This is a genomic window from Paenibacillus massiliensis 2301065 = DSM 16942 (assembly GCF_000377505.1).
Taxonomy (GTDB): Bacteria; Bacillota; Bacilli; order Paenibacillales; family Paenibacillaceae; genus Paenibacillus; species Paenibacillus massiliensis.
Map to the genome: position 1 here is coordinate 57672 of NZ_KB898194.1, position 115343 is coordinate 173014.

Annotated in this window: 99 protein-coding genes, 2 tRNA genes and 1 other annotated feature (1 of these 102 only partly in view); of the genes, 76 read left to right on the top strand and 25 right to left on the bottom strand. The window is 48.3% G+C overall.

Going from position 1 to position 115343, the window contains the following annotated elements:
* The first annotated feature begins 99 nt into the window (after positions 1-99).
* The 4 genes from D328_RS0119695 (at position 100) to D328_RS0119710 (ending at position 4481) form a co-directional block, all read left to right on the top strand.
* Entirely contained in the window at positions 100-591 is a 492-nt protein-coding gene (locus D328_RS0119695; protein ID WP_018886757.1) for a hypothetical protein, read from the top strand.
* A gap of 198 nt (positions 592-789) precedes the next feature.
* The gene (gene typA, locus D328_RS0119700; RefSeq protein ID WP_018886758.1) at positions 790-2631 is read left to right on the top strand and encodes a translational GTPase TypA; all 1842 of its coding nucleotides are present in this window, start codon (positions 790-792) and stop codon (positions 2629-2631) included.
* Between the two features lie 234 nt (positions 2632-2865).
* Positions 2866-3945: an LCP family protein gene (locus tag D328_RS0119705; RefSeq protein WP_018886759.1), complete on the top strand. Its 1080-nt coding sequence runs from the start codon at positions 2866-2868 to the stop codon at positions 3943-3945.
* Positions 3946-4028: 83 nt separating this feature from the next.
* Positions 4029-4481, top strand: a complete 453-nt coding sequence (locus tag D328_RS0119710; protein WP_018886760.1) for a pyridoxamine 5'-phosphate oxidase family protein — start codon at positions 4029-4031, stop codon at positions 4479-4481.
* 7 nt (positions 4482-4488) lie between these two features.
* On the opposite strand, the gene D328_RS0119715 is transcribed toward D328_RS0119710, so the two are convergent.
* Complete coding sequence (locus D328_RS0119715) at positions 4489-5070, bottom strand: YhcN/YlaJ family sporulation lipoprotein (protein ID WP_018886761.1); 582 nt, start codon at positions 5068-5070, stop codon at positions 4489-4491.
* Positions 5071-5259: 189 nt separating this feature from the next.
* On the opposite strand from D328_RS0119715, the gene D328_RS0119720 reads away from it, so the two are divergent.
* Positions 5260-6591, top strand: coding sequence for a PhoH family protein (locus tag D328_RS0119720; protein WP_025677079.1), 1332 nt, complete (start codon positions 5260-5262; stop codon positions 6589-6591).
* Between the two features lie 126 nt (positions 6592-6717).
* Here the strand turns inward: D328_RS0119720 and D328_RS0119725 are convergent, their stop codons facing one another.
* Entirely contained in the window at positions 6718-7803 is a 1086-nt protein-coding gene (locus D328_RS0119725; protein WP_018886763.1) for a hypothetical protein, read from the bottom strand.
* Positions 7804-8110: 307 nt separating this feature from the next.
* Here D328_RS0119725 and D328_RS0119730 point away from each other — a divergent pair, with 307 nt between their 5' ends.
* The 30 genes from D328_RS0119730 to D328_RS31090 all read left to right on the top strand — a co-directional run bounded on the left by D328_RS0119730 (position 8111) and on the right by D328_RS31090 (position 43961).
* Complete coding sequence (locus D328_RS0119730; RefSeq protein WP_018886764.1) at positions 8111-8758, top strand: RsfA family transcriptional regulator; 648 nt, start codon at positions 8111-8113, stop codon at positions 8756-8758.
* 336 nt (positions 8759-9094) lie between these two features.
* Positions 9095-10096, top strand: coding sequence for a ketopantoate reductase family protein (locus tag D328_RS0119735; RefSeq protein ID WP_018886765.1), 1002 nt, complete (start codon positions 9095-9097; stop codon positions 10094-10096).
* 5 nt (positions 10097-10101) lie between these two features.
* Positions 10102-10488 carry a DUF3397 domain-containing protein gene (locus tag D328_RS0119740; RefSeq protein WP_018886766.1) on the top strand — a complete coding sequence of 129 codons (387 nt, stop codon included), beginning with the start codon at positions 10102-10104 and terminating at the stop codon, positions 10486-10488.
* A 151-nt stretch (positions 10489-10639) separates the two neighbouring features.
* On the top strand, positions 10640-12325 hold the full coding sequence (locus tag D328_RS0119745; protein WP_018886767.1) for a peptide ABC transporter substrate-binding protein: 1686 nt from the start codon (positions 10640-10642) through the stop codon (positions 12323-12325).
* A gap of 198 nt (positions 12326-12523) precedes the next feature.
* Positions 12524-13456: an ABC transporter permease gene (locus D328_RS0119750; RefSeq protein WP_018886768.1), complete on the top strand. Its 933-nt coding sequence runs from the start codon at positions 12524-12526 to the stop codon at positions 13454-13456.
* A 3-nt stretch (positions 13457-13459) separates the two neighbouring features.
* The gene (locus tag D328_RS0119755; protein ID WP_018886769.1) at positions 13460-14410 is read left to right on the top strand and encodes an ABC transporter permease; all 951 of its coding nucleotides are present in this window, start codon (positions 13460-13462) and stop codon (positions 14408-14410) included.
* 296 nt (positions 14411-14706) lie between these two features.
* The gene (locus D328_RS0119760) at positions 14707-15651 is read left to right on the top strand and encodes an ATP-binding cassette domain-containing protein (protein WP_033413321.1); all 945 of its coding nucleotides are present in this window, start codon (positions 14707-14709) and stop codon (positions 15649-15651) included.
* A 188-nt stretch (positions 15652-15839) separates the two neighbouring features.
* Complete coding sequence (gene bshC / locus D328_RS0119765; RefSeq protein WP_018886771.1) at positions 15840-17471, top strand: bacillithiol biosynthesis cysteine-adding enzyme BshC; 1632 nt, start codon at positions 15840-15842, stop codon at positions 17469-17471.
* 52 nt (positions 17472-17523) lie between these two features.
* Positions 17524-18789, top strand: coding sequence for an adenosylhomocysteinase (locus D328_RS0119770; RefSeq protein ID WP_018886772.1), 1266 nt, complete (start codon positions 17524-17526; stop codon positions 18787-18789).
* A gap of 204 nt (positions 18790-18993) precedes the next feature.
* The gene (gene mraZ, locus D328_RS0119775) at positions 18994-19431 is read left to right on the top strand and encodes a division/cell wall cluster transcriptional repressor MraZ (RefSeq protein ID WP_018886773.1); all 438 of its coding nucleotides are present in this window, start codon (positions 18994-18996) and stop codon (positions 19429-19431) included.
* A gap of 18 nt (positions 19432-19449) precedes the next feature.
* Positions 19450-20400 (top strand): 16S rRNA (cytosine(1402)-N(4))-methyltransferase RsmH, encoded by a 951-nt coding sequence (gene rsmH, locus D328_RS0119780; RefSeq protein WP_018886774.1) that lies wholly within the window; start codon positions 19450-19452, stop codon positions 20398-20400.
* A 37-nt stretch (positions 20401-20437) separates the two neighbouring features.
* Positions 20438-20845, top strand: coding sequence for a hypothetical protein (locus D328_RS0119785; RefSeq protein ID WP_018886775.1), 408 nt, complete (start codon positions 20438-20440; stop codon positions 20843-20845).
* Between the two features lie 24 nt (positions 20846-20869).
* Positions 20870-23167, top strand: a complete 2298-nt coding sequence (locus tag D328_RS0119790) for a penicillin-binding transpeptidase domain-containing protein (RefSeq protein WP_018886776.1) — start codon at positions 20870-20872, stop codon at positions 23165-23167.
* A 119-nt stretch (positions 23168-23286) separates the two neighbouring features.
* Positions 23287-25254 (top strand): stage V sporulation protein D, encoded by a 1968-nt coding sequence (locus D328_RS0119795; RefSeq protein WP_018886777.1) that lies wholly within the window; start codon positions 23287-23289, stop codon positions 25252-25254.
* 2 nt (positions 25255-25256) lie between these two features.
* Positions 25257-26744 carry a UDP-N-acetylmuramoyl-L-alanyl-D-glutamate--2,6-diaminopimelate ligase gene (locus D328_RS0119800; protein WP_018886778.1) on the top strand — a complete coding sequence of 496 codons (1488 nt, stop codon included), beginning with the start codon at positions 25257-25259 and terminating at the stop codon, positions 26742-26744.
* Positions 26744-28144: a UDP-N-acetylmuramoyl-tripeptide--D-alanyl-D-alanine ligase gene (locus D328_RS0119805; RefSeq protein ID WP_026281280.1), complete on the top strand. Its 1401-nt coding sequence runs from the start codon at positions 26744-26746 to the stop codon at positions 28142-28144. Before D328_RS0119800 ends, D328_RS0119805 begins: the two co-directional genes overlap by 1 nt.
* A gap of 21 nt (positions 28145-28165) precedes the next feature.
* Positions 28166-29134, top strand: coding sequence for a phospho-N-acetylmuramoyl-pentapeptide-transferase (mraY, locus tag D328_RS0119810; protein ID WP_018886780.1), 969 nt, complete (start codon positions 28166-28168; stop codon positions 29132-29134).
* Positions 29135-29137: 3 nt separating this feature from the next.
* Complete coding sequence (murD, locus tag D328_RS0119815) at positions 29138-30559, top strand: UDP-N-acetylmuramoyl-L-alanine--D-glutamate ligase (RefSeq protein WP_018886781.1); 1422 nt, start codon at positions 29138-29140, stop codon at positions 30557-30559.
* Between the two features lie 50 nt (positions 30560-30609).
* Positions 30610-31707, top strand: a complete 1098-nt coding sequence (spoVE, locus tag D328_RS0119820) for a stage V sporulation protein E (protein ID WP_025680828.1) — start codon at positions 30610-30612, stop codon at positions 31705-31707.
* A 4-nt stretch (positions 31708-31711) separates the two neighbouring features.
* On the top strand, positions 31712-32827 hold the full coding sequence (murG, locus tag D328_RS0119825; protein WP_018886783.1) for an undecaprenyldiphospho-muramoylpentapeptide beta-N-acetylglucosaminyltransferase: 1116 nt from the start codon (positions 31712-31714) through the stop codon (positions 32825-32827).
* A gap of 448 nt (positions 32828-33275) precedes the next feature.
* Positions 33276-34559 carry a UDP-N-acetylglucosamine 1-carboxyvinyltransferase gene (gene murA / locus D328_RS0119830; protein WP_018886784.1) on the top strand — a complete coding sequence of 428 codons (1284 nt, stop codon included), beginning with the start codon at positions 33276-33278 and terminating at the stop codon, positions 34557-34559.
* Positions 34560-34619: 60 nt separating this feature from the next.
* Positions 34620-35384, top strand: a complete 765-nt coding sequence (locus D328_RS29435) for a cell division protein FtsQ/DivIB (RefSeq protein ID WP_018886785.1) — start codon at positions 34620-34622, stop codon at positions 35382-35384.
* Positions 35385-35582: 198 nt separating this feature from the next.
* Positions 35583-36842 (top strand): cell division protein FtsA, encoded by a 1260-nt coding sequence (gene ftsA, locus D328_RS0119840; RefSeq protein ID WP_018886786.1) that lies wholly within the window; start codon positions 35583-35585, stop codon positions 36840-36842.
* Between the two features lie 59 nt (positions 36843-36901).
* Positions 36902-38008, top strand: coding sequence for a cell division protein FtsZ (gene ftsZ / locus D328_RS0119845; RefSeq protein WP_018886787.1), 1107 nt, complete (start codon positions 36902-36904; stop codon positions 38006-38008).
* Between the two features lie 103 nt (positions 38009-38111).
* The gene (locus D328_RS0119850) at positions 38112-40034 is read left to right on the top strand and encodes a BglG family transcription antiterminator (RefSeq protein ID WP_018886788.1); all 1923 of its coding nucleotides are present in this window, start codon (positions 38112-38114) and stop codon (positions 40032-40034) included.
* 209 nt (positions 40035-40243) lie between these two features.
* Entirely contained in the window at positions 40244-40609 is a 366-nt protein-coding gene (locus tag D328_RS0119855) for a PTS lactose/cellobiose transporter subunit IIA (protein WP_018886789.1), read from the top strand.
* A gap of 15 nt (positions 40610-40624) precedes the next feature.
* Positions 40625-41920 carry a PTS sugar transporter subunit IIC gene (locus tag D328_RS0119860; RefSeq protein WP_018886790.1) on the top strand — a complete coding sequence of 432 codons (1296 nt, stop codon included), beginning with the start codon at positions 40625-40627 and terminating at the stop codon, positions 41918-41920.
* Between the two features lie 35 nt (positions 41921-41955).
* Complete coding sequence (locus D328_RS0119865) at positions 41956-43392, top strand: glycoside hydrolase family 1 protein (protein ID WP_018886791.1); 1437 nt, start codon at positions 41956-41958, stop codon at positions 43390-43392.
* Between the two features lie 37 nt (positions 43393-43429).
* Positions 43430-43750: a PTS sugar transporter subunit IIB gene (locus D328_RS0119870; RefSeq protein ID WP_018886792.1), complete on the top strand. Its 321-nt coding sequence runs from the start codon at positions 43430-43432 to the stop codon at positions 43748-43750.
* 31 nt (positions 43751-43781) lie between these two features.
* The gene (locus D328_RS31090; protein WP_154659221.1) at positions 43782-43961 is read left to right on the top strand and encodes a hypothetical protein; all 180 of its coding nucleotides are present in this window, start codon (positions 43782-43784) and stop codon (positions 43959-43961) included.
* A 94-nt stretch (positions 43962-44055) separates the two neighbouring features.
* Here the strand turns inward: D328_RS31090 and D328_RS0119880 are convergent, their stop codons facing one another.
* On the bottom strand, positions 44056-44523 hold the full coding sequence (locus tag D328_RS0119880; RefSeq protein WP_018886794.1) for a hypothetical protein: 468 nt from the start codon (positions 44521-44523) through the stop codon (positions 44056-44058).
* Between the two features lie 426 nt (positions 44524-44949).
* On the opposite strand from D328_RS0119880, the gene spoIIGA reads away from it, so the two are divergent.
* The 12 genes from spoIIGA (at position 44950) to D328_RS0119940 (ending at position 55957) form a co-directional block, all read left to right on the top strand.
* The gene (gene spoIIGA / locus D328_RS29440; RefSeq protein ID WP_018886795.1) at positions 44950-45894 is read left to right on the top strand and encodes a sigma-E processing peptidase SpoIIGA; all 945 of its coding nucleotides are present in this window, start codon (positions 44950-44952) and stop codon (positions 45892-45894) included.
* 14 nt (positions 45895-45908) lie between these two features.
* On the top strand, positions 45909-46631 hold the full coding sequence (gene sigE, locus D328_RS0119890) for an RNA polymerase sporulation sigma factor SigE (protein WP_025680830.1): 723 nt from the start codon (positions 45909-45911) through the stop codon (positions 46629-46631).
* Positions 46632-46771: 140 nt separating this feature from the next.
* Positions 46772-47554: an RNA polymerase sporulation sigma factor SigG gene (sigG, locus tag D328_RS0119895; RefSeq protein ID WP_018886797.1), complete on the top strand. Its 783-nt coding sequence runs from the start codon at positions 46772-46774 to the stop codon at positions 47552-47554.
* A gap of 192 nt (positions 47555-47746) precedes the next feature.
* The gene (locus D328_RS0119900; RefSeq protein ID WP_018886798.1) at positions 47747-48064 is read left to right on the top strand and encodes a YlmC/YmxH family sporulation protein; all 318 of its coding nucleotides are present in this window, start codon (positions 47747-47749) and stop codon (positions 48062-48064) included.
* Positions 48065-48113: 49 nt separating this feature from the next.
* Positions 48114-48998 (top strand): peptidoglycan editing factor PgeF, encoded by an 885-nt coding sequence (pgeF, locus tag D328_RS0119905; protein ID WP_018886799.1) that lies wholly within the window; start codon positions 48114-48116, stop codon positions 48996-48998.
* Positions 48999-49006: 8 nt separating this feature from the next.
* Positions 49007-49696 (top strand): YggS family pyridoxal phosphate-dependent enzyme, encoded by a 690-nt coding sequence (locus tag D328_RS0119910; protein ID WP_018886800.1) that lies wholly within the window; start codon positions 49007-49009, stop codon positions 49694-49696.
* Position 49697: 1 nt separating this feature from the next.
* Complete coding sequence (locus D328_RS0119915; protein ID WP_018886801.1) at positions 49698-50141, top strand: cell division protein SepF; 444 nt, start codon at positions 49698-49700, stop codon at positions 50139-50141.
* 7 nt (positions 50142-50148) lie between these two features.
* A complete protein-coding gene (locus D328_RS0119920) occupies positions 50149-50412 on the top strand; it encodes a YggT family protein (protein WP_018886802.1) in 264 nt (87 codons plus the stop codon).
* Between the two features lie 9 nt (positions 50413-50421).
* A complete protein-coding gene (locus D328_RS0119925; RefSeq protein ID WP_018886803.1) occupies positions 50422-51204 on the top strand; it encodes a YlmH family RNA-binding protein in 783 nt (260 codons plus the stop codon).
* Between the two features lie 188 nt (positions 51205-51392).
* Positions 51393-51902 (top strand): DivIVA domain-containing protein, encoded by a 510-nt coding sequence (locus D328_RS0119930; protein WP_018886804.1) that lies wholly within the window; start codon positions 51393-51395, stop codon positions 51900-51902.
* A gap of 92 nt (positions 51903-51994) precedes the next feature.
* Positions 51995-52284, top strand: a binding site (T-box leader).
* A 74-nt stretch (positions 52285-52358) separates the two neighbouring features.
* The gene (ileS, locus tag D328_RS0119935; protein WP_018886805.1) at positions 52359-55448 is read left to right on the top strand and encodes an isoleucine--tRNA ligase; all 3090 of its coding nucleotides are present in this window, start codon (positions 52359-52361) and stop codon (positions 55446-55448) included.
* A 161-nt stretch (positions 55449-55609) separates the two neighbouring features.
* Positions 55610-55957: a DUF5665 domain-containing protein gene (locus tag D328_RS0119940; RefSeq protein ID WP_018886806.1), complete on the top strand. Its 348-nt coding sequence runs from the start codon at positions 55610-55612 to the stop codon at positions 55955-55957.
* Between the two features lie 83 nt (positions 55958-56040).
* Here the strand turns inward: D328_RS0119940 and D328_RS0119945 are convergent, their stop codons facing one another.
* Positions 56041-56769 (bottom strand): TraR/DksA C4-type zinc finger protein, encoded by a 729-nt coding sequence (locus tag D328_RS0119945; protein ID WP_018886807.1) that lies wholly within the window; start codon positions 56767-56769, stop codon positions 56041-56043.
* Between the two features lie 184 nt (positions 56770-56953).
* Between D328_RS0119945 and lspA the strand changes: the two genes are divergently transcribed.
* From lspA to pyrE, 10 genes are all read left to right on the top strand, one after another.
* Positions 56954-57457 (top strand): signal peptidase II, encoded by a 504-nt coding sequence (gene lspA / locus D328_RS0119950; RefSeq protein ID WP_025680835.1) that lies wholly within the window; start codon positions 56954-56956, stop codon positions 57455-57457.
* Positions 57441-58409, top strand: a complete 969-nt coding sequence (locus D328_RS0119955) for an RluA family pseudouridine synthase (RefSeq protein WP_018886809.1) — start codon at positions 57441-57443, stop codon at positions 58407-58409. The genes lspA and D328_RS0119955 overlap by 17 nt, the downstream gene beginning before the upstream one ends.
* A 274-nt stretch (positions 58410-58683) precedes the next feature.
* Positions 58684-59403, top strand: coding sequence for a hypothetical protein (locus D328_RS0119960; protein WP_018886810.1), 720 nt, complete (start codon positions 58684-58686; stop codon positions 59401-59403).
* Between the two features lie 808 nt (positions 59404-60211).
* On the top strand, positions 60212-60772 hold the full coding sequence (gene pyrR, locus D328_RS0119965; RefSeq protein ID WP_018886811.1) for a bifunctional pyr operon transcriptional regulator/uracil phosphoribosyltransferase PyrR: 561 nt from the start codon (positions 60212-60214) through the stop codon (positions 60770-60772).
* Complete coding sequence (locus D328_RS0119970; RefSeq protein WP_404821460.1) at positions 60772-61683, top strand: aspartate carbamoyltransferase catalytic subunit; 912 nt, start codon at positions 60772-60774, stop codon at positions 61681-61683. Before pyrR ends, D328_RS0119970 begins: the two co-directional genes overlap by 1 nt.
* A 41-nt stretch (positions 61684-61724) precedes the next feature.
* Positions 61725-63023, top strand: coding sequence for a dihydroorotase (locus tag D328_RS0119975; protein WP_026281283.1), 1299 nt, complete (start codon positions 61725-61727; stop codon positions 63021-63023).
* A gap of 98 nt (positions 63024-63121) precedes the next feature.
* Entirely contained in the window at positions 63122-64258 is a 1137-nt protein-coding gene (gene carA, locus D328_RS0119980; RefSeq protein ID WP_018886814.1) for a glutamine-hydrolyzing carbamoyl-phosphate synthase small subunit, read from the top strand.
* A gap of 3 nt (positions 64259-64261) precedes the next feature.
* The gene (gene carB / locus D328_RS0119985) at positions 64262-67477 is read left to right on the top strand and encodes a carbamoyl-phosphate synthase large subunit (protein ID WP_018886815.1); all 3216 of its coding nucleotides are present in this window, start codon (positions 64262-64264) and stop codon (positions 67475-67477) included.
* Between the two features lie 260 nt (positions 67478-67737).
* Positions 67738-68475, top strand: a complete 738-nt coding sequence (gene pyrF / locus D328_RS0119990; RefSeq protein ID WP_018886816.1) for an orotidine-5'-phosphate decarboxylase — start codon at positions 67738-67740, stop codon at positions 68473-68475.
* The gene (gene pyrE, locus D328_RS0119995) at positions 68472-69113 is read left to right on the top strand and encodes an orotate phosphoribosyltransferase (protein WP_018886817.1); all 642 of its coding nucleotides are present in this window, start codon (positions 68472-68474) and stop codon (positions 69111-69113) included. The genes pyrF and pyrE overlap by 4 nt, the downstream gene beginning before the upstream one ends.
* A 76-nt stretch (positions 69114-69189) precedes the next feature.
* Here pyrE and D328_RS0120000 read toward each other — a convergent pair whose 3' ends face one another.
* The 4 genes from D328_RS0120000 to D328_RS0120015 are packed head-to-tail and all read right to left on the bottom strand — an operon-like array spanning position 69190 to position 73715.
* Complete coding sequence (locus D328_RS0120000; protein WP_018886818.1) at positions 69190-69978, bottom strand: PHP domain-containing protein; 789 nt, start codon at positions 69976-69978, stop codon at positions 69190-69192.
* Positions 69979-69993: 15 nt separating this feature from the next.
* Positions 69994-70821 (bottom strand): energy-coupling factor transporter transmembrane component T family protein, encoded by an 828-nt coding sequence (locus D328_RS0120005; protein WP_018886819.1) that lies wholly within the window; start codon positions 70819-70821, stop codon positions 69994-69996.
* The gene (locus D328_RS0120010; RefSeq protein ID WP_018886820.1) at positions 70796-72835 is read right to left on the bottom strand and encodes an ABC transporter ATP-binding protein; all 2040 of its coding nucleotides are present in this window, start codon (positions 72833-72835) and stop codon (positions 70796-70798) included. Before D328_RS0120010 ends, D328_RS0120005 begins: the two co-directional genes overlap by 26 nt.
* Complete coding sequence (locus tag D328_RS0120015; RefSeq protein ID WP_018886821.1) at positions 72828-73715, bottom strand: hypothetical protein; 888 nt, start codon at positions 73713-73715, stop codon at positions 72828-72830. Before D328_RS0120015 ends, D328_RS0120010 begins: the two co-directional genes overlap by 8 nt.
* Before the next feature lie 203 nt (positions 73716-73918).
* Between D328_RS0120015 and D328_RS0120020 the strand changes: the two genes are divergently transcribed.
* Positions 73919-74749 carry a MurR/RpiR family transcriptional regulator gene (locus D328_RS0120020; RefSeq protein WP_018886822.1) on the top strand — a complete coding sequence of 277 codons (831 nt, stop codon included), beginning with the start codon at positions 73919-73921 and terminating at the stop codon, positions 74747-74749.
* Between the two features lie 264 nt (positions 74750-75013).
* On the opposite strand, the gene D328_RS0120025 is transcribed toward D328_RS0120020, so the two are convergent.
* Complete coding sequence (locus D328_RS0120025) at positions 75014-75334, bottom strand: cupin domain-containing protein (RefSeq protein WP_018886823.1); 321 nt, start codon at positions 75332-75334, stop codon at positions 75014-75016.
* Entirely contained in the window at positions 75331-77916 is a 2586-nt protein-coding gene (locus tag D328_RS0120030) for a heparinase II/III domain-containing protein (protein WP_018886824.1), read from the bottom strand. The genes D328_RS0120025 and D328_RS0120030 overlap by 4 nt, the downstream gene beginning before the upstream one ends.
* Positions 77917-78161: 245 nt before the next feature.
* Here D328_RS0120030 and D328_RS0120035 point away from each other — a divergent pair, with 245 nt between their 5' ends.
* The 5 genes from D328_RS0120035 (at position 78162) to D328_RS0120055 (ending at position 84901) form a co-directional block, all read left to right on the top strand.
* Positions 78162-79058: a carbohydrate ABC transporter permease gene (locus D328_RS0120035; RefSeq protein WP_018886825.1), complete on the top strand. Its 897-nt coding sequence runs from the start codon at positions 78162-78164 to the stop codon at positions 79056-79058.
* 17 nt (positions 79059-79075) lie between these two features.
* Complete coding sequence (locus D328_RS0120040; RefSeq protein ID WP_018886826.1) at positions 79076-79975, top strand: carbohydrate ABC transporter permease; 900 nt, start codon at positions 79076-79078, stop codon at positions 79973-79975.
* A 46-nt stretch (positions 79976-80021) separates the two neighbouring features.
* Complete coding sequence (locus tag D328_RS0120045) at positions 80022-81776, top strand: sensor histidine kinase (RefSeq protein WP_018886827.1); 1755 nt, start codon at positions 80022-80024, stop codon at positions 81774-81776.
* Entirely contained in the window at positions 81773-83395 is a 1623-nt protein-coding gene (locus D328_RS0120050) for a response regulator transcription factor (RefSeq protein WP_018886828.1), read from the top strand. The genes D328_RS0120045 and D328_RS0120050 overlap by 4 nt, the downstream gene beginning before the upstream one ends.
* Positions 83396-83509: 114 nt before the next feature.
* Positions 83510-84901 carry an ABC transporter substrate-binding protein gene (locus tag D328_RS0120055; protein WP_018886829.1) on the top strand — a complete coding sequence of 464 codons (1392 nt, stop codon included), beginning with the start codon at positions 83510-83512 and terminating at the stop codon, positions 84899-84901.
* A gap of 139 nt (positions 84902-85040) precedes the next feature.
* Here the strand turns inward: D328_RS0120055 and D328_RS0120060 are convergent, their stop codons facing one another.
* Positions 85041-85898: an SDR family NAD(P)-dependent oxidoreductase gene (locus tag D328_RS0120060; protein ID WP_018886830.1), complete on the bottom strand. Its 858-nt coding sequence runs from the start codon at positions 85896-85898 to the stop codon at positions 85041-85043.
* A 178-nt stretch (positions 85899-86076) separates the two neighbouring features.
* Between D328_RS0120060 and D328_RS0120065 the strand changes: the two genes are divergently transcribed.
* Positions 86077-86583, top strand: a complete 507-nt coding sequence (locus D328_RS0120065) for a MerR family transcriptional regulator (RefSeq protein ID WP_018886831.1) — start codon at positions 86077-86079, stop codon at positions 86581-86583.
* A 97-nt stretch (positions 86584-86680) separates the two neighbouring features.
* Here D328_RS0120065 and D328_RS0120070 read toward each other — a convergent pair whose 3' ends face one another.
* Positions 86681-87622, bottom strand: a complete 942-nt coding sequence (locus D328_RS0120070; protein ID WP_018886832.1) for a zinc-binding dehydrogenase — start codon at positions 87620-87622, stop codon at positions 86681-86683.
* Positions 87623-87744: 122 nt separating this feature from the next.
* Between D328_RS0120070 and D328_RS0120075 the strand changes: the two genes are divergently transcribed.
* A complete protein-coding gene (locus D328_RS0120075) occupies positions 87745-88623 on the top strand; it encodes a hypothetical protein (RefSeq protein WP_018886833.1) in 879 nt (292 codons plus the stop codon).
* Between the two features lie 96 nt (positions 88624-88719).
* On the opposite strand, the gene D328_RS0120080 is transcribed toward D328_RS0120075, so the two are convergent.
* The gene (locus tag D328_RS0120080; RefSeq protein ID WP_018886834.1) at positions 88720-89649 is read right to left on the bottom strand and encodes an AraC family transcriptional regulator; all 930 of its coding nucleotides are present in this window, start codon (positions 89647-89649) and stop codon (positions 88720-88722) included.
* A gap of 186 nt (positions 89650-89835) precedes the next feature.
* On the opposite strand from D328_RS0120080, the gene D328_RS0120085 reads away from it, so the two are divergent.
* Positions 89836-90573: an SDR family oxidoreductase gene (locus D328_RS0120085; protein ID WP_018886835.1), complete on the top strand. Its 738-nt coding sequence runs from the start codon at positions 89836-89838 to the stop codon at positions 90571-90573.
* Positions 90574-90922: 349 nt separating this feature from the next.
* Here D328_RS0120085 and D328_RS0120090 read toward each other — a convergent pair whose 3' ends face one another.
* Positions 90923-93973, bottom strand: a complete 3051-nt coding sequence (locus D328_RS0120090; RefSeq protein WP_018886836.1) for a glycoside hydrolase family 2 TIM barrel-domain containing protein — start codon at positions 93971-93973, stop codon at positions 90923-90925.
* A gap of 134 nt (positions 93974-94107) precedes the next feature.
* Between D328_RS0120090 and D328_RS29445 the strand changes: the two genes are divergently transcribed.
* Entirely contained in the window at positions 94108-94974 is an 867-nt protein-coding gene (locus D328_RS29445; protein WP_018886837.1) for a helix-turn-helix domain-containing protein, read from the top strand.
* 215 nt (positions 94975-95189) lie between these two features.
* Positions 95190-95354 (top strand): hypothetical protein, encoded by a 165-nt coding sequence (locus D328_RS31285; RefSeq protein WP_018886838.1) that lies wholly within the window; start codon positions 95190-95192, stop codon positions 95352-95354.
* A 131-nt stretch (positions 95355-95485) separates the two neighbouring features.
* Here D328_RS31285 and D328_RS0120105 read toward each other — a convergent pair.
* A tRNA-Ile gene (locus tag D328_RS0120105) sits at positions 95486-95559 on the bottom strand.
* Between the two features lie 338 nt (positions 95560-95897).
* Here D328_RS0120105 and D328_RS31095 point away from each other — a divergent pair.
* Positions 95898-96059 (top strand): hypothetical protein, encoded by a 162-nt coding sequence (locus D328_RS31095; protein WP_018886839.1) that lies wholly within the window; start codon positions 95898-95900, stop codon positions 96057-96059.
* A gap of 389 nt (positions 96060-96448) precedes the next feature.
* On the opposite strand, the gene D328_RS0120115 is transcribed toward D328_RS31095, so the two are convergent.
* Positions 96449-96643 (bottom strand): hypothetical protein, encoded by a 195-nt coding sequence (locus tag D328_RS0120115; protein WP_018886840.1) that lies wholly within the window; start codon positions 96641-96643, stop codon positions 96449-96451.
* Positions 96644-96866: 223 nt separating this feature from the next.
* Positions 96867-97037 carry a hypothetical protein gene (locus D328_RS0120120; RefSeq protein ID WP_018886841.1) on the bottom strand — a complete coding sequence of 57 codons (171 nt, stop codon included), beginning with the start codon at positions 97035-97037 and terminating at the stop codon, positions 96867-96869.
* Between the two features lie 272 nt (positions 97038-97309).
* Here D328_RS0120120 and D328_RS0120125 point away from each other — a divergent pair.
* Together D328_RS0120125 and D328_RS31610 are read left to right on the top strand one after the other, a co-directional pair.
* Positions 97310-97395, top strand: a tRNA-Leu gene (locus D328_RS0120125).
* Positions 97396-97847: 452 nt separating this feature from the next.
* Positions 97848-98954 carry a fibronectin type III domain-containing protein gene (locus D328_RS31610; protein WP_018886842.1) on the top strand — a complete coding sequence of 369 codons (1107 nt, stop codon included), beginning with the start codon at positions 97848-97850 and terminating at the stop codon, positions 98952-98954.
* A 148-nt stretch (positions 98955-99102) separates the two neighbouring features.
* On the opposite strand, the gene D328_RS0120135 is transcribed toward D328_RS31610, so the two are convergent.
* Complete coding sequence (locus D328_RS0120135) at positions 99103-100143, bottom strand: PocR ligand-binding domain-containing protein (protein WP_018886843.1); 1041 nt, start codon at positions 100141-100143, stop codon at positions 99103-99105.
* Between the two features lie 302 nt (positions 100144-100445).
* Between D328_RS0120135 and D328_RS0120140 the strand changes: the two genes are divergently transcribed.
* Entirely contained in the window at positions 100446-101588 is a 1143-nt protein-coding gene (locus D328_RS0120140; RefSeq protein ID WP_018886844.1) for a glycerol dehydrogenase, read from the top strand.
* Complete coding sequence (dhaK, locus tag D328_RS30790; protein WP_018886845.1) at positions 101585-103354, top strand: dihydroxyacetone kinase subunit DhaK; 1770 nt, start codon at positions 101585-101587, stop codon at positions 103352-103354. The genes D328_RS0120140 and dhaK overlap by 4 nt, the downstream gene beginning before the upstream one ends.
* A 129-nt stretch (positions 103355-103483) precedes the next feature.
* Here the strand turns inward: dhaK and D328_RS0120150 are convergent, their stop codons facing one another.
* The 4 genes from D328_RS0120150 to D328_RS0120165 are packed head-to-tail and all read right to left on the bottom strand — an operon-like array spanning position 103484 to position 108434.
* Positions 103484-104950 carry a glycoside hydrolase family 32 protein gene (locus D328_RS0120150; protein ID WP_018886846.1) on the bottom strand — a complete coding sequence of 489 codons (1467 nt, stop codon included), beginning with the start codon at positions 104948-104950 and terminating at the stop codon, positions 103484-103486.
* Between the two features lie 17 nt (positions 104951-104967).
* The gene (locus tag D328_RS0120155) at positions 104968-106578 is read right to left on the bottom strand and encodes an ABC transporter substrate-binding protein (RefSeq protein WP_018886847.1); all 1611 of its coding nucleotides are present in this window, start codon (positions 106576-106578) and stop codon (positions 104968-104970) included.
* 21 nt (positions 106579-106599) lie between these two features.
* Entirely contained in the window at positions 106600-107481 is an 882-nt protein-coding gene (locus tag D328_RS0120160; RefSeq protein ID WP_018886848.1) for a carbohydrate ABC transporter permease, read from the bottom strand.
* A gap of 11 nt (positions 107482-107492) precedes the next feature.
* On the bottom strand, positions 107493-108434 hold the full coding sequence (locus tag D328_RS0120165) for an ABC transporter permease (RefSeq protein ID WP_018886849.1): 942 nt from the start codon (positions 108432-108434) through the stop codon (positions 107493-107495).
* A 203-nt stretch (positions 108435-108637) separates the two neighbouring features.
* Here D328_RS0120165 and D328_RS0120170 point away from each other — a divergent pair, with 203 nt between their 5' ends.
* Positions 108638-109621, top strand: coding sequence for a LacI family DNA-binding transcriptional regulator (locus D328_RS0120170; protein ID WP_026281287.1), 984 nt, complete (start codon positions 108638-108640; stop codon positions 109619-109621).
* Positions 109622-109972: 351 nt separating this feature from the next.
* Here the strand turns inward: D328_RS0120170 and D328_RS0120180 are convergent, their stop codons facing one another.
* A complete protein-coding gene (locus D328_RS0120180; protein ID WP_018886852.1) occupies positions 109973-111520 on the bottom strand; it encodes an FAD-dependent oxidoreductase in 1548 nt (515 codons plus the stop codon).
* A 109-nt stretch (positions 111521-111629) separates the two neighbouring features.
* Between D328_RS0120180 and D328_RS0120185 the strand changes: the two genes are divergently transcribed.
* The gene (locus D328_RS0120185) at positions 111630-111812 is read left to right on the top strand and encodes a hypothetical protein (RefSeq protein ID WP_018886853.1); all 183 of its coding nucleotides are present in this window, start codon (positions 111630-111632) and stop codon (positions 111810-111812) included.
* A gap of 123 nt (positions 111813-111935) precedes the next feature.
* Here D328_RS0120185 and D328_RS0120190 read toward each other — a convergent pair whose 3' ends face one another.
* Positions 111936-112904: a LacI family DNA-binding transcriptional regulator gene (locus D328_RS0120190; RefSeq protein ID WP_018886854.1), complete on the bottom strand. Its 969-nt coding sequence runs from the start codon at positions 112902-112904 to the stop codon at positions 111936-111938.
* 163 nt (positions 112905-113067) lie between these two features.
* Here D328_RS0120190 and D328_RS0120195 point away from each other — a divergent pair, with 163 nt between their 5' ends.
* On the top strand, positions 113068-114393 hold the full coding sequence (locus D328_RS0120195; protein WP_018886855.1) for a 6-phospho-beta-glucosidase: 1326 nt from the start codon (positions 113068-113070) through the stop codon (positions 114391-114393).
* Positions 114394-114719: 326 nt separating this feature from the next.
* Here D328_RS0120195 and D328_RS0120200 read toward each other — a convergent pair whose 3' ends face one another.
* On the bottom strand, positions 114720-115343 hold the final stretch of the coding sequence (locus tag D328_RS0120200) for a M4 family metallopeptidase (protein ID WP_026281288.1). It continues 1116 nt past the right edge of the window; only the last 624 of its 1740 coding nucleotides appear in the window; its start codon lies off the right edge, out of view; its stop codon occupies positions 114720-114722.

Sequence of the window (115343 nt, forward strand, 5' to 3'; positions counted from 1 at the left end):
TTTTCGGAGAACATCAGCTAAACTAATCATAACAACACAGTTAGGGAGCGCTTTGTCGCTATCCATTTCCCAGTGAATCTCACAAAAGAAGGTGAAAATATGAATTCCGGAAAAGAACGCTTGATCGGTATAGCCATCGTCGCTGCAGGGCTTATTATTTTGCTTGGCAAGCTGGGGGTGTTCGCATTTCTTGGACAGGCATTTTGGCCTTTGCTCATTCTGGCTCCAGGAATCGTGCTGCACATTCTCTACATGTCCCGACTTCTGCCTGCTTACACACTCATACCAGCCGGGATTCTGACCGTCTACGGGGTTTTGTTCTTTCTCTGCAACACCTGGGGCTGGGGTCTGATGACATACCTATGGCCGTTTTTGTTGCTTGGTGTTGCGGTCGGGCTGCTGGAGTATGCTGTCTCTGAGGTTCAACGTCCTCGTCTGGCCTTTGCTCTTGGCATATGGAGCGGGGTTCTGTCCATCATTTTCTTGATTTTTACGCTGCTGCAGACGAGTATCAGCTACATTTTGGCGGTGTTACTGATCGCGGGTGGTCTGTGGCTTATCCTTCGCCGAGGGGGCAAACGGATCTGGTAAACGAGGGCTGGTAATTGAAAACTCTTGATTTATCCTTAAATTCAACTATAATATAAGGGATATTGTGCAGCGTCGGAGTGTTTCCCCGGCGCTTGTTTTGTGAGTGAATGGTTCCGGGTCTGCACAGTCGTGCAAAATCCGCAGCATATAGAGATATATAGACCATTATTTGACATAGGAAAGGATAATGAACAAACCATGCATGCAAGAGAGAATCTTCGCAACATTGCGATCATTGCCCACGTCGATCACGGAAAAACGACGCTCGTCGACAAGCTGCTTCAACAATCCGGAACATTTCGCGAGCACGAAGCGGTACAGGAAAGAGCCATGGATTCCAATGATCTCGAACGGGAGCGCGGAATTACAATTTTGGCGAAGAACACAGCCATTACGTATAAAGATTATCTGATTAACATTGTTGACACCCCGGGACACGCCGACTTTGGTGGCGAAGTGGAACGGATTATGAAGATGGTTGACGGCGTACTACTCGTAGTTGATGCTTATGAAGGCTGTATGCCACAGACGAAGTTCGTATTGCGCAAAGCGCTTGAGCAGAATCTGACACCAATCGTAGTTGTGAACAAAATTGACCGTCCTGCCGCTCGTCCGGCAGAGGTAATTGATGAAGTACTGGATCTGTTCATCGAGCTCGGTGCCAATGATGATCAGTTGGAATTCCCTGTCGTCTATGCTTCCGCATTGAACGGGACATCCAGTACGGACCCTGAGAAGCAGGATGAGAACATGCAGGCTCTCTATGAGATGATCGTAGATCATATCCCGGCTCCAACAGAGAAGGTTGATGAGCCTCTGCAATTTCTGGTTACTCTGATGGATTATAATGAATACCTTGGCCGTATTGCCATTGGTCGTGTGAACCGTGGCGTTATCCGTCAGGGACAACCGGTTGCAGTCATGATGCGTGACGGTAGCAAGAAATCCGCACGGATCGAGAAGCTGTTCGGCTTCCAGGGATTGAAGCGTATCGAGACTGAAGAAGCTGGCGCTGGAGATATCGTAGCGATTGCTGGAATTAAGGATATCAATATCGGTGAGACGATTGCTGATCCGAATCAACCAGAGGCACTGCCTGTACTCAAGATTGATGAGCCTACGCTGCAGATGACATTCCTGGTGAACAACAGTCCATTTGCTGGACGCGAAGGTAAATGGGTTACTTCCCGTAAGCTGCGTGATCGTCTGCTGAAAGAGCTGGAGACTGATGTGAGCTTGCGTGTTGACGAGACGGATAGCCCAGATGCCTTTATCGTATCCGGACGTGGTGAGCTTCACTTGGGTATTCTTATTGAGAATATGCGTCGTGAAGGCTATGAACTGCAAGTGTCCAAGCCTGAAGTTATCATTAAGGAAATCGACGGCAAGAAGATGGAGCCGATCGAGCGCCTCTTGATTGATATTCCGGAAGAAAGCATGGGATCTGTCATGGAAAGCCTGGGTATGCGTAAGGCGGAGATGGTGAACATGATCAATAATGGTAGCGGCCAGGTACGTCTGGAGTTCCTGATTCCAGCTCGCGGCCTGATTGGTTACAGCACGAACTTCCTGACTTTGACCCGTGGCTACGGTGTAATGAACCATGCATTCGACAGCTATGGACCACTGGTTGGCGGTCAAGTGGGCGGGCGTCATCAAGGCGTACTAGTCTCCACTGAGAATGGGACCTCCACATTCTACGGTATGCTGGGAGTAGAGGACCGCGGTATTCTGTTCCTTGAGCCAGGTACTGAGATCTATGAAGGTATGATTGTTGGTGAGCATACTCGTGATAACGACATTGTCGTGAATATCTGCAAAGAAAAGCAGCTGACGAACGTGAGATCCGCTACCAAGGATGATACGGTTAAGTTGAAAACACCACGTATCTTCTCACTGGAGCAGGCACTTGAATATCTGAATGATGACGAATATTGTGAGATTACTCCACAATCCATCCGTCTGCGTAAGAAAATTCTCAACAAGAGTGAGCGTGAGCGTGCCGAGAAGCAACGTAAAATGGCACAAGCGAATTCATAATAGCACAGATCGGCAATTTGGCCAGAGAGAGCATCTGTTCCAAATGCTGGTCAGCCGCGGCGGCGAGTCCCTTCCGGGGCTTCGCCGTTTCGCGTTTTTTTGGAGATTAAAAATTGTATTATTAATTTCTAACTACCGTCTGTCTCTGTGAGAATAGATAGATAGACGTTTGTTTATTCATATGATATCGCTAGATCTTGTGTCCTCATTATTTAAGCGAAAAGGTGTTGAATCATGAGCAACTCCCAGAATAATCTGCCCCCACGTCAACGAGCTGGAAAACGAGCCAAAGCAAGCAAAAAAAAGAAAAAGAGCTTCTTTCGCTCCTTCATGAAATTTGTTCTTTTCCTTATGATCATTGGATTGATTTCCGGAGGTCTTTACACATACTATATCTTGAACAAGGTCGAGGCCGTTTTGGATACAGGAATCAATAAGCCCGTTCCACAGACGGAATTAGCAGAGGCTAAGCCTCTGACGGTATTGCTGCTCGGGACGGACTATCGTCCGAAGCATCAAACCTACCTTACGGACGTGATTATGGTAGCTACATTGAATCCGAAGACAAAATCAGCGACGCTGGTATCTTTGCCACGTGATACAAAATTCGAGCTAGATGGCTACAGATCACGCAAGCTGAATGAATACTATCCGGTCTTCAAATCACGGGAAAAAGAGTCAGGAGTAAGTGCTGAGGAAGAAATGAAGAAGATGATCAGCGAGTACATGGGGCTGAAAATTGATTATGTGACCGTTCTGAACTTCCAGGGCTTCCGTGATGTGGTAGATGAGCTGGGAGGCGTCAGCGTTACGGTGGACAAGAACATGTGCTATCGTGATACAGCAGACGGTACTGACATCAATCTGAAGGCTGGAGAGCAGCATTTGAATGGTGATAAAGCGCTCGATTTTGTAAGATATCGCAAATCCAATTGCAGACCGCGTACCGCAGCTTCTGATGATTTTGAACGTAATCAGCGTCAGAACCAGGTGCTTCGTGCTTTGATTGATCAGATGCAGAGCTTTAATGGACTCACGAAATTCGGGAATGTCATTGAAGCCGTGGACAAAAACCTGACGATGGACATTGAGACAGCGCAAATGAAGAACCTTGTCTCTACTTATTGGAATATATCCAAGGACAATGTCACATACAATCCAGTAGCTGGTACTTGGCGAAGTCCGTATGTATATATTGACGAAGAGAAGCTGGAGGAAGCCAAGCAAGCTCTCAAGGCGGAATATGATGGAGCACACATCAAGAAGGATCTCGGTGGAACCGATGATAGTGGAGATGCTGGCAGCAATACATGACAACTCTAGCCTTTGAATGATACTATGATTCTGTGATATAATTCTTAATAAGTAAGAGTAGTGGTGCTGAGGGAGGGACGTAGATGTCCGAGATGGTCACCCATTTGCCAGATACGCTGTGGAATCAACTGCAGGAAGAGACTTTCGTCATCATCAATACGATTGATGCGGATAGTGGAGGACCCACTTCCACGGTGCTCTCCTGGATTTATGCGGTGAACCCTGCCACATTACGTATTGCTGTGGATCATCGTTCGCGTCTTGTTCACAACATGCACAAGTCTCCGCTGGTCACAGTGACTGTGTTCGGTGAAGGGACAATCTATGCCATTAACGGACGTGCCAGTGTTGTGCAGGACCCGTTGAAGGATGTACCTTTCAAAATTTGTTGCTTTGATATTACGATTGAGGCCGTTCGCAATGCCTTGTTTTATGGCATGGAGCTGGCTTCGCCGCCTCAATATGCAAGAGTTCAAGATGAGCGTGCAGCCCAGAAGCTGGATGCCCAGGTCTTTTCTGCCATGAAAAAAGCCTAGTGAGTGATCACTGGGCTTTTTCGTTTTTATTGGTGTATGGTTGGCCGCTGTTGGTTGTTGGTTTACCTTTATTCATCTGTGGCTCGTTCTCGGATATTTGAGTATCTGTAGACATTTGCGGAATTAAGCGTCCCATAATATCAGCCAGCTCCAGGCCAAATCCCTGAATGGGATGTCCCGCCCGGATATCTGCAGCCATTTCTGATAAGCGCTGGGTAATATCGGCGTCAGCGGTGACAAGGGAGTTGAGACCATCCGGGTCCTTATGAATGGCTTCGGCTACGGAATACTTGATGGTGCCTACATCGGCACGCTCCAGCTTTCCGTCCACATCAATGCCGACGATGGCCGTATTGCCAAGAACTACACAGTTCGCATTCGCCACCCCGTTGACTCTGCGAGCTATTTTGGCTAGATGATCAGCCTGCTCAGTAGCATTGGCCTCCTGTGGCAGGCGGGCCACATCTTCTACGGGGTGAGCTGCAGGGCCATTTGGCACACTGTGCTCTCTAATATTTTGCTCTTGTCTGGATACACCACAGGCAGTCAGTACTAGACTGAGCAGCATGATACATGCATAGACTTTCACAAAGACTCCTCCTTTACTTGTATCTGATTCGTATGTTCCTCCCTGTTCTGAAAAGGAGGTGAGGCAATTTTAACGGGAACCTGCAATTATTGTGTCCGCCGGGAATATTAATATGTATGGAGCGCATGATTGTCCGTGCATGATCAGCATGTGCGTCCTGGAACAGATGCCGCTTTGGAGGGGATAGCTATGAAGAAAATATTTGTGATCGACACCAATGTCCTGCTTCATGATCCTAAAGCCATATTTGCATTCCAAGAACATGAAGTCATCATTCCCGCAGTGGTCTTAGAAGAAATTGACTCGAAAAAGCGCAATGCTGACGAGATTGGACGCAATGCCAGATACGTATCCCGTCTCCTCGATGCTCTAAGGGAGAGCGGTCATTTGCATAGTGGCGTACCGCTTCCACATGGAGGCAGGTTGAAGGTGGAGCTCAATCACCGCAGCTTTTTGAAGGTACAAGAAATGTTCGGAGAACTGTCCAACGATAATCGAATTCTGGCCGTTGCTTTGAATTATCAGATGGAAGAGAAGGAACAGGCTGAGCCGAAAACCGTAGTGCTTGTGAGCAAAGATGTGCTTGTTCGCATCAAGGCCGATGTACTCGGGCTCATGACGGAGGATTTTCTATCGGATCGGACGGCAGGTCCTGAAGAGCTTTACTCTGGCTGCCTCACCATTCAGGTGCATCCTTCGATCATTGATGAATTCTATTCATTCCGGCAATTGGCCATTGCACCATTGCAGTTGTCCTTCAAGCTGTATCCTAACGAATTTGTCATTTTGAAGGATGAAATGGGCACAGGCAAATCGGCTCTATTACGGGTGAACAAGGAGGGAAGCAAGCTTGAGCCACTCTATCTGAGTAATGAGCCCGTGTGGGGAATTGCAGCCCGCAATGTTCAACAGAGAATGGCGCTGGAGCTGCTGCTCAACGACGATATACCTCTGGTTACGATTACGGGAAAAGCCGGTACGGGAAAAACCTTGCTCGCCCTCGCAGCGGGTCTGTTGAAGGTCGAGGATGAGCATAAGTACAAGAAGCTCCTGATTGCTAGGCCCGTCGTGCCAATGGGGAAGGATATCGGCTACCTGCCAGGGGAGAAAGAGGAGAAGCTTCGGCCATGGATGCAGCCGATCTATGACAATCTGGAATATCTCTTTGACGTTAAGAAGGCAGGAGATATTGATAAAATTCTCATGGGACTTGGCAGCATCCAAGTCGAGGCTCTTACCTACATTCGCGGTCGTTCGATTCCAGGACAATTCATTATTATAGATGAAGCGCAAAATCTGTCCCGACATGAAATCAAGACGATCGTCTCTCGTGTGGGAGAGGGCAGTAAAATCATTCTGATGGGAGATCCTGAGCAGATTGACCATCCTTATCTGGATGCGTCGAGCAACGGATTGACCTATGTAGTGGAACGATTCAGACAGGAGGAGATCAGCGGGCATATTACCCTTGAGAAGGGTGAACGCTCCAAGCTGGCTCAACTGGCGGCAGATCTATTATAATAATCATTACGGATATGAAAAAAACCTTCAATGACCGAGACAGGTCGTTGAAGGTTTTTCCTTATAGCTTTTTCCGAATTTAAATGAAGATTTACGGATCAAAACTCAATAAGCTTAATGAACAATCTACAAGCTAAGCTCCAGGGTGACCTCCATAGTTCCGGGTATAATCCGAACATCGGTTGCTTTAACATAAGAGATTAATTGCTGCGGATAAAATCCGAGATCGAATTCCTCGCCTAGCGCCTTTCGAGTTGACTCCGGTAACTCCAATCCGTTAAAGACCAAGCGTTCAACATGAAAAACTATTGCATTCTGTGTGTTATTTTCTACTGAATAGTAGCCAGCGATCAGCAGGTCCATGGAGCCGCTTTTCCCCTGTACCGTGATTTGATCCTGACCGAATGTGAAGCCAAATTGCTGGAACAAGCTGCTTTTGGATTTGAGAAACTGGTTAAAGGCTTGCTCCTGCAAGGTTATATGATATGTTCTGCCGTTGGTGGAAATGGCGCCAGGCTGACTTTGAATAAATGCTGGAAGGTCCTGCATGGCACTGGCAAGAGCCCGAAAGTGACGCTTAACCTCATAGAGCCCGATGTTTTCCCAATAAGCTGTCATTTCCTCGGCTAACAGCCTGATATTTTCAGGATCTGAGCTATTCGCGATCTGAGCAGACACCTGATCCTTGAGTCTGGATAGTCGTTCTCGTTGTTCCAGTAGTCTACTTTTTACATTTGCTAATTCTGCAACGGTCCTAGCGGTATTCTGTTCTGTCCGGCGCAAAGCTTGATAATCGGATTGGTAGGCCGCTAGCACCTCTTGATCACGACTCATGATCAGATCGTAATAATCGTATAACGTTAGTAGCTGGTGTAGGTTCTCAGCTTCAAGAAGAGCCTGAAGCAACTGATCCCGATCACCCATATAATAAGCACGCACCACTTGAGAGGCGCGCTCCTGCTGTAACTGAATTTGCTCCTGTTGAGATGCTAGTTGCACACTGAGCCGGGATTGCTGCTGGATTAATTGCTCCTGTTCACTGCTAATCCGCCCGATCTCGTGATCCATTTCAACGATCGAGAGACTGTCCTCCAGAATTCGCCTCGTCTCCTCACTCGTAGGAGCAGCGTCTACGGGTGTGCCCCAAAGAACATAGACCAGTAATGCCAGAGCTACCAGTCTGATTCCCTTCACATAATAAGTAGTAGTCAATGCTCTTCTCCTTTAAATGATGGCTTGTATGTATGTATATGAATGTAGCCCAGAATATAGCCTTCATCCATTGTAAAACATAAGTCGTACGCTTGAAACCATGAACTTTTTACATGAAAGAACCAAAATTAAAAATAAACGTATGGCGCATGCCCATTTTGGAAATACATTTTAGTATCAAATAGATTCTATGAACTCTACGAGAGGCATAGGAATGAAATGAGCAGCTTTTATACCTCATTCACATACCGGGACGGTTCCGGTTCATGAAGATGGTTATTTATGATGTTGTTAGGAGGGCATTGGCATGACAGCAGTTAGACAAGATGCATGGAGTGCGGAGGACGATCTTATTTTGGCTGAAGTCACTCTGCGCCATATTCGCGAAGGCGGGACACAGTTGGCCGCTTTTGAGGAAGTAGGGCAGAGGATTGCCAGAACATCTGCAGCCTGCGGCTTCCGCTGGAACAGCTGCGTTCGCAAGAGATATGAAGAAGCCATCAGCAATGCTAAGGCACAGCGCCAGAAAAGAAGCTATCTCAGAAAGCAGAGCTCTGTAGTTGTATCCCAGATAGCCTCCTATGACGGATTGGTGGAGGATAGCAAGTACAAGCTGGATTCGATGAATGAAGAAACGCTTTCTATGGATGCAGTTCTGCGATTTTTGCGTCAGTGGAAAGGAAACTATCAGGAATCGGTGCGACAAGTGAAGGTGCTTGAGAAGGAGTTACGGGATAAGGAAGAAGAGTTAGGCGAACTGCGCCGGGTAAATGACCGTTTATCCAAAGAGGTCAGCGAAGTGCAGACGGATTATAGAGTCGTTAACGATGATTACAAAGCGTTAATCCAGATCATGGATCGTGCTCGTAAGCTTGCATTTCTCAGTGAAGAAGAGGAAGAACTGAAATCTCGCTTCAAAATGGATGCTAATGGCAATCTGGAGCGAATCGAGTAGTGAGTACAGGAAATTAAGGTACAAAGAGAGCTGTCGACTTGCATAATACTATGCGAGCGGACGGCTCTTTTTTAGCTGGAAAATTGCTGAAGCGTGTGTGTATCTTCGTATATTACGCTATAGTATACATTGTTAGTGCGGTCGACCTGAACTGATTTGAGTATAGACCTTTTTCCCTAGACTACGATTATGTTGTATAGTAAGAAGAATAACATGTCATCCACTCAGGAACACGAGGAAGTATACATTGTGCTAAATACACGAATAGCATATGCCATTGAGACTGGGTTTGGGGCGTATCATTCGTTAAATTTATTATAGACATGGAGGAATCCAATGCAGATTCAAATTATCGGTGGTGGTGCATTGGGACTACTACTCACGGGTAGACTAGTAGGTGCAGGGAATGAAGTTACCTTGTGGGTGCGCACCTTGGAGCAGGCTCATGCACTAGAAACAAAGGGTGTTACTGTAATTGAGCAGGATGGAAGGCAGAACTGTTATGCTGGAGATAGAATGATAGTCCGTCCTATGCAAGACTGGAACAGGATTCATGGCAATGCGCATGGTCAGGTCAGCCCAACTCCAACAGTTGTTTTGCTGGCTACCAAGCAAGGAGCAGTGGAAAATATAGCTGCGAGCATGAATAAGGCTGTTAATAATCTACATATTATATGCTTTCAAAATGGTGTTGGACATATCGAGAAAATTGCAAGCTTACTTCCCTGGGCTAGAGTTCGACCAGCCGTGACTACGGAAGGGGCCAAAAGATTAGATGCAACTACAGTAGTCCACGCAGGTTCGGGGGAGACAGAGATTGGAAATGATGTAGCTAGGGGCGAAGCTGAAGAGGCTTCAAGCTTGCTACAGCATGCTGACCGGGTAGATGAATTAGATCAAGCACTAATCGCCTTATTCAATGAGGCAGGATTTTCCTCGCACATGTCGAATGAAATCGATACAGCCATCTACCGCAAGCTATTGTTCAACTCCATCATTAACCCACTTACAGCTATTTGGAGAATTACGAATGGTAAGCTCCTGCAATCTGAACGACGAATCAGGCTTATGAAAGAGCTATATAATGAAGCAATTATTATCTATCAAGCAAATGGAATTGCAACTAGCTCAAATTGGTGGGAGGAACTGCTCAGTGTATGCCGTGCTACAGCAGCGAATCAATCCTCTATGCTGGCTGATGTACTTCATGAACGGCAGACAGAGATTATGGCCATTAACGGCGGGCTTGTACATCTTGCAGCCAAGGCCGGAATAGCAGCACCTTCGCATCGTATGCTCCTTGAGCTGATAGCGGGAATACAAATCGAAGAGAGGTGACGCCAATGGACTTCTTGCACAATACCTTCATTGTATTGAGTTTGCTTCCTTTTTTTCCTTTTTTGATCGTGTATTTCACAGTGTATGCCCTCAAAAAAGATAAAAAACAAGCACTACTTACTGCGTTTGACATCACCACTGTCTTCCTGGTCGTATCTGTAGCGGCACTATTCAATAATATTTTCAATTCATCATTTGGCTTTTACTTAATCCTGCTGCTGCTAATAATTATGATGGGATTCATTGGCGGTGCTCAAAACCGTCTTAAAGGTGAGGTGAATTGGACAAGATTATTCAGAGCCGTGTGGAGAATAACATTTATTGGAACAAGCATATGTTACGCTCTATTTACTATTATTGGACTTTTTAGATACATATTCAATATGATGTAAACATAAATGACATAAGATGTGCCGGATTACATAAAAAAGTCGCATTTTTTTGAAAAAATCCTCGAAATTAAGGGATCAAATGTAGATTTTTTTGACCGGTGGTTGTATAATCTATAAACATATACCACATTCACTTAGGGGGAAAAGCTAGATGAAAAGGAAAAGTACGTTAGTCCTTTTGACACTGATCCTGGCTCTGGGTTCGCTGCTTGCAGCTTGCTCGTCCAACAACGGGAACAGTGCACAAAGTCCTGAAGGCAACACATCTCCATCTGAACCGGTAGCTGCAGCTGACCAGGTATTGCGCATTAACCTGAGTGCAGAACCACCAACTTTTGACCCGGCTCAAGCACAAGATAGCCAAACAAACACAGTGCTGAAGACGATGTATGAAGGTCTGGTAAGAATCGGTGCAGACGGTAAAGAACAACCAGGTACAGCTGAGTCTTGGGAAATTTCCCCTGATGGTCTGACTTACACGTTCAAGCTTCGTCAAGATGCTAAATGGAGCAATGGTGATCCTGTAACTGCTAATGATTTCGTATTTGCTTGGCAGCGTGTGCTTGATCCAAGTACAGCTCCTGCTCCTCCTTATGCTTATCAGTTGTACTACCTCAAGAATGCTGAATCGTACAACCTGAAACAAGGCGTTACTGATTTCGCAGATGTGGGTGTTAAAGCAATCGATGAGCACACACTCGAAGTAACTTTGGAAAATCCAACTCCTTACTTCTTGGGTCTGACTGCTTTCTACACATACTACCCAGTTCACAAATCCGTTGAGGGTAACGAGCAATGGGCAGTTAACAAAGATAGCATGATTGTAAATGGACCTTTCACTCTGACTGAGTGGACTAAAGGCCAAAAGATCGAAGTTACTAAAAACGAAAACTACTGGAACAAAGATGACATCAAGCTGAGCAAAATCTCTATGTCTCTTGTTAACAGTGGTGCTACTGAACTTGCTTCCTACAGAAGTGGTCAGCTTGACTACACTGGACATCCTAACGGTGAGATCCCTACGGATCAAATTCCAGGCGTGAAGCAAGAGCTTCCTAACGAGTTCAAAATCACGGGTATCGCAAGTACCTACTATTATATGTTCAACGTAACTGAAAAACCGTTTGACAATGTTAAGATCCGTAAAGCATTCGCGATGGCAATCGAAAGACAGCCTATCGTTGACAATGTAACTCAAGGTGGACAATTGCCTGCATTTGGATTCGTACCTCCAGGTATCAAGGGTGCATCCGATGAGTTCCGTAAAGAACATGCAGATAGCGGCTACTTCACTGAGAACGTAGAAGAAGCTAAGAAATTGCTTGAAGAAGGTATGAAGGAAGAAGGCTACACTACTCTTCCAGAAATCACATTGCTGTACAACTCCAGTGAAGCGCACCAAAAAATCGCTTTGGCTGTAGCTGACATGTGGAAACGTAACCTTGGTGTTGATGTGAAGACACAAAACCAAGAGTGGGGCGTATTCCTTGAAAACCGTAAGCAACTGAACTATCAAGTTGCACGTGCTGGATGGTCTGCTGACTATAACGATCCAATCAACTTCCTGGATATGTGGACAACAGGCAACGGAAATAACGATTCCGGTTATGCCAACCCAGAATATGATGCACTGATCAAAGCTACACGTAGTGAAACGGATCAAGCGAAACGTATGGAAGAGTTTGCAAAAGCAGAAAAACTTCTGATTCAAGATGATGTAGTTGTAGCTCCGATCTATTACTACACTAACGTTTCTTTGACCAAGCCTAACGTACAAGGAATCGCACTTGATTTCAGTGGAGCTATTGACTTTACTAGAGCTTACCTGACTCAATAATAACAAATGAAGTGCTTCTGAAGTTGGATAGACGCTTCGGGATATATATGTGGTTACTCCATATATATCCCGATTTTTTTGTGTGCCTTATTTATATCCAGTTTCTTGTAACCTTGAAAACAAATGGGATTAGACAACCTAATTCTGTTTCGATAAAATTGTACTTATGACTAAAAAATAGGGAGGTGCAGACGGGCAATGCTACGTTATTTGACGAACAAGTTCTTATTCATGCTGTTGTCTTTGTTTATTCTGATTTCGGCTACGTTTTTTCTGATGAAAGCCATTCCGGGCAACCCATTTCTGAGCGAAAAAGCAACGTCTCCCGAAATTCAGGCTCGCCTAATGCAGCAGTATGGTTTAGATAAGCCTGTCTATCAGCAGTATTTTAAATACCTGGGTGATATCGCAACTGGTGATTTTGGAATCTCGATGAAGAAGCTGAATCAAAATGTTGGAGATATTATTAGCCAGACGTTCCAGGTATCACTGAAGCTCGGGCTTGTAGCGATTGTGGTGGCTGTTATTCTGGGTATTGCACTCGGTATGCTTGCAGCACTCTACCATCGTAAATTAATTGATAATCTTGCGATGTTCCTCGCCGTATTAGGGATCGCTGTTCCAAGCTTTGTGCTTGCATCCCTGATTCAGTATTTCTTCGGTCTGAAGCTCGGCTGGTTCAATGTTATGGGCTTTGAAGGGCCACTCGACTATGTCCTGCCGGTAGCTGCCTTGACGGCACAGCCGATTGCATTTATCGCTCGTTTGACTCGGTCCAGTATGCTTGAGGTTCTGCATGCAGAATACATCAAGACAGCTAAGGCCAAAGGTCTGAATGCCATTACAATCATGTTCAGACACGTAATTCGTAACGCGATCATGCCTGTAGTTACCTACGTTGGGCCTATGACAGCAAATATTATTACAGGTTCTATCGTTATTGAAAGAATTTTTGGAATCGGCGGGATTGGTAAAGTTCTGGTTGAGAGTATTACAACTCGGGACTACACTATGATCATGGGTGTTACCATCTTCTACGGTGCCATACTGATGTTGGCTCGCTTTATTACGGATATCGCTTATGCATTAATCGATCCCCGTATCAAGCTAACCAGCAGGAAGGAGGGCTAAGCTTTGTCAGCAACTGAACATGAACTAAACGTGAACAAGCAAGGGCTGAAGCCTGAGGACTTCCGTCAGGTTGGAGCGAATCAGCACGATTCAGAGGTCATCAAGCGCGAGAGTCTCTCGGCTTGGCGTGATGCATGGGAGCGTCTGCAGCAGAACAAGGTAGCCATGACAAGCCTTGTTATCCTAGCCTTGATTGTTATCACTTCCATCGTGGGTCCATGGATCTCTCCTCACGATTTCTATACGAATGATCTGTTGAATACGAACAAGCCGCCTTCAGCTGAGCACTGGTTTGGTACGGATGATCTTGGCCGTGACGTGTTCGTACGTACATGGATGGGGGCTCGTATTTCTCTGATTATTGGTGCCGCGGCAGCTATGATTGACTTGCTGATCGGTATTATATACGGCGGTATTATGGGTTACTTTGGTGGACGTGTGGATGAGTTCATGAACAAGTTCTCTGAAATCATCTACTCCATTCCTTACCTGCTCGTAACAATTCTGTTGCTGGTCGTAATGGAGCCAAGTGTAATCACCATTATTGTCGCATTGTGTGTAACCGGATGGATTAACATGTCCTGGATTGTGCGTGGCGAAATGATGCAATTGAAGAACCGCGAGTTCGTGCTTGCTTCCCGTTCTATGGGTGCTGGTGCAGACCGTCTGATCTTCCGTCATTTGCTGCCGAATGCTGTAGGACCGATCATCGTTACTCTGACATTGACGGTTCCGCAAGCGATTTTTGCAGAGGCGTTCCTGAGCTTCCTGGGACTAGGTGTACAAGCTCCACAAGCATCGCTTGGTTCCATGATCGAATCTGCGTTGACAGGATGGATGTACTTCCCATGGCGTATGCTCTTCCCGGCTACTTTGATTGCACTGATCATGCTGTGCTTTAATATGTTTGGTGACGGCCTGCGTGATGCGCTTGATCCTAAGCTTAAGCGTTAAGAAATAGAGTGGCGGCACTATACTGCCAAGTGGTATGATCTCTTCACGAGATATACCTGTATATTTCAAGAGGTCAGCTGTTGATCCTCATTTAATCTTATATCCCAGTATGTCTGTGTCCGAAGCTGGTAGCACATCGGTCAATCTGGATCGTTGATCGGAATGCTTCAGCTGCTAAGGGCCGCTATTCGGGGATTTTTGAGCATATCAAGTCAGACATAACCCGTAAGATCCAGGCACTTATTTGTACGAGGGATTTGACTGAATTTGCATCCAATGGCGACAGGGGGGACCGTATCGTGAGCAAAAATTTAATCGAAGTAAGTGGATTGAAGAAGCATTTTAACGTAGGTAAGGGTCGCGTGCTGAAAGCCGTAGATGACCTGAATTTCTACATTCGTGAAGGCGAGACACTGGGCATGGTTGGAGAATCCGGATGCGGTAAGTCCACTGCTGGCCGTACCATTCTGCGTTTGTATGAACCAACGGCTGGAAGTGTTTCCTTCAATGGAACGGACATCTATAAGCTGTCACCTGGTAAAATGAAAGCGATGCGTCGTGACATGCAAATGATCTTCCAGGATCCTTATGCATCATTGAACCCACGCTTCACTGTATCCGATATTATTGGCGAAGCGCTTGATATTCACCATATGGCTGGTTCGCGCGCAGAACGCAAGAAGCGTATTGAGGAGTTGCTGGACCTTGTAGGTCTGAACCCGGATCACGCTTCCCGTTACCCGCATGAATTCTCCGGTGGACAGCGCCAGCGGATCGGGATTGCACGTGCCTTGGCCGTGAATCCAAAGTTCATTATTTGTGATGAGCCGATCTCCGCACTGGACGTATCGATCCAAGCTCAGGTTGTTAACCTGCTGAAGGAGCTTCAGGAGCGCCTTGGACTGACATACCTGTTCATAGCGCATGACTTGTCCATGGTTAAGCATATCAGTGACCGTGTAGCGGTTATGTATATGGGTAAGATGGTCGAACTGGCTGACAGTGAAGAGCTCTACTCCAATCCTGTCCATCCGTACACGAAGATGCTGCTATCCGCTATTCCTCTTCCAGACCCGGACGTTGAAGCGAACAAGAAGCGTATCTTCATGCCGGAAGACGGTATTGAATCGGGAGATGACAATGATGATCCATTGGCTGGGAAGAAAAAGGTGTTCAACCTTGAGAACTCTAAGCTGGTGGAAGTATCCAAAGGTCATTTTGTGGCTGAGCCTTACGCTTGATTGACGCCCTACAGGGCTGGGATCAGAAGCTTGAGAAATTAATTAGCTCTATATAAGATATCCAGCTGCTTTGCGCGGCTGGGTATCTTTTTTTCATAAATAAAAAATCTGTTCATCATTTCTTTTGACGTAGGGCAGTTGTATTGGGTACAATCAAATAGGTTAGCTGCAGAATAGGAGGCCTACTCATGAATATCGTTCCTGAGGCGCTTCGTGCAGGCTCGATCCTGGCTGAAGATTACGCACGAGGAACCGTTAAGGCAATGGAGTTGTATACATACGACATACGTCAAACGGATACCTATGCACTTCGAGCGAAGCGTCTGGATGCTACTACTGAGCTGCGCATGAACCGTGAAGAGGTTGTGCGCTGTCTAGAATTATATAATACTCGTCACAATGCACATGAAGCTGTTAAGGCGTCTTTAGACCGCCTTAAGCGGCCAGAGACACTGGTCATCGTAGGAGGCCAGCAGAGCGGACTTTTATCCGGTCAGTTGCTAGTTATTTACAAAGCTATCACGATTATCAAAGCAGCAAAAGAAGCAGAAGCGAAGCTCGGACGGCCTGTGGTGCCTGTATTCTGGATTGCAGGTGAGGATCACGACTGGGATGAGGTTAACCAGACCTACGTTATGTCGGGAACCTCATCACCGCTTAAGCTGGCGCTTTCTGCCCAGCCGTCTGGCCGTAGTCAGGTGAGCGAAGTGGAAATTGCCAGTGAGGAGTGGGCGCAGCTTCTACGTGATCTGGAGCAGAATTTACCGGATTCTGAGCATAAGGGTCAGCTACTGGAGAACCTCCAGGGGCTATTGTATGCATCAGCTACATTAAGCGAAGCTTTTGCCAAGATTCTGGGGATGCTGTTTGGTCCATATGGACTCATTCTGCTCGATTCGGCAGATCCAGAGCTGAGACGGCTGGAGCAGACCATGTTCGAACGTATAATTCAGAAGAATGAAGCGCTGAATCAGGCCTATCAACAGGCTGAACAACAGGTTATCGAGCGTGGCTACTCTCCACAAGCCGATGTAGTAGATGGAGGGGTGAACCTCTTTTACATTCATGAAGGAGAAAGACTATTACTGTTTAGGCAACGGGATCGGTTCATGGATCGTCGTGGTCAAGTGGTGTTCAGTCAGGAGGAGTTGCTTCAGCAGCTTCGACTTCATCCCGAACGATTCAGCAACAATGTCCTCACACGGCCATTAATGCAGGATTACTTGCTTCCAGTGCTAGGAACTGTGCTTGGCAATGGTGAAATCTCTTATTGGGCGTTGACACGCCGAGCCTTTGAGGTCATGGGTATGGAAATGCCACCGTTGCTTCCACGCATGTCCTACACACTTGTGGAGCCAGTCGTGCACAAGCATATGACCAGGTACGATGTTACCTTCGGAGATGTATTGTATGGGCTGGATCAGAAGAAGCAGCAATGGCTGTCTGCTCAGGATGATTACGGAATGGAGGAAGAGTTCGGACGTGTACGTAGCCAATTCCGTGAATTATATGAGCCCTTGCTTGAGCGGGCCACAACCATCGAGAAAGGTCTTGCGCGAGTGGGCGCAACGAACCAGTCCAAAATTGAAGAGCAACTGTCGTACTTGGAGTCAAAAGTGAAAGAAGCCTTGGAGCGCAAGCATGAGACAGCATTGAACCAGTGGAATCTGATGGGTGCATCGCTATTTCCGCTGGAGCGTCCACAGGAGCGAGTGTATAATATACTTCTGTATATGAACCGTTACGGGAATCAGTTGCTTGAACAGCTTATGGATATTGAGCTGGACTGGGAACATCTTCACCGAGTGGTGTATTTGTAAGGGAACATCCTTGCTGAGCGAGGATGTCCATATTTTCAAAGGAGGCAGTACTATGACATCGGCATCTCTCCAGAATAGCATCATCACAGATATTTCACTTGCGGGTGAAGGTCATTTGAAAATTGATTGGGTAGAAGCCCATATGCCAGTGCTCAATCGGATTCGTAAGCAATTTGAAGCAGAGCAGCCGTTCGCTGGCTTAAAGGTAACGATCTGTCTTCATCTTGAAGCGAAGACGGCCTATCTTGCCAAAGTGGTGCAGGCCGGCGGTGCTGAAGTAACGATTACCGGAAGTAACCCACTATCTACACAGGATGATGTATGTGCAGCCTTGGTGGAGGACGGAGTTACAGTATTCGCCAAATACAATCCTGATCCGTCAGAATTCAAGGCGCTGCAGATCAAGGCTTTGGAGACCAAGCCGGACCTGATTATTGATGATGGCGGGGACCTCGTGACTTTGCTGGAATCCGAACGTCCAGATTTGGCTGCTACCATTCGTGGTGGAGCTGAAGAGACTACGACAGGTATTATCCGCCTCAAGGCGCTTGCTAAGGAAGGTAATTTGAAGTTCCCGATGGTGGCCGTCAATGACGCCTATTGTAAATATTTGTTCGACAACCGGTATGGTACCGGGCAATCTGCATTTGATGGCATTATCCGTACTACCAACTTAGTCATTGCTGGCAAGACGGTAGTCGTTGTGGGCTACGGCTGGTGCGGTAAGGGAGTAGCGATGCGTGCCAAGGGGCTTGGAGCCAATGTAATCGTGACGGAAGTAGATGCGATCAAGGCTGTAGAGGCGCATATGGACGGCTTCCATGTCATGCCGATGGTAGAGGCTGCGAAGCAGGGTGACTTCTTCATTACGGTTACTGGGAATAAAGCAGTTATCTCTGGAGAGCATTTTGATGTCATGAAGGATGGGGCTGTACTGAGCAATGCAGGGCACTTCGATGTAGAGGTGAGCAAGCCAGCAATGCTGGAGCGTTCAAGCTCTGTACGGACGGTGCGCCGTAATATCGAGGAGTATACCTTCAAGGACGGACGCAAAATGTATCTGATTGCCGAAGGTCGCTTGGTCAACCTGGCTGCTGCTGACGGACATCCTGCTGAGATTATGGATACAACCTTTGCGCTGCAAGCACTTGGTCTGAAGTATGTGAACGATCACTATAACGAGTTGCAAGCAACAGTCGTGAATGTGCCTTATGAGATTGATGAGCAGGTGGCACGCTTCAAGCTGGAGAGCCTGGGCATTGGCATTGATACACTGAGCGAAGAGCAGATTAAATATCTGGATAGCTGGAACGCGTAATTGCGAGATACAGGTGCATTGAAAAGCCAGATTTCATAGGTGTGAACGACCCCTTGGGCCTCCAGGCTCAAGGGGTTGTTTCATGAACAGGCAATTATCTGAAATTGTAAAAGAGGGTTTTGATTTTTTTTAACGAATCTATTATGCTTAGGTGGTGGAAAGTGGGTCAAAGTGGGAGATTGGGGTAAGGAGTTGAGCTAAGCGGTGTTTATGGGGGAGTTCCAACATAGCATGGATGACAAAGGACGCTTAACCGTCCCATCCAAATTCCGTGATGCTCTCGGAGCCTCATTTGTCGTTACCCGCGGTCTTGACCAATGCTTATTCGTATATCCCATGGAAGAGTGGGGCAATATGGAGCAGAAGCTAAAAGCACTGCCGATGATGAAAGCCGATGCACGCGCCTTCAGTCGCTTTTTTTTCTCGGGGGCAACCGAATGTGAACTGGATAAGCAAGGCCGGGTTCATTTGCCTGGAAATCTGCGCGAATATGCCAAGCTCGATAAGGATTGTGTGGTGCTTGGGGTATCCTCGCGCGTAGAGATATGGAGCAAAGAAACATGGGAGCAGTATTTCAACGAGTCAGAGCATACTTTTAATGAGATTGCCGAGAAGCTGGTTGATTTTAACTTTGAATTATAATGTCTGGAGGTCTAACGCTTGTTTCACCATATTACCGTACTCAAGGAAGAAGCGACGGATGCTCTGCAGATCAAGCAGGACGGGATTTACGTGGATTGTACACTAGGTGGGGCAGGGCATAGCTCTGTTATTGTGTCCCAGCTAGGTCCACAGGGAAGACTTATAGCCTTCGATCAGGATGACTGGGCACATGAAAATGCACAGCACAAGCTTGCGGAGTATATGGACAGAGTCACCTTGGTTAAGTCCAACTTCCGACATCTGCAAGAGGAGTTAGCTCGCTTGAACGTGCCAATGCTGAATGGGGTTCCCCAGGTAGACGGCATTTTGATGGATCTTGGAGTCTCATCACCTCAGTTCGATGAAGGCGATCGAGGCTTCAGCTATAATCACGATGCTCCGCTAGATATGCGAATGGATCAGGACGGTCCTCTTACCGCCAGAGACATCGTGAACGAATGGAGCGAGCAGGAGATTGCGCGCATTTTGTATCAATACGGTGAAGAGAAATTCTCCAGAAGAATTGCGAAAGGGATTGTGGAGTATCGTGTGCATACCCCTATCGAGACAACAGGTCAACTGGTTGAATTGATCAAGGAAGGAATTCCTGCTGCTGCCAGACGAACGGGCGGCCATCCCGCGAAGCGAAGCTTTCAGGCTTTGCGGATCGCTGTCAATGATGAGCTCGGGGCACTAGAGGATGTGCTTCATCAGTCTGTCAATTGTCTGGCACCTGGTGGACGTGTATCTGTGATTACCTTTCATTCGCTTGAGGACCGGATTTGCAAGCAGATTTTTGCAAGTTATCTGGAGAAATGCACATGCCCGCCGGATTTCCCAATGTGTGTATGTGGTCGCAAGGGAATCTTGAAGCTGGTCAATCGCAAGCCGCTGGTGGCTGGCGAGGAGGAGCTGAAGTTGAATCCTCGTTCTCGTTCTGCGAAGCTACGTGCGGCGGAGAAACTGTGATTTTGAAAAAAATATGATTAAGATAAGGAGCGATTGGATGGCTTATACACGCGGAAATCTTGCTGTCAAGCAAAAAGAAGAGCAGCAGCGATCGAGTCAGCAGCGCTACCGGGAGACGACGAAGGTTGTAACCCGGCGGCGTGAGCTACCGATTCGGGAGAAGTTGTTGTATTTGACGACGATTGTGGCCTGTGTAGTGGTTGCCGGATTTTTAATTGGGCGCTATGCACAGATGTATCAACTTAATACGTCGATTCATAGGGCAGATGTAGCAATCAGTACATTGAATACATCCATAGCCGAGCTTCAGGTGGAGAAGGAGAAGCTTGAGAATCAGGTTTTGCCAAAGGCAAAAGAACTGGGTTACATAGAGCCAACGCAGCTGCCCATTCGTGTGAAGCAAAATGTGACGCCTAGCGTATCTACTGAGAGCAATAGTAAATAGCAGCGGATAGAAAGGTTGAATGTCATGTTGAAAAGAGTAAAGCTACGCTCCCTGCTAATTCTGGGTTGTGTAACCTTCTTTTTTCTCGTGCTGGTGTTTCGCGTGTTCTGGATTCAGGTGGTAAATGGAGAGGAATGGCAGGACCAGGTTCAGACCATGATCCAGAAAGATCAGGTAATTAAGGCCAGCAGGGGAACAATTACTGACCGTAACAATGACGTCCTGGCTACCGATGCTCCCGCATATACCGTTGTAGTGAATCCGAAGATCATTCAGGAATACAATCTGGAGGATGAAGTCGTAGCTCGTCTCCATACGTTACTGAACAAGCCGGAGTCCGAAATCGAACAGCATGTGCGCAACAAGAAAGAGGATGGGGAGTATCGTGAATATCGTGAGGTGCGTCAGGAGGGCTGGAAGATTGAGCCTGCTCTTGCACGTAAGATTGACGAATTCAATGAAGAGCTGAAGCAGAAACACAAAGTGCTTAACGCCGTGTTTACGGTGAAGGAGACCAAGCGTTTCTACCCACAGAACAACTTGGCTGCCCATGTGCTGGGGTATGTGAACAAGGAGGGAAATGCTGTAACTGGCCTTGAGGCCTATTACGATAATGAGCTGAAGGGGATAGACGGTAAGCTCCTCTACGAGCGGGATCGCAAAGGTGTTAGCCTTCCGAACTCGGAGCAGGTCTATGAGCCAGCTGTCAATGGTAAAAAGTTAAGGCTGACAATCGACGACAAGATTCAATATTATATTGAAGAGGCAATGGAGGAGGCTTTTGCCAAATACAACCCGATCAGTATGACGGTGATTGCAGCAGATCCAAAGACGATGGAGATACTAGGCATGGCCAATCTGCCAACCTATGACCCCAATACGTATGGTGAGACCAAGGATCAGAAGAACTTTATTAATCATGCTCTTCAGTCGATCTATGAGCCGGGATCAACCTTCAAAATTGTAACGCTTGCCGGTGCAGTGGAGGAGAAAATGTTCAACCCGAATGCTCATTTTGTCTCCCAGAGAACCATAATTGGTGGCTTCCGAATCAGTGATAACGGTCGATACTATGGAGACATGTCATATCTGGCTGGGGTTAAACGTTCAAGTAACATAGCCTTTGTCAATCTGGGCTTCCGTATGCTTGGTCGGGAGAAGCTCCGCCATTATATTGATGAATTCGGTTTTGGTAGCAAGACAGGGATTGATCTCCCTGCTGAGGTGCCATCTCCAATCCGAGAGCTAGTCTATGATTCCGAAGTGGCTGCTGCTGCCTATGGTCATGGTCTTGTACAGGTAACGCCGATCCAGCAACTCGCAGCGATCTCAGCCATTGCTAATGGCGGTAAGCTCATGGAGCCGCACGTGGTCAAAGATATTATAGATACAGAGACTGGGGCAATACAAACCATCCAACCAAAGGTAATCCGTCAAGTCATCTCTGAGAAGTCCGCGAAGGATGTCAGCGGTTATCTGGAACAGGTAGTAGCTGACCGCGATATTGGTACTGGGCGCTACGCATACATAGATGGTTATCGTGTAGCGGGTAAGACAGGAACGGCGCGTAAGGTTGTTAACGGAAAATATGATGAGAACAAGGACGTAGTGTCATTTATCGGCTTTGCACCCGTAGATGATCCGAAGATAGCAGTGCTGGTCGTAATTGACGAACCGCGTGTAGCCAATGTTGGGGGCGGTACGGCAGCTGCTCCGATCTTCAAAGAAATTGTTTCTCAATCCCTGCAGTATATGGGCGTGCCTAAGGCTGGTAGCAAGGGAGAAGGCGAGAAGAAGACGTCGAAAGCCTTCAAGCCCTTCAATGCTCCACAGCTAACAGGCAAGACGAGAAAAGATGCCCAAAATATGCTACTACAGCAAGGTGTAGCTTATGAGACAGTCGGTAAGGGTTCTACCGTTGTCCGTCAATATCCAGCACCTTCTGCGCTAATGACTCCGGGCCAGCGGATGTATTTGCTGACAGAGGATAGTGGCAATATGGAGATTCCGGATTTGACAGGAGTGTCGTTACGAGACAGCCTGGAGCTACTGACCTTGATGAAGATTAGTGCGAAGATTGATGGAGAAGGCTATGTTATTCGTCAGAAAGAAGAGAAGCAGGGGGATAAGCGAGTGCTCTCGCTCTTGCTGCAGCCTGCAAAGGAGACGGTGACAGGCGTCGTTCCAGAGCTATCTGAAGATACGAATGAGGAGACAGACGGGAAGACGCAGGAAGAGGATACAGATGCACCTGGGGATTCAGCGGATGAATCCGGGGTTGAATTAGAATCTGAGGCATCTAGTACCACCTCTGCTCCTTAATAGCAAGTTCTTCGGTGGTTTTATCTAATAGGGACAAATGTTCTAAACCCGCTGAGATTCGAATAGTCATGATGTAGACAAGTCATGAGCTAATGGATCTCAAGCGGGGAGGGAACGGTGTGAAGGTCTCCAATGTTAGACTAAGAAAAAGATTGCTATGGACGCTGGCGGGGTTATTGATCCTGTTCGCGTCCTTGCTGATTCGACTTGCTTATGTTCAGTTGGGCATGGGAACGGAACTGGCAGCGAAGGCTGAAGATTCCTGGAGGCGCAATATTGTCTTTGCAGCCAAACGCGGCCAAATTGTAGACAGGCAGGGCACAGCTCTTACGTATAATATTACTTCGCCTACGGTTATCGCGATCCCAGTGCAGGTGAAGGACCCGGAGCAGACGGCGAAGAAGCTGGCTCCTATCCTGGAAATGAGCGAAGAGAGCGTATATAAGCTGATAACCAAGAGACAATCAAGCCAAAAACTACAGCCCGGTGGCCGGAAAATTACGATGGAGAAAGCTCAACAAATTCGTGATTTAAGGCTGCCGGGTATCGTTGTTACAGAGGACAACAAGCGCTTTTACCCATTCGGTGATCTGGCAGCCCACATTCTAGGCTTCACGGGAATTGACAATCAAGGCCTTACAGGCGTAGAGCAGCGCCATAATGAACGGCTACAGGGGATCGATGGTAGCATTGCCTATTTGTCTGATGCCGGCGGTCGACTGATGCCTGGTTCCTCGGAGAAATATATTCCGCCCAAGGAAGGGTTGAAGCTGCAGCTCACCATTGATAAGTCTGTTCAGTCGATCATGGAACGTGAGTTGGATCAGGCTATGGTGAAGTTTCAGGCTGCTTCAGCCCTGTCTATTGCGATGGACCCGAAGACAGGAGAGATTCTGGCGATGGCTAGCAGACCTGGATACGAGCCTTCTCTTTACAAACAATATGAGCCGGAAGTGTACAATCGCAATCTGCCCATCTGGATGACTTATGAACCAGGCTCTACCTTCAAAATCATTACGCTGGCATCTGCGCTGGAAGAAAAGAAAGTGAATTTGAAGAATGAGCACTTCTTCGATCCTGGGTATGTTGAGGTGGCAGGTGCGCGGCTGCGCTGCTGGAAGAAGGGTGGTCATGGTAGCCAGACGTTCATGCAGGTCGTCGAGAACTCCTGTAACCCTGGCTTTGTCGCTCTCGGTCAAAGGCTGGGTAAGGATACATTGTTTAAGTACATTCGTGACTTCGGATTTGGCAGCAAGACAGGCATTGATATGAGCGGTGAAAGTAACGGAATTCTCTTTAAGCCAGCTCAGGTAGGTCCGGTGGAGCTTGCTACTACCTCTTTTGGACAGGGGGTGTCTGTAACCCCAATTCAACAAATCACAGCTGTATCGGCAGCTATTAATGGTGGAAATCTCTATAAGCCGCACATTGCAAAGGCTTGGATCCATCCAGAGACCGGTGAGGTACTGGAGAGCATCGAGCCTGAACTGGTTCGCAAGGTCATATCGGAGGATACTTCTCGACAAGTACGGGAGGCTCTGGAGAGTGTAGTAGCCAAGGGAACAGGCCGGCCAGCTTTTATTGATGGATACCGTGTTGGCGGCAAGACGGGGACCGCGCAAAAGGTAGTCAATGGACGGTATTCTACTTCGGAGCATATCGTATCCTTTATAGGCTTCGCTCCTGCAGATGACCCGCAAATTGTAGTCTATACGGCTGTCGATAACCCGCTTGGCATTCAATTTGGTGGTGTTGTAGCCGCTCCAATTGTGCAAAATATTCTTGAGGATGCTCTGCACGTAATGAAAGTTCCACAACGGGAGCAGCAAATACCAAAGCAATACAAATACGGCGAGACGCCAATGGATACAGTACCGAATCTGGTTGGAGCTTCCGTTCAGGACCTCTATGAGGAGCTGAACATGAACTTCATGCTCGTCAAATCAGGCTCTGGGAATACCGTCATCAGCCAATCCCCGAAAGCGGGCTCAAGAGTCGAGCGAGGCTCGACCATTCGCATCTATATGGGGCAACATGCTGATGAGCATTCTGGCAACGCTGGTGACGAATCTGGAAAGGAAGATTGAATATGCAGTTACAATTTCTTGCTTCATCTATAGCAACAGCTCGCATTATTGGAGAAGGAAGTGTCGAGTGTCAAGGCGTACAGACAGACTCACGCCTCGTTCAGCCAGGAGATCTCTTCCTATGCCTTCCTGGCTTCACGGTAGATGGGCATGATTATGCGGCACAGGCCGTCAGTAAGGGAGCATCAGCGTTAGTCGTCGAGCGTGAACTGGATATCGAGGTTCCGCAACTGCTAGTCAAAGATGCTCGCCTTGCGATGGCGATCCTATCGAACCAATTATTTGCATCACCCAGTCGTCAGTTGAATATGATTGGCATTACAGGTACTAATGGCAAGACGACAACCTCTTATCTAATCGAGAAAATACTACAAGACTCTGGAGTGCCTACCGGACTGATTGGCACCATCCAGATGCGTTACAATGGCAAGACTGTGCCGATGTCTGGAACAACACCAGAAGCGGTGGATCTTCAGAAGAAGCTACGGTTAATGGTAGACGAGGGAGTGAAGTCCTGTGTTATGGAAGTGTCCTCCCACGCCCTTGAGCAAGGCAGAGTCAAGGGGACGGACTTCCGAACAGCTGTTTTCACCAATCTTACACAGGATCATTTGGACTATCACCATACGATGGAGCAGTATCGTGATGCGAAGGCGCTTTTGTTTTCCAGATTGGGGAATGCCTACAGTGAAGATCCAAATAGTCGAAAGTATGCTGTCCTGAATGCAGACGATCCAGCTTCTGAATATTTTAGCAAGGCTACTGCTGCAGAAGTAATTACATACGGATTGGAACAAGGCGCTGATGTCAGAGCATCACAAATTGCAATCACCGCCAAGGGAACTTCTTTTCATGTAAGCACATTTAGGGGAGAAGCAGACATACAACTGCGGATGGTTGGGAAATTCAACGTGTATAATGCCCTTGCAGCGATTGCAGCAACCCTGTTGGAAGGTGTTCCATTGGAGCAAATTCGCAAAAGTCTTGAATCTGTTCCCGGGGTTGATGGCAGGGTAGAGGCAGTAGAAGCCGGGCAATCGTTTGCAGTCATTGTTGATTATGCACACACGCCAGACGGTCTGGAGAATGTCTTGCGCTCCGTCAAGGAATTCGCCAAGGGACGGATTGTATGTGTATTCGGCTGTGGTGGGGATCGGGATCGCACCAAGCGTCCATTAATGGGTGGAATCGCTGCACGCTACAGTGATCACATATTTGTTACCTCGGATAACCCTCGCACCGAAGAGCCTGCGGCCATACTCAAAGATATTGAGCAGGGGCTGTTGGAAGCTGGGATTTCCCGGGAAATCTACGATATGATTGAAGATCGCAGAGAAGCTATATTTAAAGCTATTGAAATGGCAAGCCCGGAAGATGTAGTATTGATTGCGGGAAAAGGTCATGAAACGTATCAGATCATTGGTAAGACATCTTTTGATTTTGATGATCGCATCGTGGCCAAAGAAGCGATAAGGGGCAAACTGAAGTGATAATTCGAACGATAAAAGAAGTTGCCGACATGTGCGGCGGCACAGTCGTAGAGGGCTGTGCAGCGGACGCTTTGGTCCGCGGTGTATTCACCGATTCACGTACACCGGTAGAGGGAGCGCTGTTCGTTCCTCTTCAAGGAGAGAATTTTGACGGGCATACCTTCGGAGAGCAGTGCTTACAGGCTGGTGCAGCTGCCTTACTGTGGCAAAAGGGTCATCCCAATATGCCGACAGGTCCAGTCATACTGGTAGACGATACGCTTAAGGCGCTGCAGCAGCTCGCATCTGCGTATTTGAAGAGTACTCCGGTTGCAGTCGTGGGAATCACCGGAAGCAATGGGAAGACGACGACGAAGGATATGATAGAGGCGCTGCTGTCTACGAAGTACAAGGTTCATAAGACACAGGGGAATCTGAACAATCATATAGGTCTTCCGCTTACTATTCTGCAGATGCCGGAAGATACGGACATCGCTATTCTTGAAATGGGTATGAGTGGTCGTGGAGAGATCCGTCTCCTATCCGAGCTTGCCCAGCCGGATGTGGCAGTGATTACGAATATCGGTGAGGCACATCTGCTACAGTTAGGCTCCCGGGAGGAGATTGCAAGAGCCAAGCTGGAGATTATAGCTGGATTGAAGCCAGGCGGTCTGCTTGTTATGGATGGAGATGAGCCGTTGCTTCCACAGGTGCTGAAGGAGGCTAATACGGAGCACCCAGAGAACCTTCAATTGTATACGTTTGGTCGCTCTGAGAATAATGATGACTATCCGACAGCAATTACGACTCAGGAGCGGGGAATTCTCTTTACTGCACATTCTATGGGGCAAGAAAAATTACAGCTTCCGTTACTTGGTCATCATAATGTTTTGAATACTTTGGCAGCAATCGGAGTTGCCAGACACTTTACTCTAGGGCTGCCCGAGATTCGTCAGGGATTATCTTCTTTGAAATTAACCGCCATGCGTATTGAAATACTTACAAGTGATACGGGCCTGATGGTGCTGAACGATGCTTATAACGCTAGTCCTTCCTCCATGAAGGCGGCGATTGATACCCTGGCTGGCTATACAAGACAAGGCCGCAAGATTGCGGTATTAGGCGATATGCTAGAGCTGGGACCGCAAGAAGAGGATTATCATGCACAGCTTGGACGGTATGCTGCTGATGCCGGAATTGCGAAGCTTTTCGCGTTCGGACGCTTAGGTGCATTCATCGCGCAAGGGGCGCTGGAAATGATGGATACGGCAGATGTAGCAGCCTATACCGACAAGGACGTATTGATTAATCATTTGCTGCAGGAGCTACAGCCAGAGGATATTGTACTGGTAAAGGCCTCACGTGGCATGAAATTAGAGATCGTTGTGAATGCATTGATCAACGCTCCGCTACAGAACTAAGGAGAAGAAAGGGGGACTACCATGGATATTCAATTGTTGCTACTTACGATCGGCGTATCATTTATACTGGCGGTGATCGCCGCCCCCCTGCTGATCCCGCTCCTGCGGCGGATGAAGTTCGGACAGCAGATACGTGATGATGGGCCACAGAGTCATCTGAAGAAGACGGGAACGCCGACAATGGGGGGCGTAGTGATTCTGCTGGCTTTTACACTTACATTTCTCAAATTCTCAAGTGTGAAAAACACGGATTTCTATGTATTGCTTATCGCTACACTTGGCTTTGGGCTGATTGGTTTTCTGGATGACTATATTAAAATCGTGTTCAAACGGTCCCTTGGCCTGACACCACGTCAGAAGCTATTTGGACAGCTGTTCTTTGCAGGACTGATGTGCTGGCTACTGATTCAAAATGGTCATAGTACGGCTATTGCTGTTCCAGGCACTGAATGGTCCTTTGACTGGGGAGCATGGTTCTACTATCCATTCATTGTCCTCATGATGCTTGCAATCAGCAATGCAGTTAACTTTACAGATGGTCTGGACGGGCTGCTGTCAGGCACGAGTGCCATCGCCTTTGGTGCCTATGCGGTGATTGCTATTCAAGCCACATCTTTGCCTGCGGCCATCTGTGCTGCTGCGATGATCGGTGCCGTGCTCGGCTTCTTGGTCTATAATGCGCACCCGGCTAAGGTATTTATGGGAGATACGGGATCGCTCGGGATCGGCGGGGCGATTGGCGCTATAGCCATTGTTACCAAGAGTGAGCTGCTGTTCCTGATTATTGGCGGTATATTCGTGATCGAGATGCTGTCGGTAGTCATTCAGGTAGTGTCCTTCAAGACACGAGGCAAGCGCGTGTTCAAAATGAGCCCGATACACCATCACTTTGAATTATCAGGCTGGTCTGAATGGCGTGTAGTCATGACCTTCTGGGCGGTTGGTATTGTACTTGCAGGAATTGGACTCTATATCAGCAAGGGGTTGTAATTAATGAATCATCCACATACCTATCAAGACCAGCAGGTCGTTGTGCTTGGACTGGCCAAAAGTGGCGTGCAAGTAGCCAAAGCCTTGCATCGCGCCGGTGCGTTTGTAACTGCAAGTGACATGAAAGAGAGAGAACAGTGTCCCGAAGCCTCGGAATTAGAGGCTTTGGGAATTTCCGTTTTATGCGGAGGACATCCCGAGGGATTGATTAACTCTGACATTCAGCTGGTGGTCAAGAATCCAGGCATTCCTTATACAGCTCCGCCTGTACAGCAGGCTTTGGAGCTCGGTATTGAACTGGTAACGGAGATTGAGGTGGCATACCATCTTACCAAGGCTCCGATTATTGGCATTACAGGCTCTAATGGCAAGACTACAACTACCACATGGGTAGGTAAGCTACTGGAGGCTTCTGGTCTAAAGCCTGTAGTTGCTGGCAATATTGGGACGCCGATGTGTGAAATTGCGGAAGAGGTTACTTCAGATCAATGGATTGTTGCTGAGCTTAGCAGCTTCCAGTTGAAGGGTACTACAGACTTCAGGCCAACTATAGCCTGCCTCTTGAACGTTGCAGAGACGCATCTGGATTACCACGGCAGCATGGAGGACTATGTTACCTCCAAGGCAAGATTGTTCCAGAACCAGCGTGACACGGATACAGCTGTCCTGAACTGGGATGATCCGGTATGTCGAGAGTTGATTACGCATGTGCGTGGCAAGCTGTTGCCTTTCTCACGGTCAGAGCAATTGCAGGAGGGAGTATTCGTGAGCCCGCCTTATGTTGACGGTGTTGAGGGTGATCTGGAGCGCAAGGTAGTGTATCGCGACTCTACAGGACAAGAGCATAACATTATTAAGGTTAGCGAGCTTGGCATTCCAGGGGTGTTCAATGTTGAGAACGCTCTTGCTGCATGTGCTATTGCCATCGCCGCTGGTGCGAGGCTAGAGGCTCTCAGCGAGCCTTTGGCAAGCTTCCGCGGAGTGGAGCATCGTCTGGAATTCGTAGCCGAGAAGAACGGTGCAGTCTATTATAATAACTCCAAAGCTACAAATAGCAAAGCTACACTCATGTCTCTCACATCCTTCAACCAGCCAGTTGTACTCGTTGCTGGGGGGCTTGACCGCGGCTCCGATTATATGGAGCTCCTACCCGCCTTGCAGGAAGGCGTAAAAGGGGTCGTACTATTGGGAGAGACCAGAGAAAAGCTGGCTTCTGTAGCGAAGCTAGCAGGCATAGAACGTATAGAGATCGTCGATAATGGGGAGGATGCCGCGTCTGTCCTTGTGACGGCTGTGAACCGAGCTGCCAGTCTGGCTACTGAAGGCGATGTCGTATTGCTGTCGCCAGCCTGTGCAAGCTGGGATATGTTCAAGTCGTATGAAGAGCGGGGACGAATTTTTAAAGAGGCGGTGCATAAATTGTAAGTAGGGGGGTGGATAAGCCCCTACTTATGGTGCAAGGGGTGGCCTCCTATATGAAGCAATCGCGTCCGGCTCCGGATTTATGGATGTTCGTCTGCATTATTGCCCTGCTTGCGATCGGCCTTGTGATGGTGTATAGCGCCGGCGCAGTGTTGGCTTTTCGTGAATATGGAGATTCCTATTATTTTGTCAAACGCCAGTTGCTATTCGCATCGCTTGGTCTGATCGCGATGTGGTTCACGTCAAGAATGGATTATCGGCTGTGGGGACAACTCGCGAAGCCCATGCTCCTGGTCTGCTTTCTGCTATTGCTTGCAGTTCTGATTCCGGGCATTGGAGTTGTGCGGGGAGGAGCTCGAAGCTGGCTGGGTATTAGTTCCTTCGGCATTCAACCTTCCGAGTTCATGAAGCTTGGGATGATTGTGTTTTTGGCGCGCTGGCTGAGCCGACCTGGTTATAACATTACATCCTTTACTAAAGGACTACTCCCACCTATGGGACTTGCAGGCCTTGCCTTTGGTCTTATCATGCTTCAGCCTGATCTGGGTACGGGCACGGTTATGCTGGGTGCGTCCATGCTGATTATTTTTGCTGCAGGGGCAAGTCTCAAGCAGCTTGGTTGGCTGGCGCTTGGCGGTGTGGCAGGTTTTGCAGCATTAATTGCTGCAGCGCCATATCGTCTGAAGCGGATTACGGCTTTCCTGGACCCATGGTCCGATCCGCTAGGTGCGGGGTATCAGATTATTCAATCTTTATATGCCATCGGTCCTGGCGGACTGGGGGGACTCGGTTTGGGTATGAGTCGGCAGAAGTACAGCTATGTGCCCGAACCACAGACAGATTTTATTTTTTCAATACTTTCAGAAGAGCTGGGCTTCATTGGTGGCTGTATCGTTATTTTACTGTTTCTGATGCTGATATGGCGGGGCATGCGAACAGCGATGACTATTCAGGATACATTCGGGAGTCTGCTGGCTGTTGGAATTGTCGGGATGGTCGCGGTCCAGGTCGTGATTAACATAGGCGTCGTCATCGGACTCATGCCCGTAACAGGGATCACACTACCGTTAATCAGCTATGGCGGCTCTTCTTTGACCTTGATGCTGACAGCACTGGGTATATTATTAAGTCTATCACGTAATACGAGGTGATCTCATGCGAGTGGTGTTAAGCGGCGGCGGGACTGGAGGACATATCTACCCGGCGATTGCTGTAGCCCGACAGATTGAAGAGGAATTTCCAGATGCGAAGTTCCTGTATATTGGCGGTAAACGGGGGCTGGAAAGCAAGCTGGTGCCCCAGGAAAAAATAGATTTTGAGGCGATCGATATTACAGGCTTTCGCCGGAGCTTGTCTTTTGAAAATATAAAAACAATTATGCGCTTCTTTCAAGGAGTACGGACATCAAAGGCTCTGCTGCGCCAATTCAAGCCGGATGTCGTTATCGGCACGGGGGGCTATGTGTGTGGTCCGGTGGTATATGCAGCAGCGAGACTCGGCATTCCTAGCATGATTCATGAGCAAAATGCCATCCCTGGATTAACCAATTCATTCCTGAGCCGCTATGCAGATACGGTAGCTGTAAGCTTTGAAGGCTCTGAACGAGCTTTTCCAAAAGCCAAGCATGCGGTCTATACCGGTAATCCACGTGCAACTACTGTACGACATGCCAACAGAGACCGTGGCTTTGCTACGCTGGGACTTCCGATGGAGAGTTCCGTAGTGCTCGTAGTTGGAGGCAGCAGAGGAGCCAAGGCGATTAATGACGCCATGATTGACATGGCTCCGCAACTTTCGAAATTGAAGGACGTACATTTTGTTTATGTGACGGGTGAAAGCTACTTCGAGCGCACGACAGAGCAAGTACGCAGCAAGATTGGTTCTCTTCCTAATTATGTGCATATTCTTCCTTATATCCATAATATGCCGGAGGTGCTCGCCTGCACTTCCTTGATTGTGAGTAGGTCAGGGGCATCATTTTTGTCGGAGATTACCTCATTGGGTATCCCGTCCATTCTCATTCCATCGCCAAATGTGACGAATAATCATCAGGAGGCGAATGCACGCAGACTGGAGGAGGAAGGTGCGGCTGTCATGATCCGTGAGCCAGAGCTTACTGGCAAGAAGCTATTCGATGAAATCGCGGATATCATGCACAATGCTGACAGACGGGCTCACATGTCGACGGCCTCTGCTACGCTGGGCAAGCCGGATTCTGCTGAGGTGCTGGTACAGGAGCTGGTGAGAATAGCAGGGAAGTCAAGGAACTAAATACAGACCTGGGCGGTTGTCACACGTGGCGTCATCCTGTCATAAGATACCTTATACATTGTGACCACCACCCGGGCTGCCGGCTAACGCCCGACCTTTAGATCTCCGCCATGCTCAATCGGGTGGGGAAGCAGCTGACAGTTCCTGGACACAGATGAACGCTGTTCTCGGCACAGCCTTCGCTGGCTTCTGTTTGGACGGGGCACCAGTAAGCTACGCTGATAAGAGAACGCGGATGAAAGCCGGACCCAGGGTCAGATGTGTCCATACAACTCAGTCCATTGAGGCTGTGCTGCGCCAAAGCGATAATCAACACCGGGCTAGCGACAGCAGAGGACGTGCTTACCCTTTTGCAGCATATTCAAAGCAAATATCATCTCATGCCGGCATTCTCCTTGAGCCGGAGTAACCTCGTGGTGGGTGAGCGGTAGAACTCGGAGGTGATACATTGGATAAACTGGTTATTGAGGGCGGATATCCTCTGTCCGGAACTGTTGGCATTCATGGTGCCAAAAATGCGGCGCTCCCGATCTTGGCAGCGAGTCTGCTTGCCAACGGTGAAGTGCAAATCCGCAATGTCCCGAATCTGCTGGACATCCAGGTGATGATTGGCATTCTCGGACGCCTGGGCTGCAATGTCAGCTATGAACAGCAGGCAGTGAAGGTAGATGCATCAACGTTATCCACGACCGTCATTCCGGAAGACCTGATGAAGCAGATGAGATCATCTATCTTTCTGATGGGACCGCTCCTGGCCAAATACGGTGAAGTTACAGTATACCAGCCAGGTGGGTGTGCCATCGGAGAACGCAAGATAGATCTACATCTGGATGGCTTGCGCGCGCTCGGAGCAGAAATTATCGAGCAGAGCGAGCAGATTACCTGTCGTGCGTCACGATTGACTGGTGCAGATATTCACCTGGAGTTCCCAAGCGTAGGAGCCACAGAGAATATCATGATGGCAGCGGTACTTGCGGAAGGAAGGACGACGATTACCAATGCGGCTAGGGAGCCGGAAATCCAGGATCTTCAGCGCTTTCTGAACACAATGGGCGCTCAGGTCATTGGAGCAGGGACAGATACGATTACGATTACTGGTGTAAAATCGCTACAATCCTGTTCGTACGGGATTATTCCTGATCGGATCGTTGCAGGCACGATTATGATTGCGGCAGCAGCAACTCGTGGCAACGTGACACTTACAGGCTGTAATCCGGGTCATATCTCGTCACTCCTGCACGTCCTCCGGCGGGCTGGTGTTCAAATCAATGCTTGCAATGATATAATAAAAGTAAGCTGTATGACCCGTCCCAAGCCTGTTGGCCGTATTGTTACCTCACCCTATCCATCATTTCCAACCGATCTGCAGTCTCAGGTAATGGTACTGTTGTCCTTGGCTGATGGCTTCAGCATCATGAAGGAGACGGTATTCGAGAGTCGCTTCAAGCATGTGAACGAGTTGAACGTCATGGGTGCTGACATTTCAGTGGACGCGAATGCAGCCTTGATTCGGGGGGTCCCCCGTCTCTACGGTGCTACTGTCGAGGCAACGGATCTGCGTGCGGGAGCCGCATTGGTGATTGCAGGTCTCGCTGCTCAGGGACGAACAATCGTTGAGCAGGTCCATCATATTGATCGAGGCTATGATAGACTTGAGCTACTATTCCAGAGTCTTGGAGCCAAGATGCGTCGTCAGTCTGTTGTACCGGAGGAGCTTGATTTTGCTAATTAACATTGCCTGCAGCGTCCCCTCCCTGTCGGAGGGGACGAGAGGCTTCTATGGGGAGTTCATATGCATAAAGCCCAGATCCCTGCACTCAGAGAGAGCAGGCCAAAAAGGAATACAAGTCGAAAAATAGCCTGGACCCTTATCATTTTATTTATCGTGCTGCTGGCAGTCCTTTTTTTCAGGTCCTCATTAAGCCAGATTACAGCGGTTCAATTTCAGGGAAGTACGTTTACGCCGCAGGACAAGCTGCTGGAGCAGAGTGGTCTGGAAATTGGTGGTCAATTTTTTGGTGCCAGTAAGGAAGATATCATTAGTCGCCTGAAGCAGATTCAATCCATCCAAATGGTGAATGTGGACAAGCATTTTCCAGGGGAGATTAGCATTCAGATCAAGGAATACCCTACAGTGGCCTACGAGGTAAATACAGATGGAGAACTTAGAGCCATTCTCTCGAACGGGACAAGCGTGGAGGTATCCAGCAGTGGAATTGCTGTAGAGAAGCCCATTCTGACACAATGGAAATCCGATGATCCCATTAAAATTAAGCTTAGTCAGACTTTAGCCAACATTCCTAGTGAGTGGACTGCTGATATTTCAGAGATTTTACCAGACCCTACTCCTTCCTTTCCGGATCGTATTCGAATGTATACCCGGAGCCAGTTCGAAGTGCTGACAGCTGTATCATTACTTGAGAAGAAGATTAGTTATCTGAATCAGGTCATTGAGACGGAAGAGCCAGGAATGATCACTATGTTTCAAGCGGATACGTATGTTCCTTTCAAACCGCGCGAGGAAGATGGTAGCATCGAAAATGCCACTACTCAGTGATCTGAAAAAATGATAAAATGAGTTTTATGAGCTCTAGCTCGGTATTCCTTCTTTTTTCTTGAAATTTTTATATCTTTGGCCAGAAGTTGGCACCGAAAAAATTTGTAGAAAAAAGAGGGATCGTATAAATAGTGTTGAATATTTGTAGAGGTATGTTTAGAGATGACAAATCATTTGGAGTTAGGAGGTGCCACAGACTTGAGTAACAATGACATCATTGTTAGTTTGGACATCGGTACATCCAAAGTTCGGGCTATTATAGGTGAAATGAATAATGGAACCTTTAATATTATTGGAGTTGGATCTGCCGACTCGGAAGGAATTCGCAAAGGTGCAATCGTAGATATCGATCAGACCGTGCAATCGATCCGCAGTGCAGTTGATCATGCGGAACGCATGGTAGGTATTCAGATAACTGAAGTATACGTGGGTATCACTGGCAATCATATTGGCCTGCAGACAAGCCATGGCGTGGTGGCGGTCTCTAATGAGGATCGCGAGATCGGTGAAGAGGATATCGAACGGGTGCTGAAGGCTGCGGAAGTCATTGCAGTTCCTCCGGAGAGAGAAATTATTGATGTAGTGGCCAAGCAATATATCGTGGATGGTCTGGAGGGCATTCAGGACCCACGTGGCATGATTGGGGTAAGACTTGAGGTAGAGGCTACCATCGTGACAGGAGCCAAGACGCCTATACATAACCTACTGCGTTGTGTTGAGAAGAGTGGCTTGCGTATTGTTGATCTGGTCCTGCTTCCGCTTGGTACGGGACAATTGTCTCTGTCCAAGGATGAGAAGACGATGGGTTCAGCACTTGTCGATGTTGGGGCAGGGTCTACCACGATTGCGATCTTTGAGGAAGGCAGCATTGTGGCTACATCGACTTTGCCGATTGGTGGCGAATTCGTAACCAATGATATCGCATATGGATTGAGAACGTTAACCGACCAGGCTGAGAAGGTGAAGCTGAAATACGGCTGTGCCAATTATGATGATGCGGCTACAGATGTTCTGTTCAAGGTAACGCGCATCGGTAGTAACGTGGACAAGGAATTTAATCAGCAGGACTTGGCTGCGATCATCGAGCCTCGGGTGCAGGAGATATTCCAGCTGGTTCAGGCCGAAGTAAGACGACTTGGTTACACGGAGCTTCCTGGGGGTTATATACTTACGGGAGGAACTGTATCCATGCCAGGTGTACTTCAAGTAGCTCAAGGTGAGTTGGCTGCTTCGGTAAGGATTGCCGTGCCGGATTTCATTGGTGTTCGTGACCCTAGTTTTACTAGCGGAGTCGGTATTTTGCAAAATGCGGTACGCCAATATCGTGTGCGCAGCCAAAGTGGCAACGTAAGTGCCAAGAAGCCGGCCAATCGAACGAAGAGCAGTCCCGCTCCGGAAAAAGAGCAAAAACCGGGATTTATCGAACGTTTGAAAAACATGTTCAGTGAATTTATATAACGGTTGAGTGCCATACATGGACGAGCTAGCCATGCACATTGAGGGGGAGAGGGAATAGTATGTTGGAATTTGATTTTGAAATGGAGAGTTTGGCCCAAATTAAAGTGATAGGCGTCGGTGGGGGCGGCAGCAATGCTGTCAACCGCATGATTGATAATGGAGTACAAGGCGTTGAATTCATTACGGTCAATACGGATGCCCAAGCACTTCATCTGGCCAAATCCGAGCATAAGCTGCAAATCGGCGATAAGCTGACTCGCGGTCTGGGTGCTGGCGCTAACCCTGATGTGGGCAAGAAGGCTGCTGAGGAGTCCCGTGATCTGATTATGAATACCCTGAAAGGGGCAGACATGGTGTTCGTTACAGCCGGAATGGGTGGCGGTACCGGAACAGGTGCTGCGCCAGTTATCGCTGAGATTGCAAAGGAATGCGGAGCATTGACAGTAGGCGTGGTTACACGCCCGTTCACCTTTGAGGGCCGCAAGCGGTCGACACATGCCGAGCAAGGGATCGAAGGCCTGAAGGAAAAGGTAGATACCCTGATCGTCATTCCGAATGATCGATTGTTGGAGATTGTAGATAAGAAGACTCCAATGCTGGAGGCTTTCCGCGAGGCAGATAATGTACTTCGTCAAGCCGTACAAGGCATCTCTGATCTGATTGCTGTACCGGGTCTCATCAACCTTGACTTCGCTGACGTGAAGACAATCATGACTGAGCGTGGTTCAGCCCTGATGGGGATCGGACTGGCAACAGGCGAGAACCGTGCTGCTGAGGCTGCGCGCAAGGCTATTATGAGCCCACTGCTGGAGACGTCGATTGAAGGGGCACGCGGGGTAATCATGAACATTACAGGCGGCGCTAATCTCTCTCTGTATGAAGTGAATGAAGCGGCCGAGATCGTGACTTCTGCGTCTGATCCGGAAGTGAATATGATCTTCGGTGCGATTATTGACGATGACATGAAAGAAGAGATTAAAGTAACTGTTATTGCTACAGGCTTCGAAGGCAAGCCAGCTCCATCTGCTCCTTCCCGCAAGCCGGCAGCAAGTCAGCCAGAACAGGAAGAGCGTCCGTCCAACCTGCGTCCGTTCGGCAACCAGCAGAGCGATCAGCTGGATATCCCGACCTTCCTGCGCAACCGTCCGCGGAACAACAATGACTAACATAAATTAGCAGGAATGTCCCCAAGTAGTATTCTACTTGTAGGACATTCCTTTTTTTTATTGAAGGATACGGTCGATCCTAATATTGAAAGGAGTTTCGTTGTTGCGGATTTTTCATCTTCTTCACCTATTGATTTCCGAGCAAATTGTTAGCAGCGAGTATCTAGCCAAACTGTTGAATGTGTCATCACGCACCATTCGGACGGATCTGAAGGAATTATCCGCATTGTTGTCCACACATGGAGCCACGGTCAAGTCGCTAAAGGGAGCAGGATATCAGCTTGAAATCCATGATGAGCAGCGTTTCCGACATTTGCTGAAGCAATTGAAAGAAAATGAAGCGGCTACACCGCAGCAAGTAAGCGGATCATCCGAGAGCAGACATCGTTTTCTGATCAGGAAGTTGCTGTTGACGGAGGAATATTTCAGGCTTGAAGACTTGGCTGACCTACTGTTTGTAAGCCGTCCAACGATACAAAATGACATCAGGGAAGTACGGCGAATATTGAAGAATTACGGCTTGACGCTGGAGAATCGTCCCCATTACGGTGTTAAAATCAAGGGAAGCGAGACTCAGCTACGCTACTGCATGTCCGATTATATTTTTAGCCGTACGGAGATTGCACCCGAGAGCACGCATTCTCCATCCATTCTTTCTGATGAAGAAATGGATTTAATCAGAGAGGTTATTCTTGAACGCATTGAAGTCAATGACATTATATTATCCGATATTGCGCTCAATAATCTGGTCATTCATATCGCAATAGCTTGTAAGCGGATACGGGATGAAAGGTATGTCTCTTTTTATCCGCAGGAAATGAAAAAGATTGAGGCGCAGAAGGAATTTGGCGTGGCGTCTGAGATTGTGTCAAGTCTTGAGCGCAAGATGAATCATTCCTTTCCTTTCGCTGAAGTTGCGTATATAGCGGTACATTTGCTTGGTGTAAGAACAATTGTAGCGGCTAATATGGACGATACGGAAATTAAAGGGATGATAGACGGCGAAATATACGACCTGGCAGTTGAAATATTGGATCATATTGAAAAAGGAATGCAACTAGGCATCCGCCATGACAAGGAGCTGCTTGTGGCATTGTGTCTGCACCTCAAACCAGTCATTAACCGTTTCAGATATGGGATGAATTTGCGCAATCCGATGCTGGATGAGATCAAATCCAATTATCCGCTGGCCTTTGAAGCGGGTATACTGGCGGGTGAAACGATTAGGAAGCGGCTTGGCTTCGAAATTGAAGAAAATGAAATTGGCTACCTTGCTATTCATATCGGTGCTGCGATTGAGCGAAAAAAAGAGCAGAACACTCCTAAGAGATGCCTGATCGTATGCGCATCGGGCAGGGGGAGCGCCAAATTGCTATATTACAAGCTGCAATCGGTATTTGGCTCCAAGCTGGACATCGTCGGTACGACTGAATTTTACAAGCTCAAGCAGATGCCGCTCGATTCGCTGGATTTTGTAATCAGCACGATACCCGTCTCCGAAAAGCTATCGGTACCGATCATACATGTCAATACGTTTCTCGGCGGCACGGACGTAGACAAGATTGAACAGGCTATCTCGGAAACTGGATTGCCGGCTATCCATTATATACGAAAAAAGCTCGTTTTTCTTCAGCAGAAAATGGACAACAAGGAGAAAGTGCTGGCGTTTATGGTGGACAGGATTAAGGAGGCGGGGCTTGTCAAAGGCCCGTTCCTGGAATCTGTGCTGGAGCGTGAAGCGATGTCTCCCACTTCGTTCGGCAATTTTGTAGCGATTCCCCATCCGATGGAGCCGTTTGCTGATTCGACCTTTTGGGCTGTATGCACGCTGCTGAAGCCTATTGATTGGGACGGCAAACCGGTGCAGTTTGTATGCGTACTGTGCATGCAGCGCAGTAAAACGGAGGATGTACAGAGCATGTACAATATTTTGCTTACGATTTTGAATAACGAAGCTCTGGTCCAGCAGCTGATTAAATGTAAGACGTATTCGGATTTTGCTCGAGTTCTCCATGAGCATGTATAAGATTTAATCCAGTGAAACGACGTATGGAGGAATATCCCGATTCTCTAAAGAGGGATATTCCTCTTTTTGTATATAGTTATTTTCCGTTAAGAAGAGGAAAAAGCTTATGTTAAATTGTAAACGATTGCAATTTATAATAAATTTACAGCCAACAGCTACAGTAAGGGGTGCTGCTAGATCAGGGCTACTCTGAAGGAGGGACCATAAGAGTGAGCGAAAAAGAAATAAACAATTCCGTTGGTGATGAGATTCTGGATGAGACTGAAATTGTGTTTCAGATCATTTTGTACGCAGGCAATGCCCGCAGCTCGGCGATGGAAGCGATTGAGCTTGCCAAAGCAGGCAAGTTCACTGAAGCAAGAGAGGAGCTGGCAGCTGCAAAAAAAGAACTGATATCCTCTCACAAAATTCAGACCGGATTAATCCGTAAGGAAGCAGAAGGGGAAAAGATGGAGGTGTCTGTCATGATGGTTCATGCCCAGGATCATTTGATGAATGCGATTTCCATTCACGACATGGCCTCCGAGTTTGTGGACTTGTATGAACGTATTGAACAATTGGGGTCGAAATCGTAGAGGGAGGTCTTTCTGATGGCACTCAAGGATAAAGTTGTTAATGGCCTTACATCAGTAGCGAACGCCATTAACAATTTTAAGTATATTATGGCTATCAAATCTGCTTTCATCACACTGATGCCTGTTATTATTGTAGGCGCTTTCGCGGTCCTTATATCCAATATGGTGATGGACCCGACGAACGGGTTGGCTCATTTTCGCCCTTTTGCATTTTTGGCGGATTACAAGCCGATTTTTACCGCGATCAACTATGCCAGCTTAAATATTCTGACCATACTCGCCATCTTTATGATTGGTCTGGAATTAGGTAGAATTAACGGAGAGAAGAATTTTTTTCCAGGATTGCTAGCGGTCATCTGCTTTGTTTCCGTTACGCCAACAACGCTTCAACTGATGGTGAACGGTGAGATGCAAGAGGTTACGAATGTGATTGCGCGTCAATTTACAGATACGAAAAGCCTGTTTCTCGGTATTTTTGTGTCTATCCTGTCTGTCGAGCTGTACAGCAAGCTGGGCAAATCGGATAAGCTTAAAATTAAGATGCCAGAAAGTGTGCCTCCCAATGTGGCCGTGTCATTCTCGGCGCTGATTCCGACAATTATTACTGTAACAGTGTTCTCGGCCGTCGGATTTTTCTTTCATATGTTTACAGGCCTGTATTTGTATGATGCCGTGTACAATGTGGTGCAAAAACCGCTGGAGACGGTTGTGCAAGGCCTACCGGGTATCCTGACCTTGATGCTGGTTGCGCAAATTTTCTGGGTCATCGGCATCCACGGCAATCAGATGGTAAAGCCGATTCGCGAGCCGCTGCTGCTTGGAGCCATTACTGTTAACATGACCGCTTATGAACAAGGGTTGCCTATCCCTAATATTATTACGATGCCGTTCTGGGACATCTACATGAGCATCGGCGGTTCCGGCGTTACTCTGGCTCTGCTTATCAGCATCCTGATCGCCTCCAAACGTGAGGATATGAAGGAGATTACTAAGCTATCAATTGGTCCGGGACTATTTAATATTAATGAGCCGGTTATTTTCGGACTTCCGATCATGTTGAACCCTATTATGGCTATTCCGTTCATCATCACGCCGCTTGTTACGGGAACCATCGGTTACTTCTCGACATTGCTTGGTTTTGCCGGCCGTACGGTCGTCATGGTGCCTTGGACCACACCGCCGATTATTAATGCCTACCTGTCAACAGGTGGAAGCATCGGGGCGGTCATTACCCAGCTTGTATGTATTGCAGTTGCAATATTAATCTATCTGCCTTTCGTCAGAATTGCCAACAAGCGGACCGTAGAGTAAGCAGAAATAATTGCGGAGTTAAGGAGGAGTAATCAATGGCTAAGCATACAATGAACATCCCGGATGATTTTATAATAGGGGCTGCTTCATCCGCCTGGCAGACAGAAGGGTGGAGCGGCAAAAAGGAAGGGCAGGATTCTTATCTTGACAGGTGGTATATCAATGACCGCCATGTCTGGCATAATGGATATGGTCCGGCCGGCGCGACCGACTTCTATAATCGCTACAGCGAAGATATCGCACTTATGAAGCAGATTGGACTGACGCATTTCCGTACCTCTATTAACTGGTCCCGTTTTTTAACCGACTATGAAAATGTGATTGTAGACGAAACCTATGCGGATTACGTGGGACGGGTCATTAACGAACTGATAGCGAGTGGTGTCGAGCCGATGATTTGTCTGGAGCACTATGAGCTGCCGGCGTATCTGTTGGATAAATATGATGGATGGTCATCAAAGCATGTAGTTGAACTATTCGTGAAGTATGCGGAAAAAGTGTTTGAACGCTACGGCGACCGTGTCAAGCATTGGTTTACCTTTAATGAACCGATTGTAGTGCAGACCCGCGTCTATCTGGATGCGCTGCGTTATCCCTATGAGCAGAACACCCGCAAGTGGATGCAGTGGAACTACAATAAAACACTCGCAACCGCCAAATGCGTGCAATTGTTCAAGAAGCAAGGCTATGGCAAAAACGGTGCGAAGATCGGCGCCATTCTCAATCCCGAGGTAACATATGCCCGCTCAAGCGCGCCGCACGATCAGTATGCAGCCCATGTATACGATCTGTTCTACAACCGGGTATTTATGGATCCTCTGATCAAAGGGGAATATCCCGAGGAATTGTTCGAACTGATGAATAAGCATGATATCACATTCGAGTCTACACCGGAAGAACTGGCTATCATCAAAAATAACACGATTGATTACGCGGGTATTAATTTGTATTATCCGCACCGAGTAAAGACGCAGACTAAGGCTTGGAATGAAAATGCACCTTTTCATCCGTCTTATTACTATGAGCATTTTGATCTTCCAGGCAAGAAAATGAACAAATCACGTGGGTGGGAAATTTACCCTAAAATTATTTATGACATGGGCATACGCATCAAAAACGAATACAACAATATCGAATGGTTTATTTCAGAAAATGGAATGGGCATTGAGAACGAGGCGATATTCAAAAATGAAGAGCAGATCATTCAGGATGATTACCGGATTTCCTTCATCAGCGAGCATTTGTACTATACACTCAAAGCCGTGGAGGACGGTTCCAACTGCAAAGGGTACATGTTGTGGGCCTTCACGGATAATGTATCCCCGATGAATGCGTTCAAGAACCGCTATGGACTGGTTGAAATCAACCTGGAGAACGACCGCAGCCGCCATTTGAAAAAATCCGGTTACTGGTACAAGTCAATTATCGCTGAACGTTCGCTTACAGTTGATTTGGATGAAGAGTACAAGTAACTGAATGATGAAAAAATCGGATCAGGAGGCGTTAACTATGAAAACAATTATTCTTGCCTGTTCAGCCGGCATGTCTACTTCAATTCTGGTATCCAAGATGAAAAAAGAAGCGGAAGCAAGATCTCTCGAAATCGACATTATAGCCATTCCCGAAAGCACAATCAAGGATGAGCTGTCGGGCATCAGCGACCATGTAATTGCGATTCTGCTCGGTCCCCAGGTCCGCATGCGTAAAAATGCCGTAGCTGAAATTGCGGCCCCGTACAGCATTCCGGTCGATGTCATCGACACGGTGGCCTATGGCAGAGGGAATGGTCCGGCAGTTCTGGATCAGGCCTTGGCAATGTCAAGCAATTAACGTAGGTGACGGATTAGAATCAAGAGTGAACGTGAGTGAACGTTGGTTAATCAAAGATATGATTCCGGCGATATCTGGAGTAAATAATAGTATCTATGAAAAAACAAAAGAACCGGGCGCACCGGTTCTTTTTCGTCAATATTTGATTCTGGCTACAGCAAGCTACTATTCAAATCTGGCCGCATATTCATACATCTCTGCTCCGGCCTGATACATCAGCTTTTTGCTCGCCGCGATTTTGGGATTGATTTGATGATATAAAGTCCAGTTGATTTTCGTTTTGGATACTGCTTTTTTGTAGAGCATCATACCTTCAAGCTGAAGGTATGAGCCGCGTATAAGCTTTTGGTGAATGGAGGCAAGCTTCGGATGAGCCGGTTGGATTTGTTTGAGTCCTGATACGTATTTAGTGTAATTAGGGACAATTGTGTTATTCGGTCTAGAAAAATTTGTTTGCGAGTGGCATTCGTAAGTTCAGGAGTATTGTTGAATGTATCTATTCCCTTGTCTTCATAAACATCGAGCTGACCGAGTTGATCCCAATAATCCATGTACTCGATATACTCTTGTACAAGCTCTGGATCCAAATCCCCATACAATTCCTCATCTGTGACCGTTTCGTCTGTTGGAGAGATTTCTGCTCCCGATTCGATGTTTGTACCGAAGGGATCAGTAGTGGTGTCACCCTCGGCTGCTGACGACACGGCAGGGAACAACATAGTCCCTGACAGTATGAGTGCTAAAGCTGCAAATACTATCGCGTTTCTCTTCATTCACAATCTTCCCCTTTTTTCTCTGAATGTTACAAGTGCACTTAGGACTTTAACACGTGAATTACGAAACCTCTAGTCATAATAATCTTATAAATGAAAAATAAGGAATTAATTCGCGCAAGTTCATCCGACAGCAGCTAACTAGCAATGTACTCCACCTAATAAACTGCGATGCTGTAGCGGAGGGGTGGAGGATTTCTGAAGAAACAAAGTGCTCGCCTTTAAAGCCCGATTTCATCCAATTATTTTTGTCTAATCTGGAAATCGGGTTTTAACAGCGATCGTAAGAAACCTCCAACCCGTAGCGCTCGCCCCCTTCATCCGACAAAATTAGTTGGGCACATGCCTACAAAGTTAGACAGACTTTGAAATTCACTCCTCTTATACTTAACCGTATCCTGTAAATTGCACAGGCGGGTGAAACGATTGGTAGTGTATCTGGATCTCATCTTCTTGGTCAATCTGGTAATCGACGCAGTATTGATTATGGTGACGGCCTGGATGAGAAAGCTGCGGCCAGCATGGTGGAGGGTGCTTCTGTCCTCGGCTGTAGGTGCCGCTTACGTCGTAATGATGTTTTTTCCGCCGCTTACGTTTGCCTTTACCTTTCTAATCAAGTTCATGCTGTCTGTCATCATGCTTCTGATTTCCTTTGGATTCGGGGGACTACAGCGCTTCCTACGGACGTTGGGGGCGTTCTATATCGTGAATTTTGTAGCGGCTGGAGGTATTCTGGGGACGCATTATCTAGTACAGAATCCTGGTGAGGTCATGAATGGGATCTGGTTTTCAGCCTCGGGGGGATTATCCTTTGAGCTGAAGATTGGCTTCTGGTTCGTGCTGTGCATGTTCGCGGTGGTGATGATTATCTTCAAGACAGTCCAGGCTGCGAGACAACGCTCTGAACAGCTTGGCAGCTATCTGGGAGAGGTAGAGGCCAGCATTGATGGTGTATCTGTCCGTTGTACAGGCCTGCTGGATACGGGCAATCAGCTTGTTGACCCGCTGACGAGAATTCCCGTGATGATCATGGAGCTTTCGCTATGGAGCACCTATTTTCCAGAATCATGGGAGCGTAAATTGAAGAATGGAGAGGCGGACAACCTGGTCACCGAGCTAGGCGAAGAGGAGTTCCGATGGCAGGATCGGCTACGGCTGATTCCGTATCGAGGCATTAACAAAGGCACGGCGTTCATGCTGGCCCTGAAGCCTGATGAGGTGACTGTGACGATGAACGGCCTTCGTTCCACAAGCAAGCGGGTATTAATCGGGCTGGACAGCGGAACGCTGTCGTCTGAAGGTCGTTACCGGGCTGTCATTCATCCTGATCTAATCGTCGCTTCTTTAAATCCTGAGGTAGGAGGAATTTGATGCGTTTACAAGTGTTGCCTGTCAAATGGAAGCTGTCTATTCAATTGCAGTATTATCGGGTGCTGTTCCTGCTGGGCTTGAAGACGGAGGAAATCTACTATATCGGAGGCAGCGAGGCCCTTCCCCCGCCGTTAACCCGCGAGGAGGAGGACTATCTGCTACAGAAGCTCCCCTCAGGAGACTCGGCGATACGTGCTGTCCTGATTGAGCGCAATCTGCGCCTGGTCGTCTATATAGCCCGTAAGTTCGAGAATACGGGGATTAATATCGAAGATCTCGTATCCATTGGGGCGATTGGTCTCATCAAAGCAGTGAATACATTTGATCCGGAGAAGAAGATCAAGCTGGCGACCTACGCATCACGCTGTATCGAGAATGAAATTCTGATGTACTTGAGACGAAACAACAAGACTCGCACAGAGGTGTCCTTTGACGAGCCGCTAAATATCGACTGGGATGGTAACGAATTGCTGTTATCTGATGTGCTTGGTACAGAAAATGACACTATCTATCGCAATATTGAGGAGCAGGTGGACCGCAAGCTACTGCACAAGGCGCTCGACAAGCTGACGGATCGTGAACGACTCATCATGGAGCTACGCTTTGGATTACAGGATGGTGAGGAGAAGACGCAGAAGGATGTTGCGGATCTACTTGGGATTTCCCAATCGTATATCTCAAGACTGGAGAAGAGAATCATTCGTCGTCTGCGCAAGGAATTTAATAAAATGGTGTAGCGCTATCAATCGCATACCGCCGCCCATCGACAGTTATGAAGTGAGTGAAGCAGAGTCCATGAACGAGTGTGAGGGACGAATAAAATTGGACCTCAAGGAGATAATGTACATTAATGTTGCTCCTTGGGAGGTAAGACACGATGACCCGTAATAAAGTTGAAATCTGCGGTGTGGATACAGCCAAGCTGCCTGTACTGACGAATGTGGAAATGCGCGAATTATTCACAGCTCTACAGCAACACAATGAACGCTCGGCCAGGGAAAAGCTGGTTAACGGGAACCTGAGGCTCGTCCTCAGCGTCATCCAGCGCTTCAACAACCGGGGAGAATATGTGGATGATCTGTTCCAGGTTGGCTGTATTGGGCTGATGAAAGCTATAGATAATTTCGACTTATCCCAGAATGTAAAATTCTCGACCTACGCTGTGCCTATGATTATTGGAGAGATTCGGCGTTATCTGCGTGACAACAACCCGATCCGGGTATCTCGTTCCCTGCGAGACATTGCCTACAAGGCACTTCAGGTCAGGGATAACCTGACGACTGTGAATTCCAGAGAGCCGACGATCTTTGAGATCTCCGAGGTGCTCAATGTTCCAAAGGAGGATGTAGTCTTCGCGCTGGATGCCATACAGGACCCTGTATCCCTGTTTGAGCCGATCTATCACGACGGCGGTGATCCTATCTATGTGATGGACCAGATCAGCGATGACAAGAACAAGGATGTATCCTGGATTGAGGAGATTGCCTTGCGTGAGGCGATGCAACGGCTGGGCCAGCGTGAGAAAATGATATTGTCCATGCGCTTTTTTGAAGGGAAGACGCAAATGGAGGTGGCTGATGAAATCGGCATCTCCCAGGCCCAGGTATCCAGACTTGAGAAGTCGGCAATCCAGCAAATGCAGAAGCATGTGAAATCCTAAATAAAATGGCTTCCATCTCAAATGGCTTCCATCAGGGCATTCTTCAAGATCGGGAATCTTGAAGGATGCCCTTTTCATCTTGAAAGCTGATGGACTGCTACATTAAATTTAGTGGGACAGGACATTTTTACATTCTCCCTCATATACTTGCAAAGTAAAGGATGTGAGGCTGTGGATGAAATGAGGACTGTCATGCGAACGATTAAAATATCCGAATTTCAGACGAAGGACGTCATTAATGTCATGGATGGCAGGCGGCTGGGGCAGCTTGGCGATCTTGAGGTGGATTTGGAATACGGACGTATTGAGGCGATTACTGTACCAGCAGCGGGTGTGTTCAAAGGCTGGTTCGGTGGAGGGAGCGAGCTGGTCATTCCGTGGCAGCATATTGTCAAGATCGGGACGGATGTCATCCTGGTGCGACTGGAGGAGCTTGCAGAGGTTCAGACGGAGAGACGGCGTACACCCCAAGGGGACTATGTGGAACGATGGGAACGCAAAGGTACGTAGAGACACCCGGAGCTGATTTTGGTACACTGGGCTGTAGAGGTGAAATGAATTGGAACCATTTGTGATTGAAGAATGGACAGGAGCAACGAGCGGAGGCGAACTTTCGTCAGGTCCCGTACCGCGCTTAATGAATCTTGAGGCTTGGCGGGCACAGGATGCACGGCTGCAGGCTGGATTCACGACACGGAGCGGGGGAACCAGCAGACCGCCTTACTATAGCCTGAACTGTGCTTATCATGTGGGAGACGATCCTGTAGCTGTGCTTAATAATCGTATACAGCTTGCAGGTCGTCTTGGCTTTGAACCAGAGGCCTGGACATGTGGCGAGCAAGTGCACGGAACCAGCATTGCTGTCGTGACAGCTGAGGATAAGGGCAAGGGCTTCCGGGATCGTGCTTCTGCTTTTGCAGATACTGATGGAATGATTACGAACGTACCAGGTGTGCTACTGACCTCTTTTTATGCTGACTGTGTCCCATTGTATTTCTGGGACCCCGTAGAACAAGTCGTAGGTCTGGCGCATGCAGGCTGGAAGGGCACAGTCGGTCAGATCGCATTGCGCATGATTACAGCTATGGAAGAGCAATACGGCACATCGAGAGCCGATCTGCGCGCAGCAATTGGACCTTCCATTGGCTCATGCTGCTATGAGGTAGATGAGCATGTGATGCGTCATATACGGGTTTTGGAGGAAGAATCCGGGGGTAATGGTTCATGGAACCAGAAGGTGTATTACCCCACTGATGCGGGAAAAACGATGCTTGACTTGAAACAATGCAATCGACAGATTATGATGAAAGCAGGAATATTGGCGTCTAATATCGAATGTACTACTTTATGCACCAGCTGCAGGAACGATTTGTTTTTCTCTTATCGCAAGGAGAACGGCATGACGGGAAGGATGGCTAGCTGGATAGGCTTTGAAGAGAGGTGAACCTTCCTGTGTCCTTGGAAGACAGAATAAAGGATGTCCAGACCCGAATCGGCGAGGCTTGTAGTCGGAGCGGCCGAGCCAGTCATGATGTGAATGTGATTGCTGTCACGAAATATGTGGCTGTCCCAGCCATGTCTGCTGTTCTGGACAGTGGGCTTGTGCATGTCGGTGAGAATCGCTGGCAGAACGCTGCTGAGAAGTGGGAGCAGCTTGGCGAACGGGGAATATGGCATTTTATAGGCCATTTACAGACGAATAAGGTTAAGGATATTGTGAATAAATTCAAGTATATTCACTCTCTTGATCGAATATCACTTGCTCAGGAGCTCGAACGCAGAGCTTCAGGATTGGACATGCAGATTCAAGCCTTTCTGCAGGTGAACATATCGGGCGAGGAGAGCAAGTACGGATTGGCACCGGAAGCGGTACAGCCCTTCCTGAAGGATATAGCCCACCTCAAGCATGTGAAGGTGATTGGGCTGATGACGATGGCTCCGCATGAGGAGGACCCCGAACAGACCCGTCCGGTCTTTCGCGGGCTGCGTGAGCTTAGGGATGAGCTGAACGGACAAGCCTTGACTTCCGAGCCTTTGACTGAATTATCCATGGGCATGTCCAATGATTTTGAAGTGGCCGTTGAGGAAGGTGCGACCTGGCTGCGTCTGGGATCTGTCCTGGTAGGAAAAGAGGAGGGCTAGTATGGGCGTAATGAATAAGTTTATGAACTTTCTGGGCCTGCAGGAGGAAGAGCAGGTTGTTGAGCGGGAAATGCTACAGGAAGAAGAACTTGAAACTCCAGCCTTTGATAAGCGTAAGAACCAAAGAGGAAGCAATGTAGTCAGTATTCATTCCCAGAAGAATGTGAAGGTTGTCCTTTACGAGCCACGCTCATATGATGAAGCCCAGGAGATTGCCGACCATCTGCGCTCTCATCGCTCCGTCGTCGTTAATTTGCAACGTATACGCAAAGATCAGGCTTTGCGGATTATTGATTTTTTGAGCGGTACCGTCTATGCCGTGAACGGTGGTATCTCCAAGGTAGGGCATAATATCTTCTTATGCACCCCAGACACGGTGGAAATTCAGGGCTCGATTACTGAAATTTTAGCCGATAGTGAATCTGAACTAGATAGGATGAGGTGATTGCGTTTTGAGTATTGAGATTGTTGTTGGTTTATTGCTTCAAATTTATACTTATATGATTATTGTGTACGTGCTGTTGTCCTGGCTTCCGAATGCCCGTGAGAGCTTCATTGGGGAATTGCTCGCGAAGCTTGTAGAGCCTTATCTGTCGCCTTTCCGCAGGTTCATTCCTCCGATCTTCGGTATGATTGATATTTCGCCGATCATTGCTCTGATTGTGCTGCGTTTTGCTGCTTCAGGCCTGATCTCCGTCCTGCGTTACTTCGTGTAGGAGGATGTCATGCATACGGAGATATATGAGCACTTCCACGCTGATGAGAAGGACTTCATAGATCGAGCTTCGGAGTGGATCGAGCGTGCGAGTGAGCTACATGAGCGCAAGCTTAGCGAATTCCTTGATCCTCGGCAGGCTTACATACTGAGCACCATCGCATCCAGAAACGGGGATGTACAGGTCCGTCTGGACGGCGGCTACGACGGAGCTGAACGACAGCGGGCACTAATCGCCCCGGATTACAGTTATTTAGACGATGAGGATATGGGAGTCGTAGTGCTCTCCATCTCATCAGATGACAAGAAGCTGTCCGAGCTGGAGCATGGTGATTATATGGGTGCCATTCTTGGCCTTGGCATTAAGCGGGGCAAGATTGGCGATTTTCATGTCCGGGATGAAGGCTGTCATGTATTGATGACATCGGATATCAGTTCATTCATTACATCCCATCTAGGGCAAGTCCACCGGGTACAGGTTCGAACAGAGCTGCTTCCTCTTGATCAGTTGATCAAGACAGAGACCGCCTATGAGACCATGGACCTTACGGTGGCCTCTTTACGTCTGGACGGAATTGTGAGTGATGTGTACCGCCTGAGCCGTAGTAAGGTACTGGCACCAATCCGCGCTGGACGCTGTCGGGTGAACTGGAAGCAGGAGGAGAATCCTTCCTGTATGCTGAAGGCTGGAGATGTGGTATCCTTTCATGGATTTGGTCGATTCAGGCTGCTGGAGACAGATGGTGTCACCAAAAAAGGCAGAATGCGTGTGAAAATCGGGAAATTTGTATAAATCATTGCAGGATTCTCGAACACTGTGTCGAATTGATTAAGCTAACAAGTTGGCACGAATTTTCCGATGCATACAGTAGAGTGTAGGAAGGCAGGAATGCACGGGCGCATGACAGTCCGCATTGTATGGCGTCTTACGACTAATCTTCTGGCATGCCCAAGAAGACAAATTCACAGGAGGTGGACATCATGCCATTATCACCATTGGACATACATAACAAGGAGTTTGCCCGTCGACTTCGCGGCTATGATGAGGACCAGGTTAATGAATTCCTGGATCAGGTGGTCAAAGACTATGATATCGTGCTTCGCGAGAATAAGGAGCTCAGAAACGAGTTACTGTCCATTCAGGAGAAGCTGGATCATTTTGCGAATATTGAAGAGACGCTGAGCAAGACGATTATCGTAGCTCAGGAAGCAGCAGACGAGGTCAAGAACAACGCGAAGAAGGAAGCGCAGCTCATCGTGAAGGAAGCGGAGAAGAACGCTGACCGGATCGTGAACGACGCACTCGCGAAATCACGCAAGATTGCACTTGAAGTCGAGGAGCTCAAGAAGCAGGCTTCGATCTATCGTGCCAGATTCCGTACACTGGTGGAGGCTCAGCTCGACCTGCTCAGCCAGGACGGTTGGGAAGCTCTGGAGAATCGTGAACGTGAAGTTCTTGATCGCGAGCGTGAGATGAAGGAGATTTACTGATTTCTCCATTCGTCGTGCGGTTGACTTTTGCTGGTAATCAGAGTATATTATCTGCATTGCGACATATTTGTAGCACAACTGTATCACAAACGATAAATTCCAAGACGGGAATCAGTACGTCATGAGCTTGTTCAGCAGAGAGTTGGCATTTCGGTGCAAGCCAACGTTCAAGGCATGATCGAATATCCTCCCCGAGAAGTGAGCTGAAGCGCGTTATGCGTGTGTAAGCGGTCACCGTATGCCATACGTTATCATGTGGCTCCCTGCTGAAGGCGGGGATTAGAGAGCCGGTTTGATCTGTTTACTCATCATTCTATAGAATAGAGTGAAGTGACAGATGCCGGAATCAGGGTGGTAACGCGAGCAGAGCCTCGTCCCTTTATGGGGCGAGGCTTTTTGGTGTTGTTTTTTGGACTCACCAGAGTGTGATTTGAAGATGAAAGGAAGAAGATGAGGATGCAACGAGTAGATATCAAGGAAAAGGCCAGAACACGCGATCTGCGCGTGCTCGACAAGTGGAAGCAGGAGGATATTTTCCGTAAGTCGATCAGCAATCGGGAAGGAAAGCCGAACTTCGTATTCTACGAAGGACCTCCTACAGCAAACGGCAAGCCACATATCGGACACGTATTGGGCCGCGTCATCAAGGACTTCATTGGTCGTTACCAGACAATGAAGGGCTATCGTGTCGTGCGTAAAGCAGGCTGGGACACTCATGGACTGCCTGTTGAGTTGGGCGTGCAAAAGGAACTGGGCATCTCTCACAAGCATGAGATCGAGGAATACGGTGTCGAAAAGTTCGTAGAGAAATGTAAGGCAAGTGTCTTCGTATATGAGCAGCAATGGCGTGACTTGACGGAAGCCATCGGCTACTGGACGGATCTGGATAATCCATATGTAACATTGGAGAACGATTACATTGAAAGTGTCTGGAACATTCTGGCTACAGTCCATGACAAAGGATTGCTATATCGCGGTCATCGCGTAAGTCCTTACTGTCCTAGCTGCCAGACGACCCTAAGCTCCCACGAAGTGGCACAGGGCTACAAAGACGTCAAGGATCTCAGTGCCACGGCGAAGTTCAAGCTTCATGAGAGCGGTGAGTATGTACTGGCCTGGACGACTACACCATGGACACTCCCGGGTCACGTTGCTCTCGCTGTGAATCCTGATATGGAATATGCACGAGTGAAGCAAGAGGATGGAGTGTACATCGTTGCGAAGAATCTCGTGGAGAAGGTAATTAACGGGGAGTATGAGTTGCTTGGCACACTCAAGGGCTCGGAGCTCGTGGGTCAGACCTACACACCACCATTCAACTATGTAGATGTGACGGGTGGAAGTACAATCCTGGGCGCCTCCTTCGTTACGGATTCGAGCGGTACAGGTGTCGTTCATATGGCACCAGCGCATGGTGAGGATGACTATCGTGTTATTCGTGAGCACGGAATTGGCTTCGTCAATGTGGTTAACCTCCAGGGCTGCTACACAGAGCAAGTCACTGAGTTGGCAGGTCGCTTCGTGAAGGATTGCGATATTGATATCTTGCGCATGCTGACAGATAAGGGGCTGCTCTATAGCAAGGAAAAATATGAGCATAGCTATCCGTTCTGCTGGCGTTGTGATACACCGCTCTTGTATTACGCCATGGACAGCTGGTTCATCCAGACGACAGCCATCAAGGAGCAACTCATTGCGAACAACAATGAGGTGGATTGGTATCCGGGTCACATCCGTCAAGGGCGCTTCGGTAAGTTCCTGGAGGAGCTTGTGGACTGGAACATTAGCCGTAACCGTTATTGGGGGACGCCGCTGAATATCTGGAAATGTGAGGAGACCGGTGAAGAATTCGCGCCGCACAGCATCGCAGAGCTTCGGGAGCGGGCGATTGGCGACGTCCCTGAGGATATCGAGCTGCACAAGCCATTTGTAGATGAGATCAAGGTACGCAGCTCCTGCGGCAAATACGTGATGACACGTACACCAGAAGTCATTGACGTCTGGTTCGATAGTGGCTCGATGCCATTCGCGCAGCAGCATTATCCGTTCGAAAATCAAGAGGTATTCGAGCAGCAATTCCCAGCAGATATGATCTGCGAAGGAATTGACCAGACTCGCGGCTGGTTCTATAGTCTGCTGGCGGTATCCACACTCCTGACAGGTAAATCCCCTTACAAGGCTGTTATGGCGACTGGCCATGTACTGGATGAGCAAGGACAGAAGATGTCCAAGTCCAAAGGAAATGTAATTGATCCTTGGGAGATCATTGAGGAATTCGGAACGGATGCTTTCCGTTGGGCGATGCTGGCGGATAGCGCTCCTTGGAACAGCAAACGTTTCTCCAAGGGAATTGTTGGTGAGGCGAAGTCCAAGATGGTGGACACACTCGTCAATACCCATGCGTTCTTGACATTGTATGCGACGATTGATGGGTTCAACCCAGCAGAGCATCCATTCAAGCTGTCTGCCCACAAGCTGGATCGCTGGATTCTGTCGAGACTGAACAGCTTGATTGTGCAGGTCGATAAGGCGCTAGCTGTGAACGACTTCCTGAATTCCTCAAAAGCCATTGAGGGCTTCGTGGATGAGCTCAGCAACTGGTATATTCGTCGTTCCCGAGATCGCTTCTGGGGTAGTGGCCTGACAGAGGATAAGCTGGATGCTTATCGTACTTTGACTGAGGTATTGCTGACGACCTCGAAGCTGATTGCGCCGTTCATGCCGATGATTGCAGAAGATATCTATTTGAATCTGAGCGGTGGGGAAAGCGTGCATCTGGAGGATTATCCTGCAGCCAACGAGCAGCTGATCGATCTGGAGCTGGAACGGGACATGGAGACGGCACGCCGTGTGGTTGAACTCGCTCGGAACGTGCGTAACGAGACTGGCTTCAAGACCCGTCAGCCACTATCTGAGCTGATTGTATCTCTGGATAATGATTTCCATCTGGCGGATTATGAGGAGATCATCAAGGATGAGATCAATGTGAAGCAGATTCGTACGGAGACAGATGACAGCGGGTTCGTTGATTTCACACTCAAGCTTAATCTCAAGGTAGCAGGCAAGAAATACGGCAAGAACGTTGGCTTCCTGCAAAATCATTTCAAGGGCATGTCTGCATCCGAGACTCGTACGGTAGTGGAGCAGGGCCTGTTGAATATCGTATCTCCAGATGGTGAGGAGCTGCAGGTGACTGCTGAGGAGCTGCTGGTGGAGAAGAAAGCGAAGGAAGGCTTTGCATCGGCTTCTGGCTATGGCCTGACAGTAGCGCTCAATACGGATATTACGCCTGAGCTGGAGCAAGAGGGCTGGGTTCGTGAGGTAGTTCGTGCCGTGCAGGATTACCGCAAGAAGCTGGATCTGCCGATCGAGAAATATGTAGCTCTGACGCTGGATGTCGATGATGAACTGCGTACAGCGATCATGGCCTTTGATGCCGTATTGCGCGAGAACGTACTGGTTACAGATGTGCAATTTGGTCATGCTGAGCCGATGGAGCGCGTTGAGGCGGGCGACAAAACATTCGGCGTTCACATTGCTGAATAATCAAGCATGCATGGGAACACAATATAGGTAATGATTAGCAAATCACGAGCCTGAAGCTATGACTTCTAGGCTCGTGATTTGTTTTAAGTCTGTTTTTAGCTTTGTTTTAGCTTTGTTTGAGGTCAAGAAGCGACTAATGCTGCTATGAAGGAGGTACAGGGATGGCCACTCGGCGTCAGAGAAAATCCATGAACCGTCATGCACTCCATGTGAAACACGATAAACGAACTGTCACGAAGGCCGTCATCAGGAGTGCGGCTACAAGGATGGAATATGCTCGCTTAGCCGACTATGCCCTGCTGCTCAATCGTCCTCTGCGTCTGATCTGGTTGAACCTGTTGTCAGGTACCTTCCGAGGCGTCGGCATTGCTATCGGCTTCACTTTTTTTGCGGCGACCATTATTTATATACTGCAAGTACTAGGAGCATTGAATCTCCCCATTATCGGGGATTACATTGCAGATATCGTCCGCATCGTACAGCGGCAGCTGGAGTTGACCAGCTATTAACAGCCTTGGGGGTGCATCAAATTACCCCTTTGTGAGTGCACAGCAACGGCCCTATAAGACCTTGAGTATATGGGTGCAGAATGCTACTCTTCATCCTCGTGCTCGGTCTCCAGTAAAGGAACGCCTTCACCTTTTTCCAGGTAATCCTGATACTGCTTACTACGAATCACCGTGACATCATGACCATATAGATCGGTAGCGACGAAGTTCTCATAGCTTTCAACGAAGCCACCAAGGTCATCGCCTGCTTCGATCTCAATGTCATCATAACGGGTAATCTCGTTGGACTCGGCCATGGCGGGGGAGTTGGAGGAGCCCCAGCTTTCGACAATTTGCCATGCGTCTTCCCCATCAAAGCCTGAATACTCGTGCTCATCAAGACTGCTACGTCCAAATGGCGGGGACAAAAATTCCTCTTCGACAGGTCTGTTATTTGAAGCTTGTGTCTCCCGGGAGTGCTGCACGCAATAGATGGTATAGGGAATGGCCTGCAATCGCTCGTACGGAATCGCTGCTCCGCATTCTGCGCAGCTACCATAGCTGCCTTCCTTCATGGCCTGCAAGGCAGAGTCAATCCGCTCCAGCATGAACTCATCATGCTCTGTCAAGGAGACATCCTTGGCTCGCTCGTATACTTCAGTACCGACGTCGCCTGGGTGATTATCAATGGTCGATAATTCTCCGGTCTCATAACGATGAGTATGCTCAAGCCCGTAATGATCATTATGCTCCAGACGCTGCTCAATGCTGCGTTTGCGGTCAAGCAGCTCATTCTGAAGCCAATGCAGCTGCTCCGTGTCTAACAGGTACATAAGTGGCCTCCTTTCCAATATAGGAATAGGGTGCGCCGAGAGGCATGGTTTTAGCGAAGGAAAAATACGGTCAGTGAAATAGATGGTGCGTGGACTGAGTCTGGGCGATTATGCTACAATGAACGGGTCTGAAATTGGCAAGAAATGAATACGGAATTAGAAAGAACGGAGATGACATATCGCTGTGCTGTACTATGTAATCGCTCTACTCGTTTTTTTATTGGACCAAGGCACCAAATACTTAATAGCTACAAGACTTGAGCTAGGGGAACAAATTCCAGTGATCGGCAATTTCTTTCTGATTACATCCCATCGGAATCGCGGCGCGGCATTCGGAATACTTGAGGGCCAACGCTGGCTGTTCATTATCATTACCATTGTTGTGGTGATTGCGATCATATGGTATATGAGAAAAGCTCTTAAGAGCGGGCAACGGCTGTTACCATGGGGATTAAGTCTTGTGCTGGGTGGTGCGATCGGGAATTTCCTGGATCGGGCCCTGATGGGAGAAGTGGTGGACTTCGCACAGTTTAATTTTGGTAGCTATACGTTTCCGATCTTTAACATAGCCGATTCCTCCATCTGCATCGGAGTTGGATTAATTATTCTGGATACCATTCTGGATTCGAGACGGACAAAGCTTCAGGAGCAAGCGAAAGGAACGGGGCAGCATGATGGAACAGAATAACCATAACCAAAGTGATGTTACAGATGAGATTGATGAATCTACTGTGCAGGAGCTGCTGGCATGGATCACAGAAGAATCCAAGACACGTATAGATAAATTCATTGCAGAGCAGCTACCGGATGTATCTCGTTCTCAGGTGCAGCTATGGATTGGGGATGGAAAAGTCCTTGTCAACGGTCAAGCCGTTAAGTCCAACTACAAGCTGAATATCGGGGATCATATTGAGCTATCTGTTCCCGAGCCTGAAGCTGTAGACCTACAGCCTGAGCTGATTCCTATTGAGGTCGTCTATGAGGATCGAGATGTCATTGTGGTGAATAAGCAAAGAGGGCTGGTGGTGCATCCGGCCCCTGGACATTCCTCGGGTACGCTGGTGAACGCTCTGATGTACCACTGCAAGGATTTATCCGGTATTAATGGTGAGCTTCGCCCGGGTATTGTACACCGAATTGATAAGGATACGTCCGGCCTGCTCATGGCAGCCAAGAATGATAAGGCTCATGCCTCGCTCGCTGCCCAGCTTAAGGATCATAGCGTAACTCGGCGTTATCTTGCGCTAGTGCACGGTAATCTCAGTCACGATCAAGGCACGGTCGATGCCCCGATTGGACGAGATACGAATGATCGCAAGATGTTCGCCGTGACAGAGCGCAACAGCAAGCATGCGGTGACTCATTTTATGGTACTTGAGCGCTTTGGCGATTACACGCTGCTGGAGCTGAAGCTGGAGACGGGGCGTACGCATCAGATTCGTGTGCATATGAAATTCATCGGTCATCCACTGGTAGGCGATCCTATGTATGGGCGAAACAAGGGGATCCGAATGGATGGACAGGCACTGCATGCAGCGGTACTTGGCTTTGTTCATCCATCGTCTGGAGAATACCTTGAATTCAGTGCCCCTCTGCCTGAGGATATAGAAGATGTACTTGCTTCTCTACGCAGCAGGTAGTCCAATATTGCACTGCATGCGCTGATATGAAGCTGGTTTTTCGAGCACTCACTCTTCCTTTTCGGGAGTAGCGGGTGCTTTTTACATTTTACAAAAAGAGGGAGAACTTCATCATGGTCCCTTGTTCACTTATTAACTGCAGTATAGTCTATAAGAATCAGGAATAAATTACTATATTTATTTACAAAATAGTTCAATTGGATTATTATACTTGAGATAATACATATGAATGTATTTGGTGATACCCTGCTGGATAAGTTTACGGAGGTTTGGAATGAAAGTATTAAAGGTGTTTTCTATTTCTGTAGCTGTATTCGCTGTACTATTTCTAGGAGTGGCCTTATACATTACTTCAGCCATGCCGCAGCTATTACAGACGAATAACAGTTCATCCACGACGGATTCTTCACCAGACACTAAAAATGACGAGAATGCAGAGGTCAAGCAGGATGCCTTGCAGCCATCTTCAACCGAGAAAACTCCATCAACTACAAAGTCTCATTCGTCGGAGACGACCGATCCACCGAATGCTGAAGACAATTCGTCAGAGGCAACTGATTCCTCAGTTACTCAACCCGAGGATTCTTTGCAACCGGAGCCGGTCCAATCCTTGATGTCATCTTCAGAAGATGTAGTACAAGAATCGCCGAGGGTAAGTTCAAGCTTGGATTCAAGTACCCTCATTATTGGAAGATGGAAAGCTGCTGGAATTCCAAATGGGTACATGGAATTCTTTAGGGACGGCACATTTGCAAGAGGCACTTATGAAGGTGAGAACGATTACTATGAATTTTCGGGGACGTATTCCTTTAGCAACAATACGCGCTTGAAACTTCAGTATGAGCTATGGACGTTAGCAACTCCCCCAGACTATAAAACTACCTCGGTAGAAAATACAAGTCATGTGTTCGAGATTGCCGTTAACGATAACAAACTTGTAATTCCTGGGGCCAAGAAACCATTTGGTGAAACGGAGTGGACTAGAGTTGATTAGAAGCAGTAAATATCGTCTTCTTCAGATGTCGAGTAATTAAATCTATCCTATATAACAACATGTAGTGAGTTGTCTCCCTTTTTGGGAAGCTCATATTGTCATGTATAATTGGGCAATTGTGCGGAAGCTCTGGGATCAACTTCAGCAGTATGCATATCGGATAAAAGAAGCCTCTCGTACCACATGAAGTGGAATGAGAGGCTTTTTCGCTTTGGATAATTTAGTTGCGATTCGTACAAATATCCATGATGACTCAACATTCAACTCACTGTGGAGATGGATTAACTTAAAGGGATAAGAAATGGAAGAAGACCTAAAAAAATCGGAGTGGATAATTATGCAGTAAAGCTGTATAATTATAAACGAAGATCAGATGGCTTACATTCCAGGTGAATTTCAGGTTACTTACAAGCAATAAGAATGAACCGATGTAAGTGTGGAATCTTATTACAGCTTTTCTTTTGGGCAATGTGCAGAACTTATTTCTAAAGGATTCGTGCTCTCAACAACTTCATAATCTGCAAATGCTTCCGGTGCTCCGGCAGGCAAGGTGTTGACAGGCCATTTCCTGTATGTCATAATGCATGAAGGAAATCTGAATAGCACCTTTAAATCAGTCCCGTGAGGCTGGCAAGGTAACGTGAATGGAACAACTGCATCCACTGCGGTGGTATGCTTTGTTGTATCCGATGAGATCAGCGACAGGTGTACTCTGTCGTAGGAACTCCTTGCCATCTTTTAGGCAAGGAGTTTTTTTTGTATCTGTCACGGGACCATATCGGAAGGGATACCCGAGGAGGCTGGAAGCATGAGCAGTGAAGTACATGTACTTATGGATGAGACGGCAATACGCCGTGCACTAACTCGTATTGCCCACGAAATTTTGGAGAAGAACAAAGGGATCGGAGACTGTCTGCTCATTGGAATACGCACACGCGGTGTATATCTGGCAGAGCGGCTGGCAGCCAAGATTGAAGAGATCGAGGGAACACCGATTCCTTGGGGTGAGCTGGATGTTACGCCTTATCGGGATGATCGTAGCGCGACTGTCGAGAAGAACTGCGCGGAGCAGCTCAAGATGAGCCACCCAGTGAGCATCCAGGACAAGAAAGTCATCCTGTTCGACGATGTACTGTACACGGGGCGGACGATCCGGGCTGCGATGGATGCATTAATGGATTGCGGCCGACCACGTATGATTCAACTGGCGGTGCTGGCGGACAGAGGACATAGAGAGTTGCCGATTCGTCCTGACTATATTGGAAAGAATATTCCTACCTCCAGATCGGAGCAGATCGAAGTTGCTCTCATGGAGACCGATGGCAAAGATGAAGTCGTGATTATCCAGAATCGGGGGGAACAGGAATGATGGCACTCCAAACCAAACTCAAAGATCGCAGCCTGCTGGGACTCAAGGAATTAAGCCGTAACGAGATTGAATCCATTCTGGATCGTGCAGCCTATTGGGAAGGGCAGGAGCAGAAGCTGGTTCCCGTGCTGGAGGGCAAATTTGCAGCGAATATGTTTTTCGAGAACAGTACACGCACCCGCTTTTCCTTCGAAATGGCACAAAAACGTCTCGGAGCTCAGGTGCTGAACTTCGCCTCCGCAGCCTCCAGCGTTGAGAAGGGCGAGTCCATATATGATACAGTTCGTACACTGGAATCCATGGGAATTGATGCTGGGGTCATCCGGCTGAAGCCGGCAGGCGTTCTCCAGCAGCTGGCTGAGACGGTCAGTGTCCCGCTGGTCAATGCAGGTGACGGGAACAACGAGCATCCGACGCAAGGCCTTCTGGATCTGTACACGATGCGCAAAGCATTTGGTGAGCTGAGAGGTCTGAATGTAGCGATTATCGGAGATGTCCTGCATAGTCGGGTTGCCCGCTCGAATCTGTGGGCCCTGCAAAAGTTCGGAGCGCAGGTTCGCTTCTGTGCACCTCCAAATATGCAGGCACCAGAGCTGGCTGAGCATGCAGCTTATGTATCCATGGAGGAGGCGCTGCGCAGTGATGTTGTGATGATGCTGCGTGTACAGCTGGAGCGACATGCAGAAGGCATGCTGAAATCTGCAGAGCACTATCGTGAGCAATATGGTCTGACGGCAGAGAGAGCCTCGCGTCTGAATCGGAATACGGTTATTATGCACCCGGCTCCAGTCAATCGGAATGTGGAGATTGATAGCGAGGTCGTGGAAAGTCCGCAATCGCTGATTTTTCCACAAATGTCAAACGGCGTGCCTATTCGAATGGCCGTCATGGAACGGGCTATGAAGCTGTAAGGATGAAAGATCAGAGACTTGAAGCGGAGGAATCGAAGCACATGACATCCCAATGGATCATAAATGCAAGCTTGTTGAATGAGCAAGGTGAGCAGGTTAACGGAGCGGTACAGATAGTAGAAGGGCAAATTCAGGGCGTATATTACGGCCAAGAGATTCCGAATCCGGAGGAGGGCGCGGAGATCGTGGATGCTGGCGGCAAGCTGGTCATCCCGGGCTTGATCGATATGCACGTACACTTGCGTGAACCTGGCTTCGAACATAAAGAAACGATTGAGACAGGCAGCAGATCAGCAGTCAAAGGTGGATTTACAACAATCGCCTGTATGCCGAATACACGTCCAGTCACGGATAGCCCGGAGATTGTGGAGCTGGTCCTGAACAAAGCGAAGGAAGCTGGATTGGCGAAAGTACTACCATACGCCGCGATTACGAAGGGTGAGCTCGGACGAGAGCTGACAGATTTCGAAGCTCTGCGACAAGCCGGAGCCATTGGCTTCACCGATGATGGAGTGGGTGTACAGAGCGCGCAGATGATGAAGGATGCCATGTACCGTGCACAGGCGCTCGACATGCCAGTCATCGCCCACTGTGAGGACAACACCCTTGTAGAGGGAGCACCTGTTGCTGAAGGCTCGTTTGCAACCAAGCATGGCTTGAAGGGTATTCCGAATGAATCCGAAGCGATTCATGTCGGGCGGGATATTTTGCTCGCTGAGGCTACGGGTGTACATTATCACGTATGCCACGTCAGCACGGAGCAATCCATAAGGTTGATTCGCCAGGCCAAGGAGATTGGGATTCGAGTGACTGCGGAGGTATGTCCACACCATCTAATTCTGTCAGAAGAGGATATCCCGGGAATGGATGCCAATTGGAAAATGAATCCTCCATTGCGCAGTCCACGCGACGTGCAGGCCTGCATTGAGGCCTTGATGGATGGAACGATCGACATGATCGTGACGGACCATGCGCCGCACAGTGCAGAAGAGAAGGCTAAGGGAATGCAGCTTGCTCCGTTTGGCATCGTAGGCTTCGAGACAGCCTTCCCGCTGCTCTATACGAGATTCGTGGAGACTGGGCTGTGGACACTCGAATTCCTGGTGCAAAAAATGACAAAGGCTCCAGCAGAGGTATTCCGACTGGAGACGGGACGACTTGCGAAGGGAGCACCTGCTGACTTGACTATGATCGATCTGGAGCAGGAACAGGCAGTGGACCCAGAGACCTTCGTGTCCAAAGGCCACAATACACCGTTTGGTGGATGGAAGCTGAAGGGCTGGCCGGTTGCTACCTGGGTAGATGGTCAGATCGTCTGGAGCATAAAAACAGAACAATAATACTCATTTTGCTAAATCAATCGCCAAGTGAAAGATGGCTGGGCGAGGATAGGTGCAGAATGCTTAATAGACAAGATCAATTAGAGGAGTGAGACGGAATGCAGGCAAGATTATTGCTTCAAGACGGCACGCTGTTCACCGGCACAGCATTCGGTGCTGAAGGTGAAAAGACGGGCGAGGTGGTATTTAACACAGGAATTACAGGCTATCAAGAGGTACTTACAGACCCTTCGTATTGTGGTCAGATCGTTACGATGACATATCCGTTGATCGGGAACTACGGGATAACACGTGATGATTTTGAATCCGTCCGTCCTTATGTGCATGGCTTTGCGGTGCGCCGCTATGAGCCTGTTCCAAGTAACTGGCGAGCACAATACAGCGTTGACGCTCTGTTGAAGGAATATGGCATTATCGGGATCAGCGACATTGACACCCGGATGCTGACCCGCATTATCCGTCATCACGGTACGATGAAAGGCATTTTGACAACCTCCTCCAAGTCCGTGGAAGAGCTGCTGGAAATGATGAATGACACGACAATAGCTGAGCTCCGCAATCAGGTACCGATGACCTCGACTCCACATATGTACAGCAGCCCTGGTAACGGTGAGCGCATTGTACTGGTCGACTATGGTGCGAAGAGCGGTATTCTGCGCGAGTTGAACGAGCGTGGCTGTGATGTTGTCGTCGTGCCTCACAATGTGACTGCCGATGAAGTCCGCAGACTGAACCCGGATGGCATTCAGCTGTCCAACGGCCCTGGAGACCCTAAGGATGTGCCACATGCAGTAGATACTATTCGTGAATTGCTTGGCGAGTATCCGATCTTCGGCATTTGCCTCGGCCATCAGCTCTTCGCCCTAGCGGCAGGTGCAGATACTGAGAAGCTGAAATTCGGTCATCGCGGCGGCAATCATCCGGTTAAGGAACTGGAGAGCGGACGCTGCTTCATCACCTCCCAGAACCACGGTTACTCGGTAAACGAGCAGTCCGTAGAGGGAACAGAGCTGGAAATTACACATATCAACAATAACGATAAAACGGTGGAGGGACTCAAGCATAAACGCTTCCCAGCCTTCTCCGTGCAGTACCATCCAGAGGCAGCCCCAGGGCCGCACGATAGCAGCTACCTGTTCGACCGCTTCCTGGAAATGATCCGGGAGCACAAGCTTAATCACCCTCAACAACCGCGTCAGGCAGTCATCGCAGCTGCCGGGAAAGGAGCCCGTTAATTCATGCCGAAACATACAGATCTCAAAAAAATACTAGTCATCGGTTCCGGCCCCATTGTCATCGGGCAGGCAGCTGAGTTCGATTATGCAGGCACGCAAGCCTGTCAAGCATTGAAGGAAGAAGGCGTAGAAGTCATCCTGATCAACAGCAACCCAGCTACGATCATGACCGATACCAATATGGCGGATAAAGTATACATCGAGCCGATTACACTTGATTTCGTAACCCAGATTATTCGTCAGGAGCGTCCAGATGGTCTTCTGCCAACACTGGGTGGACAGACGGGATTGAACATGGCTGTAGAGCTGGCTCGTGCAGGTGTGCTTGAGAGCGAGAATGTGAAGCTGCTGGGTACACAGCTAAGCTCAATTGAGAAAGCGGAGGACCGCGACCTGTTCCGCGAGTTGATGCGCGAGCTGGAGCAGCCAGTTCCTGAAAGCGTGATTGTTACTACGCTTGAGGAGTCGCTGAATTTTGCAAATGAGATCGGATATCCAATTATCGTGCGCCCTGCTTATACACTCGGTGGTACAGGCGGCGGGATTTGTGCAAATGAGGAAGAGCTGCGTGAGATCGTAGCCTCCGGCCTTCGTTATAGCCCGATCGGACAATGTCTGGTCGAGAAGAGCATCGCTGGCATGAAGGAAGTAGAATACGAAGTTATGCGTGACGGTAATGATAACTGTATCGTCGTATGTAACATGGAGAACTTCGATCCAGTCGGTGTGCATACAGGTGACAGCATCGTAGTGGCTCCAAGCCAAACGTTGTCTGACCGTGAGTATCAAATGCTGCGCTCCGCTTCCCTGAAGATCATTCGCGCGCTGAATATCGAGGGAGGCTGTAACGTTCAGTTCGCACTGGACCCACATAGCTATCAATACTATGTTATCGAGGTTAATCCTCGTGTGAGTCGCTCCTCTGCGCTTGCATCCAAAGCAACAGGCTACCCTATTGCAAAGATGGCAGCGAAGATTGCACTCGGATATACGCTTGATGAGATCGTGAATCCGGTAACTGGGCAGACCTATGCTTGTTTCGAGCCCACGCTGGACTATATCGTCAGCAAAATCCCACGCTGGCCATTCGATAAATTTACATCGGCGAATCGGAAGCTGGGCACACAGATGAAGGCGACTGGAGAGGTCATGGCGATTGGCCGTACCTTTGAAGAGTCGATGCACAAGGCTGTTCGTTCCCTGGAGATCGGTGTGAACCGTATTCATCTGAAGGAAGCGGAAGAGCTGTCCGACGAGGTGCTGAAGCAGCGTCTGAACAAGCCAGATGATGAGCGGATGTTCTTGGTGGCAGAAGCATTCCGACGTGGATATACACAGCAGGAGATTCAAGACCTGACCAGCATCGACTGGTGGTTCCTCGACAAGATTGAAGGCATTGTAGAATTCGAGAAAAAGCTTGCTTCAGAGGAAGAGCTCACTTACGATACGCTGTACCAAGCGAAGCGCATGGGCTTCACGGACCGTTCCATCGCTGAGCTGCGGAGTGCATCGCCACTGGGTGGCGGGCATAAGACGGAGGCAGAGGTAACTGAATTCCGTAAATCACATAATCTTCGCCCTGTATACAAAATGGTAGATACCTGTGCGGCGGAATTCGAAGCAACCACGCCATACTACTACTCCACGTATGAGACTGAGAATGAAGTAACAGAGACTCGGAAGGAGAAGGTCGTCGTTCTGGGCTCCGGGCCGATTCGGATCGGGCAAGGGATCGAATTCGACTATTCCACGGTGCATGCGGTATGGGCCATTCAAAAAGCCGGGTACGAAGCCGTTATTATTAACAACAACCCGGAGACGGTATCGACGGATTTCAATACATCAGACCGTCTGTACTTCGAGCCACTGTTCTTCGAGGACGTCATGAACGTCATCGAGCAGGAGCAGCCGATTGGAGTGATCGTGCAGTTCGGTGGACAGACCGCGATTAACCTCGCCGCACCGCTTAGCAAGGCAGGTGTCAAGATTCTGGGTACAGACCTTGCGAGTATAGATGAAGCAGAGGACCGCAAGAAGTTCGAAGCGCTGTTGACTCGTCTCAAGATTGCACAGCCTAAGGGCAGTACAGTAACTTCCGTAGATGAAGCAGTAGAGACAGCACAAGGTCTGGGCTATCCAGTGCTGGTACGCCCATCCTACGTACTGGGTGGACGTGCGATGGAGATCGTATACTCAGATGAAGAGCTGCTGAGCTACATGGAGCAAGCGGTTAAGATCAATCCTGAGCATCCGGTCTTGATTGACCGCTACATGCTGGGTAAAGAAGTGGAAGTCGATGCGATCTGTGACGGTGAGACGGTAGTCGTTCCTGGGATCATGGAGCACGTAGAGCGCGCCGGTGTTCACTCTGGTGACTCGATCGCGGTGTACCCGCCTCAACATCTGGATGCAGCTACGAAGCAGAAGATTGTGGATATCACGATCAGTATCGCTAAGGAATTGAAGACGATTGGCCTGGTGAACATTCAGTTCGTCATTCATGGCGGAGAAGTGTATGTCATCGAGGTCAATCCACGCTCCTCACGTACAGTGCCTTTCCTGAGCAAGGTTACGAACATTCCGATGGCGAATGTAGCCACTCAAGCGATCCTCGGTACGAAGCTGAAGGATATGGGCTACACGGATGGCCTGTGGCCTGAGAGCGAGTATGTATCGGTCAAAGTACCGGTCTTCTCCTTCGCCAAGCTGCGCCGCGTAGAGCCTACACTTGGACCAGAAATGAAGTCCACAGGTGAGGTTATGGGACGTGACGCTAAATACGCCAAGGCACTGTATAAAGGTCTTGTAGGTGCAGGCATGAAGATTCCTTCCACGGGTGCGATCATCGCTACGATGGCTGATAAGGATAAGGAAGAGGCAGTAGAGCTGCTGCGCGGCTTCTACAAGCTGGGCTACAAGATCTATGCAACTGGCGGAACAGCTGCTGCCCTGCAGGCCACTAATATCCCAGTTACCATCGTGAATAAGCTCAGTGAGGGTACACCGAACATTCTGGATCTGATCCGTACGGGCGAAGCGAACTTCGTGTTCAACACGCTGACCAAAGGTAAGACGCCTACTCGTGATGGATTCCGTATCCGCCGTGAGGCAGTGGAGAACGGTATTGTCTGCATGACGTCCCTGGATACGGTCAAAGCATTGCTCGGTATGCTGGAGACCTTGAACTTCTCCTCCGAGGCGATGCCTGTCCTGAGCTAGCGGATAGAGTAAAGAGCATAAGCTTCCAACAACATTAGTACCACGACTGGATATGGTTTCGGGTTGACCTGGAAAGTACGTCGTTAGCGGAAAGCGGGGAAGCCATAAAGAAACAAAGTATCCAGTCAAGGTACTAGAACACAGTAACGAATGATGAGAGGACATCTTCAGCACCGTCTGATGGATGTCCTTTATCACGGGCAAAAACCCCGAATGTGCACTGGAATGAGCTGAAATCGAGCAACAGGAGGTATAAATGCATGACTGATGAATTCAAGCGCATGGCCGGAAGGTTGATTGTTGCACTGGATTATCCGAATCCAGAGCCAGCCCGTCAGTTGGTTCAGCAATTGGAGGGAATTCCTTGTTACATGAAGATAGGGATGCAGCTCTACTACGCGGCAGGTCCAGCCTTTGTGCAGGAGCTTAAGGCTAAGGGCTACTCTGTATTTCTTGATCTGAAAATGCATGATATTCCTAATACGGTACGTGGCGGAGCGAACAGCATCACACACCTCGGCGTAGATATGTTCAACGTTCATGCAGCCGGAGGCGCTGCCATGATGCAGGCTGCCCGCGAAGGAGCTGAGGCTGCGCTGGAGGAGAACACAGACTTGTCCATGCCTATCATTATCGCAGTGACCCAACTGACCAGCACGAATCAGCAGGTGATGAATGAAGAGATTGGTATACCGGGTACTGTAGAAGATACAGTAGTGCGTTATGCGGTGTTGACGAAGGAGGCAGGACTGCAGGGTGTCGTAGCTTCCCCACTGGAAGCTTCAGCAATACAAGCAGCCTGTGGTCCTGAATTCAGTACAATAACGCCAGGTATACGTCCAGCCGGAAGTGACATTGGAGACCAGTCCCGCTTCACGACACCAGGATCAGCGATCGCCGGCGGCAGTACATACATTGTCGTGGGCCGTCCGATTACAGCAGCAGCAGATCCAAGACAGGCTGCCCTACAAATTATTGAGGAGATGGTACAAACATGACCACATTAGCAGCGATTCCCGAGAGTATTGCCGAGCATTTGCTTCGGATTCAGGCTGTAGCGCTTAGACCACAAGAGCCATTTACCTGGACATCAGGCATCAAATCCCCGATCTATTGCGATAACCGCTTGACGATGAGCCATCCAGAGGTTAGAGAGCTGATTGCTGATTCATTCGCCGCAGTCATCAAGGAGAGGTATCCTGAAGCACAGGTCATTGCAGGAACGGCAACAGCCGGTATTCCCCATGCGGCATGGGTTGCACAGAAGCTGCAGCTGCCAATGGCTTATGTACGTGACAAGGCCAAAGGCCATGGCAAGGAGAATCAGATTGAAGGCCGCATCGAAGCGGGGAAGAAGGTCGTCGTCATCGAGGATCTGATCTCGACCGGGGGCAGCTCTATCAAGGCTGCAGAGGCTATTAAGCAGGTGGGAGCAGAGCCACTGGCGGTGCTGGCGATCTTCACCTATGAGCTGGATAAGTCTACCCAAGCATTCGCAGAAGCTGGCTTGAAGCTGGATACACTGTCGAATTACAGTGCATTGATGCAGGTAGCATTGCGCACAGGGGCTATTCAGGAGGAAGAGCTGGAACTTCTGCGTTCATGGCGCGAAGACCCATCGTCCTTCGGTAAGTAATTCCACACATCATATGGGTTATGAAAATTCAATGAGCCTGAAGGAGTTATTCCTTCGGGCTCATTTTTTGTGCGTGCTATATTTCCTGCATTTCCTTTACCGACCCGGCTTCCAGCTTGGCCAGACGCTTCATCAGCTTCTTGAGCATAACAGAGGCTTTGACACGTAGAGGCAGCTCTGAAGAGACCTCAATATGATACTTCTGAGTCAGAATTAATTCCTTGAGCTCAGCTACAGAGGCGCAGGGACGTTCGAGCACATTAAAGACGCTACCGTATTGCAGACATTGATGTGTGTCACTGCCAGCTGTAACTGGCTTGTTGAATGACGCTGCGAACTGCTCCACCTGCTCACGACAGGGCTGAATTCCATATTCATACATGTCCTTGGCATTCAGGTCAAAGGCATCCAGGCGTGCGAGCAGATTGCGGTCATGTAAAAAGAGTGGGGTGGATTTACGGAAGGGATGTGCACCGATCTTGAGCAACGGCCAAGCCTCCGCCAGATCCAGTAGATCTGCGAACGGGATGAACGAGTTTTTAGCTGTGTAAGGCTCCAGCAGCTTGCGAACTGCCAGAATGTGCTCTTTTTGCCCGATGAGCAAGATATGCCCTACCTCCTGAATATCTACCTCCATGCCGGGAAAGATACGTAGACCATCTGCCTCATAATATTCCCCATTATATGGATAAAGGCGATCCAAAGACTCATAGACATCATAGAAATTACGGGTATTAAAATGCTCGGTCAGAGCAAGTGCATCTAGTCTGCTGGCCTTGGCTTCAGTCACCATTTCTGTAAAATAGGCTGCCGAGAAATCGGATTTCTTGGACAATTTGCCGTGAGTATGAAGATCAATGCGCATTTGTGACACTCCTTATTATAAAATGTTAATCTGTCCGCCCAGCCAGAAAAGCATACCGACGTATATAGCTGATCCGCTAAGGAAAGCTATGTCACGTACTGTAATTTTTAAATGGGCCAGCTTGAGGCGAGTGGAAGCAGGATGCTTCATGCCATAGGAGAACCCTCTAGTCTCCAGAGCTTCTACGGTTGTGCGTGATCGTTTGGCCGTAGCCAGCATGAGGGGGAAGAAGGAGAGCATAAGCAGCCTCATATAATACACTGCAAACCGCCAGTATAGCCATCCCGGTCGGGAAGGCACCTGTCCACGCAGCCTGTAGGATAGCATGATATTGCGATATTCACCGAACAGCACTGGCAGGATGCGATACGCATAGGACATGCTGAAAGAGAAAGCAGCGGGCATTCCTAGCGCGAGCAGCCCGTCCCCAATCCGTTCTGGGTCCATACCAGAGAAGACGGTTATGCTTGCCAGTGAGACAATAGACAGCTTGAGCGTCAGTAGAAGGAGAGGCATGGCCGATTCCAGATTTCCACCGAAAAATAGCGAGATGATGAACATCCAGCCGACCTGCCCTACCAAGCCCAGACAGAGAATGATAATAATGAAAGGGGCGGCTCGCGATAGAATGGTGGTCGTCACCATCATGAAGAACATCCCGAGCAGCACCGTGCCGTTATGAATGAACCAGGGTACGATCCCGAAGAACAGATACCAGATAAGCATCACCCGTGGATCAAGCCGTGACAGGCTGGCATGACCACTACCGTACACGGTATTCATCAGCTCCAGCTGAATGCGCTCAATGGATATTTTATCAAGCCAGTTGCGGACAAGCTGCATGGCGAGCATCCTCCTTTGTGAGAGTCCTTGAGAGAAGCGTAGTCACAAAATCCTCCGTTGTTGAGCAGAGCGAAGGCAGCTCCATCCGGTGCGATAGTTCCATAATCTGTGTGAGTGCAAGTCCGCAGCGGCGCAGCAGGGCAGCATCTGCAAAGATATCAGCTGGCGGGCCGTCTGCCTCGACCTGACCATGATGAAGCACGATAACACGAGTGGCCCACTCGGTAACGAGCTGCATATCATGCGTGGCAATAACGGTGGTGCGTACGTGCTGATCCAGCTCTGCCAAGGTTGCAATCAGTTCTTCCCGGGTCGCCATATCGAGATTGGCAGTCGGTTCATCCAGCAGCATCAGAGCGGGCCTCATCGCTGCCCCTATCGCAAGTGTCACTCGACGCTGCTGTCCTCCGCTCAGAAGACGAGCATCCCGATCTTGCAACGGTCCCAGACGAAAGCGCTCCAGAACATGCTGGCTGTGCTGCTCTGCATCGGGCATACGACGTGCTCGCATGAAGTGCGAGACCTCCTTATGCACACTGTCTTCAATGAACATTTCACCAGGCTGTTGGAAAATGTAGGCCACCTGACCAGCGAGCCGTTCCAAGGAAGAACGGTTCGTGAGCTGCCCCAGCACGCTAACACTGCCGGATTGCGGTAGGCTGATTCCTGCTATGAGTTTCAATAGCGAGGATTTGCCTGCACCGTTGTTGCCGACCAGTGCGATACGCTCCCCTTCGTACAGAGTGAGGTTCAGCCCGCGAATAACATCGTGCTCCTGCTTACCGAGTCCTCTATAGCTTAGTCTCGTATGACTGAATTTAACTACAGGTGTGGCTGCGGTAGCGTGACTATAAGCTTGTGTGCCAGTAGGCATGTCTACTGGCATGGGCTCCAGAGAACTTATCTGCCTCGAAGCCCTTAAGCCTGTTGGTGTCTGTAGAATCCTGCTCATGAGCGGTGATGCTGTAGTATCATCTGCACCTATATTAATCGCTTCGGTGTGATGATAATCTGTTCCCGAGGACGTGGACGGGTATTGTGTTGAAAAATACATCGCCGCTTCCTCGACGGTCACCGGGTACAGCTCACCTTTCTGAACTGGAGTTTTAAGCAGGGCTTCGGCTGTCAGCTTTTCGGATGATGTGCGCTCTGTTTGTAATGCTGCCTCAGTATTTGGAGTGTGGATCTCCACCTTGGAAGTAAATGTAGTCTGCTTTAAGGTGTTAATTGCCGAATATTCAGCGACAGCTATGGCTGCGCGGGTGACCTCTGGAGGCTGAATCCCAAGCCGTTGTAGATCATCAACTTGGTTCAGTCCTTCCCTGACCGACAGCTTCCACACGACACGTCCTTGCTCCATGAGCACGACATCCTCGCAGAAATCAGCGATAAATTCCGTATGATGCTCGATTACAATAATAGTCTTGCCATGATCACGATGCAGGCGGGACAAGCATTCATAGATCTGTCTGGCATGCTGAGGGTCTAACTGAGAGACAGGCTCATCCACGATCAGAATATCCGGGTCCATCGACAATGCCCCGGCCAAGGCGAGTAGATGCTTTTGCCCGCCGCTCAGCTCCCAGATATACCGCTCATTAAGTCCTGTTAGACCACACATCGCAAGGGCTCTTTCACCTAGCTCCCTATAGTTGGGAAGACCATAATTCAACGGTGCGAAGCAGGCTTCATCCAACACGGTAGGCCGTACTAGCTGATTATCAAAATCCTGATAGACGTAGCCGATGTTCTTGCTCAGCTCAGCTACAGCCTGACCTGTTGCAGAGGTACCCAGTACATGAACCTCACCGGAGAAATCCCCGGTATAGAACTGGGGAATCAGACCGTTAAAGAGCTTGCACATCGTTGATTTGCCGCACCCGTTGCCCCCGATAATCGCCGTGAAGCTACCGCGTGCCAGCTCCAGGGTGGCTTCGTTCAGGACAGGCTGCTCAGAGCCAGGATAAGTAAAGGTTACCTGCTGAATAGAGATAGCTTGTTCGGATTTAGGCATAAGGTGGGCTCTCCAGATCGCTGACGGCTTTGTTCTTGCTGCGTCTGCTCCGCATAATCAGCATCGTGATGGCGGCAATTAATGCTGCTGCACCTAGACTGATCCAGATCGCAGTGGTGCCAAGAGAATCTGCATAGTCTGTCTCCCATGCCGCAAAGTTAATATCCATCTCGGATAGGGATTCTGCGCCAAATGCCAGAGCAAAGAGCACAAGCCCAATGATAACCAGCTTCGGACGGAAGATACTGATCCCTTCGTATTTCATACCAGGATTCCGCGGCTTGATGCCGAGCAGAGGCTCGATTTTCCCGTAAAGCATAGGAACAAGATAGAGTGTGGGCAGTAACGCGAACAGGACGCCTGAGAACAATACATCATTCAGGAAGCCTACACCTTCAATAACAACTACGCTCTCTGCTAGTCCAGGCACGGCTTCTAGCTCCTCGACTCCGATCCATACCTTGCCGATATCGACCAGGGAGCTAAGAAATTGGTGAATGATAACGCCCGTAATCGCCGCGATGCCTACCTGTCTGCGATTGCGAGGGTCACTGACCATACGTCCAGCAACGTACATGGCGAAGGAGAAGGTAATGAATTTCTCCAGCTCACCCAGTCCGCCGAATTGACCCAGCATCAGCTCACCGAAGATCACCTCTCCAAGAGCGGCTCCCAATGCCGCAATCATGGGATGGAACAGAATACATAGCGTGAGTGGAATGAAGGCGAAATACTCGACAGACAATTCGATGGGGCCAAGCTGGAGCTTCGGGATCAGCTCTGTGAACATGTTGGACAAGCCGTACAGTGACATGGACAGTACAAACACCATCATTTTTTGCGAGGACGTGAGTGTGTAACGCTCGGTTATTTTTTTCATCGATACTTGCCTCCTCTGAAAGTTAACGATTATAGCCACAGTCTAGAGGCGGATTATTAACGCAAGGAAGGACATTTGTAAATCAAATGTAATTTTTATTACAAGAAACATGATTTAATGAAAAAAATATTACATAAACGACCTACTTTCTGTCTGAACAACTGTTATACTGGAGTCACAGCAGGAAAAGGAGAACTTAACCAATGAACTTATTTGCCAAAAAGGAGCAATTATCCCCAGGACATCTGAAGATTGCAGACTTTATTGAACGTCACCCGGAGGAGCTGCTGTTCATGACCGAGCAGGAGATCGCTGACAGGCTAGGTGTCAGTATTGCTACGGTATCCCGTTTCTGGCGTGCAGTTGGTTACGATAATGCCAAGGCGTTCAAAATCCGGCTGCGCACCTCAGCAGATACCACCCCTGCACTGAAGCTGAACAAGACCATCTCACGACTCGATACAGACAGCTTGCCTGTACAGATGCTGGAGACTTCTGTCCAACATTTGCAGGATACATTATCACATATGAAGCAAGGGGAGCTGGAGCAGGCCGCAGCACTTCTGACCGAAGCTCGGAGATTATATATTTATGCACCGGGTCCCTCCGCTGGACTCGCTGAGCTGTTGTCCTTCCGCTTGTCCCGCTTCGGTATGAGCATCATTCGCCTTGAAGGTGGGCATGAATTGCTGGAGACGTTGATGCACATGAACCAAGAAGATGTGGTGCTGCTCATGTGCTTCACCCGGCTACTGCCTGAAGCGGAAGTCATCCTTGACTATGCTAGAGAAGCTGGTAGTCGGGCGATGCTGGTGACTGACCGCGAGGATTTGTTGTATGGACTGCCTGTGTCGTTGTCTTTTTATGTAAGTCGGGGAGAGCTCGGAGAGTTCCACTCTATGGTGACCCCGCTATTGCTGATGGAGCAGCTCGTGCTAGCAGTTGGACTGAAGCAGAAGGAGCATGCGCTCACCAATCTGGAGCGACTAACAGAACTGCGCGGACGATATGCGGATAAGCTGCCACGTGGCTAGATAGGTGGAGAAGTCAACAGCGAATAACATAGGAATGGCCGAATGTAAGTCATATGAATTATCAATAAAAGTTCGAATAAAAGTTCGAGTAAGCAGCTATCGCTGACCCGCATGCAGTAAAAAAGAGACAAGCGTTCACTCATGACTATTTAAAGCACCTGCATTGGTAGCTTTGTTTGCAGTCAGAAGAACATGCGTTGTCTCTTGTTTTTATTTAATATGGTATTACTTCTTATCTTTGCATCCGATGTACCACCGATTGCCTTAGCGCTTCAGCAGATCCTCGCGTAAAGGCGTGAACACGTCCAAGAGTGCCGAGCCTTCCTCCAGGGAGGTGACTCCATGCTTGGCCTCACTTGGTATGACGATGCTATCGCCTTGGGATACGGCATACTCCTTGCCGTCGATTCGGAACACGAAGCTTCCTTTCAGGCAGTAGCTCATCTGTTCATGCACATGACTGTGCTCGTAGCCTTCAGCTCCTTTTTCAAAATGAACCTCCATCATCATCAGGTCCTTGCCTGCCTTCAGTATTTTGCGTTGTACCCCAGGCTCTGCTTGCTCCCATACACCAATATTACTCATGATTGAACATCCTCCTTTGAGAAAATATGAATTTGATTGACTCCAATCGGTAACTTGCGCTCTGCTGTATAGAGATTGTCAAAGGCATGTTGGTCTCGTTCAGCTGTTAACAAGCGGAACTTCCCTTCGAGTGCAAATGGAACCTCTTGTCCAAGCTTGCTGGCGTTAAGCACATATACGAGTTCTCGTCCGTCATGAGAACGGAGCTGGTACATGTGAATACCTTCGGGCAGCGTCACATCATGTAAAGCGTTAACCACAAGTGGTGGTGAACCCTGCCTTCTCGGATGCAGCAAAGTGATATAATCCTGTCCCGCAGTTCCATGCACTCTGAAGTGTTGCTGAGCTCCCAGCTCATACCCACCGCCGATGGCACCAACATCACTAGTGATTACAGGAGCTTGAGGGGATGCAATCATAGTATCCAGACACATTCCCTGCAGACCGTAAGCCGTAATTCTTTGGGCTGCCAGATCCGCATGCTCGCTGAGCGTATGCAGATTCCATACGGAATCATAGTCGCTGTCTATTTGGTCCCAGATGAGGTAGACGTGCCAGTCCGCTTTGACCCATGCTATATGCCGCCGATAAGAGCGGGCCAGCTCGTCAGGAATTGTGCTCGATGCGTAATCCAGCTCCTCCGAGAAATAGACCGTATCGCAAGTACTACGTAATGGTCCATTCTGCAGGATACCATTTGCATCAGTGAACTGTACGACATTGTGTGCGCTACTCGACAGATACCAATGACGATCTCCGTTATAATATCCGCCAGTTCCCGAATCCAGTGTCAGCGGCACAGACTCAGCCCAGATCGAGAAGTGTCCTTCATCGTTATGGGCATGATACGTCAAGGGTGAAGCCTCGTAGAGCAGATAATGACTCTTATCAGGCTCATCTGTCTGGTCTCGGAATATAACATAGCCCATGTCTGGATAGTAGTCCGAGCCCAGCGTGGGAGCCTGTGCCTGCAGCTCAGGCTGCGGATAGAGCAGAGCGGCAAGTGGATAGGGGAAAGCACCATTATCTCGTACAACCTTGCCTCCGTGCTGCCATGCCCACATCATTTCACCCGCAAGGCTAGGATTCACCTCGCTATATTGCGGCGCAGCATAAGCCATCAGACGCCACCATTGCTCATGGACATTCGCATCGCCAACACTTGGAGTGACGATACGAGGACGTGGATGTTCATCCGCTCCTACCTTGACAGAACGGTCAAAGGTAATAGCCGAGCCGATCAGGAAGCGGTACATATCCTGTACACGCTCGTTGCCAAAATAATCAATCCCTCGAAGCCGCTTCAACAATACGAAGAACAGAAAATAGCGGTGCAAGACAGCGCCATGATAGCGAATGTTCTCAGGCCATGCTCCGCGAGCATCAACTACGTGCTCAAGCTGCCAATCCACCACCTTTCGGGCGTGCTCCAGATATTTATCGGCGTCCTTCTCCTGCGGGAACATTAGAGCATATACTCCAAGTCCCGTAGCTCGATCCGCATTCCAGTTGCTGCGCATGCCGCCTTTTTCATCCGGGAATTCGGTCAGATCATACCGATAATATTGGGTGTCCATCATCATAGTGGCTATGGAGCCCAGATATTCATGTATCCGTAGCTTTTCCTCTTGCTCTAGTACGTCTGCACCCATAATTTGCCCATAGATAATGGAAATGACAGCAAGCCCGCGCCCGATGTGAACGGCCCCGTATACATCGTCATCGTGCCAGCCTGTGGCCCGGAAAATTTCCATCCCCTGCAGCATATCATCCAGCATGTAGAGCAGCTTGTTCGCGCTAGATCTGGCATGGCGGGGGTCATCCTCCATCATATAGCGGTTAGCATCTGCTCCAGCTGCCTCAAGGAGATAGGCCCAGTTCGTGCAGGTGCTTCGCTGGAATAGGGGAGAGCGCATAGGTGAAGCCACGGGCTGATGCTGTTCATTGGTGAACGATACTTCGACCTGAACTGCAGCGCAGCTAGGGGGAAGAAGGCTAAGTGCTGTCTGCACACTGTAATATTGATCCCCTAGAACAGACACTGGCTGTTCATACGCCAGTACGATCGGCTCTGGTCCATTGCTGACTAATTCGAGACAGCTAGTCTTGACAACCTCGGCAGTCCCACCTGACGGTGTAATACCCGACGTCTGCGCGAAGGCTTCTGTAGATAGGTAAGGAACAGCCTGCATAGATGACCCTTCAGGGAGAGAAGCTCGCCATCCCGTCAGGTCCTGACCCAGATAAGGGGATGCCAACTCTACTGCCAGTCCGCGCTCGGAATGAGTGAGCTGAATGCCGCGAATTCGTGCAGTGCCTGGACCGACGATATGAATGGCGATATGCAGGTAGGCCGCAGTAACCGGTGTTTGAAACACGAACGGGTCCGTGCGGAAGGACCCAAGCTCCTGTAAGGAGGAAGCTTCCTCCGCCCGCAGGAATTGCTCGGACAGAGACACCTGTCGTTCATATTCCTGCTGCATGAATGTCGAAGCACGGACACGAGTACGGATGGACTCCAGTTCTGACTCTTCATAGCAGCCAAATGGAGCATTGGGAATACGATTGTGTATGGAAGACATGAAAGGTTCCGACCTCCTTTGTAGAATTCGTTACAGGGTTCTGATCTGATTATATCGTGGGTCTTACATCCTAAGAGATAGATAAATGTAAGGAGCAAAGGGGGTAAAGCAACTGAAAAAAGACAAATACACTGAAAAAGTGAATTTCTCCCCCTTGGCAAGTGGTATTCTCCATAACTCCTTCTGACAAGTCGCTCTTATGATGAGGATAAGGAAATTGAGTTGACCATGAGGAGGAATCACCCATGCACCATAGCAAACGCCAACTGAATGCTTGGACGTTTATTGCTCCCAGTCTGATCCTGACATTGATCTTCGGTGTCTATCCCATCATCTGGGCTTTGAAGTACATGTTCTATGATTATCAGGGCTTTGGCGAGCCTGTGTTCATCGGTCTGGATAATTTTGCACGTCTGTTCAGAGATACCGAGTTCTGGCATGCTGTACTGAACACCTTCATCTATGCAGGGGGCAAGCTGATTATTACAATCCCCGTATCCTTCATACTTGCGGTCATCTTGAACCGTGCGCTGAAAGGTAGACAGCTGCTCCGGGCCATTTACTTCTTACCTACAGTAGTAAGTGCTTCGGTTATGGCCATCGTATTCTATGTTGTGTTCAACTCCTACAACGGTATGGTGAACCAATTGCTGGTGAACTACGGAATTGTATCCGCTCCCATCGATTGGCTTGGACCTAAATATGCACTGTTGACTTCCATTATTATTGCGATCTGGGGTGCGATCGGGAACTACATGCTCTTGTTCATCGCAGGTCTGCAGAATATTCCCGAGGATCTGTATGAGGCTGCTTCCATTGATGGAGCAGGGCCGTTCCGGAAAATGTGGAGCATCACTGTGCCCATGCTGGGCCCTGTGCTGCAAATGATCATTATGCTCGCTATTACGGTTTCTCTGAAGGGCTATGAGAGCATTATGGTCCTCACAGAGGGTGGACCTTATGGACGTACAGAGGTTATGTATCTCTATCTGTACAAGCTGTTCTTCCCGATCTCCAGTGGAAGCTCCAGTATTCAACAATTCGGCTATGGTAGTGCCGTCGGCTTTGCCACAGCAGTCATCGTAGGTGTGATTACATTGATTTACTTCTACATTTCCAAGAAATTAAATGACGTCTATTAATGAAGGGGGAATCTACCATGAATACAGCCAATCCATCCGCTGGTCGTACTGAACAGCAACTGGAGTCCAGTGCACAGCTTGGCAAAGTGCGGAAGCTTGTCGCAAATATTATCCTGTGGATTTTCCTGCTGGCGGTAGCCGTTTTTGCCCTGTTTCCTATCCTGCTCGCGTTCTTCGGTTCCTTGAAGTCCAATCTGGAGTTATCTACTGGCTCTACGCTGCTGCCGCAAGCATGGAAATGGGACAACTATGTGCAGGCTTGGAATTCGGCGAATTTTGCACAGTTTACGTGGAATAGTATGTTCATCAGCTTCTTCACGACGGCAGGCACCATTCTGGTCGGTACGATGGCTGCCTATGCCGTAGCAAGGGTGGACTTTATCGGAAAGCGTCTATATATCATTCTCCAATCATCGACCTTGTTCATCTCCATCGGTGCCGTCGTATTGCGTCCGCAGTTCGACCTGATGGTAGCTCTGAATCTGCAAAAATCATTATGGGCGGTTATCATTATCCTGATCAGCTCTCACGCGACAGCCTTCTTCATGCTCATTGGTTTTGTGCGGGCGATTCCGAAGGATCTGGACGAAGCTGCTTATATTGACGGATGCAACTTCTATAGTGTATATTACAGAGTCATATTGCCGCTGCTGGTGCCTGCGATTGGTGTTACAGCGCTATGGACCTTCCGCGGAGCGTGGAATGAGTACATTCTGCCATTGGTCTTTACGATGACACAGCCAGGCTTGCAGACGCTGACCGTAGGTCTTGCGAGTCTGAAATACGGTGTAGGCGATGCGGCTCAATCCCAGCTGATGCTGGCAGGAGCGTGCTTGTCCATTCTTCCTATGTTGCTGGTCTATGTCGCTGCGAACAAAACGTTCATGCAGATGACAGCAGGCTCTGTCAAAGGCTAATAGCTACAGCAAGCAGGCAGAATCTGCGGTGAAGAGGTGTTAAGCTGTGATCAAAGCCTGGTTATACCGAACCTCACTCAAGAAACGTATCTGGGTATCGTTCACGATTTTAACCGTATTTTGCGTAGCCTTGACTGGTATATGCGCATATGTGATTGCAGCCCGCGCTATGGAGCGGAATGCATCGCAGCTGAACAAAAATGTCATTAGCCAGTCCGTGAATGTCCTGGATCAGAAGCTGAAGCAGATTATTGTCGCCTCATCTACGATGATGCTGAGTGAGACCTTCAAGCAGACCATTCGTGATATTCAGGCGAATAATACAGAGCGCTATTTTGTGAATTTTTCTCTGTTGCAAGGCCAGTTCACGCAGGCGGAGCTTACCGAGAATACGATTGATTCCATTTTGATTAGTACGCCTCATGGCGATTTTTACTCCAATAGCAAGCTTCGCAAGGCCGGGGTACCGTTCGAATCTACCCGTCTGTATCAGCGGATTAAGGAAGACCCGGCATCACCTTGGATTGAGTATCATCAGGATGAGCTGTTCGTAGGGGGAAATCGGGTCATTTCATTAATTCTTCAGCCCTTGACCGAGAATTATGTACCGGATGTATTTCTGACCATTAATGTAAAAGAAGCCATGCTGGAGAAAGTCGTTAGCGGAGGGGCCGATCATGGCTCCACCCGCTTTTTGCTTATTAAAAAGGATGGCACCAGCGTCATCGGCGATCAGAATCGTCCAGAGTGGACGCGATCGGATTCTTTTGTTGACAAGCTTGGCGCGGAGCCTGCGGGTGAATTTGAATATAATACGGATGCAGGAACCATGCTGGTAAGCTACGCCCAGTCCAGTTACGCCAGAGATTGGGTTCTCATTAGCTACCTCTCCAAGGAGGGGTTGCTGCAGCCTGTACGTAACATCCAATGGATGGTGCTGTTGATCATAGCCGGCTGTACGCTCCTGACGCTACTGTTGGCCGCCTACCTGTCGGGCCTTCTGCTCACACCTTTACAAAAGCTGCAACGCACGATGAAGCGTGTGGGGGAAGAGGATCTCAACGCCAGATTTGAAAGCCCTTTCCAGGATGAGATTGCAGAGGCTGGTCAGAAATTCAATGAGATGCTTGACCGGATCAATGGTCTGATTGTAGAGGTTAAGGCTACGGAGAAGGAAAAAAGAAAGGCAGAGATCAAGGCGCTTCAGGCGCAGATTGATCCGCATTTCCTGTACAACACACTCAATACGATCTTCTGGAAGTGCGAAATGGATGAGTATGAGGATGTGAAGCAAATGCTGATCTCCTTGTCCAAGCTGTTCCGGCTGGGGCTGAATAATGGATTGGAAATAACTACGCTGGATAAAGAGCTAGAGCATGTGCGTCAGTATCTGAGTCTGCAGCAGCAATGCTACGAGGGTTTGTTCGAATACACCATTACTGCCCCGCCTGAGCTGCTGAACAAGCCAGTGCTGAAGATTATCATCCAGCCCTTGGTGGAGAATTCCATCCTGCATGGTCTGAAGGAGAAACGGGAGCAAGGACAAATTCATATTGAAGTCACGTCAGATGAGACCTTTCTGATCATTAGAGTAACGGACAATGGAATCGGCGTGGATGCAGACCAGCTTAATGCCAGCTTGAGAGAAGCAGGTGGCAGTGGAGGATATGCGCTGTCCAACATTCGTAACCGCATTATGCTCTATTACGGACAAGCAGCAGCGATCCACTTCACCAGCATACCTTACGAGGCTACTGTAGCTACCTTGCTGATTCCACTGGAAGGTGAGGATGAATCATGACATTTGATGAGCGTATCAAAATTTGCATTATTGATGATATAGCGACGGTGGTGCGCGGGTTATCCCAGCGTATTCCGTGGGAGGAGCATGGAATCACGGTAGCTGCGACGGCCAGCAACGGTGAAGAAGGCTTGAAGCAGATCCGGCTGGTGAAGCCGGATATCGTGCTAACGGATATTCGCATGCCGTTTTTGGATGGACTTGAAATGATGCGCAGCCTACAAGATGAGCTACCAGGCCTGAAGCTAATTTTCCTGAGCGGCTACACGGACTTTGCTTACGCACAGGAAGCTGTGAAGCTCGGAGCCTTCGATTTCATTGTCAAGCCATTCACGAAGGAGCAGGTACTGGAGTCCGTTCTGAAGGCTAAGGAAATTATCGAACGAGAACGCAGTCAAGTAGAGCAGATGCGCGGCATGGAGAAGAAGCTGCGTGAAAGTCTTCCGTACTTGAGACAGGAATTCATGCGGCTTGCAATTCGCTACGGTATTCAGCAGGATCGTCATCAGCAGCAATGGGATTTCTATGGGATTACAATGAAGGATCAGGATTTTGGCGTGATGGTCACTGAGATTGATTTCTTCGCAGATCGTACCGCCGAGCTGCCCGTCAACGAGGTAGAGCTGATCCGATTTGCTGTGCAGAATATTATAGAAGAGACCATCTTCCGCTACACGAAGGGCATTGTCTTCCGTGAGAAGGTGAACCAGCTTGTAATCGTGGTGAATCCATGCGAGGCATTAACGATGGAGCAACTGGCAGAGCATTGCCGTGAAAATGTACATCTCCACACCTATCAGACCATTTCCATTGGTGTTGGTACGGAGGTGAAGCAGACGTCCCAGCTCGCCATGTCCTACAGACAGGCAGTGACGGCGCTGGCGTATACCTTCCTGACCGGGGGCAACAGTGTCTACTGCTTCGAGGAAGAGGCCGAGAGCAGAGCGGGTCATCTTCGTTACTCCTATGAGAAGGAGAAGGAGCTCCTGTATTGTCTACGTTCTTCCAATTTGCCAAAGGCAGAGGAGCAGCTGGAGCAGATATGGAACGAATGGATCGCTTGTCCGACACGTCCGGATCCAGCTCATGTGAAGACACTTTGTCTGGAATTGGCCCATTCGATCCATCGGGCATTCTCAGAGAAAGTATCCGAGGAGGAACAGAATGATCTGGATCGCAAGCTGTCCGACATGAATAATTCGACCTCCTTCGAGGATCTGCGTAGCCAGATCAGAGAATTGTGCCGCCAGGGTTGCGAGTATCTGAAGGTGAGACAGGTTAGTGACTCCCGCATTCTTGTGGAGCGGGCGATTTCACATATACGGAGCCATTTGCATCAGAATCTATCCGTGGGGGATTGCGCCAAGGTGGTGCATTTAAGTCCAAGCTATTTCTCCAATCTGTTCAAAAAGGAAATGGGGATGACTCTCGCTCAGTATATTACGAGTCAACGCATGGAACGGGCTAAGGAGCTTGTCCTGGAGGGGCTACAGGTGCAGGATATTGCCAGCTCGCTAGGGTACGAGGATCGTCCTTATTTCACGGAGCTGTTCAAGCGCCACACCGGGATGACGCCTACGGATTTTCGTGCAAAATACGCATCACCGGCTACCCATTAGAATGATGGTTTTCTCTCCCCTGAACAGTTGTTTTCTCCTTCACGACATCAGAGGACATTGGATTATGATTTAGTTGTAAATGAATGCGATTACAAAAGGGGAGGAAATAAAGGTATGGGTATGAAAAAATGGTTGTTATCTGGAGCTTCATTGCTGCTCGTGGGTTCCCTGGCTGCATGCTCCTCGGGACAGACAGCTACTCCTGAGACAGGCAGTGGTACGGAGGGACAGAAGACCAAGCTGGTGTACTGGACCATTGACCGACATGACTCCGATTTTATTGAAGCCAAGATTAAGGAATATCAGGAACTGAATAAAGATGTAGAGATTGAAATGAAGGTGATGGCGGACAACTATTCACAGTCCGTGGACATTGCCTTCGCAAGTAATCAAGCACCAGACATTCTGCGGGTCGATCCTGGTAACGTACCAACCTGGGTGAAGCGTGGGTATCTGGAATCGTTCGATGATTACATCTCGCCTGAGATGAAGGAGCGCTTCGCTAACGTGCTGATTGAGGAGAAGAATATGGTCGATGGCAAGATCTACACCCTGCCGAATATCGGTCAATTCTGGCGTTTGATCTACAATGTGGACCTGTTTGAAAAAGCAGGCATCGACAGTCCTCCGACGACCGTTGCGGAAATGGTTGAGGATGCCAAGAAGATCACAGAAGCAGGTAAGGATACCGGTGCTTATGGCTTCGCGGGTAACTTCAAGAGTGCAAGCGGCTTTGAGCGGATTGCCTATCCGATTACGACGTTAAGTAAGAATGTGGGTAATGAAGGCTATGACTTCCAAAAGGGACAATTTGATTTCGGTATGTATAAAGAAATAGCTGAGGCGCTGCACCAGATTAAAGAAGATGGAAGCATGCTGCCAGGCTCGGAATCGCTGGATATCGATCCACTGCGTGCGCAATTTGCGCAAGGCAAGATCGGCATGTACTTCAACCACTCTGTAGAGCCGACTGTATACAAGACCCAATTCCCGACAGACATTCGCTGGGCAGCAGCTATGCCGCCTACCATTGACGGACAGGTGAACGGTGCAGATCAGGTCATTTCCGGTAGCTACCTTGCATTGAGCAAGAATTCCGAGAACAAGGAAGCGGCATGGAAGTTCATTGAATGGATGTATAGTGATGAAGTACAGGTAGCCTACCAAGAGGGTGGCTATGGCCTATCCGTAATTCCTTCCGTAGCAGCAACTGCCAAGGCACCTGATATTGCTGGCATCGAGAACTTCTTGCCAACGGCCAATGACGGTATCTACCCGGCTACTCCGCTGATCATTACAGAAGGGCGTGTAGAGGGAATGAAGAAGGTCGATATCTTTAACCGCTTTATCTTCGCTGGTGGCGATCTGGACAAAGATATCGCAGATCTGAACGCTCGCTACAATGCAGCGCTGGAGAAGGCAAAGGCTGCTGGAGATACCTCCATCGAGGCCAAACCGGATTTCAGTGCGGCAGATCTTCAAGGGTCTCTGGCAGAGAAGAAGTAACGATATCAATAGAACGATATCAATAGTATGTAATGTAATAAAGTAATTTGTTTGAATGCATGGGCCTTCCCAACAGTCAGCTAGTGACCGGGTGAGGCCCTTTTACATATTGATCTGGTGATGAACGAAGAGCGCGGCTTTAGACGCGCTCATCAAGAAATTCGTGTGTGTAAATCGCATTAATTCTATCCAAAACGTTGTGCGCTTGATCTTTGAATTTTAAATCTGCAACCTGATCTTTCAGCAAAAACACGCCAGTCTCATTACAGTGTTCCCCGAGGGCCCCCTTATACAACTTGTTCGCACCGTGGATCGGTGGAGAGAAAAACAGCTTCATTAGCAATTCAACCACTTTGGGTAATCCAGATTGTTTCCCTTTTCTTAGCGTATTATTGCTACCCGGGTCAACGCTACGGATCTTAATGCCTTCTTTGGCAAGCTCCGGTGCGATAGCCTGAGTCCACAGCGAAAGCGCCAGCTTTGAAGTGGCATATGGACCAAGCAGTTTGCGGAAGGTTTTAGGGCGTTCCAGGATTTCGATATTAAGCTCTTTCACATAGTTTAGTGCTGAAGATGAGGTGTTGACTACCGTTTTTAAGTCGGCGTTTTTTAAGAGCTCCTTTAATTCCATCAGAATGATATATGGAACGACCGTCATCAGTTCATAATGCTTCTCACGCCCTTGTTTCGAATAGCTCAGTTCGTGAAAGCTTCCACCCGCATTGTTGAACAAGATGTCGATCTGCCGCTCCTTTCCTTTGATCTCTTCCAAAGTACGTCTCAAGCTGGCATAATCGGCAAGATCCGCTATTTTATACATGCGTAGCCATCCACTATTGATGGCTTCTTGGATTCTCATATCATCGGCAGGAAAGTCGGAACGGTTCAAAGCAACCACCTGCCAGCCCTCCGACAGCAGCTTCCGTGTTAATTCCAACCCGATCCCGTTGCTTGCGCCAGTAATCAGTGCGATATGATCTCGTTGGTTCGTGTTCATTGTTGGCCTCCTCCTGATGGTGGGGTATTTCCCCTTGATAGCGCATATTCTATAACTTGGAGTCGACTCTAAGTCAAGGAACGTAAGCAAAGTATTTGTCCTAAGGGTAGGGGACTTGACTTGGAGCTAGCTCCAAGATGTATAATGCACAAAAAAGCAATCTCCGGGAGGAAACAGGATGATGGCAGAGCAGACCTTTACAATCAAGCAAACCGCCAAGCAAACAGGAATTTCCGAGGATACGATTCGTTATTACGAAAAGATCGCGTTGCTACCTCGGGCGGATCGGAAGGACAACGGGCATCGCATCTACCGGCAGGAAGACATCAATACGATCCGGCTGATATGCTGCCTGAAAAAAACGGGGATGCCGCTGGAGGAAATGCGGCCATTTTTGGCGGTCTCCGCCGACGCAGATCCCGGAGAATATCCTGAGCTGGTAGAGCACATAAGGAGTCACCGGGAAAATATCGTCAGCCAAATCGCCTCGCTACAGCAGGTCGTCGATTTTATCGACATGAAGCTGGAGGAGGGAAGATACCGCCGGGACTGCTCGGATGAAAGCCAAGACGGCGTGTCAGAGAATATAACTGGGGAACCCAACCCCAAGCCCGTCTCACCCGTTGAGATGAGTTATTTTTCCGTATCGGCCAAAGCGGGCAAGTCACGGGCAACTATAAGGTAAGCTCGCAAATAACAAGGGGAGTACCAGGGAAACAGACAATAACTTAACTAGCACAGCCCATGTTTTAGAAGGAATTAGCTCTAATAGGCTTATATAATCAATCTAAGTGAAGCACGGCTTTGCCCGAGAATTTCCGTTCCATAAGATTACGGGCAACGGTGTCAATTTCGGTCCAAGACGCCTCCACTTCGATTCGTGGGAATAACCGCTCATTTGTGACTAGCCGGGCCAGCAAACTCAGATCATCCGCGGCTGATTGACGAGTGAGTTCCTCACCTAAAAAGAAGCTGTACAAGGTTTTTCCTCCACTGGTCACCATATTCTTCATATCGATCATAGCGGTATTTGAAGAGGAAAATCCTACCGCAACGCAAATTCCTTGGGGCGCTAGCTGCGGCAGCAACGCCGCCAGTGTATTGCCGCCTACTGAATCGATAATCAGATCGTACGGCCCAAATTCGCTGGCTGATGAAATTGCGGAATATCCAATGATCACTTCGTCGGATCCTACCTCCCGAACAAGCTCAGCCTTCTCTTCCGTGCTTGCCGTACCAACAACGTATGCGCCGGATTGGACTGCTAGCTGATGGGCGAATAGCCCAACTCCGCCGCTAGAGCCTGTAATGAAAATCCGTTTGCCAAGCAGCATGCCGCCTTTTCGAAGTGCATAAAGAGCCGTGAGCCCTGCTACGGGGAGGGTAGCCGCCTCCGTAAAAGTGAGTTTGTCTGGGATTTCGGCCAACAACGATACGGGAGCAGCCACTTGCTCACTCCAGGCTCCCATCGGGAGCAAACCAACAACCCTGGCCCCTTTTTGCGGTCCTGCGCCGTTCTCTGCCGGCTCGATGACTATCCCGGCGAAATCCCAGCCAGGACGACTAGCTATTTCCTGATTTTTAGCGTCACTCACTTCACCGCGGTTGAGTGAGATGGCCTTCACTTGTACAAGCGCTTCCCATGGATTAGGCTGCGGGGCATCAACTTCCTTGAAGGCCAAATGAGACGGGGCATGCGGATCAACAACAATAGTACGAATCATATCGGTTTTCCTCCATGTTGGTTATGGTCATTAGATGACCTTCATTTCAATGAAGAGTATACTTTTAAATAAAGGTTCGGCCCAAGTGCAGAACTACACTTCATAAGAGAAGGGAAGAGAGGATGGGGATAGATACGGAGAATTCCAGACATAGAATCGTAATGGGAGAAATTGAAGCCCTGCGGATAAAACGCCAGCAAAAGCTTGTCGATCGACCTCAACCATCCTTAAAACGATTTACTCAACAAGAGCTGAACGACGAGGCTTTTCCTTCGTATAAAAATCTGCTGGTTGGACGTACCCGCCGCATACCGACCCGCCAGACGATAATAAATATTGCAGAATATCTTGAGTGTACATCCGACGAGCGTAACGATTTACTTATGGCAGCTGGTTATCTTCCAATTCAGACCGAATTGTATGGACGATCGTTGGAGCGTGCAATAGAGTGGGCTCAGCAAACGATGAGGAGTATTCCTTTTCCCGCCATGGTCGTAACACATACTCAGGACATCAAGGGATTAAATGAGCCCTTTCATCAATTGTTCGAAATTCCTCTTGACCGTTCATATGATGGTTTAATGAATAGGGTCGATTTACATTTTAATTCTGGTTTTCCTATCCGGTCCCGCTCTACGTTTGACAAGGCGTCGTTTCAGCAGTGGGAGGAGCACATCATAAACGGAATACAAGCCTTTAAGAGTGAGCACATGCTCTCGCGTTATGATGCGTGGTATCAAAAATTGCTGGATAGAGTTCAGAAATATAACGCGTCCGAATATCTGAGTGTGCCGGATGTAGGGGGAAATGTTGATCAAACACAAACAATTCTAGCCAGAATGGAAAGCTCCGGAGACCTTATTCCCGTACGCTACAGACAGGTTTCGATCTCCGCAGGCGGCCGCTTATATCCGCAAGTTGAGGTTTTCCTGCCGGTAGATTCTGCCGCGCGCGCAGTTTTTGAGAAACTGGGATGTCCAACTGATTGTACATTTGTCTAATCAGATGTAATCTTAATGTCCGCAGAACTTATTGTCGGGGCAGAAATAATAAATTTTTAGACCGCCTTCAATGGCGGTCTTTTCTCTGCAATTTCTTTAAATCTGAATCTTTTCGGAGTCTTTATTGGAACCGCGAAACTTTTGAACATCCCGTATCGGTGCTTGGCCATACATACGGGTATATTCACGACTAAATTGGGAGGGGCTTTCGTAGCCGACGCGGAACGCCGCATCAGAGGCTAGGAGAGATTCCGTTAACATTAACCGCCGGGCTTCCTGCAAACGAACCATTTTCTGGTATTGCAGTGGGCTCATCGCTGTGACGCGCTTGAAATGCTTGTGAAACGCCGATGTGCTCATATTCACGGATTTTGCGAGGTGGCTGATCGCTAGAGGGCGATCATATTGACGATTAATGAATCGGATTGCTTGAGCGATGTTATAGGAATGGCTACCGCTGGTCGCTAATTGATAAAGGAGCGCACCCTGTTCGCCCTGAAGCATTCGATACAGAACTTCGCGGGTGATAAGCGGTGCTAGAACTGGAATGTCCTCAGGCGTGTCGAGCAGTTGCATGAGCCGCACGATGACTTCAAGCAACGCAGGAGACGTTTGGCTTAAAGCTATACCTCGGCCGGTTTCCGCCGAAACGGAAGCCGGCCAATTCATTTTTTCAACATTCTCCAGGATGGAACCGGTGTCGAAGCTCAATTTCAAGCCTAAAAATGGAGTCTCGGGTGAAGCCTCGACGATTTTACCTATGATCGGCAATTCTACGGAAGTGACTAAGTATGTCGAAGGATCGTATCGATAAGTTTCACGAGCCAGTGTAGCCGTCTTAACACCCTGCGCCACGACGCAAATGGATGGTTGGTAGACGGATTCCAACGGTTCCGACAAATGAGTAGCATGCATCAGGGATAAATTAGGAACAGCTGTCCGATGCGTTCCGCTATTGGGAGCATGGCGGCGTATTAAAAGTGCCAATTGCTGCAAGGCTTGTTCCATCCGCAGTGATTCGTCCATTGTCTATGTAGGCCATCCTTTCTAGAGAGGTGATATTTACTTTTATTATAAGGAGATGAAAGAGAATTAGGCAAGGACCGGACAGGAATGGTCTAACGGCATGATACGATTACTTACTATAATGAATTTGTAAAGTCTGGCGTATGATTGTTAGATTCATAACTTGATAAAGGAAGTGGAAAGGAAATGAGTGTGAATGGAAAAGTCGCGATCGTCACTGGGGCGTCGCGAGGAATTGGGCGGCAAGTGGCCATCCAACTAGCACGATCCGGAGCAAAGGTGGCTGTCAATTATTCCTCGAGCGGAGGAAAAGCGGACGAGGTTGTAAAGACAATTGAACAATTGGGCGGCCAAGCAGTTGCAATCCAAGCCGACGTAAGTAAGGTGGACGATGTTGAAATGTTGTTCTCGGAAACGCTAGAACGTTTCGGGCGTGTGGACATACTGGTTAATAATGCTGGCATCATGGAAAATCATGCGATTGCGGACGTGTCGGAGGAGATTTTTGATCGGCATTTCGCGCTCAACGTGAAAGGGACTTATTTTGCTTGCCAACAAGCGATGAAGCATATGATGCAAGGCGGAACCATCATTAACTTCTCGACGTCCGTCTCGGGTGCCATGCTTCCAACGTACAGCGTATATGCAGCAACGAAAGGAGCGGTCGAGCAGCTGACACGTCAATTGGCCAAGGAATTTGGTCCCAAGGACATCGCCATCAATTGCATCGCGCCTGGGCAAGTGGCAACGGATTTGTTCCTCAACGGTAAATCGCCGGAGTTGGTCGATTCGTTCCGTCGAATGAACGCGTTCGGACGGCTCGGTGAACCGGAGGATATTGCGAATGCGCTGGAGTTGCTCGTCAGTGACAAAGCCCGTTGGATAACGGGACAGACGATTCGCGTTAACGGCGGGTTTAATTGATCTTGAGGAAAGTAGCTCTGAGAAAGGAGAGGCGAACGAACAGCGTGAAGCAGCGTTGTTGGTGTAACTCTCTTTTGCGTGCTATCAGGACACGAAAAAGAAGCCGAAATACTTGCCGTTAAAGACAACACGGAGAGCCGTATCTTACCATGCTGAACTAACTGGCAACGTTAGTATAATGACAGCAGCGGGAGACCAAGACTTTTTTTATCAAGTCTTGGTCTCCCGCTGCTTTTTACTAGTGGATGTCTAACACTTTTTCTGCTGACAGATCAAGTGAATGATATGCCTGAAATTAACCCAGTAACCCAGTAACTCGGTGAACGGGGTTCATCCACAATGTCGCTCCTTATTCATCTTCTTTGAATACAGGACGAATTTGACAAGTGAAGCGAATGTTCTTCTCGGACAAGCGATAGGCTGGCAGCAGCTCTGGACCACAGGAGTTGGAGCCGACACCGCTCATTTTGTAATCGATATGGACTACAGTCTCCGGAATCGGCTGCAGCTCATAGGTATGCTCTGCCTTGGCCAGCAGCTCTGGAGTCACATGCAGCGCCTGGAAGGAGAAATCCTCCTCAGCGGTGAAGCGGAGTCCCATACCAAGCAGGTTCGTTACGTTTGCCCATCCTGTACCGAAGCGTGCGCCATTCTCTTGTGGCATGACATAGTTCTGGAACAGTTGGTCAACGGTGGTCTCATACACGGCTTTACGGGTGCTGTGATGCTTGTCAGCATAGCCCTCATGTGGTCCATAGCCGAAGTACTCGACTTCCTCCGAACCCTTCGGCATCTCTAGACGAAGACCAAAGCGCGGCAGATAAGGAGCCTCTTCGTTCACATCGGCCTGCGTGCAGAAGGTGATTAGGCCTTGACTGTCCACTGTCCATACCGAACGGCCTTGAATCAGCATCGGACGAATGCTACCGCCAAGTCCGTAGGAGACGCGAATCTCAATGATGCCTGTCTCGGTGCGGCTCCATGAGCAACTGTAGATTTTCGTGTGGAGCTCGTGCATTTGCCAGCTCAACCAATCTTTCTTAATGTTAATGTCATTATCTGTTGGAGCTCGCCATACGGATAGCTTCGGCGGTGAAGCGAGCATTTCCACACCCTGCTTGGAGATCGAAGTGAATGTGCCGAGTCCAAGCTCGAAGGTGTAATGAAAATGACGACCACGAATCAACAGCTGACCATTTTCCTCCACAGTCTCCAGTGGCCATTCCGGTAACGACGAGACCATCGGTGCCACAGCCTGTTGCTGTGCGGCATATTCGAATTGAGCAAAGGAAAGCTCGTAGCCAGGTACTGACCAGGCCGTCTCCAGCTTGCTCCGATACGTGAGTGTAAGCCAGACCGAACCCTGCTCTTGCACCAGCTCCTCCAGAGAATAGGGCAGCTGAATCACAGCCTGATCACCGGGCTGAACGTTTAGCTCTGAATGTAGACCTTGCGCGATAAGTTGCCCAGCTTGCTCCAGCTTCCAGTGCAGCATGACATTGGACAGATCCGTGAAATCATAGCGGTTATGAATGCGAATCTCTGCTTTTGCAAAGTCCACCAGCTCCGTATGGACAGGCGCGATAATCTGCTTGAGCTCCAGCAGACCTGTATGTGGCTTGCGATCAGGGGATACCAATCCGTCAATACAGAAGTTGCCGTCATGTGGCGATTCTCCAAAGTCTCCACCATAAGCGAAATATTTGGTACCATCGGCAGTAGTCTGCTGGATACCATGATCGCACCATTCCCATACACATCCGCCCATGAGCTTTGGATAGCGGTAGAATAAATCCCAATACTCTTTCAGATCCCCAGGGCCGTTCCCCATCGCATGGCTGTATTCACACAGGAACAATGGCTTGGTCTGATTCGGGTCCTCGGCGTAAGCCTGAACCTTCTCTGTGGAGGCATACATTTCGCTTTCCATGTCAAGGACATCCTTGCGCTTGTCGCCATTGTAGCGCTCAGCGGCTCCCTCGTAATGCACCAGCCTTGAGGCATCCCGCTGCTTGGTCCAGGCAGCCATTGCGATGTGATTGTCTGCATAACCGGACTCATTCCCCATAGACCAGATGATGACGCACGGATGATTCTTATCCCGTTCTACCATCCGCTCAGCCCGCTCTAAGAAGGATTCACGCCAGAGAGGGTCAGCAGAGATCATGTGGAAGGCCTCTTCCTTACCAGGGTAAGCGCGAATGAGCCCATGACATTCCAGATCTGCTTCATCAATGACATAGAAGCCATATTCGTTGCACAGATCAAGGAAACGCGGATCGTTCGGATAATGCGATGTACGAACCGTGTTAATGTTATGCTGCTTCATCAGCATCAGATCTTCCTTCATATGCCGCATGGAGACGGTAGCGCCCAGGACCGGATGAGAATCGTGACGGTTCACGCCCTTTAATTTGACGGGAACGCCGTTGATTTTGAACACGCTATCTTCAATGGATACGGTGCGGAAGCCAACATGATGAGCGAAGGTCTCCGCCCCAGCCTGAATAATCAGCTCATAGAGATAAGGCTGCTCGGCGTTCCATAGTGTTGGATTGTTCAGTCTTATGGACAGACTTCCATCCTTCGTCAGCTTGCTATGTGCAGTGCCGACAGAGCTTCGATTGTGGTCCAGCAGTGTGGCCGTCACAGGAAGCTCGTCTGTCGATAAGTCAGACGCTTGAATTTGAACATGCAAGTTGACGGAGGTCAGATCCTCATTGAAGGCTTGAAGGATTTCGAAGTCACGCACATGGCTATCCTCGCGGCTTAGCAAGTAGACATCACGGAAGATACCGGAATAACGCCACACATCCTGATCCTCCAAATACGTCCCATCACACCATTTCAGCACCATGACTGCGACTTTATTCTCGCCGGCCTGTACATAGTCGCTGATTCGGAATTCGGCAGGCATACGGCTGCCCTGACTGTAACCAACGAACTGACCGTTCACCCACAGGTAGAAGCAGGAGTTGACCCCTTCAAACACGATATACTGCTGCTTCGTGGTCTCCTTCTCGGATAGATAGAAGCTACGTACATACAATCCGGCAGGATTTTCGCTCGGAACGTAAGGTGGATTGAATGGAATTGGATAGTTTACATTTGTGTAGTGCTGCTGATCATACCCATTCGTCTGCCAGCAGGACGGCACCAACAGTTGATCCCAGGAGGAGGTGTCGAAGTCCTGCTCATAGAAAGGCTCATTAACCTGATGAACACTTGCCTTGTAGCTGAAGCTCCAGCTTCCGTTCAAAGATTGGTAGTAAGGTGAATACCCTCTTTTTCTGGAGATGGCATCGGCCTGATTATCATAAGGTATGAAGGCAGCGCGGGCCGGTTCGCGATTCACCTGTAGAATATTTGGATTTTCCCAATAGGGTTCGATACGGATCATTTCATCAGACTCCTTGTCATGGTAAGATCACTGTAATAACACATCTGATTATATAGACAAAGAGAGTTAATACATAGGTGATAAATGGACATTTAACCTCACAAAAAGGACATGTTATCAAGGGAGGCAATACAGTGGAGAAGCTGGGACTACGAATCAATCTGTATCAGCAAAGCCCGGAAGGGATGCCGATTCAGCTATATACTATTGGGGTGGAGCCTCAAGCGCCCATGACGCGACCACAGGGCTTCTCAGCGATGCAATGCATGATTTCGCTCCAGGGAAGCGGGGTATTTCGAATCTATGGGGAGGAGGAATGGTCTGCTATTCCCGAGCACAGTCTGCTGTATATACCTGCTGGACTGCCGCATGAATACATGGCGCTAGATCAGCAGCATTGGCTGTTGGGATTCGTCACCTTCACGGAGAGAAGAGAGGGATGGATGGCCGAATTAGGCTTCGGGCAGCAGCCTTATTGTATGCCATTGACCGAGGTGGATTCCTTGTATGCACGAATGGAGGAGATGTGGGAGATTACAGGGGAGCGTCCTCAGCTGTGGAAGTCTGCTGAGCTGCTGCTATCATTCTGCGTGGAGCTGCATCGGTTGCAGAAAGCGGAGAGAACGGACATCGTGCCGACACGTCAGCCGGATAGTGTGGTAGAAGCGATTACCTCATTTCTGCATGATCATCTGGAGCGAGATTTCTCGCTTGATGAATTGTCAGCGTACATTGGATATTCTGCGAAGCAGACGGTGCGGCTGTTCACAGGGCGAGTGGGCATGACACCACATCAGTATTTGAAAAAAATACGCATGGAAACTGCCACATGGCTACTTGATCATCAGCAGCAGATGACGGTGAAGGAGATTGCGCTTCATGTAGGGATGGAGCCGGACTATTTTACCCGTACCTTCAAGCAGACCTATACGGTCACGCCCTCGGAGCATCGCCAGCGCCAGCTTGACAAGAAGAAGCTCTGGACGCCAGGGAAGCGATGATTTCATGACCCATGGACATCTCCCATATGCAATTAATAAAGCCAAAAGGGATCTACCCATACCGTAAGGAAACCTATGCCGTTAAGGAAGCTCATTTTATTGATGCTAAATGCTAAGAAAGCATATGTATGACAGGGAATCATTGGAGATAATGCTATTTTTGCGACAAGCCGGGCACACTAGCGGGGACAACTTGTAGCGAAAGAGGGACGCTCATGCAGTGGATTTATTTCGGTAAGCTCTATACAACAAAGTTCCAGGCCGGCTGCCTGGCCAAGCGTCTTGAGGAGGACGGATGGATGTACGGATATCAGGACCCCAAGGCGGTAGAGATCTATCAGTCACGTAGGGGGCGCTACGGCGTTCGCTTCATACCGTGATTGAAGATATTATAGAAGGATTATTTTTTGAAAAGGTTAAATGGACGAAATCTGTATGGTGAACACAACAAAAAAACATGAGATAAAGCAAAAATCCTCTCCTGAATGAACAGGAGAGGATTTGCTATGTATGGGCCCTGAGGGACTCGAACCCCCGACCAATCGGTTATGAGCCGACCGCTCTAACCAACTGAGCTAAGGGCCCTCAATGCTATGCTGTGTTACTGATTATTCTTAGGAAACATCAAACAGCGGCGTTAATTAATATACAACATTTTCATTTCATTCGTCAAGTGTTTTTTTGACATCAGGATATGACGGCCTCATGAACAATGCTGAACAGCTTTTATTAAAATTTTAACAAGTATGACTTTTGGTACAGTTGTGGACAAATGTAGGGGACATAATGGGAGTTGAGAGGAAAGTCCTGTACTATTATAGGGATATTCGTCGCAAGAGCCTATAAAAAAGTTGAACGAATGTGCCTATAGGTCTAAATAATCGGATCATATATGTCGAAATAGAACTTAAGGAGGGGGTTGTATGAACTGGAATGCAATAAAGGTTAAGCTTGGCATGCGTCTTGGCATGCATCCTGCCAGATCAACGGAGGAAGGCAGCTTTACGACCGGGATTATTTGGGGATTGCTGCTCAGTGCGGTACTCTGGGTATCTATTATTGGCTGGATTTCAATGCTATTCTAGAAGGACTAATAAGTAAACATTGTGCAGCTACAGTAGCTAACGGAAAGACGTAAAGGAGCAGCGAACAACGATAGCTCTGTTCCTGGAAGTAGCTGCAGACTACATATATCTGAAGTGAAAATCTAAAACACAGTAGAAACGTTTTGTTACAGTAGGAATAAGTATCGAAAAGCCTTTAATTGTAGTAGTAAGCGATTAATTGTAATATATGAGAAAACACCGCCCAGAAATGTCTGTGGCGGTGTTTTGCTGTCTAAAAGAGGGCTAGGCTGGTATATCCGTTGTGCCTGCCTATAAACTCCTATAAAGCCTGTAGATGCCTGTACGCGCTTGTGGCGCCATGTAGCAACCGAGACCCATTCTGGTTGATAAGTAAGCCTAAGGGGGCATTATTCCTCCTCAGCTTCATGCTGGGTGTGCTTGCCACTAAAATCCTCTGCGAGCTTCTCCATTCCCTTGTTGACGGCTTCGTCAATCATATCGGTTGCTGCTGGACGGCTGGGGTCTACATCAGGGAGCTCATTGAAGCCTGGAGCTCGCTCCTCCAATGGCTTGTCATTCTCATGATCAGAAGCTTTGCTCATCTAGATACACCTCGTTTCTTCGAAAAGAACTGTTTGTGATTCAAGTGATATTGTAAGTGAGCCAACACTTGAGCCTGTATTGGGGACAAGTAATAAGTGAAACAACATGAAGTAATTTTTCGCTGATTTCACGATTCGCTATATGATGCTATTAACCCCATTCTTGATCTTGAATCAAAATGAAGCCGGAGAAGTTGTACCTCTCCGGCCAGGTCTTTCGTGCTTATCTGTGTTCAACTCGGTGTTCAACCAAATCGATGGTGCCCAGCACCAAATGGGCCAGACCAAATCCAAGAATGCCAGTGGCGGCGAGCTTGTACTTGCTTGCAAGCAGTACGGCTCCCGAGGCAGACACAACGGTACCAAGAACGGTTGGAACTAACCCTTCACGCATACATAACACTCCTCACAGATCAGATTGAAAGACAGCATTATTGTGTGTTTAAGCGTAACAGGATATGCGTGGTTGTATTTGTGTGAAGTTTGAATTTGTTGTTGGATAAATGTCTCAGGGTCTCCGCAAATACAGGATTCTTCAAAGGACTGAAAAAAACACTTGCAAACATCTCTAAATTATCGTAAGATATGTTGGTGACCGCAAAACGGATGAATTAAAAGCCTTCCAATTATTGCTTTGGATATAAGCGGAAGCATATATGATTTTACGCCGGGGTGGCGGAATTGGCAGACGCACAGGACTTAAAATCCTGCGGTAGGTGACTACCGTACGGGTTCGACCCCCGTCCTCGGCATCATATTTTATCGAAAGAATCCCTTGAAGTTCAAGGGATTCTTTCTTTTTTAGTCTGAAACCTACAACATGGGGACAAGCACTTTATTATCGTTGGGGACGGATTGGGGACGAATTTTTGGATCGAAGACGTCAAGATAAGCTTTCGTTTTATGACTAAGCTTTTTGTTAACATAAGCATTAGTGTCTGTGATCACCTGAGGTGCATGACGAAGTCGACGAGGACGAAGAATCAGAAAAAGAGGCGTTTGGAGGATTACAGGAGATATTTAGAAGTGCCCTTAAGAGCTCTGACGGCTAACGCTGTCAGAGTTTTTGTGCGTTCGTTTGAAAACCATTATAAACAAATATGCAAAATTACAGTATATTTTTATAGATCAGCAAGTATATGTTTAGACAGTAATTCAGAACTTGTCTATCATACATTCATATACCATGGAAGAGGGGAATACAATGTATAAAAGTCTCGTGTCATTGATGTGTACAGTATCGTTGTTTCTGGCATTCTTTCCTGCTACGGCAGGCGCTGAGCCTGTTGGGATGCTAAGAGGTCAGGTTATTCAGACAGGAAGCCATCCGACTAACCCCATAGGAAAAACGAGTACTGTTACGGATAATGATTTCTCAACCTTTTTTAATTTGCGTTCTGAAATCGAAAGCCGGACTGTGAATGATTTTTTGATCTATCAGTTTTCTACTCCGGTTGATATTACTGCATATAAACTATATATAGAAAACTATAACAAATATACTTTAACTTTTATATTTTATGATTCCGCAAACAAAGAAATCACCAGATTCAGGCAGACCATTTCAGGGGATAATGGAATTTATCCTTTTGCCAAATCTATAGAAGGCGTGAAGAAAATGGTGGTATGGAACTCGGTAAAGACCAACCCAACCCTAAAAGTCTTGGAATGGGACGTATATAATATTCCTGTTGAAAATCCAACTACATTGACTGCTTCTGGCGGTGATCGTCAGGCAACACTGACATGGGATCAGGTTCCTGAGGCCGATTCTTATACGGTACGCTATGGTACAGAACCTGGAAAGTATACCGAAACGCTGACAGTAACGAAGGACAAATTTGAGGGTCTTGTTATCCCAGAGCTAACGAATGGGATAACATATTACTTTAACGTCATTCCAATTGTGAATGGAGTGGAAGTTCTTCCTTCTAATGAAGCCTCAGCAACCCCAGAAGATTCAGAAGCTGAGGAACCGACAACACCGGGAGAGCCAGGAACTGAGCAACCAGGAACAGGGGAACCAACGAATCCAGAGGAACCTGGAACTGAGGAACCCACAGTGCCAGAACAACCATCCGGCAACCGAGCTATCTTGGTAGTCACAATGACGACTGGGCTGGAGAAGGAATTCGATCTGAGCATGAAAGAAGTAAACGACTTCATTGCCTGGTACGAAGCAAAGCAGGCCGGATCAGGAAAAGCCTCCTACGCCATCAATAAGCATGATAATAACAAAGGTCCATTCAGCAGTCGTAAGGATTACATTTTGTATGATCGTGTGCTGACCTTTGAGGTAAGTGAGTATTAATATAAATCCTGCCATAGAGCTATTGTGCTTTCTAGGGCTTCACCAGCTAATGCCGGTGGAGCTCTTTTGTTAATAAAAGTACTAGTATTCGCATATAGAGCAGGAGGAACGTGGGCCACTGCTTTTTTGGGGGAAAGACTGTAGACCCCTACCGAACAGACTTCTCTTGAATGTACTTGCGATAGAGGGCAGGCGTGATCTCCTCGAACTTTTTGAAGATTTTGATAAAATACCCCGATTCATTGAATCCCAGCTCATCACTGATCTGTGCGACGGGCATGTCGGTGACCTCCAGCAATTGCTTAGCCCACTTGATCTTCAGCCTTGCCAGATAAGTTGTGAAGTTCTCGCCAGTCTCCTTGGCGAACAACCTGCTGAAATAGCTTGGACTCAGGTGACACAGCTCGGCCATTTGTTTGAGCGCAATCTGTTCACTCTTGTGACTGTGTATGTATTCAAAAGCAGGCTGTAGCACCGGGCTCGTGATGTCGGTATCGCTCGGGCTGTTCTTGAGATAGGCATCTGCAATCGCATTGGTCATCTCTTTTTTAATGGATTCGATATTGCGAATGGAGTAGCCGGGCAGAATGGTGGACAGGTTCAACGACTCCTGATTTCCTGAGGCTTTCTCAAACATTTCGACCAGCAAATGCTTGTTCAGTGCCTCCTCCACAATGTAGCTGCAGAGCAGGGAAAGCATATTGGAGATGCTCACAATTTCATCATAGGTCATGACAGGCAACTGGTCATAGTCACTCTTTAATTCCTCCAGCTTTCCGGCATGCATGGGCACGTTCTTGGAAGTGACGATCTGCTCCAGTTCAGTCCCTTTCTCGGGGTCGGCGAGCTTCACTTGTCCCGCCATCACGGCGCCGATATATTTACCATCGATCGTAATGGGAATCGCAATATCTATAATATTGAAATGACAAAGATAGACGTAGGGTTCATTGAGTCGAACGGCTTCCAGACCGCCGCGCGCATCACATTTTTGGCAGTAGGGAAGAAGCTCGGGATCTTGGCGAACATTCTGGCAGAAGGCCTGGCAGCTACTATGACTGGTTACGGGAATACCTTTATAATCCACGGTTAGTATTGCGAGCTTGGTCACCGTTGCAAGTGAGTCCTGTAGACGTTTCCATTTGGTAAGGTCCAGAATTTTATGAATATGTAGATATTCTTTGATCATAGGTGCGACCTCCATAGCTAACCTGAATCCATGAATTTGGCCGTTAAAAGTTAGCAATTTGTACATATTAAGATGGAATAACGATGGGTAATGTAGTATGGGAGGTCAATATGCAACCATCTCATGACAATAACATACCACGAATGTGTGAAAAGGCAAAAAATTACGATTGAAAATTATAATTATTTGTTATAAAAGTCCACTGTAAACGTCCATATCCTGCGTTATATTAGGGTTATTGTAAGCGATTAAAATTTAAACATATTTCTGATTTTATATCAGATCAGGAGGCGTATATCTATATGAGAAAAGCATTTATCAGTCCAACCAAATATGTGCAGGGCGAAGATGAGCTGTTGAACCTGGGTTACTTTGTACAATCCTTCGGGAATTCTGCCTTGCTAATTGCACATCCGGATGATGTTCAGCGCGTAAAGGCGAAGCTGGATGCAACCGCAGAGAAGTTCAATATTACTTTTGTTGAAAGCGGTTTTAGAGGAGAATGCTCTCGTGAGGAAGTCGCACGCTTGCAAGAGATTGCGAAGGACAAAGGCTGCACCTGCACCATTGGCCTTGGTGGTGGTAAAGCGATTGATGCGGCTAAATGTGTAGCAGAGGGTGAGGCATTGATTATCTGCCCAACGATTGCGGCAACCGACGCACCGACAAGCCACTCCGCCGTATTGTATACACCAGAGGGTGCCTTTGATGACTATGCTTATTTCAAACAAAGCCCGAGTGTAGTTCTCGTGGATACAACGGTGATCGCCAACGCTCCAACACGTTTCCTGGTATCTGGTATGGGAGATGCACTCTCTACTTATTTCGAAGCAAGAGCAACAGCGAAATCTTATTCCCGCGTGAATGCAAGTCTGCCGATGGGCTCCCGTGAAGGCTACACACCGTCAGCATTCGGTACGAATGCAGCGCTTGCCTTGGCGAAGCTGTGTTATGAAATGCTGCTGAGCGATGGCGTGAAGGCCAAGGTAGCCAGTGACAGCAACATGGTGACCCAAGCGCTGGAGAATATCGTGGAGACCAACATCCTGCTGTCTGGCCTTGGATTTGAGAGTGGCGGTCTGGCCGCAGCGCACGCGATCCATAACGGGTTGACTATTCTGGAGGGTACACATCATTTCTTCCACGGAGAAAAGGTGGCGTTCGGAACCATTGCACAGCTCGTCCTTGAAAATGCTCCAACCGAGGAGCTGCATCAGGTACTCGACTTCTGTCTTGAAGTGGGCCTGCCAGTCAGTCTGGCCGATATCGGAGTAGATACGATCAGCCAGGAAGAGCTGCTGAAGGTGGCAGAGATTGCTTGTATTCCGGAGGAATCCATTCACTCGATGCCGTTCCCGATCACAGTTCCTGAGGTTGCTGGCGCTATTGCAACAGCTGACCGGATCGGACGGGAGTACAAAGCTCGCCGGGAGGGGAAAAAATGAAAAAAATAATCAATCAGGCTGAGAATGTTGTCATGGAGATGTGCAACGGGATTGCGCTTGCGCACCCGGAGCTTGAATTTTTGAAGAAATATAAAGTGATTAAGCGCAGAGAGATCCAGACTGATAAAGTCAGTCTCATCAGTGGCGGCGGTAGTGGACATGAGCCGGCTCACGCGGGCTACGTCGGAAAAGGCATGCTGGATGCAGCCGTGTGTGGGGATGTGTTCGCATCTCCTTCCCAAATCCAGGTGTATCAGGCGATCAAGGCCACGGCCAGTGACAAGGGTACACTCTTGATTATCAAGAACTATAGTGGAGATATGATGAACTTCAAGAATGCGGCGCATCTGGCAGAGGAAGATGGCATCGACGTACAGTATGTACGGGTTGAGGATGACATTGCTGTACAAGACAGCCTATATACTGTAGGTCGCCGTGGCGTTGCTGGTACGGTACTCGTTCACAAAATCGCCGGAGCAGCAGCAGAAGAAGGACGCAGTCTGGCAGAGGTAAAAGCAGTGGCGGAGAAAGCAGCACAGAATGTGCGTAGCATTGGTTTTGGATTCACATCCTGTACGGTTCCAGCCAAGGGTACCCCGACATTCGAGATTGCAGCGGACGAAATGGAATTCGGTGTAGGTATCCATGGTGAACCAGGCATTCGCCGTGAGAAAATCGTATCCGCAGATGAGCTGGCAGGCCGGATGGTCGGGGCATTACTGGCAGATATGAAGCTGGACAAGGATGCATCTGCCGAGATTGCGGTGCTTGTGAATGGCTTTGGCGCAACACCACTTCAGGAGCTGTACCTGCTGAACAATTCGGTTCAGCGGGAGCTTGCAGGGCATGCAGGTCTACAGGTGGCTACGACGTTTATTGGCAACTACATGACAAGTATTGATATGGCAGGGGCATCCCTTACCATACTGAAGCTGGATGACGAACTGAAGACACTGTTGTTCAAGGAAAGTGATGCGCCTGCGTTCAAGGTATCCGGTCCTCCCGCAGCACAAGTGGCATACTCCGAAGCGTTAGAGTCTGCTCAGAGTGAAGACGCTCCGGTATCGTATGAAGTGGAGACGCCTGCAACGTCTGCAGTGATTAGCAACAATCAATTCTCCTTGGACAATATTGTCTACCTGATGGATAAAATGAGCGAGATCATCATCAAGAATGAAGTGCCATTCTGTGAACTGGATTCCCATGCGGGTGATGGCGATTTCGGCATGAGTGTGGCCAAGGGCTTCCGTCAGTTGAAGCGCGAATGGAATCACATCATAAATGAAGAGAAGAAAGACATCGGTTCGTTCCTCAATGCCTGTTCGCTCGTAATCATGGAATACTGTGGTGGAGCGTCTGGCCCGATCTGGGGTTCGGCCTTTCGTGCAGCAGGCAAGGCTGTGGGGGATGTACAGCAATTGAGCGTTGCTGCATTTGCCGAAATGATGCAGGCGGCGGTTCAAGGTATTCAATCGACAGGAGAGCGCTCCTTCGGTCGGGGTGCCGTTGTAGGAGACAAGACATTGATTGATGCACTTGTTCCATGTGCCGATGCTTGGACGCAAAGTGCGGAGTCTGGCGATGACTTCAAAACCGCATTTGCCAAAGGTGCAGCAGCAGCCGTCGAGGGAGCGAAGAAAACGGAAGATATCGTGGCACGCTTGGGCCGGGCAGGCACAGTCGGTGATCGTAGTCTGGGATATCCTGATGCTGGCGCTTACGCACTAGGCGTTATTTTCACAGAGCTGTCCGAGTCGATGAAATAACTACAGTAAACCAAAGAAACGACTTTAGTCTAATGGAAGTTAGAACTAAAGTCGTTTCTTTAATTTAGATTTGTCCAACCTGCTAGGTAGAACGAACGTAAGAAAGTGCCTCGCTTAATAAGGAATGATTTAAATGGACTTATTTTCTGGAGCCGACAAGGTTAATTTTCTTAGGTTGATGGAGCCCCCTGTTGCTTGAATGGTTATTTTCTCACATGTGCTTTCGGGGAACAATAAACTGGTTAACGCATGCTCCCCGCCATTCATGAATAGCTCCATGGAAGCTGTATCCAACATTAAACGTAGCTCAAGCGAATCTCTAGAAATGATCGTAACGGATTGGGGCTTGGTAAACATCTCTGAGAAATCCACTTGCCCAGCGTTTTTACGATCTACTGTAAAGGTGCCATCCGTTGCAGAGTAGGTGATGGTCGATTGCTGCTGATCAGCGTGCTGTATAATGAGTTCCAATAAGTGAGCGGAGCCCATATCAAATTTTATGTTCAGATCCAGGGCATCTAGTCCCCAAGTAAATTCCTTTGGCGTGCCATCCATGATCTCCAGATCGGAACTAGTCAAATGTACTTGTGAGAAATAGCTGTCTGCTTCTTCAACGGGCATTTGCACAAGAAGGGTTTCATCATTTACTTGCTTTAGTTCAAGCACACGCGGTACGGTCATTGCGCCTCTCCAGCCCGATGTGGGCACTTGATTGGCGTAACGCCAGTTGCTCATCCAACCCAGATATATGCGCCGTCCATCTTGCTCAGGTATGTCTGAGAAGCTCACACCTGCATAGTTATCACGTCCATGGTCAAGGATGCGGATACTTTCATCGTCGGGCTTAAATGTGATTCCGTCAAAGGAACCGATAAAATATTGCGTTAGTGAGCCTGACTCCAATTCAGGATTATCTCCGACACTAACCAATAACACCCACTTGGTCGTGTTCGTCCCCTCAATCGTTAACGGGAAAAGATCAGGGCATTCCCACACGCCATCATGTATACCGATTCCATCTCCAAACTCACTGGTTAGTGTCCATTCCTTCAAGTCAGAAGAGATAAAAAAGGTTATAGTCTGCCCAGTAGCAAGGGCCATGATCCATTGTTCAGTAGGTGGATGCCAGAATACTTTAGGATCTCTGAAGTCGACTTTGCCTTCACTACGCAAGACTGGATTGCCATCATATTTCATCCAGCTTCTCCCTTGATCATGACTGTAGGCCAAGCTTTGAGCTTGAACAGCTGGACCTCCATTGATTCCGTCCTTATGGCTAGTGAATATGGCTACAATGCCTGGCTTATTCGGGAAGAAACCAGTCGTATTATTCCAGTCAATGACGGCGCTCCCGGAGAATATGGTTCCGTTGTCATCTGGGTATAAAGCAATACCGAGCTCCTCCCAGTGAATCAGATCTGTACTAACGGCATGCCCCCAGTGCATAGGGCCCCATGTCGTTCCGTAAGGATGATACTGGTAAAACAAATGATACTCTCCCTCAAAATAGACAAGACCATTAGGATCATTAATCCAGTGTTCCTTCGGAGAAAAGTGCCATGCTGGTCTATATTTCACTAATTCTATGCTATTCATTATGTGGCCTCCATTATTTAGGAATTTGTATAACTATCGTATCCCTTTTGTTTAATAGCCAGCCATCTGTCCAGACCGAGTCTATTAAGCTCTTGCAAATATTCATTCCATTCCGCATCGACATTACCATTTTTAATCCATTCCGCCCGTTTGCGGTTCACATAGGCAAATAGGTCCGTTTCGATCGTGGACAGCTGCTTTTGATCTTCAAGAGAGAAGAAGATCGGCGGATAATTGTGATCAGCCTCCATATGTGGAACAAGCTTCTCCTTCATAAGGTCAAGCCTCCAGGAGGCATCGTCAGGCTTAGTGGTATACACTCCGTAATATTCATCCAGGATGGCTAGTGGACCGCCAATGTTCGTTTTTTGTCTTAGCTCAACAGGTGCGCTTCCTTCAAGAGGAAGATGAGTTAGCATGTTCTTGTTCTCGTCGAACTTGAAAATATTCTGTTGCGTTTCATCACCGTATGTTCCCCAATTGTTCTGTACAGATTGAATCGGCTCGTAGAGCTGATCAATCCACTTCGCAGTTAATTCCAGATTTTTATTCGTGCTGGTAATCACCATCTTCCCACGACTGAACCCGAAATTGTTCGTTCGTGTTACGTTACTCTTGCCGTCCGGTCCAACCAGAGGTGGAAGTAGCTCATATTTATCGTTGTTGCCTGTGATGTTAGCTTTATCCCACTGAAAGTAAAGGCCGTAGCGGTGATCCTGTCCTTTGGCTAAGTAAGTATTGTAGTCCTGTTCAAATGACTCTTCATCGATTAAGTTCATTGCATACAATTCATGGAAATATTTGATCGCCTCCTTATATCCATCCTGGTCTGCGGTAAACAGCACTTGGCCGTCATTGGTGACGACCGTATGATCCCCGTTGTCACCGAATCCAAAGGACCCAAACAGAAAGTTCATATCCTCGTTACCGTTGTTCATAATGAAGGACATGGGAATCTCATCCGCCTCACCGTTACCGTTTGGATCACCTTCCTTGAAGGCAAGCAGTGCCTTCTTCAGTTCCTCGGTTGTCGAAGGCATGTCTAGACCCAGCTTATTTAGCCACTCCATGTTGATCCAGGCCATACCATTAACGGAATGGATGCTCTCCTTGCCAGAGCCAAGCTCCTCAATCCAGGGGAAGGCATAAATATGACCATCAGGTGCAGTGATCATCGCTTTGTATTCAGGTGCTTCGTCCAGCACCTTTTTCAAATTAGGCATATGCTGTTCGATAAGCTCTTCTACCGGGACAATGGTTCCATCGCTTCCAAGCTGCAACAATTCATAGTCGGTATATCCAGCGTCCATAATGGCATCAGGCAAATCCCCGCTTGCGACGGCCAGGTTTCTTTTCTCGGTAAATGAATCAGAGGTATAGTTCTTCCAATTAATGTGGACCCCCGTGTGCTCCTCCAGTCTTTGATAGATCAGCTTCTCGTTCGGGTCTGAAGGAGCAAGCGGCGAGCTTTGGGTTATGAAATTCAGCGTTACTTTCTCTTGAAGGGGAAATGTGACGTTCTGCAGATTGTACTCTGGAGAAGCAGACGAGCCTGCATTGCCACCGCACCCCGCAAGGACAGCTACAGATAAAGCGAAGAGAGCAACAGGTTTAAAGTTGATTTTCATATGAATTCTCCTTGCTTATGGTTATTTGATAGAGCCTACAAGAACACCCTTCTCGAAATATTTCTGGAAGAAAGGATACATAATCATAAGTGGCAGACTTGAGACAATAATGGAAGAATACTTGATCATTTCTGACAGTTTCTTAAGTTCTGCCTGGGCGAGCGCGTCTGAAATCATACCTGGGTCCACCTGGTTCTGGACGAGGATGGACCGAAGAACAAGCTGAAGAGGGTATAGCCGGTTACTCTCCAAATAGATCATGGCATCAAAATAGGAATTCCACTGTCCAACGAAAGCATATAGCGCGAGTACAAACACGATTGGTTTGGAGAGTGGAAGGACGATTTTGAAAAAAATACCGAGCTCTGATGCTCCATCAATCTGGGCTGCTTGGAAGAGCTCTTTCGGAAGACCCATAAAATAGGTGCGGGCTAATATAATATTGAATACGCTGACAGCACTAGGCAAAATGATAGACCAAATGGTATCCAGCATACCCAAATCCTTCACGACCAGAAAGGTAGGAATCAGTCCGCCACTGAAAAACATCGTAATTAGAAATAAGATCATAAAAAGCCTTTTACCGACAAATCCTTCGATAGATAATGGATAAGCTGCCAGCACGGATACGATCACAGTTGCAGCAGCAAAGGCAGCCGAGTAGAGCAAGGAGTTGAAGAAGCCTCGAATCATAGCTTCGTTGCCTAGTATCTTCTCGTAGCCCACCAGGCTCCAATCCGATGGGCTGATCGCCAGACCCTTCGTGATGAGCACGTTGGGATTGAGAAAGGAGGCGAGCAGGACATAGAGCAGTGGAAAAAGGATGATTAATACGAAAAGAGCAAGGATGACATAATTGACCCCAAGCAGTACACGGTCTTTTTTCGATAATTGAAGATTCATGGGTCCTCCTTCTAATACAGGCCTTCGCCTTCATTCAGCTTCTTTACAACCGCATTAACGAATACCAGCAGAATCACGTTAATTACGGAGTTGAAAAGACCTATAGCTGTGGAATAAGCATAATCACCGGATTGTAGCCCTACCTTGTACACGTAGGTAGCAATAATTTCCGAGGTAGGAGAATTTAATGGTGTCTGCATCAGGAAAGCTTTCTCATAACCAATGGACATAATACCGCCTGCAGATAATATAAATAACACCGCCATAACTGGCTTCAAGGCAGGAAGGTCAATATGCCAAATGCGCTTAAGCAGAGAGGCCCCATCCACAGTAGCTGCATCATGTAGCTGCGGATCAACATTGGAAAGCGCTGCCACGTAGATGATTGATGACCACCCAGCACTTTGCCATATCCCGGATAGTATATAGATGGTGCGGAAGTAGGCAGGATCTGACATAAAAGAGATGGGTTTATCGGTAAATAGAGTAACCATAGAATTGACAAGTCCCGTTGGTGATAAAAAGACGAATAGCATTCCCGTAACAACAACAACAGATATGAAATTGGGAGCATATAGGATCAACTGAACATTCTTTTTAAGTTTTTGCCCTTTCAGCAAATTCAGCATCAGTGCCAGCACGATCGGGATAGGAAACCCTAGAATCAACCCGTAAGCGCTTAATTTAAACGTATTTAGAAATATGTCGTAAAAGTTAGGTGACGTCAGAAAACGAGAAAAATGCTCAAAACCTACCCAATCACTCCCCCAAATACCTTTCATTGGACTAAAGTTCTTAAATGCGATGATGGAACCATACATGGGCACATATTTGAAGATGATGGTCAAGATCAAAGCGGGAAGCAAAAATAAGTAAAGGATATAATTTCTGAATACATAATGAATCCAACTGTTTTTTTGTGTTGCTATAACGGTTGTGTTTTTCAAGTTCATAACTCCTCCCAAGATTGCGCTTCCAAGTTGTAGTCACCTTTGATTAAGAAGACCCTGATTCGAGAGCAATTATATGTCAACCGGATAACATATGTCAACCGGTTTCATAAAAGCGGTAAATGTGGTTTAATGGTAAAGGAATAGGTTATGATTAGCGTAACGAATACTTGAGGAATTTTGACAATAGGACGGTGTGAATGAAATTGAATCCGAAGATTGGAGACGTCGCAGAAAGAGCAGGCGTTTCAAAAACAACTGTATCACGTGTGATGAACAATAGAGGTTATATTAGCGAGGAAACGAAAGCGGCCGTTTTTGGTGCAATGAGGGAACTGAATTATTTTCCTAACGATGTTGCTAGATCGCTGTTTAATAAAAAGACGAATCTGATTGGATTGATCGTACCGACAATTAATAATCCGTTTTTTAGTGAATTAGCTTTTCACATCGAGAGCATTTGTTCAGCAAAGGGCTATAAAGTGCTTCTGTGTAATAGCCTTGGAAGTGAGGATAACGAAAGACGATATATCGAAATGTTAATGCGTAATCAGGTGGATGGAGTCATAGTGAGCTCTCACAACAGAGGGATTAGCGACTACAGTCAAAATAAGCTGGCGGTCGTCGCAGTTGATCGTTACCTGTCACCCTCAGTTCCTGTTGTCGGCTCCGATAACTATGCAGGTGGAAAGCTCGCTACAGAACTGCTGCTTCGTCGTGGGTGCACGGACATTATCCACATCAACGGGCCAATTGAGTTGGAGACACCAGCGAACCTGAGACGGCAAGCCTACGAGGACGTGATGAGGGAACATGGTATGGCTGCAAAAGTATACGAGAATCACAAGTCATTTGATCAAAAAGCGTACATCGACTTATTTGATCAAATTGTTCAGGAGAATCCAGGATTGGATGGCGTATTTGCCAGTGATGATTTAATCGCAGCCACTTTTTTGCAGTATGCTAAACGACAAGGAATACGTGTCCCCGAAGATATCAAGGTCATCGGATACGACGGCTCGGATAACGTACAGGCATTTCTACCTGAATTATCTACAATACGCCAGCCCATAGAAGAAATTGCGCAGGAATCTATCCGGATATTGCTGGAGAAAATAGATGGGGAAGCGGATCATGAAGCCGAGGAACGGTATCTTCCGGTTACACTCTTGGAAAGGGAAACCACTTAGGTGGTTTCTCAATGTTATGACAACCGATTAATATATTGCAGTTGCTGCGCGATTAAAGCCCTTTGTAAAGGTGGATCAAATGATTCGGATCGGCGACTGCCATGATGGATTAAAGCGAGGAATCTCTATGTCTGACTTGGTTAAGGTGAGCGAGGAGGAGCTTCAAATAATTGCAGGCATAACGGAGAGAGAAGCTGTTTTGCACTTTAAAACCCTGAGAAATTAATTCATAGCCACATAACGGCTGAATACAACCGTCATGTGGCTAATGAATTGGCCAAATCAGCATCAGCAACAGACCTGTGATGGAGGCACGGCACTCACATTAAATCATTTAATATGTTCAAGGTCCTAATAACCTGATTCCGGGCTTGTCAGATTGTCCAGCATATCGTAATGCGTTCGCTGCAATGGTTTCTCTGCCGGGCCTTCGATAACGTCCCCCGTATAGGAGAACCTCGATCCATGGCAAGGACAATCCCATGTCCGGTCTCCGGCATTCCAGTTCACCTCACAGCCAACATGCGTACAGGTCGTATCGACAATGTGAAGCTGTCCTTCCTGATCACGGTAGGCCCCTTTTCGTTCCCCGTGCAGCGTAATGACGGCCCCCTGATCTTTTGCCAGATCCTGCGGCATAATCTCCGACGTCTCCAGCTTCCCTTTGATCAGATGCTTGACGACATTCGCATTTTCCTTGACCAAAGTCTTGAGACTCGGATCGGGGGTGAAGCGCAACGGCGTATACAGATCGGTATAAGGATTGTCTTTACCCAAGACAAGATCCTTGAGTAGCTGAGCAGCTGCTGTACTATTCGTCATTCCCCATTTACGGAAACCGGTTGCGATCAGGACCCGCGGCTGGGAGGAGGTAATCGGACCGACGTAGGGCAGCTTGTCCAGCGTCACCAGATCCTGTGTTGACCAGCGAAATACGATGCTCTCCAGTCCCAGTAACTCCTGAGTGAAGCTCTCCAGTGCCTGGTAGTGTGTCTCCGTATTCTCTCCTTGCCCAGCTTTATGGCTGTCGCCTCCGATGAGCACCAGCGTATCATTACCATGCTGTACTGACCGAAGTGACCGGCTTGGCTGGTCGATACTCAGGTACATCCCACCCGGATAGGGCTTCTTGGTCTTGCATGCAAGAACATACGAGCGATCGGCATGCATTCTTGCCGAATACAGCCCAGTTCCTTCGTAGAAGGGGAAATGGGAGCAAGCAATGACATGGCTTCCCGTTACATTCGGTCCATTACGGGTAAGAACGGCGATCTGTTCACCATCTTCTTTTACATTGACTGCCGGGGTGTGCTCGAAAATAAGGCCGCCAGCCTCCACGAACTGTTGTACCAGGTGCTTCAAGTATTTCAAAGGATGGAACTGTGCCTGGTTGTCCATCTTAAGCGCTTTGTATATCTTGAGGTCAAAAGGGATACTGTCGACCAATTCGCCTGTAATACCCAGTTGATCATAAGCCTTGTACTCCGTCTCCAGCTTATGTGCAGATTGCTCAGTCGTCGCATACAAATATGCATCTTGCGTAAGGAGCTCGCAATCAATCTGCTGCTCCCGAATCGTGTGCTCGATGAATTGCTTTGCTGCCATATTAGCCTCGTAGTAATGTCTGGCCTTGGTAGCTCCAAAATGTTGGATCAGCTCATCGTAGATCAGATCATGCTGTGCAGTGATCTTGGCCGTCGTGTGTCCTGTTGTGCCGTTTAGCAGCGTGTCGGCTTCCAGCAATGCGACCTTGACGCCTTCCTTGGCTAGCAGATAGGCCGTTGTGATACCTGCCATTCCGCCGCCTACAATCACAGCATCCACCTGAACATCTTCTTCTAATGCCTTGAATGCCGGTAAATCGATGGAATCTCGCCACAGCGGTTCTGGAAAAGTCACTTATATCCCTCCAAATTATTGTATGTACTTACTGGATAGGATTGGCGATTTCACATTTTTAAACGGGAGGAGCCACCTTGAGGACGAGCGACTTTGAGGGAGGGAAGAAATGTCAGTAAACGGAGATAATCCTTCGATACCGTATGACGTGGCTTTTAATCACTTGGAAGAGCTATTTCTGAGCTCACATCCAGCCTATAGCAGGGACTGGAGCAGACAGCTCATCGCTCGGTTCCGGCAGGCGAATTGTGCCTCGCTCTTCGTTCCTTTGATAATGACAACAGAGCTATAGCCATTAATTCCGGGCCTGATACTAATGGTATAAGCAGGCGACCGCAGACGACTTCGGATAATACTATGAAGAGGTCCGCCAAGCTATAGGTGAAAAAGTCTATACCATCGGTATTATGCCTTATTATGTTGAATGCCGTTCAATTAGGCGATACTCCAGGGGAGCCACTGCTTCCTGCCTGGCATTCAGCATGTTGTGTATGATGATAAATGCATTCTCAGCCTGCTGCTGAACGGGATAATGAATGGTGGTCAGATCCAGCAGATGCGCTACCTCCGTATTGTTGAAGCCCATAATTCCCACTTCTCCTGGAGCGGATATTCCCATTCGGTGCAGAGTGGTTATGCAGCCAGCAGCAACCTCATCCGTTGCACAGAAAATAGCATCAGGCCGACGCGTCTGTGATACCCACCATGAGGCGAGCTCTTCGCCGTCCTGAATGGAGGTCTTGTCCTGAAAGAGAGGGAAATCATCTGCCGTGATCTGCCGTCTATGTGCAAAATCAGCGTAAGCACGTCTACGCTCCAGTGTATTCAGACCTGTGGACATCGGATAGACATTGAGAATATTGCGATATCCCTTGGCGTACAGATGCTCCAGTCCTGTCGCATAGGCGTCATACTGATCCATAAATACGGAGGGGATACGCTCATTCTCAAGCCGCTGCCATGTCACAATAGGCCCGTATTTCGTATAGGATTCAATGACCTCCCATTCATTTGTCCGCAGCACAAATACGAGCGCATCCAATTGCTTGCGCTTTAGCATCTCTAGGGCCACATGCTCTTTGCCCGCGTCTCCATTAGTAATGAACAGCGTAATGTTAAATCCGTATTTCTCCGCCGCCAGATTAAACGCATCAAGGAAGCTAATAAGCAGCGGACTGAAGGTGACGGAAATGATCCCGATAAGATGGGTGGCTCCTTTTTTCAGCGTAATCGCATTTCCGTTGGGGACATAGTCCAGTTGCTCCATGATCATGAGTACCTTTTGACGTGTGGTCTCACTTACATAGGGGTAGTTATTCAAGACCCGTGAGACGGTTGCTGTTGATACACCTGCCATGCGGGCGATTTGTTGAATGTTTGGCATCTGTGTTCACCTCAGCATCAAGCATAACACAGTTCGGGAAGCGGCTACAAAGCAGATCATACCGTTATTTCATGAAGTTGAATTTAATGCTTGACCTGTAATGCATTACATACATTACATTGGGATTGTAGAGAGATTCAATACCATTTCAGGAGGGTGACCTATGAAAAAAGGAATTAAAATCGTAACTATTGGCGGCGGCTCCAGCTACACTCCAGAGCTTATTGAAGGTTTTATTAAGCGCTATCAAGAACTTCCTATTCGGGAATTATGGCTTGTTGATATTGAAGAGGGTAAGGAAAAGCTGGAAATTGTAGGGGCGATGGCACAACGCATGGTCAAGGCAGCAGGGATCGATTGCGAGGTACATTTGACGTTGAATCGTCGTGAAGCACTGCAGAATGCAGATTTTGTAACTACGCAATTCCGTGTAGGTCAGATGGAAGCTCGTATCAAGGATGAGATGATTCCACTGAAGCATGGGCAAATTGGACAGGAAACGAATGGAGCAGGGGGGATGTTCAAGGCCTTCCGTACGATTCCTGTGATTCTGCAGATTGTGGAGGATATGAAGGAACTGTGCCCGAACGCCTGGCTGATCAATTTCACCAATCCGGCAGGGATGGTTACCGAGGCAGTGCTCCGTTATGGACAGTGGGAACGGGTCATCGGCTTATGCAACGTCCCGATCATGGCTACGAAGACCGAAGCGGCCGTGCTGGGCAAAGTGGAGGAAGAGCTGTTCTTCAAATTCGCGGGCATTAATCACCTGCACTGGCACAAGATCTATGATCAAGCCGGACAGGAGCTCACAGGAGAAGCGATCGACAAGATGTATGGTCCTGATGCCGAGCCTGAGAAGATGGTGGAGAATATTAAAAACATGCGTTTCCTGCATGAGCAGCTTGTGCAATTGGAAATGCTGCCTTGTCCATACCATCGGTACTACTACATGACAGATGCGATGCTGAAGGAAGAGCTGGAGGAGGCGCAAAAAGAAGGCACACGCGGTCAAGTCGTCAAGCGTCTGGAGGAAAGTCTGTTCGAGCTCTACAAGGATCCGAATCTGGATTACAAGCCTAAGGAATTGGAGCAACGGGGTGGGGCTTATTATAGTGATGCTGCCTGTGAGATCATTAACTCTATTTATAACAATAAAGGGACGCTAATGGTCGTCAGCACACGCAATAATGGTGCGATCCCGGATCTGCCTCAGGAAAGTGCTATCGAAATCACCAGCATGATTACGGCTCATGGTGCCGAACCGGTTCATTTTGGTTCCTTCCCTCCGGCGCAGCGGGGCTTGCTTCAGGTGATGAAGGCTATGGAGGAGCTTACGATTGAAGCGGCTGTTACTGGGGATTATGGTACTGCATTGCAGGCGTTTACGCTCAATCCACTGGTGCAAAGCGGGGACTCAGCCAAGGCATTATTGGATGAAATGCTGGAGGCGCATCAACAGCATTTGCCACAGTTTCAATCCAAATGATGAACGTAATTCCTCTTTACAAAAATATTATGAACAATACGCATCTCTGTAAATAGAACGCAAGGGATAAATGCATCTGCTATCCTGTTTACAGTAGAGAAACTGTAATGCCGCCTGCAATAAAGAAACTGAAGAAACTGAAGAAACTGAAGAAATTGAAATAGAAGACAGCCTGTAAGCCTGTAAGCCTGTAGATTCCTAGCCGGAACCCACAGGTTACAGGCTGTTTTTATACACTTTTTGACTAATGCTTGGTTGTTGAATAATTCATGATTCGTTAATAAGTTCGTGATCAGTTCAAGATCAGTTCAAGATCAGTTCATGATTTAGTTAACCCCGACAGCATCGAATGCGAGAGCAACCGATCTCGCCTGAGCTGAATTCGCTCCGTACAGGTCACGGGCCGATTGCACGAGTGCAGTCCGTGCTGCTGAGAAGTTCGAGGTTGGAGTCAGATAGTAGACAAGGGCGTTGTAGTAGATTTTCACAGCATCGTCACGGCCGATTCCAGGTACGGTGACTCCGCTGAACGTTCCACCCGCTGCTGTCAAGTAATAGGCTTTATTAATAATACCGCTGTTAATATGAACTCCGCCGTAATCTGATGTGCCTGTGTAACGATTTCTATAGTGATCTGGCTGATCATAGAGTGTTGGGTTCGACATGGATCTCAAGGCATCTCCAGGAATATTAGGCGTATAGATTTCGTCGCCAATCAGCCAGTTCGTGCGCTGAACGTCGTTGCCAATAATATCGGAGAAGGCTTCGTTGAGTGCTCCGGATTCATTGACATATTCCAGGTTCGCTGTGAATTCGGTCACGCCGTGAGTTAGCTCGTGTCCAATAACGTCAGGATCTCCGGATAACGGGCGGAACATGACACCGTCACCATCGCCATACACCATCCCTACGCCATTCCAGCCAGCGTTATTATAGGCATTGCCATAGTG

Coding starts and splice junctions, on each gene's coding strand:
- D328_RS0119695 (WP_018886757.1), top strand. CDS start 100: ATGAATTCCGGAAAAGAACGCTTGATCGGTATAGCCATCGTCGCTGCA.
- typA (WP_018886758.1), top strand. CDS start 790: ATGCATGCAAGAGAGAATCTTCGCAACATTGCGATCATTGCCCACGTC.
- D328_RS0119705 (WP_018886759.1), top strand. CDS start 2,866: ATGAGCAACTCCCAGAATAATCTGCCCCCACGTCAACGAGCTGGAAAA.
- D328_RS0119710 (WP_018886760.1), top strand. CDS start 4,029: ATGTCCGAGATGGTCACCCATTTGCCAGATACGCTGTGGAATCAACTG.
- D328_RS0119720 (WP_025677079.1), top strand. CDS start 5,260: ATGAAGAAAATATTTGTGATCGACACCAATGTCCTGCTTCATGATCCT.
- D328_RS0119730 (WP_018886764.1), top strand. CDS start 8,111: ATGACAGCAGTTAGACAAGATGCATGGAGTGCGGAGGACGATCTTATT.
- D328_RS0119735 (WP_018886765.1), top strand. CDS start 9,095: ATGCAGATTCAAATTATCGGTGGTGGTGCATTGGGACTACTACTCACG.
- D328_RS0119740 (WP_018886766.1), top strand. CDS start 10,102: ATGGACTTCTTGCACAATACCTTCATTGTATTGAGTTTGCTTCCTTTT.
- D328_RS0119745 (WP_018886767.1), top strand. CDS start 10,640: ATGAAAAGGAAAAGTACGTTAGTCCTTTTGACACTGATCCTGGCTCTG.
- D328_RS0119750 (WP_018886768.1), top strand. CDS start 12,524: ATGCTACGTTATTTGACGAACAAGTTCTTATTCATGCTGTTGTCTTTG.
- bshC (WP_018886771.1), top strand. CDS start 15,840: ATGAATATCGTTCCTGAGGCGCTTCGTGCAGGCTCGATCCTGGCTGAA.
- D328_RS0119770 (WP_018886772.1), top strand. CDS start 17,524: ATGACATCGGCATCTCTCCAGAATAGCATCATCACAGATATTTCACTT.
- D328_RS0119785 (WP_018886775.1), top strand. CDS start 20,438: ATGGCTTATACACGCGGAAATCTTGCTGTCAAGCAAAAAGAAGAGCAG.
- D328_RS0119790 (WP_018886776.1), top strand. CDS start 20,870: ATGTTGAAAAGAGTAAAGCTACGCTCCCTGCTAATTCTGGGTTGTGTA.
- D328_RS0119800 (WP_018886778.1), top strand. CDS start 25,257: ATGCAGTTACAATTTCTTGCTTCATCTATAGCAACAGCTCGCATTATT.
- mraY (WP_018886780.1), top strand. CDS start 28,166: ATGGATATTCAATTGTTGCTACTTACGATCGGCGTATCATTTATACTG.
- murD (WP_018886781.1), top strand. CDS start 29,138: ATGAATCATCCACATACCTATCAAGACCAGCAGGTCGTTGTGCTTGGA.
- spoVE (WP_025680828.1), top strand. CDS start 30,610: ATGAAGCAATCGCGTCCGGCTCCGGATTTATGGATGTTCGTCTGCATT.
- murG (WP_018886783.1), top strand. CDS start 31,712: ATGCGAGTGGTGTTAAGCGGCGGCGGGACTGGAGGACATATCTACCCG.
- D328_RS29435 (WP_018886785.1), top strand. CDS start 34,620: ATGCATAAAGCCCAGATCCCTGCACTCAGAGAGAGCAGGCCAAAAAGG.
- ftsZ (WP_018886787.1), top strand. CDS start 36,902: ATGTTGGAATTTGATTTTGAAATGGAGAGTTTGGCCCAAATTAAAGTG.
- D328_RS0119860 (WP_018886790.1), top strand. CDS start 40,625: ATGGCACTCAAGGATAAAGTTGTTAATGGCCTTACATCAGTAGCGAAC.
- D328_RS0119865 (WP_018886791.1), top strand. CDS start 41,956: ATGGCTAAGCATACAATGAACATCCCGGATGATTTTATAATAGGGGCT.
- D328_RS0119870 (WP_018886792.1), top strand. CDS start 43,430: ATGAAAACAATTATTCTTGCCTGTTCAGCCGGCATGTCTACTTCAATT.
- D328_RS0119880 (WP_018886794.1), bottom strand. CDS start 44,523: ATGAAGAGAAACGCGATAGTATTTGCAGCTTTAGCACTCATACTGTCA.
- sigG (WP_018886797.1), top strand. CDS start 46,772: ATGACCCGTAATAAAGTTGAAATCTGCGGTGTGGATACAGCCAAGCTG.
- D328_RS0119900 (WP_018886798.1), top strand. CDS start 47,747: ATGCGAACGATTAAAATATCCGAATTTCAGACGAAGGACGTCATTAAT.
- D328_RS0119915 (WP_018886801.1), top strand. CDS start 49,698: ATGGGCGTAATGAATAAGTTTATGAACTTTCTGGGCCTGCAGGAGGAA.
- D328_RS0119925 (WP_018886803.1), top strand. CDS start 50,422: ATGCATACGGAGATATATGAGCACTTCCACGCTGATGAGAAGGACTTC.
- D328_RS0119930 (WP_018886804.1), top strand. CDS start 51,393: ATGCCATTATCACCATTGGACATACATAACAAGGAGTTTGCCCGTCGA.
- ileS (WP_018886805.1), top strand. CDS start 52,359: ATGCAACGAGTAGATATCAAGGAAAAGGCCAGAACACGCGATCTGCGC.
- D328_RS0119940 (WP_018886806.1), top strand. CDS start 55,610: ATGGCCACTCGGCGTCAGAGAAAATCCATGAACCGTCATGCACTCCAT.
- D328_RS0119945 (WP_018886807.1), bottom strand. CDS start 56,769: ATGTACCTGTTAGACACGGAGCAGCTGCATTGGCTTCAGAATGAGCTG.
- D328_RS0119955 (WP_018886809.1), top strand. CDS start 57,441: ATGATGGAACAGAATAACCATAACCAAAGTGATGTTACAGATGAGATT.
- D328_RS0119960 (WP_018886810.1), top strand. CDS start 58,684: ATGAAAGTATTAAAGGTGTTTTCTATTTCTGTAGCTGTATTCGCTGTA.
- pyrR (WP_018886811.1), top strand. CDS start 60,212: ATGAGCAGTGAAGTACATGTACTTATGGATGAGACGGCAATACGCCGT.
- D328_RS0119970 (WP_404821460.1), top strand. CDS start 60,772: ATGGCACTCCAAACCAAACTCAAAGATCGCAGCCTGCTGGGACTCAAG.
- D328_RS0119975 (WP_026281283.1), top strand. CDS start 61,725: ATGACATCCCAATGGATCATAAATGCAAGCTTGTTGAATGAGCAAGGT.
- carA (WP_018886814.1), top strand. CDS start 63,122: ATGCAGGCAAGATTATTGCTTCAAGACGGCACGCTGTTCACCGGCACA.
- carB (WP_018886815.1), top strand. CDS start 64,262: ATGCCGAAACATACAGATCTCAAAAAAATACTAGTCATCGGTTCCGGC.
- pyrF (WP_018886816.1), top strand. CDS start 67,738: ATGACTGATGAATTCAAGCGCATGGCCGGAAGGTTGATTGTTGCACTG.
- pyrE (WP_018886817.1), top strand. CDS start 68,472: ATGACCACATTAGCAGCGATTCCCGAGAGTATTGCCGAGCATTTGCTT.
- D328_RS0120000 (WP_018886818.1), bottom strand. CDS start 69,978: ATGCGCATTGATCTTCATACTCACGGCAAATTGTCCAAGAAATCCGAT.
- D328_RS0120005 (WP_018886819.1), bottom strand. CDS start 70,821: ATGCAGCTTGTCCGCAACTGGCTTGATAAAATATCCATTGAGCGCATT.
- D328_RS0120010 (WP_018886820.1), bottom strand. CDS start 72,835: ATGCCTAAATCCGAACAAGCTATCTCTATTCAGCAGGTAACCTTTACT.
- D328_RS0120015 (WP_018886821.1), bottom strand. CDS start 73,715: ATGAAAAAAATAACCGAGCGTTACACACTCACGTCCTCGCAAAAAATG.
- D328_RS0120020 (WP_018886822.1), top strand. CDS start 73,919: ATGAACTTATTTGCCAAAAAGGAGCAATTATCCCCAGGACATCTGAAG.
- D328_RS0120025 (WP_018886823.1), bottom strand. CDS start 75,334: ATGAGTAATATTGGTGTATGGGAGCAAGCAGAGCCTGGGGTACAACGC.
- D328_RS0120030 (WP_018886824.1), bottom strand. CDS start 77,916: ATGTCTTCCATACACAATCGTATTCCCAATGCTCCATTTGGCTGCTAT.
- D328_RS0120035 (WP_018886825.1), top strand. CDS start 78,162: ATGCACCATAGCAAACGCCAACTGAATGCTTGGACGTTTATTGCTCCC.
- D328_RS0120040 (WP_018886826.1), top strand. CDS start 79,076: ATGAATACAGCCAATCCATCCGCTGGTCGTACTGAACAGCAACTGGAG.
- D328_RS0120050 (WP_018886828.1), top strand. CDS start 81,773: ATGACATTTGATGAGCGTATCAAAATTTGCATTATTGATGATATAGCG.
- D328_RS0120055 (WP_018886829.1), top strand. CDS start 83,510: ATGGGTATGAAAAAATGGTTGTTATCTGGAGCTTCATTGCTGCTCGTG.
- D328_RS0120060 (WP_018886830.1), bottom strand. CDS start 85,898: ATGAACACGAACCAACGAGATCATATCGCACTGATTACTGGCGCAAGC.
- D328_RS0120065 (WP_018886831.1), top strand. CDS start 86,077: ATGATGGCAGAGCAGACCTTTACAATCAAGCAAACCGCCAAGCAAACA.
- D328_RS0120070 (WP_018886832.1), bottom strand. CDS start 87,622: ATGATTCGTACTATTGTTGTTGATCCGCATGCCCCGTCTCATTTGGCC.
- D328_RS0120075 (WP_018886833.1), top strand. CDS start 87,745: ATGGGGATAGATACGGAGAATTCCAGACATAGAATCGTAATGGGAGAA.
- D328_RS0120080 (WP_018886834.1), bottom strand. CDS start 89,649: ATGGACGAATCACTGCGGATGGAACAAGCCTTGCAGCAATTGGCACTT.
- D328_RS0120085 (WP_018886835.1), top strand. CDS start 89,836: ATGAGTGTGAATGGAAAAGTCGCGATCGTCACTGGGGCGTCGCGAGGA.
- D328_RS0120090 (WP_018886836.1), bottom strand. CDS start 93,973: ATGATCCGTATCGAACCCTATTGGGAAAATCCAAATATTCTACAGGTG.
- D328_RS31285 (WP_018886838.1), top strand. CDS start 95,190: ATGCAGTGGATTTATTTCGGTAAGCTCTATACAACAAAGTTCCAGGCC.
- D328_RS31095 (WP_018886839.1), top strand. CDS start 95,898: ATGAACTGGAATGCAATAAAGGTTAAGCTTGGCATGCGTCTTGGCATG.
- D328_RS0120115 (WP_018886840.1), bottom strand. CDS start 96,643: ATGAGCAAAGCTTCTGATCATGAGAATGACAAGCCATTGGAGGAGCGA.
- D328_RS0120120 (WP_018886841.1), bottom strand. CDS start 97,037: ATGCGTGAAGGGTTAGTTCCAACCGTTCTTGGTACCGTTGTGTCTGCC.
- D328_RS31610 (WP_018886842.1), top strand. CDS start 97,848: ATGTATAAAAGTCTCGTGTCATTGATGTGTACAGTATCGTTGTTTCTG.
- D328_RS0120135 (WP_018886843.1), bottom strand. CDS start 100,143: ATGATCAAAGAATATCTACATATTCATAAAATTCTGGACCTTACCAAA.
- D328_RS0120140 (WP_018886844.1), top strand. CDS start 100,446: ATGAGAAAAGCATTTATCAGTCCAACCAAATATGTGCAGGGCGAAGAT.
- dhaK (WP_018886845.1), top strand. CDS start 101,585: ATGAAAAAAATAATCAATCAGGCTGAGAATGTTGTCATGGAGATGTGC.
- D328_RS0120150 (WP_018886846.1), bottom strand. CDS start 104,950: ATGAATAGCATAGAATTAGTGAAATATAGACCAGCATGGCACTTTTCT.
- D328_RS0120155 (WP_018886847.1), bottom strand. CDS start 106,578: ATGAAAATCAACTTTAAACCTGTTGCTCTCTTCGCTTTATCTGTAGCT.
- D328_RS0120160 (WP_018886848.1), bottom strand. CDS start 107,481: ATGAATCTTCAATTATCGAAAAAAGACCGTGTACTGCTTGGGGTCAAT.
- D328_RS0120165 (WP_018886849.1), bottom strand. CDS start 108,434: ATGAACTTGAAAAACACAACCGTTATAGCAACACAAAAAAACAGTTGG.
- D328_RS0120185 (WP_018886853.1), top strand. CDS start 111,630: ATGTCAGTAAACGGAGATAATCCTTCGATACCGTATGACGTGGCTTTT.
- D328_RS0120190 (WP_018886854.1), bottom strand. CDS start 112,904: ATGCCAAACATTCAACAAATCGCCCGCATGGCAGGTGTATCAACAGCA.
- D328_RS0120195 (WP_018886855.1), top strand. CDS start 113,068: ATGAAAAAAGGAATTAAAATCGTAACTATTGGCGGCGGCTCCAGCTAC.